This is a genomic window from Cupriavidus oxalaticus (genome assembly GCF_004768545.1).
Classification (GTDB): Bacteria; Pseudomonadota; Gammaproteobacteria; order Burkholderiales; family Burkholderiaceae; genus Cupriavidus; species Cupriavidus oxalaticus_A.
The window spans coordinates 2,716,428-2,831,138 of record NZ_CP038635.1 but is presented as its reverse complement, the minus strand read 5'-3'; the positions used below and the strand labels follow the sequence as shown (position 1 = coordinate 2,831,138).

The 114,711-nt window shown below is 66.1% G+C and carries 95 protein-coding genes, 1 tRNA gene and 1 pseudogene (2 of these 97 running past the window's edge); 54 read left to right on the top strand and 43 right to left on the bottom strand.

Going from position 1 to position 114,711, the window contains the following annotated elements:
• The 3 genes in view from cobD to cobU are tightly spaced (each overlapping or abutting the next) and all read right to left on the bottom strand, a layout consistent with a single transcriptional unit that may run on beyond the window.
• Window positions 1-716 carry the 5' portion of a threonine-phosphate decarboxylase CobD gene (gene cobD, locus E0W60_RS23905; protein ID WP_135705815.1) on the bottom strand. The gene continues 304 nt to the left of window position 1, outside the view, so only the first 716 of its 1,020 coding nucleotides appear in the window; its start codon is at window positions 714-716; its stop codon lies beyond the left edge, outside the window.
• Window positions 713-1,687 carry an adenosylcobinamide-phosphate synthase CbiB gene (gene cbiB / locus E0W60_RS23900; RefSeq protein ID WP_135705813.1) on the bottom strand — a complete coding sequence of 325 codons (975 nt, stop codon included), beginning with the start codon at window positions 1,685-1,687 and terminating at the stop codon, window positions 713-715. The genes cobD and cbiB overlap by 4 nt, the downstream gene beginning before the upstream one ends.
• The gene (cobU, locus tag E0W60_RS23895) at window positions 1,681-2,346 is read right to left on the bottom strand and encodes a bifunctional adenosylcobinamide kinase/adenosylcobinamide-phosphate guanylyltransferase (RefSeq protein WP_135705812.1); all 666 of its coding nucleotides are present in this window, start codon (window positions 2,344-2,346) and stop codon (window positions 1,681-1,683) included. The genes cbiB and cobU overlap by 7 nt, the downstream gene beginning before the upstream one ends.
• Before the next feature lie 72 nt (window positions 2,347-2,418).
• On the opposite strand from cobU, the gene E0W60_RS23890 reads away from it, so the two are divergent.
• Window positions 2,419-3,927 carry a cobyric acid synthase gene (locus E0W60_RS23890; protein WP_135705810.1) on the top strand — a complete coding sequence of 503 codons (1,509 nt, stop codon included), beginning with the start codon at window positions 2,419-2,421 and terminating at the stop codon, window positions 3,925-3,927.
• 155 nt (window positions 3,928-4,082) lie between these two features.
• Window positions 4,083-5,276, top strand: a complete 1,194-nt coding sequence (locus tag E0W60_RS23885; protein ID WP_135705808.1) for a PepSY-associated TM helix domain-containing protein — start codon at window positions 4,083-4,085, stop codon at window positions 5,274-5,276.
• Between the two features lie 57 nt (window positions 5,277-5,333).
• On the opposite strand, the gene panC is transcribed toward E0W60_RS23885, so the two are convergent.
• The 3 genes from panC to E0W60_RS23870 form a co-directional block, all read right to left on the bottom strand.
• Window positions 5,334-6,182, bottom strand: coding sequence for a pantoate--beta-alanine ligase (gene panC, locus E0W60_RS23880; protein ID WP_135705806.1), 849 nt, complete (start codon window positions 6,180-6,182; stop codon window positions 5,334-5,336).
• Between the two features lie 179 nt (window positions 6,183-6,361).
• Entirely contained in the window at window positions 6,362-7,252 is an 891-nt protein-coding gene (locus tag E0W60_RS23875) for a segregation and condensation protein A (protein WP_133092504.1), read from the bottom strand.
• Between the two features lie 28 nt (window positions 7,253-7,280).
• Entirely contained in the window at window positions 7,281-7,472 is a 192-nt protein-coding gene (locus E0W60_RS23870; protein ID WP_029046065.1) for a DUF3460 family protein, read from the bottom strand.
• A gap of 248 nt (window positions 7,473-7,720) precedes the next feature.
• Between E0W60_RS23870 and E0W60_RS23865 the strand changes: the two genes are divergently transcribed.
• From E0W60_RS23865 to bamE, 3 genes are read left to right on the top strand one after another with little or no spacing between them, the layout of a single operon-like run.
• Entirely contained in the window at window positions 7,721-9,538 is a 1,818-nt protein-coding gene (locus tag E0W60_RS23865) for an autotransporter assembly complex protein TamA (protein WP_135705805.1), read from the top strand.
• 28 nt (window positions 9,539-9,566) lie between these two features.
• Entirely contained in the window at window positions 9,567-13,682 is a 4,116-nt protein-coding gene (locus tag E0W60_RS23860; RefSeq protein WP_135705803.1) for a translocation/assembly module TamB domain-containing protein, read from the top strand.
• Between the two features lie 58 nt (window positions 13,683-13,740).
• Window positions 13,741-14,289 (top strand): outer membrane protein assembly factor BamE domain-containing protein, encoded by a 549-nt coding sequence (bamE, locus tag E0W60_RS23855; RefSeq protein ID WP_133092501.1) that lies wholly within the window; start codon window positions 13,741-13,743, stop codon window positions 14,287-14,289.
• Between the two features lie 67 nt (window positions 14,290-14,356).
• Here bamE and metG read toward each other — a convergent pair whose 3' ends face one another.
• Window positions 14,357-16,417, bottom strand: coding sequence for a methionine--tRNA ligase (gene metG / locus E0W60_RS23850; protein WP_135705801.1), 2,061 nt, complete (start codon window positions 16,415-16,417; stop codon window positions 14,357-14,359).
• Window positions 16,418-16,716: 299 nt separating this feature from the next.
• On the bottom strand, window positions 16,717-17,355 hold the full coding sequence (locus tag E0W60_RS23845) for an OmpA family protein (protein WP_133092499.1): 639 nt from the start codon (window positions 17,353-17,355) through the stop codon (window positions 16,717-16,719).
• Between the two features lie 362 nt (window positions 17,356-17,717).
• On the opposite strand from E0W60_RS23845, the gene E0W60_RS23840 reads away from it, so the two are divergent.
• The 15 genes from E0W60_RS23840 (at window position 17,718) to E0W60_RS23770 (ending at window position 34,345) form a co-directional block, all read left to right on the top strand.
• Window positions 17,718-18,890, top strand: a complete 1,173-nt coding sequence (locus tag E0W60_RS23840; protein ID WP_240745896.1) for an RNA-guided endonuclease InsQ/TnpB family protein — start codon at window positions 17,718-17,720, stop codon at window positions 18,888-18,890.
• Window positions 18,874-19,962, top strand: a complete 1,089-nt coding sequence (gene apbC / locus E0W60_RS23835) for an iron-sulfur cluster carrier protein ApbC (protein WP_135705800.1) — start codon at window positions 18,874-18,876, stop codon at window positions 19,960-19,962. Before E0W60_RS23840 ends, apbC begins: the two co-directional genes overlap by 17 nt.
• 26 nt (window positions 19,963-19,988) lie before the next feature.
• Window positions 19,989-20,537: a DUF3305 domain-containing protein gene (locus E0W60_RS23830; RefSeq protein ID WP_135705798.1), complete on the top strand. Its 549-nt coding sequence runs from the start codon at window positions 19,989-19,991 to the stop codon at window positions 20,535-20,537.
• A 22-nt stretch (window positions 20,538-20,559) separates the two neighbouring features.
• The gene (locus tag E0W60_RS23825; RefSeq protein WP_135705796.1) at window positions 20,560-21,195 is read left to right on the top strand and encodes a DUF3306 domain-containing protein; all 636 of its coding nucleotides are present in this window, start codon (window positions 20,560-20,562) and stop codon (window positions 21,193-21,195) included.
• Window positions 21,196-21,294: 99 nt separating this feature from the next.
• On the top strand, window positions 21,295-23,520 hold the full coding sequence (locus E0W60_RS23820; protein ID WP_135705794.1) for a 4Fe-4S binding protein: 2,226 nt from the start codon (window positions 21,295-21,297) through the stop codon (window positions 23,518-23,520).
• Between the two features lie 27 nt (window positions 23,521-23,547).
• Entirely contained in the window at window positions 23,548-24,180 is a 633-nt protein-coding gene (locus E0W60_RS23815; protein ID WP_135705793.1) for a TorD/DmsD family molecular chaperone, read from the top strand.
• Window positions 24,181-24,303: 123 nt separating this feature from the next.
• The gene (locus E0W60_RS23810) at window positions 24,304-24,519 is read left to right on the top strand and encodes a formate dehydrogenase (RefSeq protein ID WP_063240102.1); all 216 of its coding nucleotides are present in this window, start codon (window positions 24,304-24,306) and stop codon (window positions 24,517-24,519) included.
• A 69-nt stretch (window positions 24,520-24,588) separates the two neighbouring features.
• Window positions 24,589-27,627: a molybdopterin-dependent oxidoreductase gene (locus E0W60_RS23805; RefSeq protein ID WP_135705791.1), complete on the top strand. Its 3,039-nt coding sequence runs from the start codon at window positions 24,589-24,591 to the stop codon at window positions 27,625-27,627.
• Between the two features lie 26 nt (window positions 27,628-27,653).
• Window positions 27,654-28,379 (top strand): formate dehydrogenase FDH3 subunit beta, encoded by a 726-nt coding sequence (gene fdh3B, locus E0W60_RS23800; RefSeq protein ID WP_133092492.1) that lies wholly within the window; start codon window positions 27,654-27,656, stop codon window positions 28,377-28,379.
• Window positions 28,376-28,612, top strand: a complete 237-nt coding sequence (locus E0W60_RS23795; protein ID WP_133092491.1) for a hypothetical protein — start codon at window positions 28,376-28,378, stop codon at window positions 28,610-28,612. Before fdh3B ends, E0W60_RS23795 begins: the two co-directional genes overlap by 4 nt.
• A gap of 64 nt (window positions 28,613-28,676) precedes the next feature.
• Window positions 28,677-29,909, top strand: coding sequence for a formate dehydrogenase subunit gamma (locus E0W60_RS23790; protein ID WP_135705789.1), 1,233 nt, complete (start codon window positions 28,677-28,679; stop codon window positions 29,907-29,909).
• 36 nt (window positions 29,910-29,945) lie between these two features.
• Entirely contained in the window at window positions 29,946-30,332 is a 387-nt protein-coding gene (locus E0W60_RS23785) for a hypothetical protein (protein ID WP_135705787.1), read from the top strand.
• 64 nt (window positions 30,333-30,396) lie between these two features.
• A complete protein-coding gene (locus E0W60_RS23780) occupies window positions 30,397-31,227 on the top strand; it encodes a formate dehydrogenase accessory sulfurtransferase FdhD (RefSeq protein WP_135705786.1) in 831 nt (276 codons plus the stop codon).
• A gap of 121 nt (window positions 31,228-31,348) precedes the next feature.
• Window positions 31,349-31,915 (top strand): dCTP deaminase, encoded by a 567-nt coding sequence (gene dcd, locus E0W60_RS23775; protein ID WP_029046089.1) that lies wholly within the window; start codon window positions 31,349-31,351, stop codon window positions 31,913-31,915.
• 159 nt (window positions 31,916-32,074) lie between these two features.
• Window positions 32,075-34,345 carry an arginine/lysine/ornithine decarboxylase gene (locus E0W60_RS23770; RefSeq protein ID WP_135705784.1) on the top strand — a complete coding sequence of 757 codons (2,271 nt, stop codon included), beginning with the start codon at window positions 32,075-32,077 and terminating at the stop codon, window positions 34,343-34,345.
• Between the two features lie 53 nt (window positions 34,346-34,398).
• On the opposite strand, the pseudogene E0W60_RS23765 reads toward E0W60_RS23770, so the two are convergent.
• From E0W60_RS23765 to E0W60_RS23740, 6 genes and pseudogenes are all read right to left on the bottom strand, one after another.
• A pseudogene (locus tag E0W60_RS23765) lies at window positions 34,399-34,783 on the bottom strand (type II toxin-antitoxin system VapC family toxin).
• Between the two features lie 132 nt (window positions 34,784-34,915).
• Window positions 34,916-36,637 (bottom strand): TRAP transporter large permease, encoded by a 1,722-nt coding sequence (locus tag E0W60_RS23760; protein ID WP_135705782.1) that lies wholly within the window; start codon window positions 36,635-36,637, stop codon window positions 34,916-34,918.
• 12 nt (window positions 36,638-36,649) lie between these two features.
• Window positions 36,650-37,249, bottom strand: a complete 600-nt coding sequence (locus tag E0W60_RS23755; protein ID WP_135705780.1) for a TRAP transporter small permease subunit — start codon at window positions 37,247-37,249, stop codon at window positions 36,650-36,652.
• Between the two features lie 283 nt (window positions 37,250-37,532).
• Window positions 37,533-38,951, bottom strand: a complete 1,419-nt coding sequence (argH, locus tag E0W60_RS23750) for an argininosuccinate lyase (RefSeq protein WP_135705779.1) — start codon at window positions 38,949-38,951, stop codon at window positions 37,533-37,535.
• A 120-nt stretch (window positions 38,952-39,071) separates the two neighbouring features.
• A complete protein-coding gene (locus tag E0W60_RS23745; RefSeq protein ID WP_135705777.1) occupies window positions 39,072-39,818 on the bottom strand; it encodes an anti-sigma factor in 747 nt (248 codons plus the stop codon).
• Window positions 39,815-40,414: an RNA polymerase sigma factor gene (locus E0W60_RS23740; RefSeq protein ID WP_135706304.1), complete on the bottom strand. Its 600-nt coding sequence runs from the start codon at window positions 40,412-40,414 to the stop codon at window positions 39,815-39,817. Before E0W60_RS23740 ends, E0W60_RS23745 begins: the two co-directional genes overlap by 4 nt.
• A gap of 144 nt (window positions 40,415-40,558) precedes the next feature.
• Between E0W60_RS23740 and E0W60_RS23735 the strand changes: the two genes are divergently transcribed.
• Window positions 40,559-41,170 (top strand): ferritin-like domain-containing protein, encoded by a 612-nt coding sequence (locus E0W60_RS23735; RefSeq protein ID WP_205751635.1) that lies wholly within the window; start codon window positions 40,559-40,561, stop codon window positions 41,168-41,170.
• 81 nt (window positions 41,171-41,251) lie between these two features.
• On the opposite strand, the gene ppc is transcribed toward E0W60_RS23735, so the two are convergent.
• Entirely contained in the window at window positions 41,252-44,350 is a 3,099-nt protein-coding gene (ppc, locus tag E0W60_RS23730) for a phosphoenolpyruvate carboxylase (protein WP_135705775.1), read from the bottom strand.
• A gap of 68 nt (window positions 44,351-44,418) precedes the next feature.
• Here ppc and hemC point away from each other — a divergent pair, with 68 nt between their 5' ends.
• The 3 genes from hemC to E0W60_RS23715 are packed head-to-tail and all read left to right on the top strand — an operon-like array spanning window position 44,419 to window position 48,833.
• A complete protein-coding gene (gene hemC, locus E0W60_RS23725; protein WP_135705773.1) occupies window positions 44,419-45,447 on the top strand; it encodes a hydroxymethylbilane synthase in 1,029 nt (342 codons plus the stop codon).
• Window positions 45,448-45,456: 9 nt separating this feature from the next.
• Window positions 45,457-47,637, top strand: coding sequence for a fused uroporphyrinogen-III synthase HemD/membrane protein HemX (gene hemDX / locus E0W60_RS23720; RefSeq protein ID WP_135705772.1), 2,181 nt, complete (start codon window positions 45,457-45,459; stop codon window positions 47,635-47,637).
• A 5-nt stretch (window positions 47,638-47,642) separates the two neighbouring features.
• Complete coding sequence (locus E0W60_RS23715; RefSeq protein WP_135705770.1) at window positions 47,643-48,833, top strand: heme biosynthesis protein HemY; 1,191 nt, start codon at window positions 47,643-47,645, stop codon at window positions 48,831-48,833.
• Window positions 48,834-48,849: 16 nt separating this feature from the next.
• Here E0W60_RS23715 and E0W60_RS23710 read toward each other — a convergent pair whose 3' ends face one another.
• Entirely contained in the window at window positions 48,850-50,415 is a 1,566-nt protein-coding gene (locus E0W60_RS23710) for a cryptochrome/photolyase family protein (RefSeq protein WP_135705769.1), read from the bottom strand.
• A gap of 151 nt (window positions 50,416-50,566) precedes the next feature.
• Here E0W60_RS23710 and E0W60_RS23705 point away from each other — a divergent pair, with 151 nt between their 5' ends.
• From E0W60_RS23705 to E0W60_RS23675, 7 genes are all read left to right on the top strand, one after another.
• Window positions 50,567-51,274, top strand: a complete 708-nt coding sequence (locus E0W60_RS23705; RefSeq protein ID WP_135705767.1) for a 16S rRNA pseudouridine(516) synthase — start codon at window positions 50,567-50,569, stop codon at window positions 51,272-51,274.
• Between the two features lie 124 nt (window positions 51,275-51,398).
• Window positions 51,399-51,971, top strand: coding sequence for a YqgE/AlgH family protein (locus E0W60_RS23700; RefSeq protein WP_041681585.1), 573 nt, complete (start codon window positions 51,399-51,401; stop codon window positions 51,969-51,971).
• A complete protein-coding gene (gene ruvX / locus E0W60_RS23695; RefSeq protein ID WP_133092474.1) occupies window positions 51,964-52,389 on the top strand; it encodes a Holliday junction resolvase RuvX in 426 nt (141 codons plus the stop codon). The genes E0W60_RS23700 and ruvX overlap by 8 nt, the downstream gene beginning before the upstream one ends.
• A complete protein-coding gene (gene pyrR / locus E0W60_RS23690; RefSeq protein WP_135705766.1) occupies window positions 52,386-52,922 on the top strand; it encodes a bifunctional pyr operon transcriptional regulator/uracil phosphoribosyltransferase PyrR in 537 nt (178 codons plus the stop codon). The genes ruvX and pyrR overlap by 4 nt, the downstream gene beginning before the upstream one ends.
• A 98-nt stretch (window positions 52,923-53,020) precedes the next feature.
• Window positions 53,021-53,992, top strand: a complete 972-nt coding sequence (locus E0W60_RS23685) for an aspartate carbamoyltransferase catalytic subunit (protein ID WP_135705764.1) — start codon at window positions 53,021-53,023, stop codon at window positions 53,990-53,992.
• A gap of 68 nt (window positions 53,993-54,060) precedes the next feature.
• Entirely contained in the window at window positions 54,061-55,368 is a 1,308-nt protein-coding gene (locus E0W60_RS23680; RefSeq protein ID WP_135705763.1) for a dihydroorotase, read from the top strand.
• Complete coding sequence (locus E0W60_RS23675; RefSeq protein WP_135705761.1) at window positions 55,365-56,198, top strand: lysophospholipid acyltransferase family protein; 834 nt, start codon at window positions 55,365-55,367, stop codon at window positions 56,196-56,198. The genes E0W60_RS23680 and E0W60_RS23675 overlap by 4 nt, the downstream gene beginning before the upstream one ends.
• A 35-nt stretch (window positions 56,199-56,233) precedes the next feature.
• On the opposite strand, the gene E0W60_RS23670 is transcribed toward E0W60_RS23675, so the two are convergent.
• Window positions 56,234-57,082: a symmetrical bis(5'-nucleosyl)-tetraphosphatase gene (locus E0W60_RS23670; RefSeq protein WP_135705759.1), complete on the bottom strand. Its 849-nt coding sequence runs from the start codon at window positions 57,080-57,082 to the stop codon at window positions 56,234-56,236.
• A 195-nt stretch (window positions 57,083-57,277) separates the two neighbouring features.
• Here E0W60_RS23670 and rfbB point away from each other — a divergent pair, with 195 nt between their 5' ends.
• From rfbB to E0W60_RS23605, 13 genes are all read left to right on the top strand, one after another.
• Complete coding sequence (rfbB, locus tag E0W60_RS23665) at window positions 57,278-58,342, top strand: dTDP-glucose 4,6-dehydratase (RefSeq protein WP_135705757.1); 1,065 nt, start codon at window positions 57,278-57,280, stop codon at window positions 58,340-58,342.
• The gene (gene rfbD / locus E0W60_RS23660) at window positions 58,332-59,264 is read left to right on the top strand and encodes a dTDP-4-dehydrorhamnose reductase (protein WP_135705755.1); all 933 of its coding nucleotides are present in this window, start codon (window positions 58,332-58,334) and stop codon (window positions 59,262-59,264) included. Before rfbB ends, rfbD begins: the two co-directional genes overlap by 11 nt.
• Window positions 59,257-60,135, top strand: coding sequence for a glucose-1-phosphate thymidylyltransferase RfbA (gene rfbA, locus E0W60_RS23655; protein WP_135705753.1), 879 nt, complete (start codon window positions 59,257-59,259; stop codon window positions 60,133-60,135). Before rfbD ends, rfbA begins: the two co-directional genes overlap by 8 nt.
• Window positions 60,132-60,695, top strand: coding sequence for a dTDP-4-dehydrorhamnose 3,5-epimerase (gene rfbC, locus E0W60_RS23650; RefSeq protein ID WP_135705752.1), 564 nt, complete (start codon window positions 60,132-60,134; stop codon window positions 60,693-60,695). The genes rfbA and rfbC overlap by 4 nt, the downstream gene beginning before the upstream one ends.
• Window positions 60,696-61,049: 354 nt before the next feature.
• Window positions 61,050-62,489 (top strand): mannose-1-phosphate guanylyltransferase/mannose-6-phosphate isomerase, encoded by a 1,440-nt coding sequence (locus E0W60_RS23645; protein WP_135705750.1) that lies wholly within the window; start codon window positions 61,050-61,052, stop codon window positions 62,487-62,489.
• Window positions 62,486-63,286 carry an ABC transporter permease gene (locus E0W60_RS23640; RefSeq protein ID WP_276609590.1) on the top strand — a complete coding sequence of 267 codons (801 nt, stop codon included), beginning with the start codon at window positions 62,486-62,488 and terminating at the stop codon, window positions 63,284-63,286. The genes E0W60_RS23645 and E0W60_RS23640 overlap by 4 nt, the downstream gene beginning before the upstream one ends.
• Window positions 63,286-64,509 carry an ABC transporter ATP-binding protein gene (locus E0W60_RS23635; RefSeq protein ID WP_135705748.1) on the top strand — a complete coding sequence of 408 codons (1,224 nt, stop codon included), beginning with the start codon at window positions 63,286-63,288 and terminating at the stop codon, window positions 64,507-64,509. The genes E0W60_RS23640 and E0W60_RS23635 overlap by 1 nt, the downstream gene beginning before the upstream one ends.
• Window positions 64,506-65,948: an FkbM family methyltransferase gene (locus tag E0W60_RS23630; protein ID WP_135705746.1), complete on the top strand. Its 1,443-nt coding sequence runs from the start codon at window positions 64,506-64,508 to the stop codon at window positions 65,946-65,948. The genes E0W60_RS23635 and E0W60_RS23630 overlap by 4 nt, the downstream gene beginning before the upstream one ends.
• 88 nt (window positions 65,949-66,036) lie before the next feature.
• Window positions 66,037-70,446, top strand: a complete 4,410-nt coding sequence (locus E0W60_RS23625; RefSeq protein ID WP_167884597.1) for a glycosyltransferase family 4 protein — start codon at window positions 66,037-66,039, stop codon at window positions 70,444-70,446.
• Window positions 70,447-70,474: 28 nt separating this feature from the next.
• A complete protein-coding gene (gene gmd / locus E0W60_RS23620) occupies window positions 70,475-71,512 on the top strand; it encodes a GDP-mannose 4,6-dehydratase (protein ID WP_135705743.1) in 1,038 nt (345 codons plus the stop codon).
• Window positions 71,496-72,392 (top strand): GDP-mannose 4,6-dehydratase, encoded by an 897-nt coding sequence (locus E0W60_RS23615; protein ID WP_135705741.1) that lies wholly within the window; start codon window positions 71,496-71,498, stop codon window positions 72,390-72,392. The genes gmd and E0W60_RS23615 overlap by 17 nt, the downstream gene beginning before the upstream one ends.
• Window positions 72,389-73,513: a glycosyltransferase family 4 protein gene (locus tag E0W60_RS23610; protein ID WP_135705740.1), complete on the top strand. Its 1,125-nt coding sequence runs from the start codon at window positions 72,389-72,391 to the stop codon at window positions 73,511-73,513. Before E0W60_RS23615 ends, E0W60_RS23610 begins: the two co-directional genes overlap by 4 nt.
• 14 nt (window positions 73,514-73,527) lie before the next feature.
• A complete protein-coding gene (locus E0W60_RS23605; protein ID WP_135705738.1) occupies window positions 73,528-74,721 on the top strand; it encodes a glycosyltransferase family 4 protein in 1,194 nt (397 codons plus the stop codon).
• Window positions 74,722-74,766: 45 nt separating this feature from the next.
• Here E0W60_RS23605 and E0W60_RS23600 read toward each other — a convergent pair whose 3' ends face one another.
• The 4 genes from E0W60_RS23600 to E0W60_RS23585 form a co-directional block, all read right to left on the bottom strand.
• Window positions 74,767-75,984 (bottom strand): glycosyltransferase family 4 protein, encoded by a 1,218-nt coding sequence (locus E0W60_RS23600; RefSeq protein ID WP_135705736.1) that lies wholly within the window; start codon window positions 75,982-75,984, stop codon window positions 74,767-74,769.
• Window positions 75,985-76,119: 135 nt separating this feature from the next.
• A complete protein-coding gene (locus tag E0W60_RS23595) occupies window positions 76,120-77,373 on the bottom strand; it encodes a lipopolysaccharide biosynthesis protein (protein ID WP_135705734.1) in 1,254 nt (417 codons plus the stop codon).
• Window positions 77,366-78,511 (bottom strand): glycosyltransferase, encoded by a 1,146-nt coding sequence (locus E0W60_RS23590; protein WP_135705732.1) that lies wholly within the window; start codon window positions 78,509-78,511, stop codon window positions 77,366-77,368. The genes E0W60_RS23595 and E0W60_RS23590 overlap by 8 nt, the downstream gene beginning before the upstream one ends.
• A 37-nt stretch (window positions 78,512-78,548) precedes the next feature.
• Window positions 78,549-79,835, bottom strand: coding sequence for a sugar transferase (locus tag E0W60_RS23585; protein ID WP_135705730.1), 1,287 nt, complete (start codon window positions 79,833-79,835; stop codon window positions 78,549-78,551).
• A 302-nt stretch (window positions 79,836-80,137) separates the two neighbouring features.
• Here E0W60_RS23585 and E0W60_RS23580 point away from each other — a divergent pair, with 302 nt between their 5' ends.
• From E0W60_RS23580 to waaA, 3 genes are read left to right on the top strand one after another with little or no spacing between them, the layout of a single operon-like run.
• Complete coding sequence (locus E0W60_RS23580) at window positions 80,138-81,523, top strand: phosphomannomutase/phosphoglucomutase (protein WP_135705729.1); 1,386 nt, start codon at window positions 80,138-80,140, stop codon at window positions 81,521-81,523.
• On the top strand, window positions 81,504-82,628 hold the full coding sequence (gene waaC, locus E0W60_RS23575; RefSeq protein WP_135705728.1) for a lipopolysaccharide heptosyltransferase I: 1,125 nt from the start codon (window positions 81,504-81,506) through the stop codon (window positions 82,626-82,628). Before E0W60_RS23580 ends, waaC begins: the two co-directional genes overlap by 20 nt.
• On the top strand, window positions 82,628-83,917 hold the full coding sequence (gene waaA, locus E0W60_RS23570) for a lipid IV(A) 3-deoxy-D-manno-octulosonic acid transferase (RefSeq protein WP_135705726.1): 1,290 nt from the start codon (window positions 82,628-82,630) through the stop codon (window positions 83,915-83,917). Before waaC ends, waaA begins: the two co-directional genes overlap by 1 nt.
• An 8-nt stretch (window positions 83,918-83,925) precedes the next feature.
• Here the strand turns inward: waaA and E0W60_RS23565 are convergent, their stop codons facing one another.
• Window positions 83,926-84,969 carry a glycosyltransferase family 4 protein gene (locus E0W60_RS23565; protein ID WP_135706302.1) on the bottom strand — a complete coding sequence of 348 codons (1,044 nt, stop codon included), beginning with the start codon at window positions 84,967-84,969 and terminating at the stop codon, window positions 83,926-83,928.
• A 311-nt stretch (window positions 84,970-85,280) separates the two neighbouring features.
• Between E0W60_RS23565 and E0W60_RS23560 the strand changes: the two genes are divergently transcribed.
• On the top strand, window positions 85,281-86,111 hold the full coding sequence (locus tag E0W60_RS23560; protein ID WP_135705724.1) for an META and DUF4377 domain-containing protein: 831 nt from the start codon (window positions 85,281-85,283) through the stop codon (window positions 86,109-86,111).
• Window positions 86,112-86,227: 116 nt separating this feature from the next.
• On the opposite strand, the gene E0W60_RS23555 is transcribed toward E0W60_RS23560, so the two are convergent.
• The 6 genes from E0W60_RS23555 to E0W60_RS23530 all read right to left on the bottom strand — a co-directional run bounded on the left by E0W60_RS23555 (window position 86,228) and on the right by E0W60_RS23530 (window position 94,204).
• Window positions 86,228-87,733: a TolC family outer membrane protein gene (locus tag E0W60_RS23555; protein ID WP_133092448.1), complete on the bottom strand. Its 1,506-nt coding sequence runs from the start codon at window positions 87,731-87,733 to the stop codon at window positions 86,228-86,230.
• A gap of 114 nt (window positions 87,734-87,847) precedes the next feature.
• Window positions 87,848-88,171, bottom strand: coding sequence for a rhodanese-like domain-containing protein (locus tag E0W60_RS23550; protein WP_063240539.1), 324 nt, complete (start codon window positions 88,169-88,171; stop codon window positions 87,848-87,850).
• 13 nt (window positions 88,172-88,184) lie between these two features.
• Entirely contained in the window at window positions 88,185-88,838 is a 654-nt protein-coding gene (locus E0W60_RS23545; protein ID WP_135705722.1) for a protein-L-isoaspartate O-methyltransferase family protein, read from the bottom strand.
• A 114-nt stretch (window positions 88,839-88,952) separates the two neighbouring features.
• Window positions 88,953-92,198, bottom strand: a complete 3,246-nt coding sequence (locus E0W60_RS23540) for an efflux RND transporter permease subunit (RefSeq protein ID WP_135705720.1) — start codon at window positions 92,196-92,198, stop codon at window positions 88,953-88,955.
• A gap of 36 nt (window positions 92,199-92,234) precedes the next feature.
• Window positions 92,235-93,356: an efflux RND transporter periplasmic adaptor subunit gene (locus E0W60_RS23535; protein ID WP_135705718.1), complete on the bottom strand. Its 1,122-nt coding sequence runs from the start codon at window positions 93,354-93,356 to the stop codon at window positions 92,235-92,237.
• A complete protein-coding gene (locus E0W60_RS23530) occupies window positions 93,353-94,204 on the bottom strand; it encodes a TetR/AcrR family transcriptional regulator (protein WP_240745895.1) in 852 nt (283 codons plus the stop codon). Before E0W60_RS23530 ends, E0W60_RS23535 begins: the two co-directional genes overlap by 4 nt.
• A gap of 284 nt (window positions 94,205-94,488) precedes the next feature.
• Here E0W60_RS23530 and E0W60_RS23525 point away from each other — a divergent pair, with 284 nt between their 5' ends.
• The 3 genes from E0W60_RS23525 (at window position 94,489) to E0W60_RS23515 (ending at window position 96,377) form a co-directional block, all read left to right on the top strand.
• On the top strand, window positions 94,489-94,794 hold the full coding sequence (locus E0W60_RS23525) for a YkgJ family cysteine cluster protein (RefSeq protein WP_135705716.1): 306 nt from the start codon (window positions 94,489-94,491) through the stop codon (window positions 94,792-94,794).
• Between the two features lie 51 nt (window positions 94,795-94,845).
• Window positions 94,846-95,406: a DUF1439 domain-containing protein gene (locus tag E0W60_RS23520; protein ID WP_133092442.1), complete on the top strand. Its 561-nt coding sequence runs from the start codon at window positions 94,846-94,848 to the stop codon at window positions 95,404-95,406.
• 89 nt (window positions 95,407-95,495) lie between these two features.
• Window positions 95,496-96,377 carry an undecaprenyl-diphosphate phosphatase gene (locus E0W60_RS23515; RefSeq protein WP_135706301.1) on the top strand — a complete coding sequence of 294 codons (882 nt, stop codon included), beginning with the start codon at window positions 95,496-95,498 and terminating at the stop codon, window positions 96,375-96,377.
• A gap of 92 nt (window positions 96,378-96,469) precedes the next feature.
• Here E0W60_RS23515 and trmB read toward each other — a convergent pair whose 3' ends face one another.
• Together trmB and E0W60_RS23505 are read right to left on the bottom strand one after the other, a co-directional pair.
• Window positions 96,470-97,258 (bottom strand): tRNA (guanosine(46)-N7)-methyltransferase TrmB, encoded by a 789-nt coding sequence (gene trmB, locus E0W60_RS23510; protein ID WP_135705715.1) that lies wholly within the window; start codon window positions 97,256-97,258, stop codon window positions 96,470-96,472.
• Window positions 97,259-97,333: 75 nt separating this feature from the next.
• Window positions 97,334-97,408: transfer RNA gene (locus tag E0W60_RS23505), tRNA-Gly, on the bottom strand.
• Between the two features lie 196 nt (window positions 97,409-97,604).
• On the opposite strand from E0W60_RS23505, the gene E0W60_RS23500 reads away from it, so the two are divergent.
• Window positions 97,605-97,982, top strand: a complete 378-nt coding sequence (locus E0W60_RS23500) for a DUF5594 family protein (RefSeq protein WP_133092440.1) — start codon at window positions 97,605-97,607, stop codon at window positions 97,980-97,982.
• A 38-nt stretch (window positions 97,983-98,020) separates the two neighbouring features.
• Here the strand turns inward: E0W60_RS23500 and E0W60_RS23495 are convergent, their stop codons facing one another.
• A complete protein-coding gene (locus E0W60_RS23495) occupies window positions 98,021-98,923 on the bottom strand; it encodes an aldose epimerase (protein WP_135705713.1) in 903 nt (300 codons plus the stop codon).
• 80 nt (window positions 98,924-99,003) lie between these two features.
• Window positions 99,004-100,218 carry a polyhydroxyalkanoate depolymerase gene (locus E0W60_RS23490; RefSeq protein ID WP_135705711.1) on the bottom strand — a complete coding sequence of 405 codons (1,215 nt, stop codon included), beginning with the start codon at window positions 100,216-100,218 and terminating at the stop codon, window positions 99,004-99,006.
• Between the two features lie 260 nt (window positions 100,219-100,478).
• Between E0W60_RS23490 and E0W60_RS23485 the strand changes: the two genes are divergently transcribed.
• Complete coding sequence (locus E0W60_RS23485) at window positions 100,479-101,132, top strand: glutathione S-transferase family protein (protein WP_133092437.1); 654 nt, start codon at window positions 100,479-100,481, stop codon at window positions 101,130-101,132.
• 13 nt (window positions 101,133-101,145) lie between these two features.
• Here E0W60_RS23485 and E0W60_RS23480 read toward each other — a convergent pair whose 3' ends face one another.
• The gene (locus E0W60_RS23480) at window positions 101,146-103,170 is read right to left on the bottom strand and encodes an acetoacetate--CoA ligase (protein WP_135705709.1); all 2,025 of its coding nucleotides are present in this window, start codon (window positions 103,168-103,170) and stop codon (window positions 101,146-101,148) included.
• A 121-nt stretch (window positions 103,171-103,291) separates the two neighbouring features.
• Window positions 103,292-104,821, bottom strand: a complete 1,530-nt coding sequence (gene ubiD, locus E0W60_RS23475; RefSeq protein WP_135705708.1) for a 4-hydroxy-3-polyprenylbenzoate decarboxylase — start codon at window positions 104,819-104,821, stop codon at window positions 103,292-103,294.
• A gap of 671 nt (window positions 104,822-105,492) precedes the next feature.
• Here ubiD and E0W60_RS23470 point away from each other — a divergent pair.
• Complete coding sequence (locus E0W60_RS23470) at window positions 105,493-106,563, top strand: lytic transglycosylase domain-containing protein (protein ID WP_135705706.1); 1,071 nt, start codon at window positions 105,493-105,495, stop codon at window positions 106,561-106,563.
• 85 nt (window positions 106,564-106,648) lie between these two features.
• Here E0W60_RS23470 and E0W60_RS23465 read toward each other — a convergent pair whose 3' ends face one another.
• From E0W60_RS23465 to E0W60_RS23425, 9 genes are all read right to left on the bottom strand, one after another.
• Window positions 106,649-107,833 (bottom strand): pyridoxal phosphate-dependent aminotransferase, encoded by a 1,185-nt coding sequence (locus tag E0W60_RS23465; protein ID WP_135705705.1) that lies wholly within the window; start codon window positions 107,831-107,833, stop codon window positions 106,649-106,651.
• 124 nt (window positions 107,834-107,957) lie between these two features.
• Window positions 107,958-108,485, bottom strand: a complete 528-nt coding sequence (nusB, locus tag E0W60_RS23460) for a transcription antitermination factor NusB (RefSeq protein WP_133092509.1) — start codon at window positions 108,483-108,485, stop codon at window positions 107,958-107,960.
• Window positions 108,478-108,975, bottom strand: a complete 498-nt coding sequence (gene ribH / locus E0W60_RS23455) for a 6,7-dimethyl-8-ribityllumazine synthase (protein ID WP_029045447.1) — start codon at window positions 108,973-108,975, stop codon at window positions 108,478-108,480. Before ribH ends, nusB begins: the two co-directional genes overlap by 8 nt.
• A 98-nt stretch (window positions 108,976-109,073) precedes the next feature.
• On the bottom strand, window positions 109,074-110,183 hold the full coding sequence (gene ribBA / locus E0W60_RS23450) for a bifunctional 3,4-dihydroxy-2-butanone-4-phosphate synthase/GTP cyclohydrolase II (RefSeq protein WP_133092432.1): 1,110 nt from the start codon (window positions 110,181-110,183) through the stop codon (window positions 109,074-109,076).
• Window positions 110,184-110,405: 222 nt separating this feature from the next.
• Window positions 110,406-111,026 carry a riboflavin synthase gene (locus E0W60_RS23445; protein WP_135705704.1) on the bottom strand — a complete coding sequence of 207 codons (621 nt, stop codon included), beginning with the start codon at window positions 111,024-111,026 and terminating at the stop codon, window positions 110,406-110,408.
• Between the two features lie 71 nt (window positions 111,027-111,097).
• A complete protein-coding gene (ribD, locus tag E0W60_RS23440; protein ID WP_133092430.1) occupies window positions 111,098-112,213 on the bottom strand; it encodes a bifunctional diaminohydroxyphosphoribosylaminopyrimidine deaminase/5-amino-6-(5-phosphoribosylamino)uracil reductase RibD in 1,116 nt (371 codons plus the stop codon).
• Between the two features lie 63 nt (window positions 112,214-112,276).
• Entirely contained in the window at window positions 112,277-112,813 is a 537-nt protein-coding gene (locus E0W60_RS23435) for a GspH/FimT family pseudopilin (RefSeq protein WP_135705702.1), read from the bottom strand.
• A gap of 1 nt (window position 112,814) precedes the next feature.
• Window positions 112,815-113,249, bottom strand: coding sequence for a type IV pilin protein (locus tag E0W60_RS23430; protein ID WP_135705700.1), 435 nt, complete (start codon window positions 113,247-113,249; stop codon window positions 112,815-112,817).
• On the bottom strand, window positions 113,246-114,711 hold the 3' portion of the coding sequence (locus E0W60_RS23425) for a PilC/PilY family type IV pilus protein (RefSeq protein ID WP_135705698.1). Its footprint extends 340 nt past the window's final position; the window shows 1,466 of its 1,806 coding nt (coding positions 341-1,806); its start codon lies off the right edge, out of view — the gene reads right to left on this strand; it ends in the stop codon at window positions 113,246-113,248. Before E0W60_RS23425 ends, E0W60_RS23430 begins: the two co-directional genes overlap by 4 nt.

Here is a 114,711-nt window from a genome sequence, read left to right as displayed (position 1 = left end):
GCGACGGCGCGCGCCGGCCCCGAGACGGTCCAGTGGCCCAGCCGCTCATGAAGCGCATCGAGCAACGGCCGGTGCGCCAGCACGAAGCCGCAGCGGATACCGGCGAGACCGTAGAACTTGCCGACCGAGCGCAGCACTACCAATCCTTCAGTGCCGCTGTGGGCGGCGACCGATGCCGCGGGCAGGCAATCGATGAAGGCTTCATCGACCAGCAGCGTGCCGCCGCGACGTGCCAGCGCGGCATGCCAATGGAGCAGCATTGCCGCCGGCAGCAGCCGGGCGGTGGGGTTGTTGGGATTGACGACGACCAGATGGTCGAGCGTATCGGCAAGGTCCGCGCGAGTGAAGTCCGCTTCGTCCAGCAGCACCACTGTATGTCCGGCTGCGGCGAACGCGGGCGCGTACTCGCTGTAGCCGAGCGCGGCAATGCCGACGCGCCCCGGCCGCAGCAGGCCTGGCAGCGTGCGGATCGCGGCCTGCGAGCCGGCCACCGGCAACGCCTGCGGCGCGCCGAAGGCGTGTGCCGCCAGCTCGGCAAGCCCATCCCCGTCCTGCGGCAGCCGCTGCCACGCGGAAGCGGGCAGCGCCGGCACGGGGTAGCCGTCGGGATGGATGCCGGTGGACAAGTCGAGCCAGTCGGCTTCGGCACGGCCGTAGCGGCGTACCGCGGCCAGCAGGTTGCCGCCATGGCGGATCGGGGGAAGGGCAGGGCTCACGTCGGTGCGGACACGGCAAGAACGGCCAGCGCGCTGGCGCCCGCAAGCGCCAGCCACAGCCACAAGGTACGTTGCACCAGCCGCAGGCACGCCATCACGTGCTCGGCCTGCGGTGCGCTGCCTGCACCCAGCGGCGGACGTTGTTCCAGCTCGCCGTGATAGCGCGCCGGACCGCCAAGCTGCACGCCGACCGCGCCAGCGCCTGCCGCCATCACCGGTCCGGCATTGGGGCTGGACCATGCCGGCGCCTGCGTGCGCCAGCAGCGCAGCGCCTGTGTGGTGGCGCCCAGCAGCGCGTACGACAGCGCGGTCAGCCGCGCGGGAACCAGGTTGAGCGCATCGTCGAGACGCGCCGCCGCCCAGCCGAAATATTGCAGCCGCGGCGTGCGGTAGCCCCACATCGCATCGAGGGTATTGGCCAGCCGGAACACGATCACCGCGGGCGCGCCGCCAAGCAGGAACCAGAACAGCGCGCCGAAGACCGCGTCGTTGCCGTTCTCCAGCGCCGATTCGCAGGCGGCGCGCGCCAGCGCTTCGGCATCGGCATCGGCGGTATCGCGCGAGACGATGCGTGCGGTGAGCGTCCGTGCGGCTGGCAGGTCGGACGCAGCGAGGGCGCCGGCAATCGGGGCGATATGCTGGTGCAGGCTGCGCGCGCCGAGCGCGGCGTACAGCGCGATGGCATGCAGCACCAGTGCCGCGAGCGAATGCCAGCGTGCCGCCGCATCGACCAGCCACCATGCGAGCGCAGCCGGCGCCAGCACCAGCACGCACCAGCCGGCAAGGCCCGCCAGGCGCTGCCGCCATGGCGCGCCGCGGCGTTGGGGATCGTTGCAGCGTCGTTCGAGGGCTGAAGCGAGGCGGCCAAAGCCGACCAGCGGATGGAAGCGGCGCGGCTCGCCCAGCCACCGGTCAAGCAGAACGCCGGCCAGCGCCGCGGCCACGCAAGCCGGCCAGGCCTGCATCAGCATGCGGGATCGGCGCCCTTGACCGGGACCGGGATGCCCGCAACCAGCAGCCGCACGCGGTCCGCGGCGGCGGCCAGCTTCTGGTTCAGGCGTCCCAGTTCATCGACGTAGAAGCGGGTGATCGCGCCCATCGGCACCACGCCGAAGCCGATCTCGTTGGAGACCAGTATCACGTGGCCGGGCAGCGTGGGCAGCGCGGTCAGCAGCGACTCGATCTCTTCGGTGAAGGCATCGGGCGGCGTGATCACGCCATGATCGGGATAGCTGCGGCCGTCGGGGAAGAGCAGGTTGTTCATCCACAGCGTCATGCAGTCCACCAGGATGCAGCCGTCGTGGCGCGCATTGGCATAGAGCGCATCGGCCAGCCGCACCGGCTCTTCCACCAGGCGCCAGTCGACGGGACGGCGGGCGCGGTGCAGCGCGATGCGGACTTCGAGTTCCTGGTCGGCCCGTGCGGGATCCTGGCGCGCGGTGGCGATATACGTGACCGGCCCGCCGGTGATGCCGGCGTGGTCGCTCGCCAGCTGTTCGGCGTAGTGGCTCTTGCCGGAGCGCGCGCCGCCCAGCACCAGCGTCAGCTGCCGCGCGCCGGATGCGCCGGCCGCAAGCGGCTTCTCCGCACTGGCGGTAGCGGGTTCAGGGGCGATGGCCGGGGTTTCCATCCGCGTATTGTAGCCGCCGCATCCGACCCTCGCATCCCGCCATCGCATGAAGGCCGATGCGATAATTCGCCGATGTATACCGATTCCCCGCTTTCCTTGCCGCCGGGTGCCCTGCGCGGCACGCTGATGGTCCAGGGCACCACCTCCGATGCCGGCAAGAGCACCGTGGTCGCGGGGCTGTGCCGCGTGCTGGCGCGCGCCGGCACGCGCGTGGCGCCGTTCAAGCCGCAGAACATGGCGCTGAACAGCGCGGTGACCGCGGACGGCGGCGAAATCGGCCGCGCGCAGGCGCTGCAGGCGCAGGCCGCGCGGCTGGCGCCCCATACCGACATGAACCCGGTGCTGCTCAAGCCCAGCAGCGACACCGGCGCGCAGGTGATCATCCATGGCCGCGCGCGGCTCGACCTCGATGCCCGCGCCTACCACGCCTACAAGCCCGAGGCGATGAAGGCGGTGCTCGCCTCGCACGCGCGGCTGGAACAGGCCTATGACGTGGTGCTGGTGGAAGGCGCCGGCAGCCCCGCCGAGATCAACCTGCGCGAGCGCGATATCGCCAACATGGGCTTCGCCGAGCGGGTCGATTGCCCGGTGGTGCTGGTCGCCGATATCGATCGCGGCGGCGTGTTCGCGCACCTGGTCGGCACGCTCGATTGCCTGTCTGACAGCGAACGCGCGCGCGTGACCGGCTTCATCATCAACCGCTTCCGCGGCGATATCAGCCTGCTCGAGCCGGGTCTCGACTGGCTCACCGCACGCACCGGCAAGCCAGTGTTCGGCGTGCTGCCGTACCTGCACGGCCTGCACCTGGATGCGGAGGACGCCATCGTCGGCACCCAGGCCACCAGGTCCGGGGCGCAGCGGCTGCGCGTGATCGTGCCGGTGCTGCCGCGCATCGCCAACCATACCGACTTCGACGCGCTGCGCGCGCATCCGCAGGTAGACCTGCAGTTCATCGGGCCCGGCATGCCGGTCCCGCCTGCCGACCTGGTGGTGCTGCCCGGCAGCAAGAGCGTGCGTGCCGACCTGGCGTTCCTGCGCGCCAACGGCTGGGAGGCGGCGCTGCAGCGGCACCTGCGCTACGGCGGCAAGCTGGTCGGCATCTGCGGCGGCATGCAGATGCTGGGCCGGCAAGTGAATGACCCCGACGGCCGCGAAGGCCCGGCCGGCAGCAGTGCGGGCCTGGGCTGGCTCGACTACGAGACCACGCTCGCCGCCGAGAAGCAGCTGCGCCAGGTCAGCGGCCGGTTGGCGGATGCGGACGCGCCAGTGCGGGGCTACGAGATCCATCTGGGCGTTACCACCGGCGCCGGGCTGGAGCGGCCCGCGCTGTGGCTCGACCGCGGCGACGGCACCATGCGCCCCGACGGCGCCTGCTCGGCCGATGGCCAGGTCATGGCGACTTATGTCCACGGCCTGTTCGACGATCCGGCCGGCTGCCAGGCGCTGCTGCGCTGGGCAGGACTGGATGGCGCGCAGGCAGTGGACCTCGATGCGCTGCGCGAAGCGTCGATCGAGCGGTTTGCCGACACCCTGGCGGCGCACCTCGACCTGGGGGCAATGTTCGCGCCGCTGCAACGCTGAGCAGTCGTTGCGGATCCGCCATTGCGCGGATCGTGCCGTCTCCGCGCAACTTCTCCCTGTTAGAATCGCGAATCTTTCGCATTTGCATTCCGTCGCGATATGGCTTTCGGGTCATATCGAGCACGCTGCAGCGTCTCAAATACACAACACAAGCCATGGTCACCGGCCGCCTGCGCGTCGTCCTCGTCAAGCTGCATCTCTATATCGGGCTGAGCCTCGGCCTGCTTTTTGTCCTGTTGGGCCTGACCGGCATGGCCATCGCGTGGCGCGATGAGCTCGATGCCTGGCTCAACCCGGACCTGCTGGTTGCGTCGGCGCCCGCCAGTGGAATCGTTACGCCGGCTACCGTCCAGGCCGTGACCGAGCGCCTGGCCGCGCCGCCGTATGGCCGGCCCAACCTGCTGATGCTGCCGACCCACGACGAAGGCGTCTTCATCGCCTGGTATCCGGTCAAGGGGCCGGAGGGCGTGGTACCGGGCCGCTCGCGGCAGGTGATGGTCGATCCGGTGACGCTGGCGGTGAAGGGCGAGCGCGTGTGGGGCGAGCCCGGCGTCTCGCGCCGGCTACTGCTGCCCACGCTGTTCCACCTGCACCGTTACCTGCTCAGCGGCGAGACCGGCAAGACCATCACCGGCGTGGCGGGCATGATGTTGCTGCTGACCACGCTGGTGGGCGTGGCGGTGTGGTGGCCCAAGACGAAACTGCGCGCATGGGCGCAGGCGTTCCGGATCAGCCATGGCGGCTCGTGGCCGCGCTTCAACTATTCGCTGCACCGGGCCGGCGGCATCCTGGCGGCGCCGGTGCTGGCCATCCTTGCCTTTTCGGGCTGGTACCTGAACCTGCCGAAATGGGTGACGCCGATCGTGGCGGGGGTGATGACGGTGACACCGCCGGCCAAGCATGTCTCGGCCCCGCATGCGCCCGATGCCCGCCCGCTCGACGCAGGCCAGATCATGGCGGCGGCGCAGTCCCAGTATCCCGACGCGCGCATCACCCGCATCAGCTTCCCGCGCAAGCCGGGCGACGCCTTCGAAGTGCGGCTGCGCCAGCCGGACGAGGTGCGCAAGGACAGCGGCGCGACCCGGCTCTGGCTCGACGCCTGGACCGGGACGCGGCTGGGCGCGAAGGACCCGCACGACGCGCCCGCCGGCGACACGCTGCTGAACTGGCTGTTCCCGCTGCATACCGGCGAGGCGTTCGGCCTGCCGGGGCGGATCTTCATCACGCTGTTCGGGCTGGCGCCACTGGCCTTTGCCCTGACCGGCGTGCTGATCTGGTGGAAGCGGCGGCGCGGGCACCGCCGCCATGTCGTGAAGACGGCGCAGCGCTCAGCCATGCGCCGGGCATGAAAGAAGCAGGCCGGCGGCCTGCTTTTTTTTGCGAAACCCGCTAACCCGCGCCCGCGCTCAGATTTCCAGGTTGTCGATCAGGCGGGTCGCGCCCAGCTTGGCCGCGGTGAGCACCACCAGCGGCTCGCCGGCGACAAATTCCTCGTGCGTCGGCGCCTGCAGGTTGCTGCGCTTGCGGATCGACACGTAGTCCGGCTTCCAGCCGCGCTTGGCCAGCGCCGCCACGGCATTGGCCTCCACCGCCAGCAGGTCGGCGCCGGCGCGGTCGCTGCCCAGCACCGTGTCGCGCACCTCATGCAGCGTGCGGTACAGCACCGGCGCCTCGGCGCGCTCGTCCGGGCTCAGGTAGCGGTTGCGCGACGACAGCGCCAGGCCGTCTTCGTCGCGAATGGTCTCGGCCGGGATGATGTCGATCGGCAGCGCGAATTGCTGCACCATGCGGCGCACGATCATCAGCTGCTGGTAATCCTTCTTGCCGAACACCGCCACGCGCGGCTGCGCGCACGAGAACAGCTTCATCACCACCGTGCATACGCCCTTGAAGAAGCCGGGGCGGAACTCGCCTTCCAGTATGTCGCCCAGGTCGTGCGGCGGCTCGACGCGGTATTCCTGCGGCACCGGGTACATATCGCGCTCGGAGGGCGCAAACAGCACATAGACGCCTTCCTTCTGCAGCTTCTCGATATCGTCCTGCAGCGTGCGCGGATACTTGTCGAAATCCTCGTTGGGGCCGAACTGCAGGCGGTTCACGAAAATCGACGCCACCACCGGGTCGCCGTGCTGCCGCGCCAGGCGCATCAGCGACAGGTGGCCTTCGTGCAGGTTGCCCATGGTGGGGACGAAGGCAGCGCGGTTCTGGCCGCGCAGCTGGTCCCGCAGCTCTTGGATGGAGGAAATGACTTTCATCTGGCTAGGTGTGCTGTCGTGAGGGTGTGACCCGTGGCGCCGGTCTCCGGGGGGCGGCGCCGTGACATGCCGGGCCTTCGGGGCGTTTTGCCTTCCTGGCGCTTTTTGGGCCTATTGTGCCGGCTGTCGGCGGATTGTAGATCAAGTGGGACGGGGGCGGACCCTGCCGCAAGGGTGGGTCAGGAAGGGCTGTACGCCAATCGCACATAAATTGGCGCGAACGGCTCGGCCTGGGTGATCTCGACCAGCGACTCGCGCGACAGCTCCAGCATGGCGATAAAGTTGACCACCACCACCGGCACGCCCTTGCCCGAGCGGATCGCGTCCTCGAACAGTTCCGAGAACTCCATGAAGCGCGCATGCTGCAGCCGGCGCAGGATCTGGCTCATGTGCTCGCGCACCGATAGCTCCTCGCGCGAGATCTTGTGGTGCTGGTTCAGCTTGGCGCGCTTGAGCACGTCGGCCCAGGCGGCCTGCAGGTCGATGGTCTCGACTTCGGGGAAGCGCGGCGCCAGGCTCTGCTCGATATAGACCTGCGAGCGCAGGAAGTCGCGGCCGAGCTGCGGCACCGTGTCCAGGCGCTGCGCGGCCAGCTTCATCTGCTCGTACTCCAGCAGGCGGCGCACCAGTTCGGCGCGCGGGTCCTCGGCGTCTTCGTCGCTGTCGGCCTTCTTGACCGGCAGCAGCATGCGCGACTTGATCTCGATCAGCATGGCCGCCATCAGCAGGTATTCCGCCGCCAGCTCCAGGTTGGTCTTGCGGATCTGCTCGATATACGACAGGTACTGTCGCGTGACCTGCGACATCGGGATGTCGAGGACGTTGAAGTTCTGCTTGCGGATCAGGTACAGCAGCAGGTCCAGCGGGCCTTCGAACGCTTCCAGGAAGATTTCGAGCGCATCGGGCGGGATGTATAGGTCCTGCGGCAGCTTGAACAGCGGCTCGCCGTACAGGCGCGCGAACGCCATCCCGTCGACCATGTCGGCGGGACCCGCGGGCCCGGCAAGGTTGTCGGCAGCGCCGGCGACCGCGGCGGGCAGCGGCAGCTTGTCCTGGTCGGCTGTGCTCATCGCCGGTGGCAGGGCGCGCTGGGGGGGATCAGTTGTCCTGGGAGTAGACGTATGGCTTCTGGGCCACGCGCGACGCCTGGGCGCGGGCGCGCTCTTCCAGGTCGATCGGCGCCTTGTCCCACAGCAGGGCGCGGCCGTCGCGCTGCTCGGCTTCGAGCGTCGGGCGCTCTTGCTTGAGCTGCTTCAGGAACTGGGTGATCTCGGATTCGTACATGGCCATGGTGAAACCGTATGCGCCGCTTGGGGCGTGTAATGGATGCAGTGGGGCAGGATTTTACAGTATCGGCCCGGCGCGGGGTCGCATTTGGCCCCCGGCCTGCTTTCCGGGGGTAGGAAGATTCCGGACGCAGCGCGGTGTGTGGTCAAATACCGACTTCGTATGTGTGGACAAACGGCGATGCCGCGAGACACCGCTATCACCGCTAAACCTGCTGACACCGCGTCCGGGGCGCCCGGCGACTTCAACGGATGACGATCGACCGCACCGGGGGGACGGATACGGCACATCCCGCGCCGCTGCCCTGGCGGGCGCGCGCGGCCGCGTTCGCGCTCGCCGCGCTGCTGATGATGCTGCTGCCGGCCGGTGCCGCGCTCGGCGCCTACAAGGTCGAGGTCGAAGCCCCCAAGCCGATCAAGGAGATGCTCGAAGAGCACCTGGACCTGTCGCGCTACAAGGACCGCACCGACCTGTCGCAGGACCAGTTCGACTACATGGTCGAGACCGTGGGCGAGCAGGTGCGCCAGTTCACCTCGACCGAAGGCTATTTCGATCCGACCACCACCACCCGCGTGGAGGGCGAGGGCGACAAGCGCGTGGTCCACGTCACGGTCGACCCTGGCGCGCGCACGCTGATCCGCAATGTCGATGTCCAGGTGACCGGCCCGGCGGCGACGCGCTCGCCCGAGCAGGTGGCCGAGATGCAGGCCAAGTGGGGCCTGCCGGCGGGCGACCCGTTCCGCCAGGCCGACTGGGACAAGGCCAAGGAAGACGCGCTGATGACGCTGCAGAGCCACAACTACTACGGTGCGCGGCTGGCAGCGTCGCAGGCGCGGGTGGAGCCCGACGAGCTGCGCGCCGACCTGTCCGCGCACTACGCCAGCGGGCCGGCCTACCTGCTGGGGCCGCTCAAGGTCCGCGGCAACCGCCGTTACCCGGAAGAGATCGTCTACAACGTCAACCCGCTCAGCGAGGGCGAGCCGTACCGCGTCGAGCGGCTGCTCGAGCTGCAGCGCGCGATCCAGAACCAGCCGTATTTCTCCAACGTCCAGGTCGACCTGGAGCCGCCGCCGGATGCCGACAAGGCGCCCGACGGCGTGGTCACCGCGCCGGTGTCGGTGCGCGTGCGCGAATACCCGGTGCACCGGCTCAACAGCGGCGTCGGCTTTACCACCGATACCGGCGCACAGGTGGAAGGGCGCTATTCCTACTACAACCTGTTCAACCGCGCCTGGACCTTCGACTCGCAAGCGCGGATCGAACAGAAGCGGTCCTACCTGTTCGCCGAGGCGGCGATGCCGCCGTCCCGCGGCGCCTACCGCAACAGCGTGTACAGCAGCTACGAGCGCACCATCGATCTCGAGAACACCGATACCACCAGCCTGCGCGCGGGCCTGAAGCGCTCGCGCTCGCGCGAGAAGTACGACGTCACCACGTCGCTCGACTTCTACTATGACAAGCTGCTGCCCGAGGGCCAGGCGGCCCAGATCAGCAAGGCGCTGGTGCCGGCCTTCGCCTGGACCCGGCGCGATGTCGACAACCCGGTGTTCCCGCGCCGCGGCAACGTGATCAGCACCCAGGTCGGCGTGGCCGCGCGGGGTTTCCTCAGCGATGCCACCTTCCTGCGCCTGTATGGCCGTATCCGCCAGTACATCCCGGTGGGCAAGCGCGACCTGGTGGTGGCGCGGCTGGAACTGGGCGCCGACCTGACCGGCGACAGTTCGAGCCAGATCCCGGCAACGCTGCGCTTCCGCGCCGGCGGCACCGATTCGATCCGCGGCTACACCTACCAGTCGATCGGCACCCCCAGCGGCTCCAGCATCCTGCCGGCCAAGTATCTCGGCACCGGCAGCCTGGAGTACCAGTACTGGTTCAAGCCGGACTGGGGCGTGGCGGTGTTCTGGGACCTGGGCACGGCCGCCGACAACCTGCGCGGCGTGACGATCTACAACGGCGTGGGCGTCGGCGTGCGCTGGCGCACGCCGGTGGGCCCGCTGCAGCTGGACGTCGGCTACGGCATCCAGGAACAGCAGTTCCGGCCGCATATCTCGCTGGGGGTGGCGTTCTGATGGCCGCCCGCGCGCATGGGATGCGAACATGAGCGCCCACGACCTGCCCGACGTGCCCGGCGAGGGCACGCCCACTGAGCCGAACCCGCCCGCGCCGCGCAAGCGCCGGCGCGTATGGCGCGCGCTCGCCTGGCTGGTCGGCGTGCTGGTGTTGCTGGTGGTGGCGCTGGTCGGCGCGGGCGTGGCGGCACTGGGCACCGAGGCCGGCACGCGCCACCTGTGGACGCTGGCGACTCGGCTGTCGGCCGGCATGCTCAGCGGCCGGCTCGAAGGCGGCACGGTGGCGCATGGCCTGCGGCTGCGCGACGTGGTCTTTGCCAGCGGCCAGACCCGCGTGACGGTGGACCGCGTCGATGGCAGCTGGGCCATGACCTGGCAGCCGCGCCGCCTGCACTTGGACTACCTGCGCATCGGCAAGGTCGAGGTCCGGCTGGGCCCGTCAGAGCCGAGCACCGAGCCGGCGCAGATGCCGAAGTCGCTGGAACTGCCGCTGGCGATCGACGTCGACGCGCTGACCCTGGAGCGGCTGGCGCTGCTGCAGGGCACGTCACCCGCCGCCGAGCCGATGGTGTTCGCCAACCTGTCCGGCGCACTGCACAGCGACGGCCAGCACCACCGCGTCAGCGTGGACAAGCTGGAGACGCCGTACGGCAAGCTTGCAACCAACGCCCAGATCGGCGCACGCGCGCCATTCCCGCTCAGCGCCGAGGCGCTGCTGGAGGCGAGCTGGCAGAAGGAGTCCTTTGCCGTCAACGCCACCGCCAGGGGCACGCTCGAAGCCTTGCGCGCCGAGCTGCAGGCCAACGGCGACCGCATCCATGCGCGCGCCGGCGCCGACCTGACGCCGTTCGGCAAGGTGCCGTTTACAAACCTGCTGGTCGATGGCGAGCGCATCAACCCGCGGCTGTTCAGCCCCACCGCGCCGCAGGCCGACCTGACGGTGCATGCCGAGCTGCGGCCGGTGGATGGCGCGGCGGCGACCCCGGCGCCGCCTGCCGCATCCGCACCCTCCGCATCCGCACCCGCCGCGGTGCCGCCGCCCGCGCCGCTTGCCGTCGCAGGCGACATCGAGATCCGCAACCTTGAAGCCGGCCTGCTCGACAAGGAGCGCCTGCCCGTGCATTCGGTGCGCGCCCACGTCGAACTGAGCGAAATGGCGCAGGCCATCAGCAACCTGCGCGTGGCGCTGACCGGCAAGGCCGAAATCACCGGCGGCGGCTCGCTGCGCGATGGGCGCGGCGGCTTCGACCTTGACGTGCACCGGCTCGACCCCGCGGCGCTGCATGGCTCGCTCACCAGCGCCAGCCTGTCCGGCCCGGTGGTGCTGCGCATGGAGCCCGGCCGGCAGAGCGTGGCGCTGGACCTGTCCGGCGCTGCGCTCAAGCTGTTCGCCGACGCCAGCATGGACGCCGACACCGTCACGCTGGGCGCGCTGCGCGCGACCGTCGGCCCCGGCGTGCTGAGCGCGGAAGGCAAGCTCGGCCTGAAGGACAGGCAGCCGTTCAGCTTCAAGGGCAAGCTGGCGTCATTCGATCCGTCGCGGCTGGCCAAGGTGGCCGCGGGCCGTATCAACGCTGACTTCAGCGCCAGCGGCGAGATTGCCCCGGTGCTTGGCGTGGCGCTGGATTTTGCCGTGCACGAGAGCGAATACGCCGGCCTGCCGATGACCGGCGGCGGCAAGGTGCGGCTCGCCGGCGAGCGGCTGCTGCCAAGCGAAGCGGCGCTCAATATGGCCGGCAACCAGGCCAACCTGCGCGGCAGCTTCGGCGCGCGCGGCGACCAGCTCAGGCTGGCGGTCGACGCGCCGCAGCTGGCGCGGCTCAAGTTCGGCGTGGCCGGCAAGCTCAAGCTCGATGCCACCATCACCGGCACGCTGAAGAAGCCCGAGGTGGTGGCCGACTACAACGCGCAGGCACTGGAAGTGGGACCGCACAAGGTGGCCAGCGCCAGCGGCCGCGCCGAGGTGCGTGGCGGGCTGGACGGACCGCTGTCGGTGCAGCTGGCCGCGCGCGACTACCGCGGGCCGCAGGCCAGCCTCAGCACGCTCGACGCGACCCTCAACGGCACCCAGGCCAACCACGCCTTCGACGTCAAGGCCGCCGGCACCCTGAACCGCCGGCCGCTGCAGCTGGCGCTGGCGGGGCAGGGCGCATGGAAAGGCAAGGAGGGCTGGAACGGCACCATCCGCACGCTGGAAGAGCGCAGCACCGTCAACCTGCGGCTGGCCGCGCCGACACAGCTGCTGGTCGCCGACCAGCGCGTGCGCCTGGGCGCCACGCGGCTGCTGATGGACAACGCCACGCTCGCCATCGACAGCTTCGACTGGGACCATGGCCGCATCCGCAGCCAGGGCACGCTGAACGGCCTGCAGGTCGGCCACGTGCTCGAACTGATGGAAACCATCACCGGCGAGAAACCGCCGGTGCGCTCCGACCTGGTCATCGACGGCCGCTGGAACCTGGCGCTGGCCGAGACCGCGAGCGGGTTTGCCGAAGTACGCCGGCGCAGCGGCGACCTGTCGGTCAATGCCGGCCGCGGCTTTACCACCATGGGCCTGGGCGAAACCAGCCTGCGCGCCGAGGCGGGCGGCAACCGCATCGCGCTGCGCGGCGGCATGGTGTCGGGGCGCATCGGCAAGGTGGTGGTCGATGCCTCGGCCGGGCTGGTGCAGGAACAGGGCCTGCAGACGGTGGGGCCGGCATCGACGCTGGCGGGCACCGTCACGGTCGATGTGCCGCGCCTGAAGTCGCTCGAGGCGCTGACCGGGCCGCAGTATGCCTTCGACGGGCGCCTGGCCGCGGCGCTGCGGCTGGGCGGCACGGTCGGCGCGCCGCTGCTGGCCGGCACCATCGATGGCGACAATCTCGCCGTCACGCTGTATGACATCGGCCTGCGCCTGACCGACGGCACCGTGCGCGTGGCGCTCGACCAGAACACAGTGGAACTGAAGCACGTCGAGTTCCACGGCGGCGACGGCAAGATCACCGCCACCGGCAACGTCAAGCTGGGCGAGGCCGATCCCAACCTGACCGGCAAGATCGTCGCCGACAAGCTGCAGCTGTTCGCCAGCCCGGAACGCACGCTGGTGGTGTCGGGCGATGCCAGCATCGCCAACGAAAACAAGCAGGTCGTGATCCGCGGCAAGTTCCGCGTCGACCGCGGCCTGTTCGACCTGCCCAAGGCCGGCGCGCCGGTGCTGGGCGACGACGTGGTGGTGATCCGCCGCAAGGACCAGCGCGCGGTCAAGACCGCCGCGACGCCGGTGGTGCCCGAGACCAAGCCGGCGAGCAAGTTCAGCCCGGTGATCGACCTGACCGTCGACCTGGGCAACGACTTCCGCTTCCGCGGCGCGGGCGCCGACCTGCTGCTGGCCGGCCAGCTCGGGGTCAAGAGCGAACCGCTGGTGCCGCTGAAGGCCATCGGCACGGTGCGCGTGACGGATGGCACCTACGAGGCCTTCGGCCGCAAGCTGGACATCGAGCGCGGTATCATCAACTTCAACGGCCCGATCGACAACCCGAACATGAACATCCGCGCCATGCGCCGCAACCAGGAAGTGGAGGCGGGCGTCGAGGTGACCGGCACGGTGCGGCTGCCGCGCGTGCGGCTGGTGTCGGAGCCCAACGTGCCCGACGAAGACAAGCTGTCGTGGCTGATGTTCGGCTACGGCGCCGAAAGCGCCGGCGCGGGCCAGCAGCGGGCGCTTGGCGGCGCCGCGCTGGGCGGGGCGGCGCTCGGCATGATCGGCGGCAAGGCGGGCAAGGGCATCGTCTCGCATTTCGGCATCGACGAATTCTCGATCGGGCCCAGCACCGCGGGCCTGAACGACCAGCAGGTGGTCAGCATGGGCAAGGCCATCACCGACCAGATCGCGGTGGGCTACGAACAGAGCCTGACCTCGGCCTCCAACGTGGTGAAGCTGACCTGGCAGTTCTCGCGGCGTTGGTCGCTGATTGCCAAGGGCGGCTCCATCAACGGATTGTCGGTCTTGTTCAACCGCCGCTTCGACAGCTGGGCGATCCTGTTCTCGGGCGCCTCGAACCGCCGCGGCACCAGCAGGAGCCAGGATGACGGCCAGATACTCGATCCGGAAAGCGCGGCCGCGGCCGCTTCGGCAGTCATTGCCGAGCCCGTGCGCCGCTGAAGCAAGCGCCACCCACCTACGCCCCGCCAACTACGCGTCGCCGCGACGCCTTGCCGCCATGGGACTGATTGCCTCTGTGCTTGCGCTGTTCGGCTGCGACCAGCGCAAGGTCGATGAAGCGATGAACAAGGCGGGCGAAACCGCGCGCAACACCTGGAACGCGATCAAGCCCGACAGCCAGCTGTTCAAGGGCATCGTGCCCGGCCAGTCCACCGAGGAAGAGCTGCGGCGCCAGGCCGGCAAGCCCGAGATCGTCTGGGAAGAGGCAGACGGCGGCCGCCGGCTGGAATACCCGCGCGGCCCCGAGGGCACCACCACGTGGATGGTCACCATCGGCGCGGACGGCAAGGTCGCGCGCATCGAGCAGGTGCTGACGCCGGAGAATTTCGCGCGCGTGCGCGCCGGCATGAGCAAGGACGATATCCGCCGCCTGCTGGGCAAGCCGACCAAGGTCGAGGCCTTCGCGCTGAAGAAGGAAGAAGTGTGGGGCTACCGCTGGATGGAGACCTCGACCGACAAGGCCTTCTTCAATGTGCATTTCAACAGCGATGGCACCGTGACGACGACTTCGCGCAGCGACGATCCGTCGAAGATGCAGGGCGGCTGACACCACCTCGGTGCAAAAAAAAAGCGGCCGCCCGAAGGCCGCCGCCGCTTCCTGCGCGCGATCCGCTTCAGCGAATCCGCATGCCCGGCACCGCTCCGCTGTGCGGCTCCAGGATGTACAGGCCCGGCGCGGCCTTCTCATCAGCCGCCGATGCCGCCAGCACCATGCCCTCGGACATCCCGAACTTCATCTTGCGCGGTGCCAGGTTGGCCACCACCACGGTCAGCTTGCCGACCAGCTGCTCGGGCGCGTAGGCCGACTGGATGCCCGAGAACACGTTGCGGGTCTTGCCTTCGCCCAGGTCCAGCGTCAGCTGCAGCAGCTTGTTCGAGCCTTCGACCTTCTGGCATTCCACAATCCTGGCCACGCGCAGGTCCACCTTGGCGAAATCGTCGATGGTGATGGTCTCGGCCACCGGCTCGATCGACGCTGCCGCGGCAGCGGGCGCCGCCGTGGCCTGCAGCGATTCGCGGTTGGCCGCCAGCAGTGCGTCGACCTGCTTGGCATCGACGCGCGTCATCAGGTGCTGGTAGGCCTGCACCGGGTTGGCCGCGGACAGCTGCTTGTCGATGGCGCGCCAGTCAAGCGGCTCGACGTTCAGGAAGCGTTCGACGCCGGCGGCCACGTTCGGCACCACCGGCTTCAGGTACACCGTCAGCAGGCGGAAGGCTTCCAGCGACACCGAGCAGGCGGCGTGCAGCGCGGCGCGCTTGCTTTCGTCCTTGGCCAGTTCCCACGGCTTCTCGGTGTCGACGAAGGCGTTGACCGTGTCGGTCAGTTCCATCACCTGGCGCAGCGCCTTGCTGTACTCGCGTGCTTCATACAGCTGCGCGATCTGCGGCGCGGCCTGGCGCAGCTGCTCCAGCAGCGGGTGCGCCAGCGCGGCCTCGTCGACCTTGCCTTCGAAGCGCTTGACCAGGAAGCCAGCCGCGCGGCTGGCGATATTCACGTACTTGCCGATCAGGTCGCTGTTGACCCGGGCGATGAAGTCGTCCAGGTTCAGGTCCAGGTCTTCCATGCTCGCATTGAGCTTGGCGGCGAAGTAGTAGCGCAGCCATTCCGGGTTCATGCCGGTGTCGATGTAGCTCTGCGCGGTGATGAAGGTGCCGCGCGACTTGCTCATCTTGGCGCCGTCCACCGTCAGGAAGCCGTGTGCGAACACATTGGTCGGCGTGCGGTAGCCCGAGAAGCGCAGCATTGCCGGCCAGAACAGCGTGTGAAAGTACAGGATGTCCTTGCCGATGAAGTGGTACTGCTCGGCGGTGGAGTGCGGGCCGACCCAGGCGTCGAAGTCGATGCCGCGCTGCTGCGCCAGGTTCCTGAAGCTGGCGTAGTAACCGATCGGCGCGTCCAGCCACACATAGAAATACTTGCCGGGAGCGCCGGGGATCTCGAAGCCGAAGTAGGGCGCATCGCGCGAGATGTCCCAGTCCGACAGGGTCGAGGCCTCGCCTTCGCCGCCCAGCCATTCCTGCATCTTGTTGGCGGCCTCGGGCTGCGCCAGGTCGGCCACCCATTCGCGCAGGAAGGTCTCGCAGCGCGGATCGGACAGCTTGAAGAAGAAGTGCGTCGACGACTTGCGCACCGGCGTGGCGCCCGAGACCACCGAGTAAGGGTTCTTCAGGTCGGTCGGCACATAGGTAGTGCCGCAAACCTCACACGAGTCGCCGTACTGGTCCTTGGCCCCGCACTTGGGGCATTCGCCCTTGATGAAGCGGTCCGGCAGGAACATGTTCTTGACGGGGTCGAAGAACTGCTCGACATCGCGCTCGGCGATCAGGTCCTCGGCCTTCAGGGCCAGGTAAATCTTCTCGCACAGCTCGCGGTTTTCATCCGCGTCGGTGCTGTAGTAGTTGTCGAATGACACCAGGAAGCTGTCGAAATCGCGCTTGTGCTCGGTCCAGACGCGGTCGATCAGCTGCTTGGGGGTGATGCCTTCCTTCTCGGCGCGCAGCATCACCGGGGTGCCGTGCGTGTCGTCGGCGCCGACGTAGTAGACCTCGTTGCCCATCATGCGCTGGAAACGCACCCAGATATCGGTCTGGATGTATTCCACCAGGTGGCCGATATGGATCTGGCCGTTGGCATAAGGCAGGGCGGATGTGACGAGGATGCGACGTGCGGTCATAGACGAAGAGCCGGTCAGGGGCGGGGAATATCAGTGGCGACGGCGCTGCGCGCGAGGCGGGCGCGTGCCGGGGAGGGGCTATTTTAGCAACGTAGTGCCGCGGATGCGCCGGTTCCGCATGGCGGAATCCGCTGAAATGGCACAGGCCATTCCCTGCAAACGGCCAAAAAAAAGCGCCGGTCAGTGCCGGCGCAGCTTTCCACAACGGAAAAGGAGGAGAAATCAGGTACCGCCCGGGAGGTCAGCCACCCATCGCGAGCCAGCAACGGTGGCAAGCGGTACCTGTTTCTATGACTGGGTCACCCTTGAATTGGTTTCAAAAAAATTTCGACACGGCGATTTTGTTGCCGGCCAGCCTCGGTGGCATTGTCCGCAACGGGCTGGGCCTGGCCCCGGCCCTCGGCCGTCAGGCGGTTCCGTGCGACGCCGCGGTCACCCAGGTAGCTCGCCACGCTCTGGGCCCGGCGCTGCGACAGCTGCATGTTGTAGCTGGGATTGCCGGTGCTGTCGGTATGGCCCACGACATTGGCACTGACATCCTGGTGCTGGCCCAGCGTCTGGGCGACCTGGTCGAGCACGGAGCGGAACGACGGCTTGATGCTGGCGCTGTCGGTATCGAAGGTCACCTGGCTGGGGATGTTCACCTTCAGCGAGCCGTCCGGCTGCTCGGTGATCTGGGTGCCGGTGCCGGCAGTGTCCTTGTTCAGCTTGCCGCGGATGGCATTCCAGTTGTAGCCGGTCGCACCGCCGACGGCTCCGCCCACGGCCGCGCCGACCAGCGTGCCGGTGGTATTGCCGCCGATCAGGTTGCCAAGCCCCGCGCCCACCGCGGCGCCTACGCCGGTACCGACGGCCGTATGGGTCTGCTGTTCGGTGGCGCAACCCGCGGCCAGCAGGGTGGCAGCGGCGAGCGAGACAGTGACGAGCTTGATCTTCATGCTTTCTCCTTCTGATATTCCCGTAATGTTCCTGGTACCGCATGCGGATGGTAACCGCAAGGCGATACCGCAGATAACCCTTTGTGCGCGTTGGCGGCGGCGCGGCCGGCGCGATGGCCAATGCCCGGGTGCCTGTCCGCCCAACCGCACTACAATATGGATATGGCGGCGCGCGCACAAGTGCAAGGTTGTGAGATTTGTAAATGTCTGTAATCCCACACCTGGCACAGGGGAGTTGGCCGCTCTTCTCGGACTCCCATTGACCATTGCCTCAGATTCGCTCCTTTCACTCCCAGCCTTTCATGGCGGGAAGTGAAAGGAGCGGCGTCGCCAGGTGGCATTCCAACGTTAGAATGAGCGGCATGATTCTCGTCTACCGCTACCGGGTCAAGTCGCTCAACGGCCTGCTCAACAGGCAGAGCCGAGCGGTGAACTTCGTCTGGAACTTCTGCAATGACACGCAGAAGCACGCGCTCAAATGGGGTAAGAAGTGGCCGAGCGGGTTCGATCTGAATGTGCTGACCACTGGCAGCAGCAAGGAACTCTGTATCCATTCCGGCACCGTCAATGCGACGTGCGAGCAGTACGCTAAATCGCGCAGCCAGCATCGCCGTACTTATCTGCGATACCGCGGCAGGAAGTGCCTGGGCTGGGTGCCCCTGAAGGGCCGCGATCTGAAACGAGAAGGCGAGGCGTTTCGCTTTGCCGGCAATAGCTTCCGCGTGTTCAACAGCCGCCCGTTGCCTGAAGGCAAGATCAAGGACGGCACAAACTTTGCGCAGGATTCGCGCGGGAACTGGTTTCTCAACATTGTGATCGAGATTCCTGATGTGCCGGCACGCCCGATTCAAGCTGGCGTCGGCATCGACCTTGGCTTGAAGGACTTCGCGACGCTCTCGACCGGCGAGAAGTTTTTCAATGACCGGTTTGGCCGGCATGCCGCCGAACGACTGGCCAAGGCGCAGCGTGCGCGAAAGCACAAGCGGCATATCGCCAAGCTGCATGCCAAGGTGGCGAATTCCCGCGCCGACTTCCAGCACAAGCTTGCGCTCGACCTCGTCCGCCGCTTCGATTACATCGCAGTTGGCAACGTGTCGGCTGTGAAACTCGCCAGGACCAAGATGGCGAAAAGCGTCTATGACGCATCCTGGTCGTCCTTCCGGGCCAAGCTCCGCTACAAAGCGATTGCGCACGGGGCCACCTTTGAGGAAGTGAACGAAAGCGGTTCTACCCAGTCCTGTTCGGCGTGCGGTTCGAAAGACAGCACGACGCGGCCGAAAGGTATCGCAGGACTGCGAATAAGAGAGTGGACCTGTAGTAGCTGCGGTGCCGTGCATGACCGTGATACTAATGCTGCGCTGAACATTCTCCGATGCGGACGTGCATCGCCAGCTGTGGGAATCCCCTTCCTTAGGCAGGGGAAGACGTCAAACTTTGATACATTAGGTGCCAGTCCAGCCGGTGGCGCCGGCCGTACGGGCCATCCCACACAGTCAGAAAAACCAAGCGGAGTTTGTCTTGAGCGTCAGCACTGAGCAGGTCACCGAAGCCCTGCGCACCGTCATCGACCCCAACACGGGCAAGGACCTGGTTTCCACGCGCTCGGCCCGGAACATCCGGGTCGACGGCGGCGAGGTTTCGCTGGAAGTTGAACTCGGCTATCCCGCCAAGAGCCAGCTGGACCCGATCCGCAAGCTGGTGGTTGCTGCGGTGCGGCAAGTGCCGGGCGTCACCAACGTCAGCGTGGCCGTGACCATGAAGATCGTCGCTCACGCGGTGCAGCGTGGCGTCAAGCTGCTGCCGGGCGTGAAGAACGTGATTGCCGTCGCCTCGGGCAAGGGCGGGGTGGGCAAGTCCACCACCGCGGTCAACCTGGCGCTGGCGCTGGCCGCCGAGGGCGCGCGCGTGGGCATGCTCGATGCCGATATCTACGGCCCCAGCCTGCCGATGATGCTCGGCATCGACGGCCGTCCCGAATCCACCGACGGCCAGACCATGGAGCCGCTGGAGGGCCACGGCGTGCAGGCCAACTCGATCGGCTTCCTGATCGAGCAGGACAACCCGATGGTGTGGCGCGGGCCGATGGTCACCTCGGCGCTGGAGCAGTTGCTGCGCCAGACCAACTGGCACGACCTCGACTACCTGATCGTCGACATGCCGCCGGGCACCGGCGATATCCAGCTGACGCTGTCGCAGAAGGTGCCGGTCACCGGCGCGGTGATCGTCACCACGCCGCAGGACATCGCGCTGCTCGACGCCAAGAAGGGCCTGAAGATGTTCGAGAAGGTGGGCATCCCCATCCTCGGCATCGTCGAGAACATGGCGGTGTACTGCTGCCCGAACTGCGGCCACGTCGAGCATATCTTCGGCCAGGGCGGCGGCGAGAAGATGTGCGCCGACTATGGCGTGGAGCTGCTGGGCAGCCTGCCGCTGAACCTGCAGATCCGCGAGCAGGCCGATTCGGGCCGTCCCACCGTGGTGGCCGAACCGGACAGCCCCGTGGCCGAGCTGTACCGCGGCATCGCGCGCAAGGTGGCGATCAAGGTCGCCGACAAGGCGCGCGACATGACCAGCAAGTTCCCGAGCATCGTCGTGCAGAACACCTGAGCGCGCGGCTTGCCGCGCCAGCAGCCATGGAAGCCGAAACCACGCCCTTGCCACAGTCGCCGCCACCCGGCGCCCGTCCCGTCGTCACCATGGCGGTGGTGATGCGCAAGGTGGCGCTGGCCAACCGCTGGCAGCCATGGAAATGGCAGCTCGACGCGGTGCTGCCGGACCTGGGCGAGTTCGGCACGCACGCGGTCTGCCTGGAACACGACGAACACGGCGCGCGCTGGCTGTATCCCGGCTTCGAGGTCGAGCTGTTCCGCGACCAGGGCGAGGGCTATTACCTGAACCTGACCTCGACCACGCCATGCTGGTTCGTGCTGTGGCGCATGCCCGAGGACGAGGACGGCGGCGGCACCGGTGAAGACGCCCACCCCGTGCCGATGACGGTCACGCTGTCGTACAACGAAGCCGGCCGCTGGCTCGACGCCGGCGAGATCGTCGAGAACGTGCCGCTGGCACCGGAGCAGCGCGACTGGCTGCAGGCCTACGTCAACGAGCATTACCGGCCCGAGCCGAAGCAGCGGCGCCGGCCCGAATCCTTCAAGGCGCCGCAGGACCGCGCGCGCTACTGACCTTGCTGTTTCGCATACGCCGATGAGCGATTCGTCCTTCCTGTCACGCTGGTCGCGCCGCAAGGCCGCGGTGCGGGAGGGCGTGGCCGTGCCGGCGGAGCCGCTGCCGCCTGCCGAGGCATCACCGTTGCCCGTGCCACCGCAGGCTGCGACCGCGGTGCCGGAGGCCGGCCCGGAAGTCCCGCTGCCGACCCTGGCCGACGTGGCGGCGCTGCGTCCCGGCGACAATATCGCCCGCTTCGTCGCGCGCGGCGTCGATGAATCGGTCAAGCGCGCCGCGCTCAAGACGCTGTTTGCCGATCCGCATTTCAATGTGATGGACGGCCTCGACACCTACATCGACGACTACGGCAAGCCCGACCCGATCCCGCCGGGGATCCTGCGCCAGCTGCGCCAGGCCGAGTCGCTGGGGCTGTTCGAGCCGACCGACGAGGAGCGCGCTGCGGCCCAGGCGGCCGCAGCCGCCGCACAGCCGGACGCACAAGTCGCCGCACAACCGGACGATGTACCGCCGGCGGCGCCCGCAGTGGCCAGCGACCCGGCTGGCGCTACGGACATACCCGCATCCTCCGAAACGCCGCCGCCGGTGGCCAGTCAAAGCGCAAAACAGGCCCCGCAAGGCCCGCAAGTTCCGCAAGATCCGGATAAGTGCGCGTAGCCCCACCGGGCAGCGCAGCCTACAATAGGCTTCCCCACAATCCGCCGGGCCGCAGACCCTCGCAAGAAGGACGTCCGGTCCGGTCAGCACGCATTCGCCATGCCGACGCTGATCTGCAATTGCAACGACACCATGCCGCTTGACGGGGCGGCGCTGTCGGAAGCCAGCCAGGGCCCGCAGCAAGGCCAGCAACAAGACAAGCAACAAGACAAGCAACAAGGTCCGCTCAAGGTCCACCACCTGCTGTGCCGGCGCGAAATCGGCGCCTTCACCGCCGCACTGGACGGCACCGACGATGTCATCGTGGCCTGCACGCAGGAGCGCGCGCTGTTTACCGAAGTTGCCGCGCAGACCGCCCAGGGCCAGGATGGCCGCCCGGTGGTGACCGCCCCGGTCCGCTTCGTCAATATCCGCGAGACCGGCGGCTGGTCGCAGGGCGCGCGGCGCGATCCCCGGACCGCCAATGCCAAGATCGGCGCGCTGCTGGCGGTGGCCGCGTTGCCCGAGCCGGAGCCGGTGCCCGTGGTCGACTACCGCTCCGACGGCTCGGTGCTGGTGCTGGGCCCGGCGCAGCGCGCGCTGCCCTGGGCGGAACGGCTCGCGGCCATGCAGTTCGAGGTCACGGTGCTGCTGACCGGCAGCGCCCCGGGCGAGGGCGCCGCCGCCCAGCCTTTCAGGCGTACCTACCCGGTCCATAGTGGACGGCTGTCCGCGCTTGCCGGCTGGCTCGGCGCCTTCGAGGCCAGCTGGGAAACCGGCGCGGGACGCAGCAACCCGATCGACCTGGACCTGTGCACCCGCTGCAATGCCTGCATCGATGCCTGCCCGGAAGACGCGATCGATTTCAGCTATCAGATCGACCTGTCGCGCTGCCGCTCGCACCGCGACTGCGTGCGCGCCTGCGGCGCTGCCGCGGCCATCGACTTCGACCGGCCGCAAGGCACCATGGAAGGCCGCTTCGACCTGGTCTTCGACCTGTGCGACCAACCCGCCTTCACCATGCACCAGCCGCCGCAAGGCTACCTGCATGCCGGCGCCGACCCGGCGCGGCAGCAGGCGCTGGCGCTGACGCTGGCGGGCCTGGTAGGCGAGTTCGAGAAGCCGAAATTCTTCCGCTACAAGGACAGCCTGTGCGCGCATGGCCGCAACCAGACCACCGGCTGCACGGCTTGTATCGACATTTGCTCGACCCGGGCGATCCAGTCGCGCTGGCATGACGGCAAGGGCCGCATCGAGGTCACGCCCAACCTGTGCATGGGCTGCGGGGCGTGCACCACGGTGTGCCCCAGCGGTGCCATCAGCTACGGCTATCCCGGCCCGGAGACGACCGGCACTCGCCTGCGTACGCTGCTGGCCGCCTACCGGCAGGCCGGCGCGCGCGACCCGGTCGTGCTGCTGCACGGCGAGGAATATGGCACGCCCGCCTTGCTGGCGCTGGGCCGCGCCGCGCGCGCGGGCCGTGCCGCCGGCGTGCCCGCCAATGTGATGCCGCTGTCGCTGTTCCACCCGGCCGCGGCCGGGCTGGAGCTGTGGCTGGCTGCGCTGTGCTGGGGTGCCAGCCGCGTGGCGGTGCTGCTCACCGGCGATGAGGCGCCGCAGTACCGCACCGCGCTGCGCGAGCAGATGGAAGTCGCCCGCGCATTGCTGGCGGGACTGGGTTATGACGCCGACGTGCTGTCGCTGGTCGAGGCGGCAGATACGCCCACGCTGGATGCCGGCCTGTCCGCGTTGCGTCCGGGCCGCAATGCGCTGCCGCCGGCGCCGTTCGGCGCCGTTGCGGCCAAGCGCGAGATGCTGGACTTCGTGTTCGACCACCTGGTGCGCCACGCGCCGGTGCCCGCCGACATCGTGCCGCTGCCGGCGGCCGCGCCGATTGGCGCGATTGCTGTCGATACCGGCAAGTGCACCTTGTGCATGGCGTGCGTCGGCGCCTGCCCGTCGCAGGCCCTGCGCGACAACCCCGAGCGCCCCGTGCTGAGCCTGATCGAACGCAATTGCGTGCAGTGCGGCCTGTGCGAAAAGACCTGCCCGGAAGATGCGATTACGCTGGTGCCGCGCCTGCTGGCCGGCGAAGCCGCGCGCCGCCCGGTCACGCTCAACGAGTCCCAGCCGTTCCATTGCGTGCGCTGCGCCAAGCCGTTCGGCACGGCGCAGATGGTGGAATCGATGCTGGTCCGGCTGGCCGGCCACCCGGCATTTTCCGGCGCCGCCGCCGAGCGGCTGAAGATGTGCCCGGATTGCCGCGTGATCGACATGATGGAGCACGAGAGCGGGACCATGAGCGGGACCATGAGCGGCACTGTGAGCGGCACCACGCTGCGCTGAGCCTCCATCGACACAATTCATCACGACATGACAGATTTCCAGCCGATCCAGCTCACCGCGGCACCGCACGCCGACGATGCCGAGGACACCGCCCGCGCCGACCTGTACGGCCTGCTGGCCACGCTGTTCTATCGTGCGCCCGATGCCGCGCTGCTGCACCACATCGCGGCCAACCGCGCCGTCGGCGAAGATGCCGATACGGTACTGGGCAAGGCGTGGAATGCGTTGTGCGCTGCAGCAGCCGAGACCACGGCGGCGGAGGTTGAAGAGGAATACCGGCAGCTATTCGTCGGCGTGGGCCGGCAGGATGTGTTCCTGTATGGCTCGTTCTACCTGACCGGCTTTCTCAACGAGCGTCCGCTGGTGGCGCTGCGCGAAGACCTGGCCCGCTATGGCCTGGAGCGCCACGACGGCGTCAGCGAGACCGAGGACCACATCGCCACGTTGTGCGAGGTGATGCGCTTCCTGGTGGCTGGCGAGGACCTGTCGGTGTCCAACCTCGGCGAGCAGCAGCGCTTCTACGCGCAGCACCTGCAGCCCTGGGTCGAGAAATTGTGCGATGCGGTGATCGCGCACCCGCAGGCGCGTTTCTATCGCGGCGCCGCCGGGTTGCTGGCCGCGTTCGCCAGTGTCGAGGCGCTGGCGCTGGAGATGAACTAAGGACCGCAGGTCAGGAAAAACCCTTGCATATCATGGTCTTTCCTGCAAGATGCTTCTAGAATATGCATAACAACGCATAACGGCGAAAACCATCGGGCTTTGACAGCCGAGGAGCCCCCCCACATGAGAGAGAAGCCAACCCGGGTCGCGCGCCGCTCATTTCTCGCGGGCGCTGGAGTTGTGGCTGCCGCAACGGGTGCGGCAGCGCTGACAGCGCGTGGGCCGGCACTACCGGACCAGGCCGCCGCTCTGCCGGAACCCGCCGACACCCCGTCGGACAGCAAGGGCTACCGGGTCTCAGAACACATTCGCAAGTACTACCGGACCACACTGGTGTAAGTGCCAGGGCGGCGTGGTTCGCCGCGCCGCCAGCAAACGGACGGCTCTCGTCCGCATCTGAGGTGAGACATGATCTTGACCCGCAAACGCGCGGCGCAGGGCGCATCCGCCCGCCTCGCTGACGGCCTCGCCAACCGGCACGATCCTGCCGGCGCGCAAGCCGGAACCGGACGCCTCTCACAGCGGCTCGCCGCAAGCCTGGCCGGCGCCATGCCGACCATGGACCGCCGCAGCTTCCTCAAGCGCTCGGGCATCGGCGTCGGTGCCGGCCTGGCGGCGTCGCAACTGACGCTGCTGCGCAAGGCCGATGCCGCCGACGACAAGAAGGGCGCCGCCGATGGCAAGAGCGGCATCGTCGTGCGCCGCACCGTATGCGGCCACTGCTCGGTCGGCTGCGCGGTCGACGCGGTGGTGCAGAACGGCGTGTGGATTCGCCAGGAACCGGTGTTCGATTCGCCCATCAACCTGGGCGCGCACTGCGCCAAGGGCGCTGCGCTGCGCGAGCACGGCCACGGGGAATACCGGCTGAAGTACCCGATGAAGCTGGTCAACGGCAAGTACCAGCGTATCAGTTGGGACCAGGCGCTCGACGAGATCACCGCGAAGATGAAGGAGATCCGCCAGCAGACCGGCCCGGACTCGCTGTTCTTCGTCGGCTCGTCCAAGCACAGCAACGAGCAGGCGTACCTGCTGCGCAAGTGGGTTTCGTTCTTCGGCACCAACAACACCGACCACCAGGCGCGCATCTGCCACTCCACCACGGTGGCGGGCGTCGCCAATACCTGGGGCTACGGTGCGATGACGAACTCGTACAACGATATGCAGAACTCGAAGGCAGCGCTGTATATCGGTTCGAACGCGGCCGAGGCGCATCCCGTGTCGATGCTGCACCTGCTGCACGCCAAGGAAAACGGCTGCAAGGTGATCGTGGTCGACCCGCGCTACACGCGCACCGCGGCCAAGGCGCATCACTATGTGCGCATTCGCTCGGGTACCGACATCGCCTTCCTGTTCGGCATGCTGTACCACATCTTCAAGAACGGCTGGGAAGACCAGAAGTACCTGCACGACCGCGTCTACGGCATGGACAAGGTCAAGGAAGAGGTGCTGGCCAAGTGGACGCCCGACAAGGTCGAGGAAGTGACCGGCGTGCCCGAGGCGCAGGTCTACCTGGTTGCCGAGACCATGGCCAAGAACCGCCCCAGCACGCTGGTGTGGTGCATGGGCCAGACCCAGCACACCATCGGCAACGCGATCGTGCGCGCGTCGTGCCTGGTGCAGCTGGCGCTGGGCAATATCGGCGTGGCGGGCGGCGGCGCCAACATCTTCCGCGGCCATGACAATGTGCAGGGCGCCACCGACGTCGGGCCCAACCCCGACTCGCTGCCTGGCTACTACGGCCTGGCCACCGGGGCATGGAAGCACTACGCGGCGGTGTGGGGCGTGGACTATGAATGGATCAAGAAGCAGTTCGCCTCGCAGACGATGATGGAGAAGTCCGGCACCACGGTGTCGCGCTGGATCGATATCGTCACCGAGAAGAACGAGCTGATCGACCAGGACAACAACGTGCGCGGCGTGTTCTTCTGGGGCCATGCCCCGAACTCGCAGACGCGCGGCCTGGAGATGAAGAAGGCGCTGGACAAGCTCGACCTGCTGGTGGTGATCGACCCGTATCCGTCAGCGACCGCGGCCATGGCAAACATGCCGCCGGCCGAGGGCGACAAGGTCAACCCGAACCGCGCCGTGTACCTGCTGCCGGCGGCCACGCAGTTCGAGACCTCGGGCACGTGCACGGCCTCCAACCGCTCGCTGCAATGGCGCGAGAAGGTGATCGAGCCGCTGTTCGAATCGATGCCCGACCAAACCATCATGCAGGCGTTCGCCGACAAGCTTGGCTTTGGCAAGGAGCTGTCGAAGAACATGAAGCTGATCGAGGTCAAGCGCGCCGGCCGCACCTGGATGGAGCCGGAGCCGGAATCGATCCTGCGCGAAATCAACGCCAGCAACTGGACCATCGGCTACACCGGCCAGTCGCCCGAACGGCTGAAAGCGCATATGCGCAATATGCAGATGTTCGACGTCAAGACGCTGCGCTGCAAGCAAGGGAAGGACCCCGTCACGGGCTACGACCTGACCGGCGACTACTTTGGCCTGCCGTGGCCGTGCTACGGCACGCCGGAGCTGAAGCACCCGGGTTCGCCCAACCTGTATGACACCAGCAAGCACGTGATGGACGGCGGCGGCAACTTCCGCGCCAACTTCGGCGTGGAGCGCGACGGCGTCAACCTGCTGGCCGAGGACGGTTCGTACTCGCTGGGCGCGGAGATCACCACCGGCTATCCCGAGTTCGACCACGTGCTGCTGAAGAAGCTGGGCTGGTGGGACGAGCTGACCGATGCCGAGAAGGCCAAGGCCGAGGGCAAGAACTGGAAGACCGACCTGTCTGGCGGCATCCAGCGTGTGGTGCTGAAGAACCATGGCTGCCACCCATTCGGCAATGCCAAGGCGCGGGCGGTGGTGTGGAACTTCCCGGACCCGATCCCGCAGCACCGCGAGCCGCTGTACTCCACGCGGCCCGACATGGTCGCCAGGTACCCGACCCACGACGACAAGATGGCGTTCTGGCGGCTGCCGACGCTGTACAAGTCGGTGCAGCAGCGCAATATCGAGAACAAGGTCTACGAGAAGTTCCCGATCATCCTGACCTCCGGGCGGCTGGTCGAGTACGAGGGCGGCGGCGAGGAAACCCGCTCCAACCCGTGGCTGGCCGAGCTGCAGCAGGAGAACTTTGTCGAGATCAACCCGCGCGCGGCTTCCGATCGCGGCATCCGCAATGGCGACTTCTGCTGGGTCAGGACGCCGACCGGCGCCGCGCTGAAGGTGCGCGCGCTGGTGACCGAGCGGGTCGGGCCGGATACCGCCTTCATCCCGTTCCACTTCTCGGGCTGGTGGCAGGGCAAGGACCTGAAGGACTACTACCCGGAAGGCGCGATGCCGGTGGTGCGGGGCGAAGCCGTCAACACCGCCACCACGTATGGCTATGACTCGGTGACGATGATGCAGGAGACCAAGACCACCGTTTGCCAGATCGAGCGGTTTGCATAAGCCACAGGACAGAGCAGAGGAACATCATGGCACGCATGAAATTCATCTGTGACGCCGAGCGCTGCATCGAGTGCAACAGCTGCGTCACGGCCTGCAAGAACGAGCACGAGGTGCCCTGGGGTGTGAACCGGCGCCGCGTGGTGACCGTCAACGACGGCGTGGTCGGCGCCGAGAAGTCGATCTCGGTGGCCTGCATGCATTGCTCCGACGCACCGTGCATGGCGGTGTGCCCGGTCGACTGCTTCTACCGCACCGACGACGGCGTGGTGCTGCACGACAAGGACGTCTGCATCGGCTGCGGCTACTGCTCGTATGCCTGCCCGTTCGGTGCGCCGCAGTTCCCGTCGACCGGCACCTTCGGCGTGCGCGGCAAGATGGACAAGTGCACGTTCTGCGCCGGCGGCCCGGAGAAGAATGGCAGCGAGGCCGAATTCGAGAAGTACGGACGCAACCGGCTGGCCGAAGGCAAGCTGCCCTTGTGCGCGGAGATGTGCTCGACCAAGGCGCTGCTGGGCGGCGATGGCGATGTGATTGCCGACATCCTGCGCAACCGCGTGATCAAGCGCGGTACCGGCGGCGACGTGTTCGGCTGGGGCACCGCCTATGGCGTGCCCAAGGCCGCGCCAGGGGCGCCGGCAGCGCCGGCTGGTCCCGCCGCGCCGGATGCGCCCGGGGCCCGCTCCACGCCAGCCGCACCGGCTGCACCGGCTACCCCCGCCGCAACCGGCGTTCAGGGAGGGCAGACATCATGAGCCGCGCCTGCGCCATCGTCCTGCTGACACTGTGCGGCGCGCTGCTGGCCGCGTGCGGCGAAAAGCCGCAGACCATCAACCAGTCGCACCGCAAGGCCGACGCCCAGGCGTACCAGGGCGCGCCCGACGACCCCTTCGTGGCCAAGGGCTGGACCGCGGGCGACAAGACCAGCTGGCATAACCAGATCCGCCAGCGCAACCAGTACCAGAACGAGTACAACCGCGTGCAATGAATGCGCCGCAGTGGGCAGGCGCCGCGATCCGCGCGCATGCTCCCGATGACCTGAAGGAGGGCGTATGACGCCGTCGCACAATGCATGCCGCAGCGGGCAGGGCGCCGGGTGGCGCCGCTGGCTGGCGGCCGGCGCGCTGGCACTGATGGCCGTGGCCGGAAGCGCCGCGGCCCAGGCTCCCGCACCGGGGCCGTCGACCGGCCCGGCCACCGCCTCGGGCAGCGCCGATGCCAACAACCCGGCCACGCATCCGGCCCAGCCACTGGCCGGCATCGCATCGGAAAACATCTTCAACGTGCCGCGCCGCGACATCGCCGCCGAGGCCCAGTCGCAGCAGCAACGCACCGTCACGCAGCCCGGCAACAACGCGCCGGTCTGGCGCGAGGTCAACTCCGACCAGCGTCACTACAGCAGCCTGCCCGACAAGGAAGCCGGCGTGCTGATCCAGCGCACCGGCCAGCAATGGCGCCTGTTCCGCAACGGCGTGATCACCGTCTGGGGCGGCTGGCTGCTGCTGGTGGTGCCGCTGGCCATCCTGGGCTTCTACCTGTGGCGCGGCACCATCCCGCTGCGCGAGCCGCGCACCGGCCGCATGATCGAACGCTTCACGCCGCTGGAGCGCATCGTCCACTGGACCATGGCGATCTCGTTCGTGGTGCTGGCGGTGTCGGGCATCATCATGCTGCTGGGCAAGCATTTCCTGCTGCCGCTGATGGGGCACATGCTGTTCGGCTGGCTCAGCTACATCCTGAAGAACCTGCACAACGTGGTCGGGCCCATCTTCACGCTGTCGGTGATCGTCGCCTTCGTGGTGTTCGTGCGCGATAACCTGCCGGGCCGCGACGACGTGCGCTGGGTCACCAGCCTGGGCGGACTGGCATCCGGCAAGCACGTGCCGAGCGGGCGCTTCAACGCCGGCGAGAAGATGTGGTTCTGGGTCGGCGTGTTTATCTTCGGCATCGTGCTGTCGGCCTCGGGCTGGGTGCTCGACATGATCGTGCCGGGCATGGACTACTACCGCGCGACCATGCAGATCGCCAACGTGATCCACGGCATTTCCGCCGTGCTGATGATCGCGATGGCGTGCGGCCATATCTACATGGGCACGGTCGGCATGGAAGGCGCGTACCGCGCCATGCGCGACGGCTGGGTCGACGAAGCCTGGGCCAAGGAGCATCACGAGCTTTGGTACGACGACATCCAGTCCGGCAAGATTCCCGCGCAGCGTTCGACCGGTCCCGCCAGTCCGGATGCGGCGGCCGGGCGGGCCGCGCGGCATACCCCCGGCGAAGCTTGATCACGCAGGACACCAATACTTCGGGAAGCATCGACCATGACACGCACCCTGACGCTGATCGCCCTGGCCGCCGAGGCCACTTTGAGTGCCGGCGCGCTGGCCAAGCTGCCGCCACCCAGCGAAGCCCAGCAGGCCAAGGCCGCGGAGACCAAGGCCCGCGCCGCGTGGTCGGACAAGGTCGCTGCCTTCCAGCTGTGCCGTGCGCAGGACAAGATCGCGACACGCTACTACGCCGAACGCCAGGCACAGGGCAAGGACGCGCGCGCGGCGGTGCAGACCCCGCCGTGTACCGATCCGGGACCGTTCGTTGCGCCCGTGGCGGCGTCGGCCCCAGCGGCGCCGGCGCCCGCGGTCGCAAGCACCGGTGCCGACGCCAAACCGGTTGCGCCCGGCGCAGTACAATCTCCCGCAAAGGCACCATAACCGCAGCCCCGATGCTCGCCTGGACGGCACGGGGCACCTTCCAGCAGCCCTGAGCCTTCCTGTCATGACCCTGCGTCCCGAGCTTACCCAGGCAGCCGTTCCGCTGATCGAAGAGGTCGAAGTCGTCGACGAGCAGGGCCGCGTGCGCGCGGCCTACCTGCCGGGCGAGCGCCCGCTGACGGTCTACCTGGACAAGCGCGAACTGGTCACGCTGATGACGCTGGGCGGCGCGCCCGAGCACCTCGTGCTGGGCTACCTGCGCAACCAGCGGCTGGTCGAATCGATCGAGGATATCGCCGCGGTACAGGTCGACTGGGAAACCGAATCCGCCGCCGTCACCACCCGCACCGGCGTCGACCGCATCGAGGAGCGCACCGCGCGCCGCGTGGTGACCACCGGCTGCGGGCAGGGGACGGTGTTCGGCTCGCTGCTGGACGAGGTCGACAGCATCCGCCTGCCGGTCGATACGATCCTCGACCAGGACACCCTGTACGGCATCGTCGACACTATCCGGCTGCAGCAGTCGGTGTACAAGCAGGCCGGCTCGGTCCATGGCTGCGCGCTGTTCAAGGGGACCGAGTTGTTGATGTTTGTCGAGGACGTCGGCCGCCACAACGCGGTCGATGCCATTGCCGGCCGCATGTGGCTGGAAGACATGAGCGGCGCCGACAAGATCTTCTACACCACCGGCCGCCTGACCTCGGAAATGGTCATCAAGGGCGCGCAGATGGGCATCCCGTTCCTGCTGTCGCGCTCGGGCGTGACGCAGATGGGATACCAGATGGCCACACGGGTCAACCTGACCCTGTTCGCGCGCTGCACCGGCAAGCATTTTCTGCTCTACACCGGGCGCGAACGGTTCCGTCATCGGATTCCCGAGGACGCCGTAGCTTGATTGTGGCTCAAGGGCCGCTTCATCGCCTGTCGACGGATGCGGCGTTGTCTCAACGGAACGCGGGCGGAATGGTTGTACAATGCGGCGCACTCCGAGCCAGTGTGTCTACCTCCCAACCTCTATGAGCATCAAATCCGACAAATGGATCCGCCGCATGGCGGAGCAGCACGGCATGATCGAGCCGTTCGAGCCAGGCCAGGTCCGGGAGGCCGACGGGCGCAAGATCGTGTCGTACGGTACCTCGAGCTACGGCTACGACATCCGCTGCGCCGATGAATTCAAGATATTCACCAATATCAACAGCACCATCGTCGACCCGAAGAACTTCGACGAGAAGTCCTTCGTGGACTTCAAGGGAGATGTCTGCATCATTCCGCCGAATTCCTTCGCGCTGGCGCGGACGATGGAATATTTCCGCATCCCGCGCAGCGTGCTGACCATCTGCCTGGGCAAGAGCACCTACGCGCGCTGCGGCATTATCGTCAATGTGACCCCGTTCGAGCCGGAATGGGAAGGCTATGTGACGCTGGAGTTCTCCAACACCACGCCGCTGCCCGCCAAGATCTACGCCGGCGAAGGCTGCGCCCAGGTGCTGTTCTTCGAGAGCGACGAAGTCTGCGAAACCTCGTACGCCGACCGGGGCGGCAAGTACCAGGGCCAGCATGGTGTCACACTGCCGAAGACCTGATCGCATTACAATGCCGGCGTTTGCCGGAACGGCCGCTCCGCGATAGCCGCGCGGGGTGCCAAGACCTGACGTGAGAGCCACATGTCGCCGTCGCAGGGGAACCCCTGCCGGCCATGTGGCTCAAGTCCTTTATGTCCTGCTTTCCATCAAGGATGCCCGATGAAATTCCGCTTCCCCGTCATCATCATTGACGAAGACTTCCGCTCCGAGAACATCTCCGGCTCGGGCATCCGCGCGCTGGCCGAGGCGATCGAGAAAGAGGGCATGGAGGTCATGGGGCTGACCAGCTACGGCGACCTGACGTCGTTCGCGCAGCAGTCCAGCCGCGCCTCGACCTTTATCGTGTCGATCGACGACGATGAGTTCGTGAGCAGCGACGATCAGCCGGAAGCTGCCGCGATCGAAAAGCTGCGCGCCTTCGTTGCCGAAGTGCGCCGCCGCAACTCGGACCTGCCGATCTTCCTGTACGGCGAAACCCGCACCTCGCGCCATATCCCCAACGATATCCTGCGCGAGCTGCACGGCTTCATCCACATGTTCGAGGACACCCCCGAGTTCGTGGCGCGCCACATCATCCGCGAAGCCAAGGTGTACCTCGATACGCTGGCGCCGCCGTTCTTCAAGGCGCTGATCGACTACGCGCAGGACAGCTCGTATTCGTGGCACTGCCCCGGCCACTCGGGCGGCGTGGCGTTCCTGAAAAGCCCGGTGGGCCAGGTGTTCCACCAGTTCTTCGGCGAGAACATGCTGCGCGCCGACGTCTGCAATGCGGTGGACGAACTCGGCCAGCTGCTCGACCACACCGGTCCGGTGGCCGCGTCCGAGCGCAATGCCGCGCGTATCTTCAACTCGGACCACATGTTCTTCGTCACCAACGGCACCTCGACGTCGAACAAGATGGTGTGGCACGCCAACGTGGCGCCGGGCGACATCGTGGTGGTGGACCGCAACTGCCACAAGTCGATCCTGCACGCGATCATGATGACGGGCGCGATCCCCGTGTTCCTGATGCCGACGCGCAACCACTACGGCATTATCGGCCCGATCCCGAAAAGCGAGTTCGATCCGGAAACGATCCGGCGCAAGATCGCCGCGCACCCCTTCGCCAGCAAGGCCAAGAACCAGAAGCCGCGCATCCTGACGATCACGCAGGGCACCTACGACGGCGTGCTGTACAACGCCGAGCAGATCAAGGAAATGCTGGCGGCCGAGATCGACACGCTGCATTTCGACGAAGCCTGGCTGCCGCACGCGGCGTTCCACGACTTCTATCACAACATGCACGCGATCGGTCGCGATCGCCCGCGCAGCAAGGACGCCCTGGTGTTCGCCACGCAGTCCACGCACAAGCTGCTGGCGGGCCTGTCGCAGGCTTCGCAGATCCTCGTGCAAGACTCCGAGACGCGCAAGCTGGACCGCTACCGCTTCAACGAGGCGTACCTGATGCACACCTCGACCAGCCCGCAGTACTCGATCATCGCCTCGTGCGACGTGGCGGCGGCGATGATGGAAGCACCGGGCGGCACCGCGCTGGTGGAAGAGAGCATCCAGGAGGCGATGGACTTCCGCCGCGCCATGCGCAAGGTCGAGGGCGACTACGATGCCGGCAACAACGGCGACTGGTGGTTCAAGGTGTGGGGCCCGGAGGCCCTGATCGAAGACGGCATCGGCGACCGCGAAGAGTGGATGCTCAAGGCCAACGAGCGCTGGCACGGCTTCGGCGACCTGGCCGATGGCTTCAACCTGCTCGACCCGATCAAGGCCACCATCATCACCCCGGGCCTGGACGTTGATGGCGAGTTCAGCGAGCGCGGCATCCCGGCGGCCATCGTCACCAAGTACCTGGCCGAGCACGGCATCATCATCGAGAAGACGGGCCTGTACTCGTTCTTCATCATGTTCACCATCGGCATCACCAAGGGCCGCTGGAACTCGCTGGTGACCGAGCTGCAGCAGTTCAAGGACGACTACGACCAGAACCAGCCGCTGTGGCGCGTGCTGCCGGAGTTCGTCGGCAAGTATCCGCAGTACGAGCGCATGGGCCTGCGTGACCTGTGCGATGCGATCCACAGCGTGTACAAGGCCAACGACGTGGCGCGCGTGACCACCGAGATGTACCTGTCGGACATGGAACCGGCGATGAAGCCGTCGGATGCGTGGGCCATGATGGCGCACCGCGAGATCGAGCGCGTGCCGGTCGATGACCTCGAAGGCCGCGTCACCGCGATCCTGCTGACGCCGTACCCGCCGGGCATCCCGCTGCTGATCCCGGGCGAGCGCTTCAACCGCACCATCGTGCAGTACCTGAAGTTCGCACGCGAGTTCAACAAGCTGTTCCCGGGGTTCGAAACCGATATCCACGGTCTGGTGGAGGACGAGGTGGACGGCAAGAAGGCTTACTTCGTCGACTGCGTGAAGCAGGTGGCCTGAAGCAAGCGAGTCCGGCACAGGAATGAGCCCCGCGCATGCGGGGCGTTTTCTTTCTAGCTGAACGGATTCAGCAACTCCACCCCCGTCCCGCTGAAATCCCCCACATTCCGCGTGACGATCGTCAGGTCATGGATCAGCGCCGTCGCGGCAATGAACTTGTCCAGCGCATGCTCCGGGCGCGGCACCGCGTAGCCGCCCCCATATCTGGGCGACATCGGCATCGACCGGCAACACATGCCGGCCGAAATCCTGCAGCACGGCCGTCAGCCATTGCTCCAGCGCCTCGGCCTGCGCCGTGTCGCCGCGATGGCGGATCAGCGCAATGCCGCGCCGCAACTCCCCCACGGTCAGCGCGGACAGGTAGAGCGTCGAACCATCGCGCGCCGCCTGCCGGAAGAACGCAAGGCAATGGTGTCCATGGGCACGGCTCCCTTGCAGGTGGGTGGAGGTGAGAGCAGTCTGCGCCGTGCCGGCATGCTGGTCGATAAGCCGATTCGCAATGCGCGAAAGAAAAAAGCCCCGCAGCGCTTGCGGGGCTTTTGGGCCTTGCGGATCCGAACGATGCCGGCTCTAGTTCTTCTTTTTCTCGAACTCGAACTGGGGCGCCGACGGCTCGCTCTCCGTAGCTGGCTGGGCCGGCAACTCCAGACCCTCGCCGCCGCCCGATTGCCCGGCCGGCGCCGGCACCGACAGGCTCGGCGCCGCGGGTTTGGGGCTGGCGCTATCCAGGTCGATGGAAAGGTCACGCGTCACGCTGCGGTCCTGGGCCTCGTGGCCGCCGGTGGTGACCAGGCCCGGGAAGACGATGATCAACGCCACCATGATCAACTGGATGACCACGAACGGCACCGCGCCCCAGTAGATATCGGCGGTCTTTACCTCGCGCGGCGCCACCGACCGCAGGTAGAAGAGCGAAAAGCCGAACGGCGGGTGCATGAACGAAGTCTGCATGTTCACCGCCAGCAGCACGCCGAACCAGATCAGGTCGATGCCAAGCTTGTCCGCCACAGGGCCAACCAGGGGCACGAGGATAAAAGCCAGTTCGAAGAAGTCGAGGAAGAACGCCAGCAGGAAGAACAGTACGTTCACCGCCACCAGGAAGCCGGCCTGGCCGCCGGGCAAGGCGGTCAGCAGGTGCTCCACCCAGACATGGCCGTCCACGCCGTAGAAGGTCAGCGAGAACACCCGCGCACCGATCAGGATAAAGATCACGAAGGCCGACAGTTTCAGCGTCGCCTCCATTGCCTGTCGTGTCAGCCCGAGGTCCAGGCGGCGCTTGAGCAGGGCGAGGATCAGCGCACCCAGTGCGCCCATGCCGCCGCCTTCGGTCGGCGTAGCGACGCCGATGAAGATCGTGCCGAGCACCAGGAAGATCAGCGCCAGCGGCGGAATCAGCACGAAGGTGACCTTTTCCGCCATCTGTGACAGCAGGTTCAGCTTGAGCGCCTTGTTGATGACCGCGAGCACGAAGGCGAACAGGATCGCAGCGCCCACCGAGATCACCAGGCGCTCGTCCAGCGGTGCCTCGGGCTTGTACAGCATGTCAACGGCCACGCCCACCGCGACGGACAGTGCGGTCAGCACCAGTACCGAAGCCGCGCCGCTCTTGCCGCTGGGCTCGCGGAAGGTGCGGGCCTCGATCGGCAGCGCGGGCACTGCGGCCGGCTTGATCAGCGAGATCAGCAGCACATAGCCCATGTACAGGCCGGTCAGCACCAGTCCCGGTACGAAGGCGCCCTTGTACATGTCGCCGACCGAGCGGCCCAGCTGGTCGGCCAGCACGATCAGCACCAGCGACGGCGGGATGATCTGCGCCAGCGTGCCCGACGCGGCGATCACGCCCGAGGCCAGCCGCTTGTCGTATTTGTACTTGAGCATCAGCGGCAGCGAGATCAGGCCCATCGAGATCACCGAAGCAGCCACCACGCCGGTGGTTGCCGCCAGCAGCGCACCGACGAAGATCACCGCATAGGCGAGACCGCCGCGGATCGGGCCGAACAGCTGGCCGATGGTGTCGAGCAGGTCCTCGGCCATGCCTGAGCGTTCCAGGATCAGGCCCATGAAGGTGAAGAACGGGATCGCCAGCAGCGTATCGTTCTCGATGATGCCGAACAGTCGGCTGGGCAGCGCCTGCAGCAGTTCGGGAGGCAGCATGCCCAGCTCGATGCCGATGAAGGCGAAGAGCAGGCCATTGGCGGCAAGCGCGAACGCGATCGGGAAGCCCGACAGCAGGAATACGACCAGGGAGGCGAACATGATCGGGGCCATGTTCGCAATCAGGAATTGCGTCATCGTGCGCGCCTCTTATTGTTTTTCAGACGGGCCGGTCTGGTTGGCTTGCGCGATTGCGGCGATCTCCAGCGCCGGATCGACCGCGTGCTTGCGGAAGGCGGAGAACGGCAGTTCGCCCTTGAGGTAGGCAAAGCGCTTGATCAGCTCGGACAGACCCTGCAGGATCAGCAGGAAAAAGCCCGCTACGATGAGGAACTTGGCGGGCCAGCGGATCAGCCCGCCGGCGTTGCCGGACATCTCATGCCCGGCATACGACAGCCAGAAGTAAGGGATCGACAGCCACAGGATGATCAGTGAGATCGGCAGCAGGAACAGCAGGAAGCCGAAAATGTCGATCCAGACCTGAGTGCGTTCGGAGAAGCGACCGGCGATGACGTCGATGCGCACATGCTCGTCGCCCATCAGCGTGTAAGGGGCACCCAGCAGGAACACCCCCGCGAACATGTACCACTGCAGTTCAAGCCATGCATTGGAGCTGACGCTGAAGGTGTAGCGAATGATGGCGTTGCCTGCACAGACCAGTACGGCAAGCAGGATCAGCCATTTCGCCCAATGCCCGAAGAATTCGTTCACGGCGTCGATAAGCCGCGAGATCCTCATAAGGAAAGACATGTGATCGTCCTAGGGATTTTTGGGATACAGGGGTGGCGCGATAGTCTACGGCGCTACCCGCCCTGCATCTTTAGGGTGAATCCCCAGTGAATCACATTTTTCGGTGTTTTTGCACCAATCTTGTGCAAAAACGGCCCGAATTCGCCCTTTATGGCATGTCGAACGTAGCCTGTCGTTCCCTGCTTTGCGCAATAAACAACAGAAGTCGGTGCGTTGGCACACACAAACAAAAAAACGGGAGTTGTGCTCCCGTTTCGGCTTGCCGGTGCCCCCTCCGAAGTGGTTAGCCTTTCAGTGCCGTACGTGCGTCGGCAATGGCAGCGCGCACCTGGTCCGGCGCGGTGCCGCCGACATGGTTGCGCGCGGCGACCGAGCCCTCGAGCGTCAGCACGGCATGCACATCGTCGCCGATCAGCGCGGCCTTGTCGCCCAGGCCCGACACGTCGCGCAGCTCGGCCACGGTCAGGTCGGCCAGGTCGCACTGGCGGCTGTCGCAGGCACGCACGGCGTGGGCCACGGCTTCGTGGGCGTCGCGGAAGGGCAGGCCCTTCTTGACCAGGTAGTCGGCCAGGTCGGTGGCGGTGGCGTAGCCCTGCAGCGCGGCGGCGCGCATCGCTTCCGGCTTGACGGTGATGCCCGGCACCATGTCGGCGAAGATGCGCAGCGTGTCCACCACGGTGTCGACCGTGTCGAACAGCGGCTCCTTGTCTTCCTGGTTGTCCTTGTTGTAAGCCAGCGGCTGGCCCTTCATCAGCGTCAGCAGGCCGATCAGGTGGCCATTGACGCGGCCGGTCTTGCCGCGCGCCAGCTCGGGCACGTCGGGGTTCTTCTTCTGCGGCATGATCGAGCTGCCGGTGCAGAAGCGGTCGGCGATGTCGATAAAGCCCACGCGCGGGCTCATCCACAGCACCAGTTCTTCCGAGAAGCGCGACACGTGCGTCATCACCAGCGCGGCGGCGGCGCAGAATTCGATGGCGAAGTCGCGGTCCGACACGGCGTCCAGCGAATTGCGGCAGACGCCGTCAAAGCCCAGCTGCTGCGCCACGAACTCGCGGTCGATCGGGTAGCTGGTGCCGGCCAGCGCGGCGGCGCCCAGCGGCAGGCGGTTGACGCGCTTGCGGCAGTCGGCCATGCGCTCGGCATCGCGGGTGAACATTTCCACGTAGGCCAGCAGGTGGTGGCCGAAGGTGACCGGCTGCGCCACCTGCAGGTGGGTGAAGCCCGGCAGGATGGTGTCGGCGTTCTTGTCTGCCAGGTCCAGCAGCGACACGCGCAGCGCGCCGAGCAGCGCGATGATGTTGTCGATCTCGCTGCGCAGCCACAGGCGGATGTCGGTCGCGACCTGGTCATTGCGCGAGCGGCCGGTGTGCAGGCGCTTGCCGGCATCGCCGACCAGCGCGGTCAGGCGCGCCTCGATATTCAGGTGGACGTCTTCCAGGTCCAGCTTCCATTCGAAGCTGCCGGCCTCGATCTCGCCCTTGATCTGGGCCATGCCGCGCTCGATCTCGGCGCGGTCGGCCTCGGCGATGATGCCCTGCTTGGCCAGCATGGCCGCGTGGGCCAGCGAACCCTGGATGTCGAACAGGGCCAGGCGCTTGTCGAAGAACACCGAGGCGGTGTAGCGCTTCACCAGGTCGGACATCGGTTCGGAGAAGCGGGCGGACCAGGCTTCGCCTTTCTTGGCAAGTTGGGAGGTGGACATGGACGTCGGCTGCATTTGGCTCGCGGCTGGCGGGCGCCGGGGCGCGAGGCAGTTGGAGAATTTGGGAAAAACGGGATTATATCGTCCGCCAGGGGCATGGCGGCGCCGGCCGGCCGCCGGTTACAGCGGGCTGTGGAGCACAGGCCCCTTGAACACCACCGGGCCGCTCGGCCCGTCGGCATTGGGCGAGCCGCCAGTCGGCTCGATGCTGACCGCCAGGGCCGGCACTGCGGCGGGGGGGGCTGCCATCGCCAGGCGGACCTGCGGCGCCCGGCCGATCACGCCGAGCGAGCGCGGCTTGCCGCCGGCGGGCAGGGCCCACAATTGCAGCACCTGTTGCTCGCTCAGCTTTACGTGATCCAGGCGCCTCACGATCAGGCTGCGCGCGCCCGCATCCCAGGACACCAGCATGGCGGGCTGGGCCTGGTCGTCGTTGAGCACGGCGATGACCGCGGCCGGCGGGGCCTCGCGCTGTTGCGCCACCTGCATGCCGATCCCGATCGACAGCACTGTCACCACGGCCATTGCCGCCGCGGCGCCGCGCCAGAACACCGGAGCCGACCACAGCCGCTGCCACCAGCCGGCCGCCGCGACTTCAGCGGGCCTGGCAGGCTTGAGGGCCTCAACGGGCGGCTTCCAGCCCAGCCGGGCTTCGATGCCGCACCAGACCTTGTCGACCGGTTCCGCTGTGGCCTGCAACTCGGACACGCCGGCCAGCCGGTCCTGCCAGCGCAGGATGGCGGCGTGCACCGCCGGCTCTTCACGCGCGAGGTGTTCCATGCGCCGGCGCGCGCCACCGCGCAGCACGCCAAGCGCGTACTGGGCGGCAAGGCGATCGAGCAGCTCGGGATGGGCGGCCAGTTTCATGTCGCCGCCTCCAGGCAGTGGCGCAGCCGCTCCAGGCCGCGGCGCACCCAGGACTTGACTGTGCCCAGCGGCACGCGCAGCCGTGCCGCCAGCTCGGCATGGCTCAGATCGTGCAGGTACGCGAGCACGATCGCCTGCCGCTGCGCCTGCTCCAGCCGTTGCAGGCAGCGGTTCAGCGCGCGCGCCTGCTGGCTGGCATCGGCCAGCTCGGCGGGGCCGGCGGCGTCATCGGCCAGCCACTCGCCCAGGTCTTCTTCCAGCTCGACGGTCTGCGCAACGCGCGCGGCGGCGGCGCGGCGCAGGCTGTCGAGCGCCCGGTTGCGCACGATCGCTGTCATCCAGGTCATCGGCGCGGCCAGATGCGGCCGATAGTCGCCGGCGTGGTGCCAGATGCTGACAAAGCTTTCCTGCACGACATCCTCCGCCCAATCGCGCCTGCCAGTGATACGCAGCGCGAGGCCAAACAGTTTCGTTGCGGTGAGGTCATAGAGGCCGCGCAGTGCCTGGCGGTCGCCCACGGCCACGGCCTGCAGCAGCGCCTCCAGCCGGTCGGGACCGGCGGGCGCGGCATAAGACGGCTGGGGGGAGGGCGGCACCGGGACGGGTCCTTGCAAGGGAGCTTTGCCGGATTATAGGTAGCGCCGCATCCAAACGCGCGGCGCGTGCGTAGAAGTGACAGGCGCAAGCCAGGCACCCCCGCCAACGGGGCGCCACGTTGTCATCCGTCACAGGAGAACACCATGGACCGCATGTCACAGAAACCCGCGCGCGAGGCCGGGACCATCGTCACGCTGCCGGATGCGCGCCGGCGGGGCTTGCTCAAGGCGCCCGGCCTGTTCGCGCTCGGCTCGCTGGCCGTCATCACGCTCGGCGAGTCGATGCCGGCGTGGGCGCAGACGCAGTCGGGCAGCACCAAGGACGACATCAATATCCTGAATACCGCTCTGGGGCTGGAGTACCAGGCGATTGCCGCCTACCAGGTCGGCGCCGAGAGCGGGCTGCTGCAGAAGCCGGTGCTCGCCACCGCGGTCAAGTTCCAGGACCACCACAAGGCCCATGCGCAGGTGCTGGCCGGGACGGTGTCGAAGCTGGGTGGCACGCCGGTGATGGCGAAGAAGGCGTCGGAATACAAGTTCCCGACCGAGAGCCTGAAGAACCAGGCCGATGTGCTGCGCTTTGCCGCGGGGCTGGAGAAGGGCGCGACCGCGGCCTACCTGGGCGTGCTGCCGAACTTCCACAACCGCGAGCTGACCAGGGCCGCTGGCAGCATCCTCGGGGACGAGGCAATGCACTGGGCGGTGCTGCTGCATGCGCTGGGTGAGGATCCGGTGCCGGGGGCGTTTGTCGGCTGAAGCGGGCAACGCTCGCCGATTGTTTGCTCCCCTCTCCCGCGAGCGGGAGAGGGGAGCAAACCGGCGGTCCCGCGATTGCCGTCAGCCAGTATTGCGCAACCCAGCCGCCACCCCATTGATCGTCAGGTGGATCCCCCGCCGTACGCGGATATCATCCCCGTCCTTGCCGGCCCGGTAGCGCTTGAGCAGTTCCACCTGCAAGTGGTTCAGCGGATCCAGGTAGGCAAACCGGTTCTTGATCGACCGCGCCAGCAGCGGGTTGTCCGCCAGCCGGTCCTGGTGCCCGGTGATCAGCGCCAGCATCTCGCTGGTCAGGTGCCATTCCTTGCTGATGCGGTTGAACACATTGCGGCGCAGCGCCGCGTCGTCGCACAGCTGCGCATAGCGCGAAGCCACCGCCAGGTCGGTCTTGGCCAGCACCATGTCCATGTTGGACAGCAGCGTGGAGAAGAACGGCCAGGTCTTGACCATGCGGCGCAGCGTGGTGACGGCGGACTTGCGTGCCTTGTCGTCCGGCGCGCGATCCAGCAGCGACTTCACCGCGCTGCCAAAGCCGTACCAGCCCGGCAGCAGCAGCCGGCACTGGCCCCATGAGAAGCCCCACGGGATCGCGCGCAGGTCTTCGATGCGGCGGTGCTTCTTGTCCATCAGCTTGCGCGAGGCCGGACGCGAGCCCAGGTTCAGGTCGGCGATCTCGGTGATCGGCGTGGTGGCGAAGAAGTAGTCCTTGAAGCCCGGGGTCTCGTAGACCAGGTCGCGGTAGGCCGTGAAGGCGCGGTCGGACAGCTGCTGCATCACCGCCTCGAACATGTCGAGGTCCCTGGGCGCGTTCTGCTGCGGCAGCAGCGATGCTTCCAGCGTGGCCGCGACCACCGTCTCCAGGTTGCGCCGGCCGATCTCGGCGTTGGCGAACTTGCTGTTGATGATCTCGCCCTGCTCGGTCAGGCGGATCTGGCCGTTGACCGTGCCCGGCGGCTGCGACAGGATGGCGTCGTAGGTCGGGCCGCCGCCGCGGCCGACGGTGCCGCCGCGGCCGTGGAACAGGCGCAGCTTGACCTTGCGCTCCTCGAACAGCTGCACCAGCGCCAGCTCGGCCTTGTACAGCTCCCAGTTGGAGGTCAGGAAGCCGCCGTCCTTGTTGGAGTCCGAGTAGCCGAGCATCACTTCCTGCTCGACGCCATGGTGCGCAATCACCGAATCGAAGCCGGGCAGGTCCAGCAGCGACTGCATGATGCCGGCGGCGTTGCGCAAGTCCTCGATGGTCTCGAACAGCGGGATCACCATCAGTTCCATGCGCGCCGGATCGGTCTTGCTGCCCAGCGTGCCTTGCAGCATGCCGGATTCCTTCTGCAGCAGCATGACCTCGACCAGGTCGGACAGCGTCTCGGTGTGCGAGATGATGTAGTTGCGCGCGATGCGCTTGCCGTAGCGCTTGCGCAGCTCGCGCGCGGCGGCAAAGATCGCCAGTTCCTTGCGGGTCTGCTCGGAGTACTCGTGCCAAGGCAGCGTCAGCAGGCGCGGCTGGCGCAGCTCGGCCAGCAGCAGCTCCAGCTTGCGCTGCTCGGGCAGCGCGGCGTAGTCGGGGGCGATGCCGGCGGCGGCGAACAGCTCGGCGATGACGGCTTCGTGCACGTCCGACACCTGGCGCATGTCGACTGACGCCAGGTGGAAGCCGAACACGCCGATGGCACGCGCCAGCGCGTCGATGCGCGCACCTGCGAGCGCCTGGCCGTGGTTCTCGCGCAGCGAGTCGATCACCACCTGCACGTCGGCGGCGAAGGCTTCGGCGCTGTCATAGGGCTCGGCCGGCGCCACCGGGCGGCGCGGCGCGGCGTGGCCGGTCAGCGTCTTGCAGGTGGCGGCCAGGCGCGCGTAGATGCCGATCAGCGCGCGGCGATACGGTTCATCGGCGCGATGCTCGGAAATATCGGGCGAGCGCTCGGCCAGCGCCAGCAGTTCGGGGCTGGCATCGACCATCAGTGTCGACATCGACAGCTCGGCGCCCAGCGCATGGACTTCATCCAGGTACCAGTCCAGGATCATCTGGGCCTGCTGGCTGGAGGCGTGTTCCAGGGTCTCGGCGGTCACGTTGGGATTGCCGTCGCGGTCGCCACCGATCCACGAGCCCATCTGCAGGAACGGCGCCAGCGGCGTGGGCTGCGTGCCCGGGGTGCCCTTGCGCTTGCGCGTGGTCGGGAACACTGCGGCGATGTCTTCTTCCAGCTCCGTCATCAGCTGCGGGATACCGCGCAGGAAGCAGGTGCGGTAGTAAGACAGCGCGTTGTCAATCTCGTCGCCCACCGTCAGGCGCGCGTCGCGCAGCATGCGGGTCTGCCACAGCGTGGTGACCTTGGCGCGCAGCTGGGCGGTGTTGTGCTCGCGCTCGCGCGCGGTCGTCGGCAGGTCGCGCTCGGCCAGCAGGCGGGCGATCTCGCGCTCGGCGTCCAGGATGCTCTTGCGCTGGACTTCGGTCGGGTGCGCGGTCAGCACCGGCACGATCAGCGCCTCGTCCAGGAACTTGCGCAGCTGCTTGCCGGTGACGCCGGCGGCGTCGATCTTTTCCAGCGCGTGCTGCAGGCTGCCGGCCTGCGGCGGCGAGCCGGCCAGCGCATGCACGCGGCGGCGACGGTTGTGGTGCTGGTCCTCGGCGATGTTGGCCAGGTGCGAGAAATAGCTGAACGCGCGCACCACCTGGTTGGTCTGGTCGCGCGACAGGCGCTTGAGCAGGCGGTCCAGCTCGGCGCCGGCGGCACGGTCGTTCTCGCGGCGGAAGCGCACCGCGGTCTGGCGGATGGTTTCGACCACCTCGAAGGCGGCGTCGCCTTCCTGCTCGCGCAGGCATTCGCCCAGCAGGCGGCCCAGGAAGCGGATGTCCTCGCGCAGCGGCAGGTCTTTGTCAGGGGTGCGGCGGCCGACGGCGGCCGCGATGGTGGTTCCGTTGCTCGACACGATGGAAAGCTGGGGTTTGGAGACGCGCTTCGCGGTGCGTGAGGTGGCGCCGCTGCTGCCTTCGGTGCCGCTGCGGCGGCGGGCCGTGCGGGTCGGTTTGGTGGCGGATGCGCCGTTTGCTTCACCCAAGCCAGCGGCCGGATCCTTCGCGGCCGAAGCGCCGGCGGATGTGCCCGAAGCGCCCGAAGCGGCGGTCTTGCGGCCAGTGGGGCGCGCAGCGTGCTGCGTCATGCAATCTCCTCGTCTGCTTATCTATATTGGTGCGGAGCGGCTATTGGGTCGCGTGCTAACATTCACGGATGCAAGCATCCGCCATCCCGTCTTCCTCTACCGCTGTCGTGTCTAGCAACCTTCCGCAAAAGCTCGTCATTGCCTCCCGCGAGAGCCGTCTGGCCATGTGGCAGGCTGAACATGTGCGTGCTGCATTGCAACAATACTATCCCGCGTGTGACGTGTCCATTCTTGGCATGACCACGCGCGGAGACCAGATTCTAGACCGTACGCTGTCGAAAGTCGGCGGCAAGGGTCTGTTTGTCAAAGAACTGGAGTTCGCGATGGACGAAGGCCGCGCGGACCTGGCGGTGCATTCGCTCAAGGATGTGCCGATGGAACTGCCTCCCGGCTTCGCGCTGACCGCGGTGATGGAGCGCGAGGACCCGCGCGACGCACTGGTTTCGAACAGCTTTGCCTCGCTCGACGAGATGCCGCCCGGCACCGTGGTCGGCACCTCCAGCCTGCGCCGCGAGGCCTTGCTGCGCACCCGCTATCCGCACCTGGTGGTCAAGCCGCTGCGCGGCAACCTCGACACGCGGCTCGGCAAGCTTGACCGGGGCGAATATGGCGCCATCATTCTGGCCGCCGCGGGGCTCAAGCGCCTGGGCCTGAATGACCGCATCCGCGCGGTGATCCCCGTTGAGTCGTCGCTGCCCGCGGCCGGGCAGGGTGCGCTTGGCATCGAGATCCCGTCCAATCGCCCCGAGCTCGCCGCCTGGCTGGCTCCGCTCAACCACCAGCCGACGCTGCTGGCCGTGGCCGCTGAGCGCGCCGTGGCGCGCATGCTGAACGGTTCGTGCCAGGTACCGCTGGCGGCCCACGCATACTGGGACGGCGACCAGCTCAGGCTCGACGCCTTTGTCGGCATGCCCGACGGCACGCGCGGCCTGCGCGCCGCCGTTGCCGGCCCGGCCACCGACCTGCGCGCCGCGGAAGCCCTTGGCCAGGCCTGCGCGCGCGACCTGCTGGCGCAGGGCGCCGAAGCGATCCTCGCCGCGCTCGCCGATCCCGCCGCCGCCTCGCCCGGCACGCCCGGCACGCAACCTCCCGCCTGAGGCTGACCGATGCCCCGCCCGACCGTCGTTGTCACACGACCCGCCGGGCAGTCCCGGCAACTGACCGAGGCGCTGCAGGCCGCGGGTCTGGACGTGCTCAGCTTTCCGCTGCTGGCGATCGGCCCGGCCGCCGACGACGCGCCGCTGCGCGCGGCCCTGGCGCGGCTCGATCAGTTTGCGCTGGTGGTCTTTGTCAGTCCCAACGCCATTGCCCATGCGCTGGATGCGCTGGCCGGCGTGCAGGGTGCCGCCACGGCGCAATGGCCGGCGCAGGTGCCGGCCGCCGTGGTTGGTCCGGCCAGCGTGGCCGCATTGGCCGAGCGTGGCATCGCGCCGCCCACCTGCCGGGTGATCGCGCCGGCCGGCGCCGCAGGGAACGGGCAGGGCGCCGATGACGCCAGCGAAAGCAGCCATCACAACCACGACCCGAACCACGACGCCGAAGGCCCGCGCTTCGATTCCGAGGCGCTGTGGGCCCAGCTCGATCCCGCCACGCTCGCCGGCAAGCCCGTCCTGATCGTCCGCGGCAACGGCGGCCGCGACTGGCTCGGCGACCGCCTGCGCGAAGCCGGTGCCCAGGTCGAGGCCGTCGAGGCCTACCGGCGCATGCTGCCGGAGCCCGGCGCGATGCAATGGCAGGCCGTGCGCGACAGCGTGCAGGCCGGCGCGCCGCCCCATGTATGGCTGCTGACCAGCTCAGAGGCCGTGCGTAACCTCGACACGCTCGCGCGTCAACACCTTTCGCCGCAGGAAAATGCCGGCCTGCGGCAGGTGCAGTGCATCGCGCCGCATGCGAGAATCGCCGAACAAGCGCTGGCACTGGGCTTCAGCCATATCCTGCGTGCCGCGCCGGGCGATGCCGGCCTGCTCGCGGCGTGCCTGCAATGGGCCGATGCCCACGCCGGTCCGGTGCCGGTGGCGGCTGCGCCGGAAGCTGCCGGTGTATCGGGTGCATCCGGCCGCGCTGGCGCGATAACAGACACCAGCCCGGTGCGCGCCGGGGCACCGGCGCCAGCGCCGGCTGTCGCAGTCCCCGCAACGTCAACGAAGGTCGAACGCGTGACGCAAGAAACCACGTCCTCCTCCGCTACACCGCCGCCCGCTGCGGCCTCGGCGGCCTCCGCGCCCGCTCCGGGCCCCGGCGCCCCCGCTTCCTCCGCCGGCCAGCACGCTGCCGCGCGCAAGCCCGCGGCGCTGTGGGCCCTGGTGGCCGTGCTGGTGGTTGCCACCGCCGGCGGCTTCTGGTGGCTGCAGCAGCGCGTGGACCACCTGACCGGCGAACTGGCGCGGCGCCAGCAAAGCAACGACGCGCTGGTGCAGGAGTCGCGCGTGCTGACGCGCAATGCGCAAGACACCGTCAAGGAGCTGCAGGCCAAGGTCGGCGCGCTCGAAAACCAGGTCGGCGAGACCCGCGACAAGCAGGTGGCGCTGGAGCAGGTCTACCAGGATCTGATGCGCAACCGCGACGACTGGGAAATCGCCGAGATCCAGCAACTGCTGACCAACGCCGGCCAGCAGTTGCAGCTGACCGGTAACGTGCAGGTTGCGCTGGCCGCGCTGCAAAGCGCCGACGCGCGCCTGGCGCGCACCGACAAGCCGCAGTACAACCTGCTGCGCCGAGCCATTGCCCGCGACATCGCGCGCATGAAGGCCGTGCCCGACACCGACCTGACCGGCGCCGCGATCAAGCTGGACGAAGCCATCAACCAGGTCGACGCGCTGCCGCTGCTGTCCAGCGAACGCATGCTCGAACGCACCGAGGCCGATGCCCGCAAGGAGGGCGCGGCCGGCAAGGGCGGCGCCAGCGCCCCGGCGGCGGCTGCCACCAACGGCTGGTTCTCCCGCCTGTGGACCTACCTGCGCGACGAAATGGCGCAGGTAGTCCGCATCCGCAAGGTCGACGATGCGGAAGCGCTGCTGCTGTCCGGCGACCAGGGCTGGTTCCTGCGCGAGAACGTCAAGCTGCGCCTGCTCAATGCGCGGCTGGCACTGCTGTCGCGCAACGAGCCGGTGTTCCGCAACGACCTCGCCGCCGCGCAGGCGATGATCGGCCGCTACTTCGACACCAAGTCGCGCCGCGTGCAGGGCGTGCTGACCCTGCTCAGGCAGGCACAGGCAGGCGCGGTGACGGTGCAGCTGCCGACCATGTCCGAGAGCCTGGGCGCGTTGAACGCCCTGAAGAAGGAGTAAGCCCAATGCGCCTTCTGTTCTGGGTTGCGGTCCTGTTCGGCGGCGCCGTCGGGCTGGCGCTGTTCACGCAGTTCAACCACAGCAATGTGGTGCTGTTCTATCCGCCGTACCGCGTCGAGCTGTCGCTGAACCTGGCGCTGGCCTTGCTGCTGCTGGTGTTCTTCGTGGTCTGGACGGTGATGTCCACCATCCGACATCTGTCCGAAATGCCGCGCCGCGCCGCCGCCTACCGCGAGCGCAGCCGCATGAACAAGGCGCAGGCGGCGCTGCGCGAGTCGATCGAGAACCTGTTCGCCGGCCGCTTCGCCCGCGCCGAGCGCTGCGCGCGCGAGGCCCAGTCCTGGGAAGACCAGGCCCAGACCGCCGCGCTGATCGGCGCGCGCGCCGCGCACCGCATGCAGGAGACCGAGCGGCGCGATGCCTGGATGTCGCAGGTCACCGATCCCGAGCGCGAGCAGGCACGCCTGGTGTCGATGGCCGAACTGCTGGTCGATGCCCGCGACGCCGACGGCGCGCTGGAAACCATCGCCCAGCTGCAGGCCCAGGGCGCGCGCCAGATCCATGTGCAGCGTATCGCGCTGCGCGCGCACCAGCACCTGAAGAACTGGTCCGAAGTGCTGCGCCTTGCGCGCTCGCTGGAGAAGCGCAACGCGCTGCATCCGGTGCTGGCGCTGCGGCTCAAGCAGATGGCGGTCGAGGCCATGCTCGACGAGCGCCGCCACGATGCCGATGCCCTCGGCGAATTCTGGCGCTCGCTGTCCGCCGACGAGCGCCGCGCCACGCGCATCGCCGAGCCCGCCGCGCGCTACTTTGCCGCGCTGGGCCGCCAGAACGAAGCCCGCCGCATCATCGAAGACGCGCTCAAGTTCAACTGGGACAGCCGCCTGGTGCTGCGCTACGCCGACTGCGCGGTGCCCGGCCATGCGCTGCCGCAGATCCAGCAGGCCGAGAAATGGCTGGCCGGGCATCCCGCCGATGCCGACCTCTACTACACGCTGGGCGTGCTGTGCCTGGGCGAGAAGCTGTGGGGCAAGGCCCAGTCCAGCTTCGAGCGCGCGCTGAAGTATGCCGACACCGACCAGCAGCGCCGGCTGCGCGTGCGCACGCACCTGGCGCTGGCGCGGCTGTTCGAGGAAACCGAGCGTTTCGAGGACGCGCAGCGGCACTACCGCGAAAGCGCGATGCTGGCGGCCTGACCGGCGGCCCCGGCGTTCAGTCGTCCGGGTCGGCCTGTTCCATGCCGGCGGCGCTGCGCTTGCCGGCTTCCTTCACCATCCCATAGCGCGCCAGCGTTTCCTTGCGTGCCACGTCGTGCTGCACCAGCGGACGCGGGTAGTCCTCGCCCAGCCGCACGCCGGCATCCGCCAGCACATGGTCGGGGGCGGTCCATGGCGCATGCAGGTACTTGTCCGGCAACGCCGCCAGTTGTGGCAGGTACTTGCGGATAAAGCGCCCCTGCGGGTCAAACTTCTCCGACTGGGTCACCGGGTTGAAGATGCGGAACCACGGCTGCGCATCGCAGCCGGTTGACGCCGCCCATTGCCAGCCGCCGTTGTTGGCGGAAAAATCGAAATCATTGAGCTGGTCGGCAAAGTACTGCTCGCCGCGGTGCCAGTCCACGCCCAGGTCCTTGACCAGGAAACTCGCCGTGACCATGCGCAGCCGGTTGTGCATATAGCCGCTCTGCCGGATCTGCAGCATGGCGGCATCGACCAGCGGATAGCCGGTGGCCGCATCGCACCAGGCACGGAAATAGCGCTCGCCGGTTTCGCCGTCCTGCCAGCGGATCTTGTCGTAGGCCGGGTGGAAGGCAGCGCCGTCGGTCACGCGCGGATGGTGGTGCAGGATCATGAAATAGAAATCGCGCCAGATCAGCTCGGACAGCCACACCGCCGCGCCCGCGCTGTCCGAGCCGCCGCGCAGCACCGCTTCATGCGCGGTGCGTGCCAGCGTGCGGATCGAGATGGTGCCGAAGCGCAGGTGCACCGACAGGTAGCTGGGGCCGCGCAGGGCAGGGTAGTCGCGGCGGCGGCCGTAGTCGCCGATGCGGTCGGTGAACTCCGCGAACAGCGCTTGCGCACCCGCGGCGCCGGTCGGCATGGCGATCTCGGCAAGGTTGCTGGTGCGAAAGCCGAGTTGCTCGAGCGTCGGCAACGGTCTGCGATACGCCGCCGGCACCGGCGCCAGCGCTCGCAGGTACGGGTCGATCGGATACGGCCGCAGGTCGAACGGCTGCACCGTCCGCAGCCAGGCATTCTTGTACGGCGTGAACACCGAGAAGGGCTTGCGCTGGCCGTTGAGGATCTCGTCGCGTTCGAAGATGGCCTGGTCCTTGAACGTGAACAGCAAGCGCGCCTGTGCCGCCAGCGCCTGGCGCACGGTGTCATCGCGTGCGATGGCGGCAGGCTCGTAGTCGTGGTTGGCAAAGACCGCCTGGACGTCCAGTGCTTGCGCCAGCGCGGGAACGGCGTCGACGGCGCGATCGTCAAGCACGATCAGCCCGCCGCCCGCGGCCAGCGCGTGAGTCAGCTCCCGCAATGACCCGAGGATGAATTCGACGCGCCGGTCGGCCTGCAGGCCACGCGCCAGCAGCGGGTCGAGGATGTCGCGGTCGAATACGAAGACACACCACACCCGGGCACAATGCCTGAGGGCATAATGCAGCGCCGCGTGGTCACTGGCGCGCAGGTCGCGCCGGAACCAGACCAGCCCGCGCTCGAAACCCTGCCCGATACGGTAAGGATTGCGGCCCGATGCCGAAGAATCTGCTGGCTGCATGCTCGCTGGCTGGCTAAGTCGAAGGAATGCGCGCAATGATGCCGGGAAATGCGGCAAATGGGCTGTCGCGGCTGATGCGTCGCGCCAATACCCTAACATAGCGGTTCGGCACCGATCTGCCACCCAAACCACGATTACAGCAACAAAGCACATGACACTCGACCGCATTCTCCAATCCCAGGGCTTCGGCACCCGCCGCTACTGCGGCGACCTGGTCGCCGCCGGACTGGTCGAAGTCAACGGCGAGCTGTGCGAGGATCCGCGCGCCCAGTTCGAGGTGGACGGCCTGCGCCTGGCCGTCGACGGCGAGGAATGGATCGCCTGCACCAAGGCCTATCTGATGCTGAACAAGCCCGCCGGCTATGAGTGCTCGCAGCGCCCGCGCCACCATCCCAGCGTCTACAACCTGCTGCCGGTGCCGCTGCGTCAGCGCGAGGTCCAGGCCGTGGGGCGGCTCGACCACGACACCACCGGCCTGCTGCTGCTGACCGATGACGGCCAGTTCATCCACGCCCAGACCTCGCCCAAGCGCAAGGTGCCCAAGGTCTATGAAGTGACGACTGCTGAGCCGGTCACGCCGGAACAGGCCCAGGCACTGGTCACGGGCGTGCAGCTGCTGGACGAACCCGCGCCGATCGCCGCAGAAGCCTGCGAGATCACCGGCGAACGCAGCCTGCGCCTGACCCTGCTGCAGGGCAAGTACCATCAGGTCAAACGCATGGTGGCCGCCGCGGGCAACCACGTCAGCGCCCTGCATCGCAGCGCGCTCGGCAGCCTGCAACTGGATCCGGAACTGGCGGAAGGGGAATGGCGCTGGCTGACGGCGGACGAACTCGCGGCGCTGACCCGCAAGGCATGACCAAAGGGCCGTATCATCGGTCCGCAATTCCCGGCAAGCGGCCCTGCGCGGGCGCCCATTGCTGCACTGCAACGCCCGCCAATCTTTTCCGGAAGACCCCCGGCGATTTGATAAAATGCAAGGCATGGCGAAGCCCGAAGCACCCATCAATCTGACCAATCAGTTCCTGATTGCCATGCCTGGCATGGCCGATCCGACCTTTTCGGGTTCCGTCGTCTATATCTGCGAACACAACGAGCGTGGCGCGCTCGGGCTGGTGATCAACCGGCCCATCGACATCGACATGGCCACGCTGTTCGACAAGATCGACCTCAAGCTTGAAATCCAGCCAGTGGCGCACCAGCCGGTCTACTTCGGCGGCCCGGTGCAGACCGAGCGCGGCTTCGTGCTGCACGACCCGGTCGGCGTCTATGTCTCGTCGCTGGCGGTGCCGGGCGGGCTGGAAATGACCACCTCCAAGGATGTGCTGGAAGCCGTGGCCAACGGCAGCGGCCCGCACCGCTTCCTGCTGACGCTGGGCTATTCCGGCTGGGGTGCCGGCCAGCTGGAAGAAGAACTCAGCCGCAACGGCTGGCTGACCGTCCAGGCCGATCCCGAGATCATCTTCAGCGTGCCGCCCGAAGGGCGCTTTGCCGCGGCCATCGGCCTGCTGGGCGTCGACGTCAACATGCTGTCGGGCGAGGCCGGGCATGCCTGACGCCGTGGGGCGCGAACTGCCCCGCGACGGCACGGTCCTGGCATTCGACTACGGCGAGAAAAAGATCGGCGTCGCGCTGGGCAACTTCATCACGCGCGAGGCGCGTGCGCTGACCATCCTGCCCAATATCACCGTTGAAGGCCGCTTCGAGGCCGTGGGCGCGCTGATCCAGGAATGGAGCCCGGTGCAGCTGATCGTCGGCATGCCGGTCAACCCGGACGGCGAAGAGCAGCCGATGATGCGGCTGGCGCGGCGCTTCGGCAACCAGCTCAACGGGCGCTTCAACCTGCCGGTGGAATGGGTGGACGAGCGCTATTCCTCGCGCGCCGCCTCGATGGCCGGCGCGCGCCGCGGCGAACTCGACGCCGAAGCCGCGCGCATCATCCTGCAACAGTATTTCGACCAATTCCCGCTATGACGCAGATTTCCGCACCCGACGCCGAGTCGCTGTACCGCAAGCTGCTGGACCAGGCCCGTACCCTGATCCCCGACGCCGAGCGTGAACGCTGGTCGGTGGCAGGCATCCATTCCGGCGGCGCATGGATCGCCGCGCGCCTGGCCAGCGACCTGAACCTGCCCGAGCATGGCGTGATCAACGTCGCCTTCCATCGCGACGACTACGCCAAGAAGGGCCTGCACAGCCAGGCCCAGCCGACCACGCTGCCGTTTGCCGTGGAAGACCGCAACATCCTGCTGATCGACGACGTGCTGGCCACCGGCCGCACCATCCGCGCCGCCGTCAACGAACTGTTCGACTACGGCCGTCCGGCGCGCGTTGCGCTGGGCGTGCTGGCCGACCGCGGCGGGCGCCAGCTGCCCATCGCCGCCGACCTGGTGGCCGCCGAGATCGAACTGCCGCGCGGCAAGACGCTGGTGCTGTCGCGCCAGGGCGAGGGCGCCGACGCGCGCTTCGCCTTCGCCACCGAACCTACCGACACTGCCGCCGGCTGAGCCGGCGTTTGCCTGCCAGGCGCTGCATTGCACTGTAGCGCGCCTGGCGCCTGCCACGAGACCAGACCACCCCGTTTTTTGCCCGCGCCCGACCTGCCATGACCAAGACGTTCCGCAACCCGCAGCTCACCAAGAACGGCGAACTGAAGCATTTGCTGTCGATCGAGGGGTTGTCGCGTGACATGATCACGCACATCCTCGATACCGCCAGCCAGTTCGTATCGCTGTCCGACTCAGACCGCGATGTCAAGAAGGTGCCGCTGCTGCGCGGCAAGAGCGTGTTCAACCTGTTCTTCGAGAACTCCACCCGCACCCGCACCACCTTCGAGATCGCGGCCAAGCGGCTGTCGGCGGACGTGCTCAACCTGAACATCAATGCGTCGTCGACCAGCAAGGGCGAGTCGCTGCTCGACACCATCAACAACCTGTCGGCAATGTCCGCCGACATGTTCGTGGTGCGCCATGCCAGTTCGGGCGCGCCCTACCTGATCGCCGAGCACGTCGCGCCGCACGTGCACGTGATCAACGCCGGCGACGGCCGCCATGCGCACCCGACGCAGGGCCTGCTGGATATGTTCACGATCCGGCACTTCAAGAAGGACTTCACCAACCTGACCGTTGCCATCGTCGGCGACATCCTGCACTCGCGCGTGGCGCGTTCGGATATCCACGCGCTGACTACGCTGGGCGTGCCCGAAGTGCGCGCCATCGGCCCGCGCACGCTGCTGCCGTCCGCGCTGGAGCAGATGGGCGTGCGTGTCTTCCACAACATGGAAGAGGGGCTCAAGGGCGTCGACGTGGTCATCATGCTGCGGCTGCAGAACGAGCGCATGAGCGGCGCGCTTCTGCCGTCCGCGCAGGAATACTTCAAGGCGTACGGCCTGACGCCGGAGCGCCTGGCGCTGGCCAGGCCCGATGCCATCGTGATGCACCCGGGCCCGATGAACCGCGGCGTGGAGATCGACTCCGCCGTGGCCGACGGCCCGCAATCGGTGATCCTGAACCAGGTGACCTTCGGCATCGCCGTGCGCATGGCCGTAATGGGCATCGTGGCAGGAAACAACGACTGATGACGATGCGGTATAGCCAAGACCTACCGAACACGCCAAGCGACACGACCGATACGACAAGCCAAGCTATGAAGATTCACATCCAGGGCGGCCGCCTGATCGACCCGGCCAGCAACACCGATGCCGTGCAGGACCTCTACCTCGCCGCCGGCAAGATCGTCGGCGTCGGCAACGCCCCGGCGGACTTCACCGCCAACAAGGTGATCGACGCCAAGGGCCTGATCGTGTGCCCCGGCCTGGTCGACCTGTCCGCGCGCCTGCGCGAGCCCGGCTACGAATACAAGGCCACCCTCGAATCCGAAGTCGCCGCGGCCGCCGCCGGCGGCGTCACCAGCCTCATCTGCCCGCCCGACACCGACCCCGTGCTGGACGAGCCGGGCCTGGTCGAGATGCTCAAGTTCCGCGCCCGTACGCTGAACCAGACCCACGTCTACCCGCTGGGCGCGCTGACACTGGGGCTGAAGGGCGAAGTCCTGACCGAAATGAACCAGCTGACCGAGGCCGGCTGCGTCGGCTTCAGCCAGGCCGAGCAGCCGGTGCGCAACACCCAGGTGCTGCTGCGCGCGCTGCAATATGCGCAGACCTTCGGCTTCACCGTCTGGCTGCGCCCGGAAGACCCGTTCCTGGGCGGCGGCGTCGCCGCCAGCGGCCCGGTGGCGTCGCGCCTCGGCCTGTCCGGCGTATCCGTGATCGCCGAGACCGTGCGGCTGCACACTATCTTCGAACTGATGCGCTCCACCGGCGCCCGCGTGCACCTGTGCCGCCTGTCCTCCGCCGCCGGGCTGGAGCTGGTACGCCAGGCCAAGCGCGAAGGCCTGCCGGTCAGCTGCGACGTCAATATCCACCACGTCTCGCTGACCGACATGGATATCGGCTACTTCAATTCGCAAATGCGCTTCTCGCCGCCGCTGCGCAGCACCCGCGACCGCGACGCCATCGTCGCCGCGCTGGCCGACGGCACCATCGACGCCCTGTGCTCCGACCACACCCCGGTGGACGACGACGAGAAACTGCTGCCCTTCGCCGAAGCCACTCCCGGCGCCACCGGCCTGGAACTGTTGCTGCCGCTGACCCTGCGCTGGGCCGCCGAACACAAGGTCCCGCTGGCACAGGCGCTGGCCCGCATCACCTCCGAGCCCGCGCGCCTGAGTGGCCTGAAGGCCGGCACGCTGGCCGCCGGCGCCCCCGCCGATGTCTGCGTGTTCGATCCGAAGCAGGTCTGGAAGGTCGAGCGCCGCTCGCTCAAGAGCCAGGGCAAGAACACGCCGTGGCTCGGCTACGAGATGGAAGGCAAGGTGCGGATGACGCTGGTCGGCGGCCAGATCGTCTACGGCAACGGCGGCGGCAACGGTAACGGCAACCACGCCAACGCATGATCTGGCTGCGCAAGACCGCGCTGGTGCTGCACCTGCTGCGCGGGCTGCTAACCTGCGCGGTGCTGTTCCCGTGGCTGGGCGCGCGCTCGCGCGCCTGGCACATCCGGCGCTGGTCGCGGCGGTTGCTGCGCATCTGCGGGGTAGAGGTCGAGGTCGTCGATGTCCGCGGCGCGGCCCCGCATGGCGCCGCGCGCCAGGGCGCGCTGGTGGTGTCCAACCATATCTCGTGGCTGGATATCTATGTGATTCATAGCTGGCAGCCGGTACGGTTCGTTGCCAAGTCCGAGATCCGGAGCTGGCCGCTGATCGGCTGGCTGTGTGACAAGACCGGCACCATCTTTATCGAACGCGCGCGCAAGCGCGACGCCCACCGGGTCCTGCATGACATCACCGACGTCATGCTGCAGGGCGACCTCGTCGGCGTGTTCCCCGAGGGGACCACCACCGACGGCACCGGGGTGCTGCCGTTTCACGCCAACCTGATGCAGGCCCCCATCTCCGGCGGCCTGCCGGTGCAGCCGGTCGGACTGAACTACCTGGACGCGGCCACCGGCCAGCCGACGCTGGCGGCCGCCTACATCGACGACACGACGCTGCTGCAGTCACTTAACGCCGTCCTGCGCGCCCCGCGCATCAAGGCGCGGGTGGTCATCGGCCCGCCGCTGGCGGCGGTGTCCGCCGACCGCCGCGAGCTGGCAAACGCCGCCCGGGAGGTCGTGCAGCATCTCGCGCAGGGCGCCGGTGACGAGGCAGTGGCAACGGCCCAGCGCCTGAATCAGCCGGCCCAGCCTGCCGCCGAGCCCGTCGCAGCCGCCGCTGCCATCAGCTAGCGCGATTGCCCTCCCCGCCAAGGCGGGATTGCGCCTCAGGCCAGCGGATCACAATATTGCGGGCAATCGACCTGGACCACGGTCCGCTCGGCCGGATCCGCCGCCATGCGCGCCGCCGTCAGCTTGCCGCCCCAGACGCAGCCGGTATCCAGCGCCATCAGGTCCGGCCGCATCACCAGGCCCAGCGTCGACCAGTGCCCGCAAACCACGGTCACATCCCCGGTGCGCCGTCCCGGCACATCGAACCACGGCATAAAGCCGTCCGGCGCCTTGCCGAGCCCTTCCTTGGTCTTGAAGTCCATCACGCCATCGACGGTGCAATAGCGCAGTCGGGTAAGTGCATTGACCACCACGCGATGTCGTTCGATGCCGCGCAGGCCGTCGTGCCAGCGGTCGGGGGTATTGCCGAAGATGTCGGCGAGGAAGCCTTGCCAGTTGGGGCCCTGGAGTTGGGCTTCGACTTCCTGGGCGAGGTCGATGACCTGGGTGGCGGTCCATTGGGGGAGGACGCCGGCGTGGACTAGGAGGAAGTTGTTTTCCAGCAGGGCCAAGGGGCGGTGGCGGAGCCAACTCAGGAGCTCCTCGCAGTCAGACGCGGCGAGGATGTCGTCCAGAGTGTCCGATTTGCCTCTCTTGCGGACGCCGGCGGCAACGGCAAGGAAGTGGATGTCATGGTTGCCGAGGACAGCTTCGGCCCGGATGCCCATGGCGCGGACAGTGCGCAGCGTTCGCAGTGCGGCGGGTCCGCGGTTGATCAGGTCACCAACGAAGCGCAGCGGTGTTTCGGGATGGACTTGTGCGAGGAGCGTATCGAGGGAAGGGGCACAGCCCTGGAGGTCGCCGACGGCGTAGGGTGATGCTTGGGATGCTTTGCGAGTTGTCATCAAGGTGAGCCGCATCCGCATCCGTTCCGGTACCTGTTACCTGAGGCTACCCAACGAACTGCGGCGATCGTAGGATGGGTTATCGGCAGATAGAATACCGTCCCTTTCAGAGGGGGTGAACGCAGCCCTAGTTTTCTTCTCGAAATTGAGTGCCCGCATGACGGGTTTTTCGACATACATTGGCAGGAGCAAGCCTTGTCGCACATTTTGGTTACAGGCGGCGCAGGTTTCATCGGCGCCAACTTTGTTCTCGACTGGCTGCGTCAGGACGGCGCCGACGGGATCGTCAATGTCGACAAGGTGACCTACGCGGGCAACCGCAAGAGCCTGGCCGCCATTGAAAGCGATCCCCGGCACATCTTTTCGCAAACCGATATCTGCGACAGCGCAGCGATCACCCGCTTGCTGCAGTCCTACCGCCCCCGCGCGGTCCTGCATTTTGCGGCGGAAAGCCACGTCGATCGCTCTATCGACGCGCCGGCCGACTTTGTGCAGACCAACGTGGTGGGCACGCTCACGCTGCTAGAAGCGGTACTCGCCTACTGGCGAGCACAGGATGGCCCCGCCCGGGCCGCATTTCGCTTCCTGCACGTCTCCACCGACGAAGTCTTCGGCTCGCTCGGCCCTGCCGACCCGCCGTTCTCGGAAACCTCGCCCTATCAGCCGAACAGTCCGTATTCCGCCTCGAAGGCGGCATCGGATCATATGGTGCGCGCCTACCATCATACCTACGGGTTACCGGTGATCACGACCAACTGCTCCAATAACTACGGGCCATTCCAACTTCCCGAGAAGCTGATCCCGCTAATGATCACCAGTGCGCTGGCCGGCAAGCCGCTGCCTGTCTATGGCGATGGCCTCAACGTGCGCGACTGGCTCTATGTCGGCGACCACTGCGCGGCCATCCGCGAGGTGCTGGCATACGGCCGCCCCGGCGAAACCTACAACGTCGGCGGCTGGAACGAGAAGACCAACCTGGAGGTCGTGCATACGCTTTGCGACATGCTGGACGCACTGAAGCCAAAGGCCTCCGGTTCGTACCGAGACCAGATCGCGTTCGTCAAGGACCGCCCCGGCCACGACCGGCGCTACGCCATCGACGCCAGCAAGCTGGCACGGGAACTGGGATGGAAGCCGGCCGAGACCTTCGAATCTGGCCTGCTCAAGACCGTGCAGTGGTACCTGCACAACCAGGACTGGGTGCAGGACGTGCTGTCCGGCGAATACCGCCACTGGGTGGCGAAGCAATATGCCGCATAGCATGGAAACCCCCACGCTTCTCGTCACTGGCAGCAACGGGCAGGTCGGCTTCGAACTGCGACGCAGCCTGGCGCCGCTTGGCCATGTCGTGGCGCTCGATCGATCCACGTGCGACTTTGCCGACCCCGACCAGGTCCGCCGCGCGCTGCGCACATACCGTCCCGACGTGATCGTCAATGCCGCCGCCTATACCGCGGTCGACAAGGCGGAAGCCGAGCCCGCGCTTGCCTTTGCCGTCAATGCCAGGGCAGTGGAGGTGCTCGCCGAAGAAGCTCGCGCCATGGGGTCGCTGCTGGTTCACTATTCCACTGACTATGTGTTCGACGGCCGCAAGGACAGTCCCTATGTGGAAAGCGACCCCGTCAATCCGCGCTCGGTATATGGCAAGAGCAAGCTGGCCGGCGAAGCGGCGATCGCGACGGCAGGCATTCCTGCCCTGATTCTGCGCACGTCCTGGGTGGCGGGGGCGCACGGCAGTAATTTCGCCAAGACCATTCTGCGCCTTGCGCGCGAGTGCGGCAGTTTGAGGGTGGTGGCCGACCAGCATGGCGCGCCGACATCCGCCGCGCTGATCGCCGACGCAACGGCCCAGATCATTGCGCGCCACTGGCTGTATGGCAACCGAGTTGACTTTGCGGCGGGCATCTACCACCTGGCTGCTGCCGGCGAGACCACCTGGCATGCCTATGCGAAGGAAGTCCTGCGCCATGCGGCGGCACGGGGTGTCGCCCTGAGGGCCGGGCCCGACGATATCGAAGGCATTGCCGCGGCCGAGTACGCCGCCGCAGCGCCACGGCCGTCAAACTCCCGGCTAGATACGGCAAAGGCGCGCCAGACTTTTGGCATTCACCTTCCTCCATGGGAGGAAGGGGTGCGCCATCTGCTGGACCAGATCCTTGCTGAGCGAGACTTCCATGCGTAAAGGCATCATCCTCGCCGGGGGTTCCGGCACCCGGCTCTACCCGATTACGCGGTCGGTATCGAAACAGCTGCTGCCGGTGTACGACAAGCCGATGGTCTACTATCCGCTGTCCACCCTGATGCTGGCCGGCATCCGCGACATCCTGGTCATCTCCACGCCGCAGGACACGTCGCGCTTCGCCGAGATGCTGGGCGACGGCAGCGCCTGGGGCATCAACCTTCAATATGCCGTGCAGCCATCGCCCGACGGGCTGGCGCAGGCCTTCATCATCGGCAAGGATTTCATCGGCAATCATCCGTCGACGCTGATCCTCGGCGATAACATCTTCTACGGCCACGATCTCGTGGCCCAGCTCAGGCGCTCCGCCACGCAGACCGATGGCGCCACGATATTCGCCTACCATGTACAGGATCCCGAGCGCTATGGCGTGGTGGAATTCGACAAGGACTTCCGCGCCGTGTCGCTGGAAGAAAAGCCGCGCAAGCCGCGCTCCAACTATGCGGTGACCGGTCTCTATTTCTATGACAATCAGGTCTGCGACATCGCCGCCGGGATCCTGCCATCGGCGAGGGGCGAGCTGGAGATCACCGACGTGAACAATCACTATCTGCAGGCCAGCCAGCTCGATGTCGAGATCATGGGCCGCGGCTATGCCTGGCTCGATACCGGCACGCATGAATCATTGCTGGAAGCGGCAAGCTTCATTGCTACGCTACAGAACCGGCAAGGCCTGATGGTGGCTTGCCCGGAAGAAATCGCTTACCGCAGTCAGTGGATCACCGCCGACAAAGTTGCCGAGCTTGCCGGATCGTTGGGCAACAACAGCTACGGCAAGTACCTGAGGCAAATCATTGCGGATCCGGTCAAATGAAACTCACCGCCACGCCCACCGCGCTGCCCGAAGTGCTGGTCATCGAGCCGCAGGTGTTCAGCGATTCGCGCGGCTTCTTCATGGAAAGCTTCAACGCGCGGGCGTTCGAGCAGGCGACTGGCATCCGGCGCACCTTTGTCCAGGACAACCATTCCAGCTCCGTGCGCAATGTCCTGCGGGGCTTGCACTTTCAGGTTCGGCATCCGCAAGGTAAATTGCTGCGGGTAATCGCGGGAGAAGTGTTCGACGTCGCGGTGGATGTCCGCACCGAGTCACCTTCCTTCGGCCAATGGGTGGGTGTGACGCTCTCGGCCGCAAACAAGAAGCAACTTTGGATACCGGAAGGCTTCGCGCACGGATTTCTGGTCTTGTCCGAGCTGGCCGAAGTCCTCTATAAAGCGACTGACTACTGGTACCCTGAGCACGAGCGCACGCTGTTGTGGAGTGATCCGTCGGTTGGTGTGCGCTGGCCCTTACAAGGTAATCCGGTCCTTACAGCGAAGGATGCGGCGGCCAAGTTGCTGGCCGAAGTAGCTTTCGAAGTTATACGACCTCAGTAGCTCGCTTGTACAGAGGATCGCAGACACACGGGTCAGGAACGGCTATTGCTCTGTCCTTACCGCATGCGGCGATTCTGTAAGTGCGTGTATCGGGCTGCGCCATCTTTTTGTGATCTAATTACCACAATGCGGGCATCGAGAGGCGCATTTAGCATCTCCTGCTGAGGCGGCGCCGCTGCAAGGCCATCGATTTCGCCGCATATCCAGCCGCTAGCAACATAGAGCGCTCTTGGCAAGAGGCGAGAGGCTATTTGCCGTGAACGTTACAGATGGCAAGACAAAATTACATGGGTCTTACAGGGTCGGCGGGGTGCTCCGTTACAATTCGGCCCTGAGTCAAAAAAGTGGTCAATCATGCAAATCATTCCAGTCATTATCTCCGGTGGTGCAGGAACTCGTCTCTGGCCGGTTTCCCGTGAGGCATTCCCAAAGCCGCTTCTGAAGCTTGCTGATGGTGAAAGTTTGCTGCAGAAGACTTTTAAGCGGGCCACTTTGTTTGACGATGTGCCGGAAGTGGTGCTGGTGACGAATCGCGAGACTTACTTCCTCACCCGAGACGAATGCCAGGAAGTCAACGGCGACCAGATCCCCCTGGGTTTTGTGCTGGAGCCTTTTGGTCGCAACACGGCCGGTGCGGTGGCGTCTGCCGCCTGCTGGATTGCGCAGCATCACGGGGAGGGCGCAGTTATGTTGGTTCTCCCGGCTGACCACCTGATCGAAGACCTGGACAAGTTCCGGTCTGCCGTGGACGCGGCAGCCGCTGCCGCAATTGAAGGTCGTATCGTGACCTTCGGGATTCGCCCGACCGCGCCCGAAACTGGCTATGGCTACATCGAGTTCGATAGTGAGCAAGGGCTGGACGGTGTCCACCCGGTGGTGCGATTCGTAGAGAAGCCAAAGCTCGATGTCGCGGAGGCCATGCTCGCGGGCGGGAAGCACCTGTGGAATTCCGGCATGTTCTGCTTCTCTGCTCGAACAATTCTTAAAGAATTCGCTCGCTTCACGCCGGATATGCTGACGGCCTGCGAACGAAGTATTTCGGCCGGCGCGGTATCAACGGCCAATGGCTGCCGGTCTGTCGAACTCGAGCCCTCGCAATTCAAGCATGTGACAGATATTTCCATCGACTACGCCGTCATGGAGAAATCTGACCGGGTGTCGATTGTTCCGAGTGATATGGGTTGGAGTGATATTGGCTCGTGGCATTCCATCAGTGAATTGACGCCGCCCGACTCTCAGGGCAATCGCATTTATGGTGAAGCGCTTTTGCATGGTGTCAGCAATTGCTACATTAAGAGCGACGCGCGGGTAGTTGGCGCAGTGGGCGTTGATAACTTGATCATCGTGGATACCCCTGACGCGCTGCTGGTTGCCAACCGGGACTGCACTCAGGATGTCAAGCACATCGTCGGTCAGCTAAAGCGGAACGGACACGAGAGCTACAAGATCCATAAGACTGCGCATCGCCCCTGGGGTACCTATACCGTCCTGGAGGAAAGCGACCGCTTCAAGATCAAGCGGATTGTGGTCAAGCCTGGTGCACAACTATCGCTGCAGATGCATCACCATCGAAGCGAGCATTGGATTGTGGTGAGTGGTACTGCTGATGTTGTCAATGGCGATCAGGTTATTTCGTTGCAGCCTAATCAATCGACCTATATTCCGGCAGGGCACAAGCATCGCCTGATCAATCCCGGTGTGATGGATCTTGTGTTGATTGAGGTTCAGTGTGGTGAGTATCTGGGCGAAGACGATATTGTTCGATTTGAAGATAAATATGGGCGGGCGAATTGATTAAGGCTGGTCAACTTGGCGCGATCTGGAGCTATCGCGGTTTCATAGCGGGTAGTGCAAAGCGGGAGTTTCAGTCGCGCTATCAGAATTCGATTCTTGGTGCGGCTTGGCTGATTATCAATCCACTTGCCATGATCGTCGTGTATACCGTCATCTTTTCGCAGATGATGCGATCGCGGCTGCCTGGCATCGATAGTCATCTTGCATACAGTATTTATCTGTGCGCAGGTTCGCTGACATGGACATATTTTGCCGAGGTTACGACCAGATCAATCAACGTATTTGTTGATAATGCTAATCTGATCAAAAAGATAAGCTTTCCGAGAATTTGCCTCCCGGTGATCGTGATTGTCAATAGTACGATCAACTTCGGCATTATTTTCGGAATCTTTGTTTGTTTCCTAGTGATCTCCGGAAACTTCCCAGGCTGGGTATTCTTCGATGTATTCCCGGTACTCGGTGTGCAAATCCTGTTCTCCATCGGCCTGGGGATGATTCTGGGGGTGCTGAACGTTTTCTTCCGGGACGTTGGCCAGTTGTTTGGGGTGTTGATCCAGTTCTGGTTCTGGCTCACCCCTATCGTCTATCCGGTCACGGTGCTGCCGGAGAAAATTAAGGAATTGCTCGCGTTCAATCCCATGGCTGCAGTAGTTGGTGCCTACCAGGATATTCTCGTGAAGCATGTGGAGCCCCAATGGTCGTCACTTCTGCCGTGCCTGATTGCCGGTTTGGTAATGTGTGCACTCGGCTTGCGGTTATTCCGCAATCGTTCTGGTGAACTTGTGGACGAACTCTGATGGGCAAGATACAGGTTACAGGGGTTGGCAAGGCGTACCGGCAATATTCGAGCCGCTGGTCGCGCCTGCTGGAGTGGATTATTCCCGGGAACGGGGTGCGACATCACCTGAAATGGGTGTTGCGCGACATCAGTTTTGAAGTCAAGGCAGGCGAGGCAGTCGGTATTGTCGGTATCAATGGTGCTGGCAAGAGTACGCTGCTGAAGATGATTACAGGGACCAGCCAGCCTACGGCAGGGGCTATCACCGTATCTGGTCGAGTGGCGGCCATGCTTGAGTTGGGCATGGGTTTCCATCCTGATTTTACCGGTCGGCAGAACGTTTATATGGCGGGGCAGTTGCTTGGTTTGTCCGTGCCAGAGATCGACGCGCTCATTCCGGAGATTCAGGAGTTCGCCGAGATCGGTGATTACTTTGACGAGCCGGTCCGCACTTATTCAAGTGGCATGCAAATGCGGGTTGCGTTCAGCGTGGCCACCGCGAAACGACCGGATATTCTGATTGTTGATGAGGCGTTATCGGTCGGCGATACTTATTTTCAACACAAGAGTTTCGAGCGGATTAGAAAATTCCGCGCCGAGGGCACCACGTTGCTGATTGTGTCGCACGACAAAATGGCAATCCAGTCCATCTGCGACCGCGCGATCCTGCTTAATGCAGGGCGCCTCGAACGGGAAGGCTCTCCTGAAGAGATCATGGATTTTTATAATGCCATGCTCGCCGAACGGGAGAGTGACCTGGTGCGGACTCGCAAGCTGGAGGACGGTCGTACCGAGGTGTCGTCCGGTACCGGTGAGGCAACCGTTGTTGATATTGGACTGTATAACCACCGCGATGAGCGTGTGGAAGTCATTGATGTTGGCACCGAAGTCACGTTGCGAATCAAGGTTGCAGCCCAGGCCCATATCCCGCGGCTGGTTTGTGGCTACATGATAAAGGATCGGGTCGGGCAGCCGGTGTTCGGCACCAATTCTGACATCAAGCGCTTCCCCTTATCAGATGTGGTAGCGGGCGAAGCCATAACTTTTGAATACCGATTCCCTTTGAATCTCGGCGCGGGTAGTTATTCGATCGCGACGGCGCTTACAAGCACCGATACGCATATGGTCAACAACTACGAGTGGCGTGACCTGGCATTGGTGTTTACTGTCGCAAATCTTTCCCGCGAACACTTCATTGGCTCAGCCTGGCTGGACTCGCGCCTGGAGATTATTCGCACATGACATTTATTTCGTATGCGCAGAACTTCGAGGACGTCATGCTGTGGCGTGCGCTCAAGGACGTCAGCAATGGTTTCTACATTGATATCGGGGCGAACGACCCGGACGTCGATTCCGTCACCCGTGCCTTTTACGACCGCGGTTGGAGCGGAATTAATGTAGAACCGGTAGAACAATACTATAAGGCGCTTGTCGAGAAGCGGCCTCGTGATTTGTCCGTTCTTGCCGCGATTGGGGCCAAACCGGGACACGTTGACTTCTTCGAGTTCGAAAATACGGGGCTGTCTACCACACAGAAGGAGGTAGCCGAGGCTCATCATTCGAGCGGGCGGGAGTTCGCCACATCAAGCGTCGAGGTTATGACACTCGCCGCCATTTGGGACAAATATGTCTCGGGCGACGTCCATTTCCTGAAGATTGATGTTGAAGGGGGCGAAGAGGCGGTTTTGCGAGGTTCTGATTTCAGGCATCATCGCCCCTGGATCATTGTGGTGGAAGCAACCAAACCACTGGACGGTTTATTGGTCGCTGAAGCGTGGCACGATCTTGTAGTCTCTGCGGGCTATCGGAAGGTGTACTTCGACGGTATTAACGAGTACTTCCTTGCAATCGAGCATGAGGCGTTGGCAGCCGCATTCGAAGTGCCGCCAAACTACTTCGATCACTTTCGTCTTAGCCGCGGCCACCACCTGAGCTATCCAGTCGCGGATCTGGAGAAAGAAGTCGGTTTGGCGCGTGACGAGGTCAGGGAGGCTGTGGCCGCACTCAGTGAAATGAGGGCCAAAGCCGAAAGCGCCAATGAGAGGGTTGAGTCACTGAATCGATTCTTGGAGGCGGAGCGCGACCAGCACACGGCACAGATCGCACAGCTTGACGGCCGGCTTTGTGCATTGTGGACGGAATGCGAGGCCCTGAAACGCCATAATGCGGATCTTCAAGCGCGGTTTGATGCAATTAGTAACAGTACCGCCTGGCGTTTGACAGCGCCGCTGCGCAGGGGCGCGGACTTGGTGAGAATTGCGATAGGAAAAGACGCAGCCGCGTGGAAGCGGTATGTGAAGCGTCTTGCCCGTCCCGCAGTTGTGGCGATTGCTCGCAAAATTGTCCCGCTGGCAAAGAAGATGCCGGGCGTTCGCGCGGCTGCTTTTCATGTGCGTAGTCGCTATCCGGGATTCTGGAGCGCTATGGCTGGGCGTCTAATTTCACTTTCATCCCAGACATCCCAGCGTGCGTCGTCCACTAGTTATCGCTACGATTTCTTTAGCGCACGGTCAAGATCTGCGATTCTCAAGCAAATCAACGGCGACACGCCAGAGGGTATTTTTGTGTCCATGCGTGCGACCAAGGTTGACATAGGCGAACTCGTGGCAAAGGTGAATCGAGAAATAACTGCAATCAACAAGAATCCGGCAACGGAACGCAGGGAAACTCATGGTGAGTGAAAACACGGTAACGGGCCGTCGTACGCGCGTAGTAGTCGGAGTACAGAGCCTGAGCGCGGGGGACGCAGTTAGTAATGACGTTATCGGCATGGTACGCGCACTGGCTACACGTGGTTGCGATGTGCGCGTTTTTCCCAACGAGCACGCGCTAGAGCTCGGTCTGCCAATTATCAATGTCGAGGAAGTATCTGGATTTCTGAGCGAAAAGAAAGACCTGTTCATATATCACTTCTGCGCTGCTTGGCCTCCGGGAGAGGCGCTGCTGAAGGAGCTGACTTGCACGCGTATTGTCAAGTATCACAATATTACGCCGGCTCGGTTCTTCGACGGCATCAATGCTGAATATGTGGAGCATTGCCAGGCTGCGCGTGCAACCATCCCTGCCATTGCGTCTGAACTTGATGCCCTCTGGGGGGACTCCTCGTACAACGTTGAGGAATTCCTCGGTCACGGAGTGAATGCTGACTGCTGCGCAGTCATTCCGCCTTTCCATCATGTCGAGGAACTGTTCGCCGAGCCTGACGATCCTGCTTGGGCATCGTTGCTCTCGGACGGTAAGAGGAACATTGTTGTTGTCGGGCGCCTGGCCCCCAACAAGGGCCATCCGTTGCTCCTTAAAGCCTTTGCAGAGTTGCGCAAGAAGCACGACGATGTGCGTCTGGTCATCATCGGCTCCAAGGATTCCAGGCTCAGAGCGTACCATGAGGCGTTGGACAGCCTGGTTACCTCGCTCGGATTGGAAGGTGCGGTGAGAATGGCTGGAAAGGTCAGCGGTAGGGTCCTTGCGACCGTATATCGGCACGCGGATCTGTTCGCCATCACGAGCGAGCACGAAGGTTTTTGTGTGCCATTGATCGAGGCAATGGCCTTTGGTGTTCCTGTGGTGGCGCTTGGAACCAGCGCGGTGCCGGAAACCATGGGCGACGCCGGATGGCTGGTGACCAGCGATGATGCTAAAGACTTCGCTGCGCGCATGGATGAAGCGCTGTCGACGCACGGTCACGACCTCGAACGCATGCATATGCGAGGCCGGCAGCGATTCCATAACCGGTATTCAACCAGTGCGACCGAGCGCCGCTTCCTGGAGGTCGTCGGGCCGTACTTGGCGCCGGTGCGCAGACCGGTGAGGGCGATTCATCAGTTCCATTCTGGTACCGCCTTTGGAGACGCTGTGACCAATTCGATGCTGATGATGCGCGGCATGCTGCGCGATCTCGGCTTCGCGTCTGAAGTCTATGCGCAGCACGTTGCCCCGGAGCTTGCCGGGGCCATCTGCCCCCATACCGATTTGCGGCCTGGGCCGGACGATGTCGTCATCATCCATCACTCGATGGGCCACGACCTGGATGAATGGGTATCTGGCTTAGGTGGACACAAGCTACTGTGCTATCACAACATTACTCCGGCGGAGTTCTTCCCGCCGGACTCTCCATTCCGGCACTACTCGGTAAAGGGCCGGCGCCAGGTCCGGGAATTCATGTCGCGTATGGACGCGGCTATTGCTGTATCGGCATTGAACGCCAGGGAGCTGATTGATTGCGGCTACACGGATGTAGAGATCTTGCCGCTTTTAATTGATACCGACGAGATAAAGTCGCGACTCTGGAATGAGCAGCTTGTTTTGTCGGAATCCGGATGTCTGACCGTGCTATTTGTCGGTCGTGTGTCCCCCCACAAAGGTCACCTGGATGTGCTACAAGCATTCGCTTGCTTGCTTGAGATGGTGAATCAGCCTGTAAGGCTCGTTTTCGTGGGAGGCTTTGATGCCGAAGATCCCTATTACCGGCAACTGTGCGACCGCATCGCAGAGCTGGGAATCCAGAGTGCCGTGACCTTTACCGGGAAGGTTTCCAATGAAGATTTGGTGGCCTGGTACAGGATTGCTGATGTATTTCTGTGCCTCAGCGATCACGAAGGTTTTGGCATTCCAGTGATTGAGGCGATGAGCCTGGATTTGCCTGTGGTTGCTTTCGATAGCAGCAACATTGCGGATACGCTGGGCGGAGCGGGGGTTCTGATCCACAGCAAGAACCCGTTGGCTGTGGCAGGTCTTGTCAAGACTATTATGTTTGACAGAGCCCTGCGCCGGCAGATTGTTGAAGCGCAACGCGTGCGTGCGCTCGATTTCTCCCGAGGCACCTTGCTGGCCGATTTTGCCGCATTCCTTGAGCGCCAAGGGATCCTGGCTGACGTACGGCGGCCGAAGGTTGAGAAAATTCCTGATCAGGCGCCGATTCGATTCCAGGTTGAGGGACCGCTCGAAACGAGCTATAGCCTTGCCTTGGTGAACCGACAGGTTGCCTTTGGTCTTGCCGCCAGGTTTCCGGGCATGGTGTCAGCGCTGCCGACCGAAGGGCCGGGACGCTACCCAGTCGATCAGAAACAACTCGCGGCCATTCCAGGCCTTGCCGATCTTGTTGCCAAATCCTCCGAGGTAGAGAGTATTGGCACCGTGGTGCGCAATCTTTATCCTCCGCGTGTCGCAGATGCCCGCGGAAGCAGGAACATCTTGTGCTTTGCATGGGAGGAGACTGGCCTTGATCCGGACTGGGTGGTGCGCTTCAATACCTGGCTGGATGGTATCGGCGCAGCCTCGAGCTTTGTGAAGAAGATTCTTCGGGATAACGGTGTTCGCACGCCTATTACTGTCTATGGACACGGCGTGGAGCATGTTCCGATGCCTTCGGGTAATGGCGGCGCACTTAACTTGCGGCCAGGCTTCCGTTTCCTCCATGTGTCATCCTGTTTTCCTCGCAAAGGCGTTGATGTCCTGATCAACGCCTATGTGAAGGAATTCGCCGGGGATCCAGACGTGGTGTTGGTAATCAAGACGTTTCCAAATCCACACCAGTCGGTACGACAACTGATCGAATCTCTAAGCTCGCGCGAAGGATGCCCGGCCATCGAACTGATCGAAGCGGATCTTGGCAGTGAGGAGGTTGCACAACTCTACCGCGCCTGCAACGCGTTCGTAGCGCCATCCCGGGGTGAGGGCTTTGGCTTGCCGATGGCAGAGGCGATGCGCTTTGGCTTGCCCGTCATCACTACAAACTACGGTGGCCAAACTGACTTCTGCACTGAGGAAACCGCATGGCTTGTGGACTATAAGTTCGCGCATGCCCAATCCCATATGAATCTGTCGGATTCGATGTGGGCTGAGCCCGATCTCGACAGCCTCCGGCGCCAGATGCGGGCCGTCAGGTCGGCATTCGCGCAAGAAGTTGAGCGCAAGGTGGCGACGGCACGCGCCTTCATCGCAGAGCGCTGCAATTGGCAATCCAGTGCCGATAAGCTGATAGCGTTGGATGATTACTGTGCCTCCGTTGATCCGTTGCATGGCAGTCGGCCGGTCAAGCTGGGCTGGTTCTCTTCCTGGAATACGAAATGCGGGATCGCGATTTATTCGGGATTTTTGATTTCGCAGCTGAATGCTGCAGAATTCGATGTACGCATTTTTGCTTCGCACGCGAGCGAGACGCTCGAGCCTGATGATGGGCGAGTTGTGCGGTGCTGGACCGACCAGTTTGGAAATATCGACGGCCTGCTCACGGCCATCTCGGAGGCGAATCTGGATGTGCTCGTTATTCAGCACAATTTTGCCTTTTTGTCGATGCAGGGGCTTGCGGCGGTGCTGAATCATTGCCACCGACTCGGTATCACTACCGTGGTGACGTTCCATTCCACGGCGGATGTGACGTTTGCCGGGGTCCACTCCTCGCTGGGGCAAATTGCCTCCGAGCTCAGGTTGGCGTCGCGACTGCTTGTGCATAGCGTTGACGATGTGAATCGATTGAAGGGCTTCGGTCTGGTAGATAATGTCGCGATCTTCCCTCACGGGGTCATGTATCGGGCACGGCAGAGCCAAGAGGCCGCCAGACAGGCGACAAATCTGCCGGTCAGTGGAAAAGTTGTTGCAGCTTATGGTTTCATGCTGCCGCACAAAGGGTTCGAGCAGCTGATTGAGGCATTTGCCACGCTCTTGACCAAGCATCCGGATAGCCATCTGTTGATGGTGTGTGCCTTGTATCCCCAACCGGTTTCGGAAGACACACTCCGGCGATGTGTCCATCTGGCCCAGTCCCTTGGATGCGCATCTCGGGTTCGCTTTGTATCTGATTTCCTGCCCGACGAAGCCAGCATGGCGCTGCTGGATTGCGCCGACCTGGTCGTATTCCCGTACCAAAATACAGCGGAGTCATCCAGCGCGGCGGTGCGCTACGGGCTTGCTTCCCGGCGCGCTGTGGCTTGCACACCATTGCAGATTTTTAGTGATGTAGATTCAGCCGTGCATCGATTGCCGGGCACGGCTCCCGCGGATATCGCGAGGGGGCTGGATGAACTGCTTTCTTCTCCTGAGAAACTCGCGGCGACTGCCGGTGCACAAGACCGTTGGCTGCAGGCACATGCTTGGCCGATGTTAGGCTACCGACTGGGTGGGATGCTGCAAGGCCTTCGCCTTGACGACGCCGTCGCCAGGAAGGAAGCTCTCAATTCATAATTTATCTCTTTAAGAGGCATAGTGCATAATGAGCAAAACGGCCATTGTTACGGGGATTACCGGCCAGGATGGCGCCTACCTGAGCCAACTGCTGCTGGAAAAAGGCTATACCGTCTACGGCACCTATCGTCGCACGAGTTCTGTCAACTTCTGGCGCATGGACGAGCTAGGTGTTACGGGCCATGAAAGGCTGCATCTGGTCGAGTTTGATCTGACCGATCTCAGCGGCTGCATTCGCCTGCTACAAAAAAGCGAGGCCACGGAGATTTATAATCTGGCCGCGCAGAGCTTTGTCGGCGTGTCGTTCGAGCAGCCAGTCACGACGGCCGAGATCACCGGCGTTGGTGCTCTGAACCTGCTTGAGGCAATCCGTATCGTCAACCCTCGGATCCGCTTCTATCAGGCCTCCACTTCAGAGATGTTCGGCAAGGTCCAGGCGATTCCGCAAACGGAATCCACGCCTTTCTATCCGCGTAGCCCCTATGGTGTGGCTAAGCTCTACGCTCACTGGATCACGGTCAATTACCGCGAGTCGTACGACATCTTTGGTAGCAGCGGTATTCTTTTCAACCATGAATCTCCGCTGCGGGGGCGCGAGTTCGTGACCCGCAAGATCACGGATTCCGCCGCCAAGATCAAGCTTGGAAAGCTGGACGTGCTCGAACTGGGCAACATGGATGCGAAGCGCGATTGGGGCTTTGCCAAGGAATATGTGGAAGGCATGTGGCGCATGCTCCAGGCCGACGAGCCGGATACCTTCGTGCTGGCTACGAATCGTACCGAGACGGTTCGCGACTTCGTGACCATGGCATTCAAGGCCATTGATGTCAGCCTGGAATGGAAGGGCCAGGGTGAGAATGAAACGGGCGTGGACGCCAGCACTGGCAAGACCGTTGTGCGCGTCAATGCGAAGTTCTATCGCCCGGCGGAGGTGGACCTGCTGATCGGTGACCCGTCGCATGCGAAGGCAAAGCTTGGCTGGCAACCCAATACGACCCTCGAGCAGTTGTGCGAGATGATGGTAGCGGCGGACGTGCGGAGAAACGAGATTGGATTCTCGTTCTAATAGCGCGGGGCGCGTGCTTGTGACCGGTAGCCGAGGCTTTACCGGTCGCTATGTTTGCGAGGAACTGGCCGCAGCCGGGTATGACGTCATCCCTACCGCCATGACGTCTTCGCCGGATAGCATTGTCCTTGACATTGCATCGCCTGAGGCATGCCGTGATGTCATTGAAGCGCACCAGCCTGACTATATCGTTCACCTCGCTGCGATCAGTTTTGTCGCGCATGCGCAAACCGAGGCGTTCTATCGTGTCAACGCTATTGGAACCAGCAATCTGCTGCAGGCGTGCCACGATGTAGGGCATATCCCCAAGAAGATACTGGTGGCGAGTAGCGCCAATGTTTATGGCAATACCGCTGGCGGCGAGTTATTCGAGGACCAGCGAATCCAACCGGTGAATCACTATGGGGCCAGCAAGGCGGCCATGGAATACATGGCGGCGACATGGTTCGACAAGTTGCCACTGATCATTACGCGTCCGTTCAACTACACCGGGCGCGGCCAAGCTTTGCAGTTCCTCGTGCCGAAGATTGTTGACCATTTCCGCCAACGTCAGCCGCGTATCGAACTCGGGAACCTGGACGTCATGCGCGACTTTTCCGACGTCAGGACAGTCGCGCACGCGTATCGTGCGCTGCTGGAGGGCTCCGCGACGGCTGAGGTCGTGCATATTTGCAGCGGCGTGCCGTACGCTTTGCGCGACGTAGTCAGTACGCTGGAAAAGCTTGCAGGCTATGAGATTGAGATTACCGTGAATCCGGCCTTCGTCCGAGCGAACGAAGTGAAGGTACTCGTCGGTTCGCCCGAGAAGTTGAGTCGGCTCGTTCCAGGACTGGTCCGCCCGACCTTCGAAGAAACGCTGCGCTGGATGTACGAAGAATGAACCCGTTGCGAGTCGGAATCAGCACTTCGGTGCTGGAACCAGTTCGCAATGGCGGCCACCTTGACGGCATTGGCGTCTATACGGCCGCCTTGCGACACAATCTGGCGCAGGTAGGGGTTGCCGTTCGCGGGTATTCCTTCCCCATCTTTGCAAACCGCGCGCGTATGTTCGAAGGGGACGCTTTGCCCCGATCGTTCCCTATGCAAATGTTGGTTGCCAGTTTTGGGGTACCAGCGCCCGTCGGGGAGCGGATAGATGTCTTCCATTGCACCGACTACAAGGCAGTACGCATGCCCTGTCCGGTTGTGACAACACTTCACGACGCCATCCCCCTAAAGCATCCTGAATGGACCGGCGGCCGGTTCCGTGCGTTGAAAAGCCTTATCTTGCGGCGCTCGGCAAGCTATGCTGATCATGTGATTGCGTTGTCATATGCGGCAATTCCGGACTTGGTCGAGTACTTCGGGGTGAACGAGCGACGTATTTCGGTGGTTCCGTGTGGCGTGGATGCCGGCTGGTTCCATTCACCGTCACACGCCGACGTAGAAAAGGAACTCTCCTTGCGCGGCTTGCGCCGGGGCTACTTCCTGTATGTCGGGACGCTGCAGCCGCGCAAGAATGTCGTGGGTATCTTGAATGCTTACGAAGCGCTGCCCGAAGCGATCCGACGCGAACGGCAGCTCGTCATCGTCGGCCGTGCCGGCTGGCACTGCGAGGAAGAGGTGAGTCGCCTGAATGCGGCTCGCGACGCGGGCGACGGTATCGTCTGGCTCGATGGCGTGAGGGGAGCGGCATCGTTACGACGCATTTATGCCGGCGCCGGAGTGTTTGTTTTCCCTTCTCTGTATGAGGGATATGGCATTCCGGTTCTGGAAGCATTTGCGAGCGGTTTGCCGGTGGTAACGTCGAATATTTCGTCGCTGCCCGAGGTGGCGGGCGAAGCAGCCCTGAAGGTCGACCCCAAGGATCCGGCGGCCATCGCGGATGCCATGCAGCGCTTCGCTGAAAGCGAAACCCTGTGCACGGATTTCGTCGAGCTCGGGCGTAATCGAGCGAAAGCCTTGTCCTGGGAGAATACGGCCCGCATGACTGCCGAGGTATATCGGCGGGTAGCCAGTTAATCAAAAAGACAACGATGCGGGTACTTCAGGTCTTCAAGACGTATTATCCGGATTCCTTTGGGGGCGTCGAGCAAGTGATCCGCCAGATCGCAACATCGAGCGCGGCATACGGCGTCACATGCAAGGTATTTGCGCCGAGTCCTGCTGCAGCGGATGTGCGCACCGTGCAAGAAGATGGGGTCGATGTCATCCAGGTGCCTTGTACGATCGAAATTGCGTCGACGCCATTCGCCATTCGGGCGCTCGGCCCTTTCCGCGAGGCGGCAGCATGGGCGGATGTGATTCACTACCATTTTCCGTGGCCATTCGGCGACCTGTTACATTTGCTCGGGCAACCACGAAAGCCGGCGGTGGTCACATACCATTCCGATATCGTCCGTCAGAAAGCCTTGCTGCAGTTGTACAAACCACTGCAGCGGAAATTTCTGGACAGCATGCGGGCAATTGTGGCGACGTCCCCAAACTACGCCGAGACCAGCGAGACGCTGCAAAGGCACAAGGACAAGGTATCGGTCATTCCGATCGGCGTGAATGAGTCTGCTTATCCCCGGCCCGACCCGGCCCGGGTGGCTGCCTGGCGTGACCGGGTTGGCGAGGGCTTTTTTCTTTTCATCGGTGTGATCCGGTACTACAAGGGACTGCACATTCTGCTGGATGCACTGGGCCCCGCAGTCGCGTCGACCACCCGGAATGTGCGTGTGGTCATTGTCGGGTCGGGCCCGGTTGAGAACGATTTGCGCCGCCAGGCGTTGGCGCTGAAGCTGGATAACGTGGAGTTTCTCGGCGCCGTCTCCGAAGAAGACAAGATGGCGCTGCTGCAGCTATGCCTTGCAGTCGTGTTTCCATCCCACTTGCGCTCGGAGGCCTACGGGATTACGTTGGTCGAGGGCGCCATGTCCGGCAAACCGCTGATCTCGGCAGAGCTCGGTACGGGTAGCAGTTTCGTCAACATTGACGGGCGCACGGGACTTGTCGTTCCGCCGCGAGATCCACAGGCGTTGCGCCAGGCGATGGACAGGCTCGTCAGCCACCCTGAAGAGGTGGCGCGCATGGGGCGTGAAGCGCGTGTACGCTTCGAGGCAGTCTTCACGGCAGACCGCATGACGTCCGCCTATGCCGATCTCTACCAGCGGGTTTGCGACAAGGCCCAGTGCTCGCACGTTGCCGGTGCCAGTACCATGGTGGAAGCGCATGTGCCGCGGGACTGACGGGCCAGGCCCTGACCGGTTAGGAGGGCGTGCGCGGCCACTCGATTAATTCGAGTCCCGGCAAAGGTTGCGCAGAGTTTTCAAATAGATCTCGATCACGCGCCTCTCCCCGAAACGCTGGATTGCATCATGGCGGGCAGATTGCCCCATTGTCTTAAGTGTTGCCCGCGGCATCCTGGCGATATCCAGCATGGCATCCTGCAGTGCGCCCGCGCTGCGTGGTTTGCATAGACGCCCCGTGATGCCATCGCGGACAATGTCCCGGCAGCCGGGCACATCGGTGGCAACAATGGGTTTTTCCATCGCGGCGGCTTCCAGCAGGGTACGAGGCATCCCTTCACGGTACGAGGGCAGCACGACACAGTCGGCTTGGCCGATGGCCGGCCGTACGTCGGGCGCAGTGCCGAGATATTCGATGACTCCCTCTTTCTCCCATTCAAGAAGCTGGGCGCGGGAGATAGCGCGTGGATTCTGCACGTCAGCGGGTCCAAGAAGCTGAAACACAATGTCCGGTGCCTGGCGTTTGATTTTCCGGGCCGCTTCGACATACTCGCCAATGCCCTTGTCCCAAAGCATGCGCGCAATCAGCAGGAATCGAAACGGCCTGGTTGACCCTGAAACTTGGTTTTGCCTTGGGGCGTAATAACCTGCGTCGATACCTTCACCGGGCAGGATTGCGCTGCGCTCAACGTTCACCAGACGGCGGGAGGCAAATTCACGCGCATCGTCGGTATTTAGAAACCAGACTTGCCGCGGAGCATGCAGGGAAATCCGATAGAGACTCCTGGCGATGCGTGCCACTGGATTGTCGTTGATGAAGGCAAAACCAAGGCCGGTAATCACCGCAATGCACGGTACGCGCCGAAGCCAAGCTGCCAGCCCGCCATAGATATTCGGCTTGATCGTGTAATGGAAGACGCAATCGGGACGCAGTTTTCCATAGAGGCGCAGCAACTGGCTGAAACAATGCCAGTCGTTCAGGGGGTTGGTGCTCTTGGCCTCCAGCCGAAGCGGATAGAAGTCGCATCCAAGGGCAATCAGGCTATCCGTGGCCCGGTCGGCGGGCGCAATGACTGAGACGTGGGCACCCTGGCCGAGCAGCGTCCGAATGACGCCGAGCCGATATTGCCAGATTGACCAGCTCGAATTCGCCACAAATGCAACGTGTTTAGCTTGCAAAGCAGCATCGGTGGGCAAGTACGCCCCATCGGCGCGGGAGGGGGTCTGGACTAGCTCCAGGGATTCGTGGATGTAATCAGGCATATCCGCGTCGGATTTGCGACTGACGGCGGTCCGCCAACGTTTTGCGCAACAATGGCCGCAAGCGTAAATTCCGGAAAGTCTCCAAGACTACCATTGTCAGGCATGCCGCTTGCTGCCCATGATGTGGATGCCTGTTCATGGCGAAATCTCTTCAGGCATGAGCCTGCCAGACATAACCAGCATGGCGGCGCCGACAAGTAGCGCAACCGAGTTGCCGGCGATATAGCCCACCACAGCACCATAGGTGCCATGTCTGGGAATCATGATCCAGTCGACCAGCGCAATCGTGATGACTACAATCAGCCATTTGATGGCCAGCCAACCCGGCTTGCGCAGATGCACGACAAGCAATGAAAGCGCAACATCGGCAAAAACCAGCCCCGACGCCAGCGCCGCCGTGCGCAACAGGCCGACCGCGGTGCCGAACTCGCTACCGTACAGCAAGTGAACGATCCACGGGGCGACGACGGCAATCAGCGTACCGCCAACGGTGCCGATTGCAGCCATGCCAAGCGTGATGCGGACGAGATTCGCGCGCAAGCGTTCGAAGGTCGGTTGCGCGTATATCATCAGCGGCGCCAGCGTATTGGCCACGATCGTTGCCAGCAACACAAAATTGTCCAGGACCTGCATGCAGGCAGCGTAGGCGGCCAGGTCCGGGAGTGGCACCTGGGGCTTGAGCAAGAGCTGGTCAACCCGGCGCGCGCTCATCATTAGCATGAACCCGACCCAGAAAATCGCTCCATCGCGGAATAGTTGCGAGATGAGGGTGAAATCCGGTGCGATACGCAGGGGCGGGCTGGCCTTGAGATAGTAGCTGGCTAGCAGCAACGCGAGAATGACGGATTCCGCGGCGAAAGCCCAAGCATACTCATGGACGGTATTGACCTGCGTAAGAAATAGCAGGCCGACAATGCCGAGCCTGGTCGTGAGAGCGGTAAGGCTGAAAATCACGCCAGCCCGATTATCGGTCCGGGCCTGCATCCAGGCGTTGACAACCCCGAACGGTTCGCGCAGTAGGATCGAAATTCCAAGAATCATCGCCACGTGGCGCGTGATTTCATCCTGTCCGCTGATCCAGATGGCCGCCAGCATCAGCACATAGGCGGTGATCGCGGCGCCTTCCCTGACGGCATATGCGTGCACAAGGAGTTGGTGCCGGGCCGCGGTCGACGTATTGGCTACGAGCCGCGGTACCACTACCTCGGCCCCGCAGATCAGCGCAATGGACGAAGCTAACAGAACCAGCGTTTGCGCATACTGAAAATGGGCAAAGCCTTCGGGGCCAATGCTCCGCGCGATCATGGCAATGGTGCCGATGCTTGCGCTGACCTGGACGCCGCGTTCGGCGAGCAGCCAGACGACGTTGCGAGCGATCTGCCTACGCATGATCGCCCTTGCCGGAGGCGTGGGCCAGGGCGGCTCGCCGGCGCAGCACAAGCTCCCGATACAGGTCGATCCAGCGCTGGGCGACACTGGCCAGGCTGTATGCGGCAACGGCGTGGGCGCGGCCTGCCGCGACATCCTGCCGGCCCAGCAGGGCTGCACGCATGCCGTGCGCAAGTGCATCGGTGTCGCCTGCCGGCACGATGCTGCCCGACGCCGCCAGCAGCGCGCGGACGCCTGATACGTCGGTGGCCAACACCGGCGTCTCGCAGGCGAGCGCCTCGGCTACCACGAGGGGCAGGCCTTCTCGCATGGAGGACAGTACGAACAGGTCGGCGGCGTTCATCAGCGCCGGAACGTTGTCGCAGGGGCCGAGCAGCCGCACGGCGCGGGAGAGCCCGAGCGCAGCTGCATGCTGTATCAGCGCTGCCTTCAGGGGGCCATCGCCGGCAATCAGCAAGCAAATGCCTGCGCCGGTCTCCGGATCGTCCGCCAGTTGGCGGAAAGCTTCGATCAGGCGGCCCTGATCTTTCTCGCGAACCAGCCGGCCGACATTGAGCACGAGCTTGGCATCGGGGCCGATTCCCAGTGCCTGTCGCGTCTGCACGCGCGCGTGCGGGTCGCGGCGGAACTGGTCCGTATCGATGCCATTTGGCATCACGCTGATCCGCCCGGCCTTCGTGGCGCCGACGTCCAGCATGTACTGCATGCCCTCCGCGCTGACATGGGTTGTCGCTTCGCACAAGCCATCGGTCAGCCGATACGCCAGCATGCGCAGCCTGCCCCCTTCGCGTGAGCTGTGCGCGGTGCAGAGGACAGGGATGCGCGCGCCGCCGGCCCGCCGCGGCCGCAGCAGTCGGGCGAAGATATTGGCGTGGAACATGTGCGCATGGACGATGTCCGGTTGCCAGCGCCCCACCCACTTGCGCACGGACTGCAAGGTGAAAAGGAATCGCAGCGGATCCTTGTGCAGGTCCAGGCGATGCAGCGTCACCGCCGAGGGCAACACTACTTCTTGAGCAAGTGTCAGGCTGACCACCGCCACATCATGCCCGAAGGCAACGAACTGGCGTGCGAGGTCCGCGACCTGGCGCTCGGCGCCGCCAAGCCGAAGTCCTGTCGTCAGCAGCAGGATGCGCATCGGGCGGGAGGAAAGATCATGCGGGCCACGCCGTGCCTCAGCGCGCGCCGTAGCCGGTCAGCAGCGTGCGCATGGTCTTGCCGGCGATCAACAGATCCATTGCCATCGAGCAGTGCTTGACGTAGTAGAGGTCATAGCAAAGCTTGGTGATGGTTTCCTCGTGGCTTGCGGCATAGCCTTGCTGGACCTGCGCCCAGCCCGACAGGCCGGGGCGCACGAGATGGCGGTAGGGATAGAACGGGATCGTCTCGGAGAAGGACTCGACCATCGAGGATTGTTCGGGACGCGGTCCGATCAGGCTCATGTCGCCCACCAGTACATTCCACAGCTGAGGAATTTCGTCGAGCCGGTACTTCCGGATGACGCGGCCCACACGCGTGACGCGGGGGTCGGAATGTGCAGCGAACTGGGCCTCGGTGTCCGGCTCATCGGCCATGCTACGGAACTTCAGCATCGTGAACACCTTCCCGTAAAGGCCCACGCGTTCCTGGCGGAAGATGGCCGGACCGCTCGACTCCATGCGGATGGCGACGGCAACGGCCAGTCCGATGGGGATGGCCAGCGGCGCCAGCAGCAGCACCGCGGCGATATCGCCCAGCCGCTTGAATGGCGCATAGAGGAAGTTCTGTGCGTGGTCGTCCAGGAAGTTCTCGTCGATATGTGTCAGGGCCAGGCAGCCGGTGAGCAGCTCCGCGATCCGTTCGACCGAATAGACGTGGACGTGGCTGAGCTTGTAGCGCGCCAGCGTCCGGGTGCGTTGCGGGTCGACAGCAGCGCTGCGCTCCATCATTAGGCCGTCGCAGTCGGCGGCTTCCGCCAGCGTGGTGATGCGGTGGAACTCGGCCTGTGCGCTGCGCGCCGCACCAGGCATCCCAAGTAGTTCGTTTAGGTGTTCGAGCGCCTGGGGATCGGTATAGCCGAACGTCGGTACATAGTGGCGCACGAAGCGCAGGTAGCCACTCCACAGCCAGACCATTGTGATGGTCATGCAGACCAGCATCGCGGCCCGCGAATATTCGATGCGGAAAACCGCGCAGGTGGCAAGGAGCAGAGCGAAGGGCACTAGTGTCGCAAGCGCCACTATGCTGTTGCCCTCAACTGCCGGAACATAGATGGTGCGGTCCAGCAGCATGCAGGCGATGGCATACGGGACCACCGACATGCCGATGGTGTTCAGGAAGATTTGCGTGACCCAGCCGTGGCGGGTAGCTTCATGGCCCCCAAGGGCGGCCAGTCCGTAGAGCAGGAGGCCCAAGGCACCCCATGCAAGCATGCGGCTGCGGCGGCGGGTGGTTTCTGACGATATACGCGTTGGCAGCTTCATCTTGTGACGCTCGGCTGGCGCCAAGGTTTGACCAACTGGCTCTGGGAAGTACGACATACGGACGGGAACAGGCTGGCCAGGAACAAAGGCGCCTTCGGCACCGGAAATCGTTGGCTTGCAAAGGCCGGGTGGGTCTGTCGGGGTAGTATCGGCAATGGGCGTACTGCAACGAGCAAAGCAGCGGAGCGCATTATAAACCCCCCGGGAAGCCGGCCCTCGATTCCAAATCCGGCACAATAGCGGCTGAGTTGACTACTTGCGACTGCGACAGACCGTCGCGCTGTCGCATATACGGAAAAAATATGGCAATCGACCCCTCCATCTTTAAGGCCTATGACATCCGCGGAATCGTAGGCAAGACCCTCACTCGTGAAGTGGCTCGGGATATTGGCCAGTCCTTTGGTACGGCCGCCGCCGCCCAGGGCGAGAAAGCCGTCGTCGTCGGACGCGACGGCCGGCTCTCCGGCCCCGATCTCATCTCCGGCCTCGTAGAAGGCCTGCGCACCGCCGGCCTGGACGTGATCGACCTGGGCATGGTCGCCACCCCCATGGTCTATTTCGGCACCAACATCGAACTCGATGGCGTCCGTGCCACGTCCGGCATCATGGTCACCGGCAGCCACAACCCCCCCGACTACAACGGCTTCAAGATGGTCCTCGCCGGCCAGGCCATCTATGGCGAGCAGATCCAGGGCCTGCGCCAGCGCATCGAGGCGGGCGACTTCACCAGCGGCGCAGGCACCTACCAGAAGGTCGACGTGCGCCAAAAGTACCTCGACCGCATCATCAGCGACGTCAAGCTCGCCCGCCCGATGAAAATCGCCCTCGATGCCGGCAACGGCGTGGCCGGCGCCTTTGTTGGCGACCTGTTCCGCGGGCTGGGCTGCGAAGTGACCGAGCTGTTCTGCGACGTCGACGGCAATTTCCCCAACCACCACCCCGATCCGGCGCATATCGAGAACCTGCAGGACCTGATGAAGACCCTGCGCGAGACCGATTGCGAGCTGGGCCTGGCCTTCGACGGCGACGGCGACCGCCTGGGCGTGGTGACCAAGGATGGCCAGGTCATCTTCCCGGACCGCCAGCTGATGCTGTTTGCCGAGGAAATCCTGTCGCGCAATCCGGGTGCGCAGGTGATCTACGACGTGAAGTGCACCGGCAAGCTGGCCCCGTGGATCCGCGAGCACGGCGGCGAGCCGCTGATGTGGAAGACCGGCCATTCGCTGGTCAAGGCCAAGCTGAAGGAGACCGGCGCCCCGATCGCCGGCGAGATGAGCGGCCACGTGTTCTTCAAGGACCGCTGGTATGGCTTTGACGACGGCCTGTACACCGGCGCCCGCCTGCTGGAAATCCTGTCGCGCCACGCCGACCCGAGCGCGGTGCTGAACGCGCTGCCGAACGCCAACAACACGCCGGAGCTGCAGCTCAAGTGCGCAGAAGGCGAGCCCTTCACGCTGCTCGACAAGATCAAGGCGAACGCCACCTTTGAGGGCGCGCGCGAGGTGAACAAGATCGATGGCGTGCGCGTGGAATACGCCGATGGCTTCGGCCTGGCGCGTCCGTCGAACACCACGCCGGTGGTGGTGATGCGTTTCGAAGCGGACAATGACGCCGCGCTGGCGCGCATCCAGGCCGAGTTCAAGCGTGTGATCCTGGCCGAGAAACCGGATGCTCAACTCCCGTTCTGAGCGCACGGCGGTGCCGCCGGCATCGCCACCTTCGCCCGATGCAGTCGGCGCGGCCGGCGTGGTGCAGCCCATGCCGGCCGCAGTGCCGTTCACGCTGCCAGAGCGGCCGCGCATCCTGCTGGTCAAGGTGTCGTCGCTCGGCGACGTGGTGCACAACATGCCGCTGGTGCACGACCTGCGCGCGCGCTGGCCCGGTGCGGAGATCGACTGGGTGGTGGAAGAGGGCTATGTGGAACTGGTGCGCCTGTTGCCCGAGGTGCGGCGGGTGATTCCGTTCGCGCTGAGGCGCTGGCGCAAGCGCATCCTGCAGGGCGCGACCTGGCAGGAGATCGGTGCCGTGCGCAATGCCTTGCGCCGGGAGCGCTACGACGCCGTGATCGAAAGCCAGGGTCTGCTCAAGACCGCGGTGGTGGCGCGCGTGGCGACGCGTGCGCAGGGTGCGCCGATCATCGGGCTGGGCAATGCGACGCAGGGTTCGGGCTATGAGCCTGCGGCGCGCCTGTTGTACACGGACTCGGTGCGCGTGCCGCGCCAGACCCATTCGGTGCAGCGCTCGCGCCTTCTGGGCGCGGCGCTGACGGGGATCGCGCCAGTGGAGCCGCCACGGTTTTTCGGGCCGGCGGCGCAGTCATTGCATGTCGACGACCCGCTATGGGCGGACTTGCCGGCGCGCTATGCCGTCTGCTTCCACGCGACGGCGGGAGCGCGCAAGAAATGGGCGGTGCAGAACTGGCACGCGCTGGGCAACCGCCTGGCCGCCGAAGGCCTGACCATGCTGCTGCCGTGGGGCAACGACAAGGAGCGCCAGGCCGCCGAAGAGATTGCCGCGGGCGTGTCGCAGGCACGCGTGCTGCCGAAGTTCTCGGTGATGCAGGGCTTTGGCCTGATCAACCGTGCCGAAGTGGTGATCGGAGTCGATACGGGCCTGGTCCATATCGCGGCGGCGCTGTGCCGGCCGACGGTGGAAATCTATACCGCGACATGGCGCTGGAAGACGGAAGGGTATTGGTCCGACCGCATCGCCAACGTCGGCGACGACGGCGTGGTGCCATCGGTCGATGAAGTCTACGAGGCCGCCTGCCGCGTGCGCGGGGTCGCTGCCTGATGCTGCGCCTGATCTATAGCTTGTTGTGGGTGGCGGTGCTGCCGCTGGCGCTGTTGCGGCTGGCATGGCGCGCGCGCAAGGAGCCCGGCTACCTGCACCATGTCGGCGAGCGGCTGGGTATCTATGGCAGCCTGCCGAACCAGGGGCCGTGGCTGTGGGTCCACGCCGTGTCCGTGGGCGAGACCCGTGCCGCGCAGCCGCTGATCGAGTCCTTGCTCGGCGCCTATCCGCGCCATCGGCTGCTGCTGACGCATATGACGCCGACCGGCCGCCAGACCGGCGCGCAGCTGTTCGGCAACGAGCCGCGCATCCTGCAGTGCTACCTGCCATACGACTTGCCATGGCTGGTGCGGCGGTTCTTGCGGTATTTCCGGCCCGAGGCGGGGATGCTGATGGAAACCGAGGTGTGGCCGAATGTGGTGCACGGCGCGCGCAAGGCGGGCGTGCCGTTGTACCTGGTCAATGCGCGCCTGTCGCCCCGCAGCTTCCGGCGCACGGCGCGCTTCGGGCGCGCGGCTTCGGCGATGTACCGCGACTTCGCGGGCGTGCTGGCGCAGACCGCCGGCGATGCTGAGCGCTTTCGCCAGCTGGGCGTGCCGGCCGTGCAAATCACGGGCAACCTCAAGTTCGACATGCAGCCGGCGCCGGCGGGCATGGCGCTGGGCGAGCGGCTGCGCAAAACCTTCAGCGGCCGCCAGGTGCTGGCCGCCGCCAGCACCCGCGAAGGCGAGGAGCCGCTGTTGCTCGATGCTTTCTCGCGCTGGCAGGCGCTGGCCGGCGACGTGCCGCGCCCGTTGCTGCTGCTGATCCCGCGGCATCCGCAGCGCTTCGATGAAGTGGCGGCGCTGGCGGCGCGCACGGGATTCTCGGTGGCGCGCCGCAGTGCGCTGGATCTCGATGCCGAGACGGCGCCCGTGGACGCGGATATCCTGCTGGGCGATTCGATGGGCGAGATGGCGATGTACTTCGCCGCATCGGACCTCGCCTTTATCGGCGGCAGCCTGTTGCCGCTGGGCGGGCAGAACCTGATCGAGGCGTGCGCGGTCGGCACGCCGGTGCTGATCGGCCCGCACACCTTCAACTTTGCGCAGGCGACCGAAGACGCCATTGCCGCGGGCGCGTGCCTGCGCGTGGACAATGCGGATGAGCTGGTGCGCACCGCCGGCAGCGTGCTGGCGGACCGCGCGCGGCTGGCGGATATGCGGGCGCATGCACAGACTTTTGCCGGGCTGCATCGCGGCGCTACCGTACGTACGCTGGCGGCGCTGGCGCCAGCCCTGGAACACTAAGCGGCAGGTCAGGGCTCCGCAGGAGCCTTGACCAGTGCATCCCACTGCAGCGCGATCCGTTCGAGCGCAAAGCCGGCTGCCTTGCGACGCCCGGCGTCTGCGAGCCGGGTGGCGGTCGCCGGTTCGCCGATCACGGTCAGCAGCGCTTGCGCCAGCGCATCCGCATTGCCTGTCGCGACCACCAGCGCGTCTTGCCCGGGCGTCAGCAGTTCGCGTGGGCCGGTCTCGCAATCGGTCGAGACGATGGGCAGGCCAAACGCCATGGCTTCGATCAGCACCAGCCCGAAGCCTTCGTATCGCGAACTCAGGCAGAACACCGACGCGCGCCCGTACGCTTGCTCCGGATCGTGGCAGATGCCCGGCAGGCTGACGCTGTCCTGCAAGCCCAGTTCAACGGTCAGCGCGGTCAGCGCCGGGCGCTCCTCGCCCTCGCCGTGAATCAGCAAATGCCATCCCGGCGCCTGCGCGGCGACTTGCTGCCAGGCATGCAGCAGCACATCGAAGCCCTTGGCCGCAACCAGACGGCCCATGGCGAGCACCGTCTTCTGCGCGCGCGGCGCAGGTTCGGGTGGCATCGGGAACGGCAGGGGGTTTGGCAGGCAGACGATATCGCTGCGTGGCCGCAGCGCTTCGCGCCAGCGCTGGCGGTCGCGCTCCGTCAGGACCACGACCTGCCGGCAGAAGCGTGCATCCAGGCGCCGCGCCAGCTTGCGCGCCGGCTTGCCGAGGTCCTCGTCGAAGTGGCAATGCTCCCAGGCGATATGGTGCAGGCCCAGACCGGCGGTGGCGGGCAGCACGAACAGCGCGAGCATGGTGTCGACCTGCACCAGCACGTCGGTCCGGTGCGCACGGCAATGGCGGTGGATGCCGGCCACGGTGGCCAGGTAAGCCCGCTTGAACGAAGGCCGCTGCGCAAACAGCGCTTCATGCCGGATACGCGGATCCAGCGCGAACTGGCTGGCCGGGTCCCACAGGCTCAGAATGGTCACGTTATGGCCGAGCGCGGCCAGCGCATTGGCGACTGTCGCCGTCATGCGCTCGGCGCCGGCCATGGCGTTCAGCGTGCCGGTCAGGAAGCAGATGTTGCGGCCGGAAGGCGAGGGATGCGTGGTGGTGGGCAAGGCGTTCTGGGCGATCCGAGGTGTTCTAAGGCACCCGGAGACACGAAAGGCCGCGACCGGCATCCGGCCGCGGCGAGACATGGGGCGCACGTTACACTAGACGGCAGCATTGTGCAGCCGGCAATGCTGAAACTTGCATGAATCCGCCACGCTCTAAGCCAGCATGAAGCGCGGACGCTGCCATGCGATCGTCAATCGCTTGCACAGCGGCGTTCCCGCCCAAGTTACAGGAGCTTACTGAGATGCAGACACCCCTTCGCGGCACCTGCCGGAGCATCGGCCTGCGCAGCGCGGCCATTGCGCTTGCCACCGCAGCCGCCACACTCGCCGCCTGCACCACCGCGCCGGCACCAGGGCTGCCCAGCGCCGGCGCCAATCTCAACCAGGCGCAGCCGTCCGGTCCCAGCCGTTGGGAACTGGTGCGCTGGCAGCTGGCCGACGGCACGCTGCGCGACATCCCGCATGGCGACAACGGCGAGCCCATCATCTTCGAGTTCAGCGATGGCATCGATGCCGCGCAGGGCACGGTCAGCGGCACCAGCGGCTGCAACCGCTTTACTGGCAGCTATGGCAAGACCGACACCGGGGTGCGCTTTGACCGCGTGGCTGGCACGCGCATGGCTTGCCCGCCACCGCGCATGGAACTGGAGTCGGCGTTGCTCAAGGCGATGCAGGCATCGTTCACCACCGTCGGCACGCAGCCGTCGGCGGCCAGCACCGGGCGGCAGATTGTCTGGAAAACCGCCAGCGGCGACCTGCTGCAGTTTGCCGAGCGCGAAGGCGTGGGCAGGCGCGGCGCGAGTGCCGCGGCGGGTGGCGTGGAGAAGATCGTTTATATCGATTCGCAGCGCGTGGAATGTTCGGGCGTCGGCAAGATGATGTGCTATCGCTGGCGCGAGTCGCCGGACGCGCCGTGGCAGCTCTGGTACGGGCCGATCGAAGGGCTGGATTTCGAGCAGGGGGTGGCGTACAAGCTGCGCGTGCGCGAATACCAGGTGCCGAACCCGCCGGCCGATGCGTCGTCGATACGGTGGGAGTTGCTGAAGGTGGAGTCGCGGACGCGGGCGCAATAGCTGCTGGTTTGCTCCCCTCTACCGCGTGCGGGAGAGGGGAGCAAACCAGCGCATCTCCGGCATCACCAAGGAAAAAAGGGCCGCAGTTGCGGCCCGTTTGCATCGTGTCAGTGGGATCAGGAGCGCGGCGTCCCGCCATCGCGCCGCACACCGCGGCGATCCGCGGTGGCAGCCTTTGCCGCCGCCTTGCCGCCAGCCTGCCCCGGCACCGGCAGCTTGTACATCGACCCCGGCACCGAAGTCAGCAGCGTATTGATCTGCACCACATCCTCTTCCTGCAGCACGCCGGTCGACGCCTTCAGCCGCAAGCCGTTCATGATGGTGTCATAGCGCGCCTTGGCCAGGTCGCGCCGCGTGGAGAACAGCTGCGCCTCGGCGTTCAGCACATCGATATTGATGCGCACGCCGACCTCATAGCCGAGCTGGTTCGATTCCACCGCGCTCTGCGCCGAACGCTCCGCAGCCTCCAGCGCCTTGACCTGCGCCAGCCCGTTGGAGACGCCGGAGTAGGTCTGCCGCGCCGTCTGCGCCGCCGTGCGGCGCGCGAATTCGAGGTCGCTCGCGGCCTTGTCCGCCAGCGCGATGGTCTCGCGCACGCGCGACTGGATCTGGCCGCCGGAGAAGATCGGCATGGTCAGCTGCACGCCGATCTGCGACGCGTTGTAGTGGGTCGAGATGACCTGCGTGGCGCTGCCGGTCTGGTTGTTGAAGCCGTACGACGCCACCAGGTCGACCGAGGGCAGGTGCCCGGCCTTGGCCTTGTTGGTCTCGCGCTGCGCGGTTTCCAGGTTGTAGCCGGCCAGGTTGACCTGCGGGTTGCTGGTTTCGGCCTGCGCTGCCCAGGCGTTCACGTCCGGCGGTTGCGGTCCGGGAATCAACGCCTCGGAGCGCAGGCCCATCAGTTCGTCGACCGGCTTGCCGGTGATCTGCTGCAAGGTGGCGCGCCGGATTTCCAGGTCGTTTTGCGAGGCGATCTCGGTCGAGGTGGCCAGGTCGAAGCGCGCCTGCGCGTCGTTGGCGTCGACGATGGTGGCGGTGCCGACCTCGAAGTTGCGCTTGGCCTGTTCCAGCTGCTCGCCGATGGCCTTTTTCTGCGCGCGCGCCAGGTACAGGTTGTCCTGCGCGGCGAGCACGTCGAAGTAGGCCTGCGCGCTGCGCGTGATCAGGTCGAGCTCGGCCTGGTGGAAGGTGACTTCACCGGCCAGCGCGGCCAGTTCGCCCTGCTTGTAGGTTTCCCAGCGGTCCCAGCGGAACAGCGGCTGGCTCAGCTGCAACTGCCAGTTGTTGTTGTTGAAGAAACGCGTGCCCGAGGCGCTGGGCGAGCCGCCGATCGGCAGCGAGGCAGTCTGGTCGAGCTTGGTGCGGTTGGCGCCGGCGGTGCCGACGACCTGCGGCAGCAGTCCGGCGCGGCCTTGCGGCAGCCGCTCGCGCGTGGCGAGCAGTTGCGAGCGGGCGCTGGCGAACTGGGCGTCATTGGATTGCGCATCGCGATAGACCTGCAGCAGGTCGGCCGCGCCTGCCGGTGCCGCGGGCAGCATGGCAAGCAGCGGGGCGAGCAGGGTAGCCGCGATCGCCAGGCGTGTCCGGATCGCTCCGGGCAGGGCGTTGGGCGCAAACTTCATGACAGCTCCAGTTTGCCGGGCGCGGGGCCGCGGCCTGTGGTTGTTTCTTCTTCGGAATGCTGCTTGCGGCGCGAACGAAAGCGGCCGGCCCGCGCGGCCAGGCCGTGCCTCGCTTCAGTACTTCGGCATCGCCGGATCCACTTCGCTGGCCCAGGCGTCGACGCCGCCGGTCAGGTTGTAGACCCTGGCGTAGCCCTGGCGCTCCAGGAACGCCGCCACCTGCATGCTGCGCATGCCGTGGTGGCAGATGCAGACGATGTCTGCGTCCTCGTCCAGTTCGGCGGCGCGCGCCGGGATGTCGCGCATGGGGATATGGGTGATGCCGGGCATGGCGCAGGTCTGCACTTCCCAGCCTTCACGCACGTCCAGCAGGACCGGCCTGGCGCGGCTGGCATCGGCCAGCCACTGGGCCAGTTCGGTCGGCTTGATTACCTGCATGATGAAACCGTCCTCAGAACTGGAACTGCGACGGACGGGCCGCGCCCTGCAGGGGCTTGACCGCGGTCTCGAACAGGTTGACGACCTGGTACTCGGTTTCGGACACGCGCGTGATCAGGCGCGCTTCCATCACCGGCAGTTCGCCCACGATGGCGGCGATGCGGCCGCCCACCTTGACCTGCGACAGGATCGACTGCGGCAGAGCCGGCAGCGAGCCGGAGATGCAGATCACATCGTACGGCGCCGCGGCGGCCCAGCCGTCGGCGGCATTGCCTTCGGCGACATCGACGTTGGTGATGCCGGCGTTGGCCAGGTTGGTGCGGGCCAGCTCGACCAGCTCGGGCACGATGTCCACGGTCAGCACATGGCGCGCGCGGTTGGCCAGCAGGGCGGCCATGTAGCCGGAGCCGGCGCCGATTTCCAGCACGTTTTCATGCTTGCGCACGGCCAGGTCCTGCAGGATGCGGGCTTCGACCCGCGGCGGCAGCATATTCTGCCCGGCGGGCAGCGGGATCTCCATGTCGACGAACGCCAGCGAGGCGTACGCGGCCGGGACGAACTGCTCCCGCTTGACCACCGCCAGCAGGTCCAGGATTTCCTGGTCCAGCACGTCCCACGGGCGGATTTGCTGTTCGATCATGTTGAATCGGGCTTTTTCGAGATCCATCTTGCCATTCCTTACCAAGGCCAACCGCTGTCGTTCTGTGCGCCGGCCGCGCGGTGCCCACGGCCGGACAGTCTTGTCTAACCCGCTATTTTAACCTTGCGGGCGCCGTCGGGTTCATTCCGCGCTGGCCTCCGTGGGCCCCGGCAATTCCTGCGTGGCCGGACGGGCGGGCGCGGCCGCGGCGTGGCTTGGTGACGGCGCGGCTGCCTTGCCTTGCCACAGCCGGCGCAACCACGCCCCGAAATCATCAAGATACGTATAGATCACAGGCACCACCACCAGCGTCAGGATCGACGAGGTAATGATCCCGCCGATCACCGTCTGGCCCATCGGCGCGCGCTGCTCGGCGCCTTCGCCCAGGCTGAAGGCCAGCGGCACCATGCCGAAGATCATCGCCAGCGTGGTCATCAGGATCGGGCGCAGGCGCACGCGCGCCGCTTCCACCAGCGCGGCCTCGCGCGACAACGGCTGGCGGCCCTCGCTGCCGTCAGTTCCATCGACGTGACCCTGCCGCGCCTGGTTGGCAAAGTCCACCAGCAAGATCGCATTCTTGGTCACCAGCCCCATCAGCATGATGAAGCCGATGATCGAGAACATATTCAGCGTCGAGCGGAACAGCAGCAGTGCCGCGAACACGCCGACCAGCGTGAGCGGCAGCGAGGTCATGATCGCGATCGGCTGGAAGAAGCTGGCGAACTGCGACGCCAGGATCATGTAGATGAAGATCACCGCCAGCGCCAGCGCCGACACGGCGTAGCCGAAGGACTCGTTCATCGACTTGGTCGAGCCGCCGAAACGGTACTTGTAGCCCGCCGGCCAGTTCATGCCGTCCAGCGTGGCCTTGACGTCGCGCGCCACTTCGCCGGCCGAGCGCCCGGCGACGTTGGCGGTCAGCTCGACCTCGCGGTTCAGGTCGCGCCGGCTGATCTGGTTGGCGCCGGTGGTCGGCACCAGCTCGGCGATCTGGCGCAGCGGCACCATCTTCGGCGAGCCGTCGGCGTTGGCCTGGCTGCTGGCGATCATCAGCGCGCTCAGGTCGGCCATGCCGGTGCGGGCGTCCCGGGGCAGGCGCACGCGCACGTCGTAGTTCTCGTCATCGGGCGCGCGCCACGAGCTGATGGCATCGCCCGCCAGCAGCGGGCGCAGGGCGTTGCCGATCTGCGCCACGCCCACGCCCAGGTCCGAGGCCAGTTCGCGGCGGATGCGGATCTCGATGGTGGGACGGTCGTCCTTCATGCTCGAATCCAGGTCGGCCAGGCCGGGGATCGCCCGCATGCGCTTGCCGGCTTCCTGCGACAGCCGGCGCAGCTCGTTGAGGTCGTCGCCCTGGATCGAAACCTGGATCGCCTTCTGGCCACCGGCGCCGTCGGGCATGCCGACCATGGTCAGCGTGATGCCCGCGATGCCGGCCAGCCGCTCGCGGATCAGCGGGTTGAGCTGCGCGGTCGAGAGCTTGCGTGCGCGCCGCTCGGTCAGGCGCACCGAGACCATCGCGTTGTTGCGGCCCGAGGCGTTGCCCGAGTTGATGGTGGCGTAGGTGTAGGCGACTTCCGGGAAGGATTTCAGCGCGGTTTCCACCTGCCGCACCTTGGCCTCGGTGACTTCGATCGACGTGCCCACCGGCGTGGTGAACCCGACCTGCGTCTCGCCCAGGTCCTCGTTGGGCACGAATTCCGTGCCGATCAGCGGCACCAGCGCAAAGCTGCCGAAGAACGTCACCGCCGCGATGATCGCGGTTGCCATCCGGTGCTTCAGCGCCCAGCCCAGCATCGCGGCATAGCCGTCGCCAAGCCGGTCCATGCGCGCCGAGAACCAGTCCAGCATCCGGCCGATGGTGCGTCCGTACCAGCTCTTCTTGTTGCCGGTGCCGTGCAGGTCGGGATCGTGCCAGACCGACGACAGCATCGGGTCCAGCGTGAACGAGACGAACATCGAGATCAGCACGGCAGCCACCACCGTAATGCCGAACTGGTGGAAGAAGCGCCCGATGATCCCGCCCATGAAGCCCACCGGCAGGAACACCGCCACGATCGAGAAGGTGGTGGCCAGCACCGCCAGCCCGATCTCGTTGGTGCCGTCCAGCGCCGCGCTGCGGTGGTCCTTGCCCATCAGGTTGTGGCGCACGATGTTCTCGCGCACCACGATGGCATCGTCGATCAGCAGGCCCACGCACAGCGACAGCGCCATCAGCGTGATCACGTTGAGCGTGAAGCCGCACATGTACATCACGCCGAAAGTGCCGATCAGCGCGATCGGCAGCGTCAGGCCGGTGATGACCGTGCTGCGCCAAGAGCCGAGGAACAGGAACACGATGGCCACCGTCAGGAACGCGCCTTCCAGCAGCGTGGAGCGCACCTCCTTCACGCTGCTGCGGATGCCGCGCGCGGTGTCGTTGACCACGTTGAGCTGCACGCCCGCAGGCACCAGCTTGCGCACCTCATCGGTCATGCGCACCAGGCCGTCGACGGTATCGACGGTGTTCTGGCCCTGCGCCTTCACCACCGACAGGAAGAGGGCGCGCTTGCCATCGAGCAGCGCCAGGCTTTCCTGTTCTTCCTGCCCGTCGCGCACGTCGGCGATCTCGCCCAGCGTGACCGGCTGGCCGGCGCGGCGCGCCACGATGATCTTGCGGAAGGCGTCGGGCGTGGGCACGCGGCCCTTGATCTGCACCACGGTCTCGGTGGACGAGGACCGCAACTCGCCCGCGGGCAGCTCCTGGTTCTCGTTGCGGATCGCATTCATTACCTGGTCGACGCCGATACCCAGCGCTTCCAGCTGCGCGGGACGGATGCGGATCTCGACCTCGCGCTTGGTGCCGCCGACGAGATTGATCGCACCCACGCCGCGCACCGTTTCCAGCCGCTTGCGCACGATCTGGTCTGCGATGGTGGTCAGCTCGCGCTGGCTGCGGTTGGCGCCCGGGGCATTGGACACCGACAGGTAGAAGATCGGCGCGTCGGACGGGTCGTAGCGCAGCACGCGCGGATCCTTGACCTCGTCGCGGAACTGCGGCCGGATCAGCGCGATCTTGTCGCGCACATCCTGCGCGGCCTGGCCGACATCGACGCTGAGGTCGAACTTGATGACGACGACCGAGGTGCCCTGGTACGAGTGCGAGAAGATCTCGTCGATGCCGGAGATGGTGTTGACGATCTCCTCGACCTTGCGCGTGACGTCGGATTCCACCGATTCCGGCGCGGCGCCCGGGTATTCGGTCTGTACCACCACCACCGGGAAGGTGATATCGGGGAACTGGTCGACCGGCAGGCGCTGGTAGGAGAACAGCCCGACCACGATGAAGGCCATCATCATCATGGTGGCCAGCACCGGGTTGCGGATGGACAGGCGAGTGAACCACATGGGGCGCGTTCCGGTTCGTGGCTAAGCGTCAGGCCTTCACGCTTTCACGTCATTCACGCGCCGCACCTGGCTGCCGCTGCGCAGCGTGCCGAGGTTGGTGCGCACGATCTCGGTGCCGGCGTCGAGACCGGAGACGATCTCCACCATCCCGCTGCCTTCGTCGCGCACGCCCAGCTGCACCGGGCGCTCGGCCAGCACGTCCTTGTCGATGGCATAGACGAAGGCACGCTCGCCTTCCATGCGCAGGGCCGAGGCCGGCACCGCCACCACGCCGGACCGCTGCCCCAGCACCAGCGCGCCGCGCGCGAACATGCCGGCGCGCAGCTTCGCGTTGGCATTCTCCACGCGCACGTAGACCATGATGCTGCGGGTGCCCTGCATGACGGCCGGGTTGATCCGCACTAGCTTGCCGGTAAAGCGCCCGGCGCCTTCCACGTCGAGTTCGACCGCCTGGCCGGCGCTGGCGCGCGCCACGTCGGCCATCGGCACCGGCGCCTCCAGTTCCAGCACGCGCAGGTCGACCACATCGACCAGGCGCGTATCCGGCGACACCTTCTCGCCCGGCTGCACCGCGCGCGCGGCGACCATGCCGTCGAGCGGGGCCTTGACCACGGTGTCGGCCAGCGCCTTCTGCGCCACCGCCAGGCCGCCCTGGGCGGCATCGAGATTAGCGCGGGCCACGTCGAGGTCGGACTGGAACTTGTCGAACGCGGTCTTCGAGATAAAGCCCTTGCCGACCAGTTCGCGGTTGCGCTCCCAGGTCTGGCGCGAGTTCTGGAACTGCCCTTGCATGGCCAGCATCTGCCCGCGCGCCTGCGCCACCCTGGCCTCGTACTCGGTCGGGTCGATGCGCGCGATCACCTGTCCGGCGCGCACCGGCTCGCCTTCGCGCACCAGCACCTGCTGCACCTCGCCCGAGACCTTGGCCTTGACCGATGCCTGGTTCAGCGCGCGCAGGCTGCCCGACAGCGGCAGCGACACCTGCAGGTTCTGGCGGCCCACGTTGAAGAGGTCGGCCTGCAGGAACTCCACCACGTTCGCGGCGGCTTGTACTGGCGCTTGCGGCTGGCGCGCGCTGCCGGCCTTGCGCACGGCGGCCACGGCGCTCAGCACCACGATGACGCAGGCTACAGCGATGAGCAGGGTCTTTCGTGTCATGTCGGCTTTCGCGGGCGCGTGCCCGGGTCGTTGGCGGCATCGCCGTCCGCACTGCCGTCAGCACCGTCAGCACCGCCGTCCGTATCCCCGCCGCTTTGCGCCAGCATCTCGTCGCGGATGCGCTCCCACACGTAGGGGCCTTGCTGCGGCGGCAGCGGGCGCTCGCGCGCCTCGCCGGTGGTCAAGCCGAACAGCAGCGTGTCGAGCAGATGGTCGAGGAAGACCTCGGGGTCGATGTCCTTTTCAGAGGTGGCGCGCAGCGCGCGCTGCCACAGCATCAGGAACACCAGCGGGGCGCAGATCAGCGTGGTGGTGGGGTTGGCCGGCACCGGGCGGAACTCGCCGCGCGCCACGCCGCGCGCCAGCACCCTGGCGAACAGCTCGTCGCCCGGCATCATCACCTCTTTGTTATAGAAGCGGGCGATGTCGGGGAAGTTGGCCGACTCGGCCATGATCAGCTTCGTGATCCCGGCCACCCGCGTGGCGCCGATCAGGCCCCACCAGCCGCGCAGCAGCTCGCGCAGCAGTTCCGGGGTGCTGCCCTCGTAGCGGTCGACCAGCTCGGTGCCGCGCGACAGGGCCGGGACCAGGTTCTCACGCACCACGGACTTGAACAGTTCTTCCTTGTTGGCGAAGTACAGGTAGACCGTGCCCTTGGACACCCCGGCGGCCGCCGCCACGTCTTCCAGGCGCGTGGCCGCGTAGCCGCGCTCCACGAACAGGTCGAGCGCCGCCGCGACCAGCTCCTGCGGGCGCGCGGCCTTGCGCCGGCTCCAGCGCGGCGCATCGGCATCCTTGTGCGGTTCGACGGGTGTTTTCACGGGTGTCTTGCGAGGACTGCGGGGCACGGTGGGGCGGGGTGGGATGTTAATAACTTGTGGGTCAGTAATGTAGAGTAGCGCCATGTGAGGGTCAAGCGCGGCCGGGGCGGGCTAGGGTACGCACCGAGGCGAATCCGAGACATGTGATGCCGGGGGCGCGCATGGCGGCCCTTACGGGGCCAGCCGGTTCGATCGCGCACATGGCGTTTTCCTTTTCTTACAGGAGGATGGCGGCGCTTCGGGCACAATGGCGCCTTGATGTCAGCCGCCTGGCTTGCCATGCCCTGCCGCGGCCTCCCTGAACCATTGCGATGAGTTGCCGGTCACACCTTTCCTGCCGCGCTGGCTGCGGCGCCTGTTGCATTGCCCCGTCGATTGCCTCGGCCCTGCCGGGCATGCCCGAGGGCAAGCCAGCGGGCGTGCCGTGCGCGCAGTTGCTGCCCGACATGCGCTGCGCGGTGTTCGGCCGCCCTGACCGGCCGGCGTTCTGCGCCGGCCTGAAGCCCGCGGCGGAAATGTGCGGCGACTCGCGCGAAGCCGCGCTGCGCTGGCTGACCCGACTCGAAATCCTGACCGCGCCACAGGCCACGCCTGCACGGCCCGGCTCGCGCGGGTGACGCCTGCCATAGTGCCGGCACGCCCGCCCAACTCCTGAACTCGGAGGCAACATGATCCGGACTTCCCGACGGCGCTGGCTGGCCGTCGCTGGCGCCACCGCGCTGGCCGCCGGCCTCGCCGCCTGCGGCGCGTTCCGCAACGAGTACACGTTCTCGCAAAGCCAGCTGCAGGCCGCGCTGGAGCGCAAGTTCCCGTTTAACAAGCGCTATATGGAGCTGTTCGACATCCAGCTCACCAATCCGCAACTGACGCTGGACCCGGTGCGCAACCGCGTCAACGTGCAATTCGACGCCGTCATCGACAACAAGCTGTTCTTCCGCCAGGCGCTGACGGGGCGCTTCGCGCTGGACAGCGGGCTGCGCTATGACGCGCCGACGCGCTCGGTGGTACTGCAGGACCCTGAAGTGCGGCGTTTCGACGTGCAGGGCATGCCGGCGCAGTTCTCGCGCCAGCTCAATGCGCTGGGTGGCATCCTGGCCGAGCAGCTGCTGCAGGACTATCCGCTCTATACGTTCCGGGAAGACCAGCTGCGCGTTGCCGGCACGCAGGTCGAGCCCGGTACAATCACCGTTTTGCCTGACGGCATCAACGTCAAGGTCAACCGCCCCTGATCGCCCTCGGGTAGCCGGGCGCTCGAACAACAAACCAGGCGGTCCGGCGCATGCCGGGCAACGCCGATGACAACGTTTCTCCGTTCCGCATGGAAATCGCACTTGCCCTGAAAGCCGTGATCCTCGGCATTGTCGAAGGACTGACCGAGTTCCTTCCCATCTCGAGTACCGGCCACCTGATCCTGGCGGGCCAATTGCTCGACTTCAACGACGAAAAGGGCAAGATCTTCGAGATCGTGATCCAGTTCGGCGCCATCCTGGCAGTCTGCTGGGAATTCCGTGCCCGCATCGGCAGCGTGGTGCGCGGGCTGGGCTCGGAGCCGAAGGCGCAGCGCTTTGCCATCAACGTGGTGATCGCGACCGCGCCGGCGATCATCCTGGCCTTTATCTTCGGCAAATGGATCAAGGCCCACCTGTTCAACCCGATCTCGGTGGCGCTGGCCTTTATCGTCGGCGGCGTGGTGATCCTGCTGGCCGAATGGCGCGACGCGCGCCGCGGCACGGTCTCGCATCCGCAGGGCAATGCGCTGCTGGAGGCGGCCAAGGCGGGCGCGCCGCGCATCGAATCGGTCGACGACCTGAACTGGGGCGATGCCCTCAAGGTGGGCCTGGCGCAGTGCTTCGCGCTGGTGCCGGGCACCTCGCGCTCGGGTGCCACCATCATCGGTGGCATGCTGTTCGGGCTGTCGCGGCAGGTGGCGACGGAGTTTTCGTTCTTCCTCGCGATCCCGGTGATCTTTGGCGCGACGGTCTATGAGCTGTACAAGGCGCGTGCGCTGCTGGACGCGGACGACCTCGGCGTCTTCGCGGTCGGCTTTGTCTTCGCCTTCCTGTCTGCGTTCCTGTGCGTGCGCTGGCTGCTGCGTTTTGTCGCCACGCACGATTTCAAGCCGTTTGCGTGGTATCGCATTGCGTTCGGCATCGTGGTGCTGTTCACCGCCTACTCCGGCCTGGTGTCCTGGCACGCGTAAGCGGGGCGAACATCCGGACAACAAAAAAGCGTGGCACTTGCCACGCTTTTTGTTTGTGCCTTGCGGCTGCGCTCAGGCCCGCTCAGGCCCGCTTAGGCCCGCTTGCGGAACACCACGTCCCACACCCCGTGCCCGAGCCGCACGCCGCGGCGCTCGAACTTGGTCACCGGACGGTAGTCCGGCCGCTCGGAAAAGCCATCCGCCGCGCTGGAGGTGTTCTCCAGCAGCGGTTCACCCGCCAGCACCTCGACCATCTGGTGCGCGTACTCTTCCCAGTCGGTCGCGCAGTGGATATAGCCACCGGGCTTCAGCCGCGCCGCCAGCAGCTTCACCAGCGGCGGCTGCACCAGCCGGCGCTTGTTATGGCGCTTCTTGTGCCACGGGTCCGGGAAATAGATATGCACGCCGTCCAGGCTGTCGTCGGTCAGCATATGGGCGATGACCTCGACCGCGTCGTGCTGCAGGATGCGGATGTTCTCCAGCTCGCGCTCGTCGATCAGCTTGAGCAGGGCGCCCACGCCGGGCTCATGCACCTCGCAGCCCAGGAAATTGTCCTGCGGGCGCAACCCGGCGATATGCGCGGTGGTCTCGCCCATGCCGAAGCCGATCTCCAGGATCGACGGCGCCTTGCGGCCGAACGTGGCTTCCCAGTCCAGCGGCTGCGGCGCGTACGGCACCAGCATGCGCGGGCCGACCTCGTCGATGGCGCGCTGCTGACCGGTCGACGTCCGCCCGGCACGGCGCACGAACGAGCGGATGCGGCGCGGATGCGCAACGCCTTCGGGGTCGGCAGGGGAAGGGGCGGACGGCTGCTGGGCGTTGTCCACCGGCGTGGCGTCATCGGCCGGCGTCGGTCCGGTGCTGGGATCTTGGGGAAGCATGGCAACAAAAAAGCCGCCGGGCAGATCACCGTAACAGTGTTAACGGTGGCAAAGGCGGCTTGTCTCGACTTGAGGTGGAGCGGGCGATGGGAATCGAACCCACGTCTTTAGCTTGGGAAGCTAAGGTAATGGCCATTATACGACGCCCGCGGAGCCGTGATTCTATGCGGGATCGGCAAGGGAGCGCAAGTCGGCGGCATGCCGGGGCTGGAATCAAGGTGTCTTTTGTGCCACTCCCGCTTTGGGCGGTGCGTGGCGCCCGCGGCGGCGTATAGTGGCTGGCACGCTGGCCTGCCGCCATACGGCCTTCGATGACTACCACTCGCAACGTCAGGACGCCCCCACCTTGACCACGGACTTTTACGGCCGCTTTGAAGCGGAATGCCTGCCCCGCATCGTCGATGCCATCGGCAAGCAGCACCGGCGCGTGCAGCTGCATGCCTTGCCCGCCGAGGCCCCGAACCGCCCGCCGCGTCTGCGCATGACGGGCGACGGGCCGGCTGAATTGCGGCGCCATGCGCATCCGCTCGACGTCACGCTGGCGTGGGATGGGCTGGAGGTGCAGCGGCTGTTTGGCGCCGGAGGCGAGGCGCGCTTTGCCGGCTACCTGGCGGCGCTGCCGGGCAAGCTGCGCGCGTGGCAGGAGCCGCGCGGCATCGATTTTGGCTCGCTGTCGCAGACGGATCCGGCCATCCTGATCGGCGGGCTTGATTTCGAGCGCTGAGCTGCCGCCCGGGCGTTACGGCGTTACGGCGTTACGGCTCAGCCAGTCACGCGCAGGCGGCACACGGCGCTTTCAGACTGGCCCGGTGCCAGCCAGCGCAGCCCCTGGCCGTGGTGGATCGCATCGGGCAATCCCACCCACGGTTCCACGCAATAAAAGTCAGACTGTTCGCTTTCGGACCACGTCGTAACGGCGTGCCAGCGCACGCTGCCAGCAACCTCGAGTTCGAAGGCGATGGTGCGCGCCGGCATCGACAGCATGGCGCCGGCAGCGCCGCGGAAGACGTGGTAGGTGTCCTGCAGGCGCGGGTCGTCGAGCCGGTAGGCCGGCTCGCCCGCGTCGGCCGGGCCCGGCGCGCCGTCGGGCAACTGGCGCACGCGATCGGCGGGCGGCAAGGCCACCTTCGACGCGGCACGCTGCGCATGCGGCAGCGCAAAGTAGAAGTGGTGGCCGGGATAGCAGGGCAGCGGCTGGTCCCCGGTGTTGGTGGTGCGCAGCGTCACCTCCAGCCCGTCGGGCAGCAGCGCGTACACCGCGTCGAACACGAAGGCATAGGGGTAGCCTTGCCGCGTCTGCGCGCTGTCGCGCAGCGTCATGGTGATCGACCCGGCTGCATCGGTGGCGCCGGCTTCGAATGGCAGGTCGCGCGCAAAGCCATGCTGCGCCAGCGCGTGCACGGTGCCTTGCCGGTCGCGCCACTGCCCGGCGACGCCGTCCACGAAGTGCCGGCCGATAAACGGGAACAGCAGCGGATTGCCCCCGCGCACCTTGGCCGGGCGGCTCCAGTCGGCGTTGTCGGGCCAGTAGAGAATGTCCTCGCCGCGGTGCACCCAGCGCACCAGGCGCCCGCCGTATTGCGGGGCGAGCAGCAGGAAGTTGTCGGCATCGCCGACCCGGACCAGCGTCTGGCCCTGGAAGTCTTGTGTCTGGAGCAATGGCATGGTGTTCCTGGGCGCCGTGGCGGCGCGAGCAGCCGCCATGATAAGCCAGCGCGATGCCAGGCCGTGAGCAGGGGCAAGGCTCAGCCACTCGTGTAGATGGTATTGCGCACCAGCGGGTACACCTGCGTTTCCCAGCGCTTGCCGTTGAACACGCCATAGTGGCCGACCCCGGTTTGCACGTGATGCATCCGCATGTAAGGCCGCAGGCTCGGGCATAGGTCCTGCGCCGCCATGGTCTGGCCGATGGCGCAGATGTCGTCGCGCTCGCCCTCGACCGTGAGCAGCGCGGTGCGGCGGATGGCGCGCGTGCACACGCGGCGTCCGGCGACGTCGAGCAGCCCCTGCGCCAGCAGGAAGCGCTGGAATACCAGGCTGACGGTCTCCAGGTAGAACTCCGCCGTCAGGTCCATGGTGGCGAAGTATTCGACATAGAAGTCGCGGATGGCGTCGGCCTTGTCGTGCTCGCCGCGCTCGCGATATGCGTAGAGGTCGCGCAACGCCTGCTCATGACGCTCCAGGTTCATGCTCATGAACGCCAGCAGCTGCACATGGCCAGGGTAGACGCGCCGCATGCCGCCGGCGAAGCGTAGCGGCACCATGCCGATCAGCGTGCGCTCGAACCAGTCGAGCGGCTGGCTGATGGCCAGTTCGTTGACCTTGGTCGGGTTGACGCGCGCGTCGATCGGGCCGGCCATCAGCGTCAGGCTGGGCGGCTGGGCGGGATCGCCGTCCTCGGCCATGATGGCCGCCGCCGCCAGTGCGGCCACGGTAGGCTGGCACACCGCCACGACGTGCGTGCCGCCGCCGAGCGCCTGCAGGAAGTGGATCAGGTGCTGCACGAATTCATCGAAGCCGAAGCGCCCGGCCACCAGCGGGATATCGCGCGGATTGTGCCAGTCGGTGATATAGACGTCGTGGTCGGCCAGCATGGTCTGCGCGGTGCCGCGCAACAAGGTGGCAAAGTGGCCGGACATCGGCGCCACCAGCAGCACGCGCGGCTGGCCGCCGATGCCCTGGCGGCGGAAGTGCAGCAGGGAGCAGAACGGCGTGCGCAGCACCACTTCCTCGGTGACCGGCACCGGCCGGCCGGCGACCATCGCGCTGTCGATGCCGAAGGCCGGGCGATGGTGGGTCAGGCGCCCGAGCGCGATGATCTCGCAGGCGGCGCGCAGCGTGCGTACGGTATCGAAGCCGCTCGTCCTGGGTTGGGCGGCCAGCGTTGCCGCGGCCAGTTCCGCCAGCGTGCATGCCGGCAGTATGATGTCCGCGTAGGTCTGGTACGCGTAATACAGCATGACTGGGCCCCCGTGGTTCTGGTGTCCCCAACCCGCAATATATATGCCATTTGCGCGCGCTTGGCATGCGCTTTGCGCGGTGCCACGCGCAAGGCAGCGATGCCTGCGCAAAGTTGTGCAAGCTGCGCCCGCCGCAGCGGCCAAGCATCGTTTCATGATGGTTGCCGGGGGCGCAGGCATCAGACTGGTGCCCAATGGTACGAACGGTACGAACGGTGCCGCACCAGTGCACCGTCCAAGTGCGCCGCTAAGGAGGCGTGATGAGCAAGACCACACTCACTATCAGCAGCAAGACCTATTCGTCGTGGTCGCTGCGCGGCTGGCTGCTGGCCCGCTTTGCCGGCCTGGAGTTCGAAGAAGTGCTGGTCCCGCCGGACGATGCCGCCGCCCGCGCCGAAATCCTGCTGCTGTCGCCGTCGATCCTGGTGCCCTGCCTGCGCCACCAGGGCGTGACGGTCTGGGACACGCTCGCCATCGCCGAATACCTGAACGAGATCCGTCCCAAGGCCGGCCTGCTGCCCGAGGACCGCGCCGCGCGCGCGCATTGCCGCGCCATCTGCGGCGAGATGCACTCCGGGTTTGCGGCGATGCGCTCGGCGCTGCCGATGAACCTGAAGGGGAATTTCCCGGGGATGAAGGTGTGGTCACGCGCGCAGGCGGACATCGACCGCATCACGGCCATCTGGACCGAGTGCCTGACGCGCTATGGCGGGCCTTACCTGTTTGGCTCGCGCACCATGGCCGATGCCATGTACGCGCCGGTGGTGACGCGCTTTGTGACCTACGGCGTGATGCTCGACCCGGAGCCGGTTTCCTACTGCAAGCAGATCCTGGCGATGCCGGAGCTGCAGGAGTGGATTGCGGCGGCGCGCGCGGAACCCGACGAGATCAGCGAGCTGGACGTCGAGTTCTAGCCGCCGCCGCTGCCTACGCCGTGGCGGACTCGGCTTGCCGCGCCTGCAGGAAACGCGCGGCGTAGTCGAAGTACCAGTCGAGCGTATCCGGGTTGGCCATGGCATCGCGGTTGGCGATGCTGGCCGGCGCGTGGCCGAGCAGCAGCTTCTTGATCGGCACTTCCATCTTCTTGCCCGACAGCGTGCGCGGCACGCCCGGCACCTGCACGATCTCGTTGGGCACGTGGCGCGACGACAGCGCCTCGCGGATGCGCGCGCGCAGGGTGTCGCGCAGTGCGTCGTCGAGCACCAGCCCTTCGCGCAGTACCACGAACAGCGGCATGTAGGACTCGCGGCCCAGGTATTCCAGGTCGACCACCATGCTGTCGAGCACTTCCGGCCGGTCTTCCACCACGCGGTACAGCTCGCTGGTGCCCATGCGGATGCCGTGGCGGTTGATGGTGGCGTCCGAACGCCCGTAGATCACCGCGCCGCCGCGCGGCGTGATCCTGATCCAGTCGCCATGCCGCCAGGCGCCGGGATAGGTGTCGAAATAGCTGTCGCGGTAGCGCTTGCCGTCGGCATCGCTCCACAGGAACAGCGGCATCGACGGCATCGGCTCGGTGCAGACCAGCTCGCCGACCTGGTCAGTCAGCGCCTGCCCGTTGTCGTCGAACGCCTGCACCTTGGCGCCCAGGCAGCGGCACTGCATCTCGCCCGAATAGACCGGCAGCAGCGGGCAGCCCGCCACGAACGAGCCGGCAAAGTCGGTGCCGCCCGACATCGGCACCAGCCAGATGTCTTCGCGCACGTGGCGGTAGATCCAGTCGTAGGCCTCGACCGGTAGCGGCGAGCCGGTCGAGCCCAGGCCGCGCAGCCGCGACAGGTCGGCGATGCGCGCCGGCTCGATGCCCGCCTTCATGCAACTGGTGAAGAACGCCGCGCCGGCCCCGAACATGGTCACGCCGGCATCGTCGACAAAGCGCCACAGCACGCCGGCGTCGGGCCAGGCCGGGTTGCCGTCATAGAGTGCGATGGTGGTGCCGAGCAGCAGGCCGGCGACCTGCGCGTTCCACATGATCCAGCCGCTGCTGCTGTACCAGTGGAAGACGTCGTCCGGGCCGAGGTTGTTGTGGAACGCCATCAGCTTGAGCTGCTCGATGACGATGCCGCCGTGGCCATGCACGATCGGCTTGGGCATGCCGGTGGTGCCGGAGGAGTAGACGATCCACAGCGGATGGTCGAAGGGCACCGGCTCGATAGTCAGCGGCACGTCGTGCGCGAGCACGTCCGGCCACGCATGGGTGCGTATGCCGGACGGCGCGGGTACGCTCGCGCCGACTTGCGGCACCAGCACCAGGTCGGTCAGCGAGGGCAGGGCGGCTACCAGGTCCGCCAGCACCGGCCCGCGCTCGTAGAGCTTGCCGCCATAGCGGTAGCCGTCGACGGCGATCAGCACCTTCGGCCCTATCTGGCGGAAGCGGTCGATCACCGCCACCTGGCCCATGTCGGGCGCGCAGCCGGACCAGACCGCGCCCAGGCTGGCGGTGGCCAGGAAGGCGACGATGGTGGCGGGGATATTGGGCAGGTAGCCGGCAATGCGGTCGCCGCGCTGCACGCCCATCTGGCGCAGCGAATGCGCCAGCGAGGCGACCTGGGCTTCGAGGGTAGCCCAGCTGATATCCGTCAGTGGCTGCGCTTCGCCGGCATAGCGGATGGCGGTGCGCTCGCGGGCAGCGCCTGTGCCTGCGTGGCGGAACACCTGCTGCACATAGTTCAGCGTGGCGCCCTCGAACCAGCGCGCGCCCGGCATGGTGCGCCGGTCCAGCACCTGCGCCGCGGGCGTGTCGAAATGGACGTCGAAGTAGGCGCGCACCGCGTCCCAGAAGGCTTCCAGCTCGGTGACGGACCACTGCCACAGGCTGTCGTAGTCGTCAAAGGCGAGACCGCGCTCGGCGCGCAGCCAGCGCATGAAGGCGGCGATCTGGCTGCTGTCGCGGAACGCCCCGGACGGCGTCCACATCAGGTTCCCTTCGGTCAAAGGGGCAGTGCTGCTCATGTCTCCTCCTTGGGCCCGTCTGTCGCGGGTATCGGATGGTGGGTGATGGGGATCCCGGGCGCCTGTGGCGGCACCCGGGCATCAGCGTGACATGATAGCCGGGGATGGAGACGGTTGCCGGTCAGGTGCCCGCCGGCCGGTCGAACAGGCTTTCCCACATGGTGTCGACCCTGGCCTTGACCGCCGCCTCCATGGAGATCGGCGTACCCCATTCGCGCGTGGTCTCGCCGGGCCACTTGTCGGTGGCGTCGATGCCCATCTTGGAACCCAGGCCCGACACCGGGGAGGCGAAGTCCAGGTAGTCGATCGGCGTGTTGTCGACCAGCACCGTGTCGCGGCTGGGGTCGACGCGCGTGGTGATGGCCCAGATCACTTCCTTCCAGTCGCGCACGTCGACATCGTCGTCGACCACGACGATGAATTTCGTATACATGAACTGGCGCAGGAAGCTCCATACCCCGAACATCACGCGCTTGGCATGGCCGGCGTACTGCTTCTTCATGCGCACCAGCGCCATGCGGTAGCTGCAGCCTTCCGGCGGCAGGTAGAAGTCGGTGATTTCCGGGAACTGCTTTTGCAGCAGCGGCACGAACACCTCGTTCAGCGCCACGCCCAGCACGGCGGGCTCGTCGGGCGGCTTGCCGGTGTAGGTGGAGTGGTAGATCGGGTCGCGCCGCATGGTGATGCGGTCGATGGTGAACACCGGGAACCAGTCCTGCTCGTTGTAGTAGCCGGTGTGGTCGCCGAACGGGCCTTCCAGCGCATGCTGGTAGCCGGACGGGTGGTTCGGGTCCGGCTGGATATGGCCTTCCAGCACGATCTCGGCCGACGCCGGCACGCTTAGTTCGGACAGGGTCGGCGTCACGCAGCCGGCCAGCGCGGTGCGGCTGCCGCGCAGCAGGCCGGCGAACTGGTACTCGGACAGCGTATCGGGCACCGGCGTCACCGCGCCCAGGATGGTGGCGGGGTCGGCGCCCAGCGCCACCGCGATCGGGAACGGCTTGCCGGGGTTGGCCAACGCATGCTCGCGGAAGTCGAGCGCGCCGCCGCGGTGCGCCAGCCAGCGCATGATGACCTGGTTGCGGCCGATCACCTGCTGGCGGTAGATGCCCAGGTTCTGGCGCTTCTTGTGCGGTCCCTTGGTGACGACCAGGCCCCAGGTGATCAGCGGCGCGGCGTCGCCGGGCCAGCAGGTCTGGATCGGCAGGCGCGCCAGGTCGACGTCATTGCCTTCCCAGACCACCTCCTGGCAGGCCGGGCTGCTGACGCGCTTTGGTGCCATATCCCACACAGATTTGGCGAGCGTAAACAGCTTGCCCGCTTCGCGCAGTCCGCGCGGCGGCTCGGGTTCCTTCAGGGCTGACAGCACGCGGCCGATGTCGCGCAGGTCTTCCATCGATTCGGCACCCATGCCGAGTGCGACCCTGTGTGTCGTACCGAACAGATTGGCCAGTACCGGGACGCTATAGATACCGTCACCGGCCGCCGCGCCGGCGGGCCGTTCGAACAGCACGGCGGGGCCGCCGGCACGCAGCAGCCGGTCGCAGACCTCGGTCATTTCCAGGTTGGGCGAGACCGGGCGGGAGATGCGGCGAAGTTCGCCCATCTGCTCGAGTTGGCCGATAAAGTCGCGCAAGTCTTTGTATTGCATAGTGAATTCGGTTTGGCGCGGGCCGTGTGCGGCCGGCGCAAGGCGGCATCCAAGTCGGTGACGATACACATACACCGGCGCCCCGGCAAAAAAATCAGCAAATCGGGGTGGGGGAAATTGTAAGTTTTTTGTCGTCGCAGCCGTGGCGTCAAGGTCTGCGAGGCTAGGCCAGGACTATGTTTGCGGGTCCAAGAGTGATGCGGGCGCGACAAGATAAGGCTTGTTACAAATAACCAAAAGTAGTGTGAATCGTTATTCTTATGCTTGACGAGGTATAACACCGTTCCTACAATCCGGTCTTGCTGATGGAGTGTTGCGTTGCAACATAAATTTCACCCTTGTGTCAAGGGGTGCACATAGAAAAAGTGCGGGGGGATCGCACGATTCGCTCCAGTCAGATCGAACAGACCGAGGTTACCGGCCCGATGCAATAGCGGGCCGAGGCGGTTGCCTCCGGCAGGGAGCCGGAGCGTTTTACGGTTGTCGAGATAAGTCGTGGCAGGGTGGGCTCCCCCAGAGTCGACCCTGTTTCCAGTTGGGCGCATGGGGAGCGCCTGCCAACAGATGCTTGGCTGTCACTGCTAGACGGCGCGGCATCCTTACTTGAGTACGTTGAGATCGGGCGTATGCCGCAGTCTGGCATGCGAAGCGGGCAACGGATGGAGGTAAGCATGAGCGGTTGGAAAACCCTTCATCTTCCCGGCATCGGACGCGCCTTGCAGGTTCGCCTCCGACAGCCGGTACCCGGAGTGAGTCGGGCATTGCAGGTCCGTCTCGCGCATCCGGTCGCGGGCCGCGCCTTGCGCGGTGGCCGCACAACGCTGAAGTACGCGCTGAACAGCCTTGGCGTGGTCGCGGTCGTCTCGGCCGTGTCGCTGTGGCTGAGCCAGGAATGGCGCACCACGCTGGCGGCGCTGCTGGCTGGCGATGAGGCACCGGCGGTGCTGGTCGCCGCCGCCATGCCGACGGCGGAAGCGGCGCCGGCCGTGGGCAGCGCAGCCGTGCCGGCCCTGTCGGCCGACGCCGCTGCCGCCCGTCTGGCACGCGGCAAGGGCGGCCTGCCGACGGTTTCGGGCGTGGACGAATGGGGCCTGGCGGCGAACGCCAAGGTGCCGTCGGTCGCGCACCTGGCCGAGCGGATCCCGGTCACGCGCGTGGCGGCGGACGCCCGCAATACCGCCACGCTCGGCACCGCGCGCGAGCAGGCGGCCGTGGCCGACTACATCGCCCGCAAGTACCGCGTGGCGGCGCAGGCCACCGCGCAACTGGTCAAGGCAGCCTACCTGACCGGCCGCGAGGTCGGCATCGACCCGCTGCTGATCCTGGGCGTGATCGCGATCGAGTCCAGCTTCAACCCGTACGCCGAGAGCGGCGTGGGCGCGCAGGGCCTGATGCAGGTCATGACCAAGGTCCACCAGGACAAGTACGAGGCCGTGGGCGGCGTCGCCGCGGCGCTGAACCCGTACGCCAATATCAAGATCGGTGCGCTGGTGCTGAAGGACTGCATCGCCCGAGCCGGCTCGATCGAAGGCGGCCTGAAGTACTACGTCGGCGCCACCACGGCGACCGATGGCGGCTACGGCGCCAAGGTGCTGGCCGAGCGTGCCCGCCTGCGCCAGCTGATTGGCGTGCGCGCGGCGCCGGCTGACAACGGCAAGGCGGGTGGTAGCGGCAAGGCACCAGCCGAGCATGCCGCGCCGACCGAGAAGCTGGAAGCCAGCAACGGCTCGAACAACGCCTGAGGCTTTTGCGCCGGCTCTCCTAACAGAAAAAGCACCCCGCGGGGTGCTTTTTCTGTTTCCGGGGCCGCTGCGCTGTGCTGTCGGCTCAGCCGCGGAACAGCTTCGCCAGCCGTGCCATTGCCTCTTCGATGTTCTCGCGCGAGGTCGCATACGAGATGCGGATGTAGTCGCTTGCGGTATGCGGCCCGAAATCCTGCCCCGGCACCATCACCACGCCCGCATCGTGCAGCATCGCCTGCGTCAGCCGGTCGGCATCGCCGGCGGCCGGGTGGTTGACGCCGCGGCAGTCGGCATAGACGTAGAAGGCGCCGTCCGGGCGCACCGGCACGCGCAGGCCCAGCGCCTCCAGCGCCGGCACGACCAGGTCGCGGCGGCGGCGGAACTCGGCCTTGCGTTCGTCGTAGATTGCCAGCGCCTCGGGGGTGAAGCAGGCGAGCGCCGCATATTGCGCCACTGCGGAGGCGCAGATAAAGAGGTTCTGGGCGACCTTTTCGAAGGCCTCGACCAGCGCATCCGGCACCACCAGCCAGCCCAGCCGCCAGCCGGTCATGTTGAAGTACTTGGAGAAGCTGTTCACCGTGACCACGTTGTCGTCCAGGCTCAGCGCCGAGACCGGCGCGGCGTCGTACGACAGGCCCTGGTAGATCTCGTCGACGATGGCGAAGCCGTTGCGGGCACGCACCGCCTGCAGGATGCGGCCGAGCTCGTCGGGCAGGATCGAGGTGCCGGTCGGGTTGGATGGCGTGGCCAGCAGCACGCCGCAGGTCTGCTCGCGCCAGTTGGCCTCGACCTGTGCTGCGGTGAGCTGGAAGCGCTCCGCCGGGCCGCTCGGGATCATGCGCGCCGCGCCGTCGAAGGCGGCGACGAAGTGGCGGTTGCACGGGTAGCTGGGATCGGGCATCAGCACTTCGGCGCCAATCTCGACCAGCACCGCGCACGCCAGCAGCAGCGCGCCGGAAGCGCCCGCCGTGACGATCACGCGGCGTGCCGGGATGTCCAGGCCGTAGGCCGTCTTGTAGTAGCCGGCGATGGCCTCGCGCAGCGGATGGATGCCAAGCGCACCGGTGTATTGCGTGACGCCGCGGCGCATCGCCGCCTCGGCCGCGCGCACCACCGGCCCGGCGGCGGTGAAGTCCGGCTCGCCGATGCCCATGTGCACGATATGGCGGCCGGCGCGCTCGAGTTCGGCGGCCTGCTTGGCCAGTTCCATGACGTGGAAGGCATTGATGTTGGCGACGCGGGCGGCGGTGGCAAGACGTTGCATGTCCATGGCGATGGGGAGAGAGGCGGGCGGAGCCCGTTCAGCAAAAAGAATACGTATAAACGAAAACACCCGCCGCGGCGGGTGTTTCGTCAGGTCCTGGTGCCGGCGCAAGCGCCAGCCGGATGACCGCTCAACGGCGCGCCGCGACCTCGGCCGCGCGCACCTGGGCGGCGAGCTTGTCCAGCACGCCGTTGACGTACTTGTAGCCTTCGACGCCGCCAAAGGTCTTGGTCAGCTCGACCGCTTCGTTGATCACGACCTTGTATGGGATGTCGAGGCAGTGCACCAGCTCGTAGCTGCCGACCAGCAGCGCGGCGCGCTCCACCGGCGACAGCTCGTCCACGGTGCGGTCCAGGAACGGCTCGAACGCGGCGGTCAGGCGGGCCTCTTCACGCACGGTGCCGTTGAGCAGCGCGTCGAAGTGCTCGCGGTCGGCCTTGTTGAAGCCCTGGGCGTCATGCAGGTGGGCCTGGATCGCGCCGATGTCGTTGCGGTTCAGCAGCCATTGGTACAGGCCCTGCAGCGCCAGCTCGCGCGAGCGGCGGCGCGCGCTCTTGGGCGGTGCCTTGGCTTCGGTGCGGGCCGCGGGCTTGTTGCCGGCGGGCTTGCCGGCGTCATTGCCGCCCGCGTTCTCGGGGGCGTTGGACGTATTACTCATCATCGTCCTCATCGTCTTCCTGGCCGCGCAGCGAGTCCAGCGCATCGACCAGGTTGGCCATCTCCACCGCGGCGCGGGCGCAGTCGCGGCCCTTTTCGCGGGTGCGGGCATGGGCCTGCTCGTCAGTGTCGACGGTCAGGATGCCGTTGGCGACCGGCACGTTGAAATCCAGGCCGACGCGGGTGATGCCGGCGCCGGATTCGTTCGAGACCAGCTCGAAGTGGTAGGTCTCGCCGCGCACCACGGCGCCGAGCGCGACCAGCGCGTCGAACTGGCCGCTCTCGGCCATCTTCTGCAGTGCCAGCGGCACTTCCAGCGCGCCGGGGACGGTCACCACCAGGGTGTCCTCGCCTTCGACGCCGAGCTTTTCCAGCTCGGCCACGCAGGCTTCGAGCAGCTCGGCGCAGACCGGCTCGTTGAAGCGCGCCTGCACGATGCCGATACGCAGGCCTTCACCGTCGAGGTTGCTGGGGTAGAAGCCGTGATCCATTGTTCAAGTTCTCCAGTTTTTCGGGGCGGCCGCGGCGGCTTGGCGCCGCGGCCGGGGTGTATTGGGGGAGGCTCAGGGGAAGCTTAGTCCGGGAAGGCTCAGTCGGCCTGGCCGTTCATGGGCTGGTAGCCGGTCACTTCCAGGTCGAAGCCGGTCATGCTGGGCATGCGCTGCCGGGCAGCCAGCACGCGCATCTTGCCGACGCCGACATCCTTCAGGATCTGCGCGCCCATGCCGTAGGTGCGCAGGTCCGGCTTGCGGCGGGGGCGGGTCTGCGGTGCGTCGAGTGCGGTGAACTGCGTGAACAGCTGCTCGACGGTGTCGCCGCAGTTCAGCAGCACGATCACGCCGCTGTCGGCCTGGTCGATGGCCTGCATCGCCGCCGGGATGCTCCACGAATGCGTGGTCGACTTCACTTCCAGCAAGTCCAGCACGGAGAAGGGCTCGTGCACGCGCACCAGCGTTTCCTTGTCCGGCGTCGGCGCGCCGCGCACCAGTGCCAGGTGGGCCTGGCCGGTCGGCTTGTCGCGGTAGGCGATGCTGCGGAAGGTGCCGTACGGCGTCTGCATGTCGCGTTCGCCGACGCGCTCGATGATGCTCTCGGTGCGGCTGCGGTAGTGGATCAGGTCGGCAATGGTGCCGATCTTCAGGTCGTGTTCCCGGGCGAATTCGATCAGGTCGGGCAGGCGCGCCATGGTGCCGTCGTCCTTCATGATCTCGCAGATTACTGCGGCGGGCGTCAGGCCGGCCAGGGCGCCCAGGTCGCAACCGGCCTCGGTATGGCCGGCGCGGATCAGCACGCCGCCGGGCTGGGCCGTCAGCGGGAAGATATGGCCGGGCTGGACCAGGTCGGCCGGCCTGGCGTCGCGGGCCACCGCGGCCTGCACGGTGCGGGCACGGTCGGCGGCCGAGATGCCGGTGGTCACGCCTTCGGCGGCCTCGATCGACACCGTGAAGTTGGTGCCGTGCTGGGTGCCGTTGCGGGTGACCATCGGGTGCAGGTCCAGCTGGCGGCAGCGCTCGGCGGTCAGCGTCAGGCAGATCAGGCCGCGGCCGTGCTTGGCCATGAAGTTGATCGCCTCGGGAGTGACGAAGTCGGCAGCCAGCACCAGGTCGCCTTCATTCTCGCGGTCTTCCTCGTCAACAAGGATGACCATGCGGCCGGCACGGATGTCGGCAATGATGTCTTCGGTACGGGCGATTGTCATGGCGTGCAGGACGGCAAATTGAGGCGAAACGAGCGAAATGCCGCGAATAAGGCGGACGGGAACGGTGGCCGCGTCGGGAGGCGGCCGGACTGAGGCGGGGCGTCGGGCCTGGCGCGCCAGGGCATATACGCCCGGCAGGATGCCCAGTCAAGCCGGGTATTGTACGCCAAGGCAGGCGGCGCGGGCGGCCGCGCCGCGGGAAAGTGCGGCGGCGGCACGGGCCTACTTGCCGGTGTCAGTGGCCGACAGCATCCGCTCCACGTAGCGCGCGATCAGGTCGATTTCCAGGTTCACGCGGGCGCCGGGCTTGAGCTCCTGCAGCGTGGTCACCTCGACCGTGTGCGGGATCAGGTTGATCGAGAACACGCAGCCGTCGGCTTCGTCGCTGACGCGGTTGACCGTCAGCGAGACGCCATTGACCACCACCGAGCCCTTGTAGGCCAGGTAGCGGGCCAGCTCGCGCGGCGCGCGGATGCGCAGTTCATGCGATTCGCCGACGGGCGCGAAATGCACCACTTCGCCCAGTCCGTCGACGTGCCCGGAGACCAGGTGGCCGCCGAGGCGATCGGCCAGCCGCAGCGCCTTCTCCAGGTTGACGCGGCCGGCGCTCTCCAGGCCGACGGTCTTGTCGAGCGACTCGCGCGAGACCTCGACGTCGAAGCTGTCCTCGCCCATGGCGATCACCGTCATGCAGGCGCCCTGGATCGCGATGCTGTCGCCGACGATCACATCGGACAGGTCCAGGCCGCCGGCGGCGACATGCAGGCGCACGCCGGCATCGGCGGCACCCAGCGGGGTTACGGTTTCGATGCGGCCGACGGCCGCGACAATGCCTGTGAACATGGTGGTGTCTTCTGTCTTGGTCAATCTGGGATTGGGCGATTAGGCGATTAGGCGATTAGGCGATCATGCGATCAGGCGTCGTTGCGGCGCGCGATCAGCCGCAGGTCGTCGCCGATCTGCCGGATTTCATGCCAGCGGAACTGCGCGGCATCCTGCAGCCGCGCCAGCGGCGGCAGGTTGAACATGCCCTGCGCGTCGCCAAGCAGCTTGGGCGCCAGGTAGATCAGCAGCTCGTCGGCGCAGTGTTCGCGCACCAGCGAGCCATTGAGCTTGAAGCCCGCTTCGACGTGCAATTCGTTGATGCCGCGCCGGCCCAGCTCCTGCAGCATCCGGGGCAGCTCGACCTTTCCGTGCGGGTTGGGCAGGACCACCACTTCGGCGCCGCGCGCTTCCAGCGCCCGCTGGCGTTCGCGGTCTTCCACCGCGCAGAACACCAGCACCGGCTTGGCGAACTCGCCGGCGTCCGGCGCCAGGATCTTTGCGTCGAGCGGCACTTCCAGCCGCGAGTCGACCAAAACCCGCTGCGGCTGGCGTGGGGTGGCGAGCGCGCGCACGGTCAGCGCCGGGTCGTCGTCGCGGACCGTGCCGATGCCGGTCAGGATCGCGCAGGCGCGCGCGCGCCAGGCATGGCCGTCGTCGCGCGCCGCCTGGCCGGTGATCCACTGGCTGGTGCCGTCATGCAGCGCGGTGCCGCCGTCCATCGACGCCGCCACCTTGACCCGCACCCACGGCAGCCCGCGCGTCATGCGCGACACGAAACCGATGTTGAGATCGCGCGCTTCCTTTTCCAGCAGGCCGCAGCGGACGTCGATGCCGGCATCGCGCAGGCGCTGCAGGCCGCGTCCGGAGACCGAGGGGTTGGGGTCTTCCATTGCCGCTACCACCCGCGCCACGCCGGCGCGCACCAGCGCATCGGCGCATGGCGGCGTGCGGCCGAAGTGGCTGCACGGCTCGAGCGTGACGTAGGCGGTGGCGCCGTCCGGATCCAGCCCGCGCGACAGCGCGTCTTTTATCGCCTGGATTTCGGCATGGTCCTGTCCGGCCGGCTGGGTGTAACCCTGGCCGATGACCTGGCCGTCCTTGACCAGCACGCAGCCGACGCGCGGATTGGGCGTGGTGGTGAACATGCCCCGCGCGGCGAGCGCGAGGGCCTGTTGCATGGCGGCGTGGTCGGTATCGGAAAACATGGCGCCTGTAGCTCGTGGCCGGTTTGCTGTGGATGGGAGGAGAGTCTGTCCGGGGTTCCAGGGTTACAGCGGCTCGGGCCCGTCCGCTGCATCGCAATCGCTGTCGCGGCCCGGCGTGCAGAGCCGGATGCGGCCCTGGGCGCCAAGGCGCACCTGGCGCTGCGCGCCGCGGCAGCTGAGCGCGAAGGTGGCGGCCTGGAAGCCGCCTTGTTCAGACCGAGAGTATCCCACAGCTGTGAATCGCACCGTATGGCTGTCGCGGCCGGTCTGCCGCAGCGCCACGCGCAGGCAGGACGCGGCGGGCTCGACCACCGCCAGCGGCGTCGTAGCCGGGCCGGGTCCGGCCAGCAGTTGCCAGCCGCGGTCGAGGCCGGGCTGTCCGTCCAGAGGCTGTAGCGTCACTTCGATGCGGCGCGCCATCGCAGTGGAGCGCGCCAGCGCCAGCGACGCGGCAAGCCGGTCGGCGGCCTGGTCCACCGCCTGGCGCGCCAGCAGTGCGCTGAAGGATGGCCAGGCCGTGGCGGCCAGCACCGCCAGGATGGCGAGGCAGGCCAGCAGCTCGGCCAGGCTCACGCCGGCGCAGCGAGGAACGCGTGGCATCTCAGCACTCTGCCGGCAACGGGCCCGGCCGGTCCGCGTTCTCCGGCCAGGACAGCCACTGGCCGGTGCTGCGCAGGATCAGGACGCCGCACTGCTGGTCGGGCTGGCGCGGCGTGGCGCGCAGTTCGACGCAGGTGTCCAGGCTCGCCGCCGGGCAGGGCGCTGCCGAAATGACATGCCGTGCCAGGCCGGTTGCCGGCACCGGGCGCGGCCAGTCGCCGGCCACGGTGTCGCCTCCGGGCTGCGTGGCGAAGCTCATGGCTCCCGCGGCGTGCCGTTCCAGCTCCAGCAAGGCAGAGGCCAGTTCGGCGCGTGCCTGGGCGCGCCAGCCGCGCCGGAGTTGCTCGTGCCAGGCGGGCACGGCAAGCGAAGCCAGCAGCGCGGCGATCACCACCACGGCCATGAGCTCGATCAGGGAAAAGCCGCGCGGACTCATGGTGCCGTCTCCTTGGCCGGACCCGCCAGTTCGCGCCATGCCAGCCGGCCGGTGCGACGGCTTGCCACCACGTGTGCAAGGCGCGTTGCCACGCCGTTCTCCACTGCCCATAGCGCCAGCGCGTGGACCTCGCGGCCGGCACTGCCGGCCTGGGGTGTCATCCCCGGCAGGGTTTCACGGGTGAAGATCGGCGGGCCTTCGCTGACTTGCCCGGTGACAAAGGGAAGCACCGGCGCGCCGTCCGTCTTGCGGCCGACTGACTCGCCAGTGGCACCCAGCACGAGGTAGCTCCGCTGCCTGCCGTCCGGCAGCCGTGTCACGACGACGAGGTAGCCCGGCGAGGCCAAGCTGACGCGCTCGATCTGTTCGTCGGCATCGGGCAGGACGAGGTGCCAGCCAACCGTTTGCGCCGACGGCCTCTGGCCCGGTGCGGCCTGGAGGACAAAGCCGGCGCCTTGTGCGCGCACTTCGATGCTGGCGGGCTGGCTGGCGGCATGGGTGCCATCGGCTACGGCGGCCAGTTCGTTGCCGGCCGCATAGACCACCAGCGGTTGCGCCGGCGTGCCCAGCACCACCGGCGGGGCCGGCTCGGCAAGGCCGACCCCGCCGCGCAGGCGATACAGGCAGGTGGCCGGCGGCGCAGGCTGCTGCCGCAGGACATCGCCCAGCGCAAAACGCCACAGCTGGCCGTCAGCATCGGTGGCGTACGCAGCCAGCGCAGTGCCGTCGAACGCCTTTGCCACGGTCACGGCGCGCAGCGCGGCCGCCGATGGCTTGCCGTCGCAGCCTTGCCCGGCCACGCGCAGCATGCGCCATGGCGCCGCTGGCGTGTCGAGCGGCAGCAGCGCAAGCCCGGGCTCCGCCGGTGGTGCCAGCAGTGCGATGGCATGCCAGCGCGGCGCCTGGCTGTCGCTTAGCGCGGCCACGCGAACCGGCCCGATGCCGGCAAGCGGCAAGGCCGGCGTGGCCGCCTGTTCCCACAGCAACCGCAATGGCAGCGCGGCGTCTGGTTCGGTGATGTCTAGTGCAAACACCCCGGCAATGTCCTCCGGCCCGCCGCGGAACGCGCACAGCAGCAGCGTGCGCCAGGCACCGCCGACGACGGCGTCGGTGCTTTCGGGGCGGGGGCAGGGATTGGGCGCGACCGGGGCCCTGGACTCGGCCATGGCGGCGGCCAGCGGCAGCAACGTGCGGGGCAGGTAGACGGCACGCTCCTCGCCGTTGACGGCATCGAAGCCGTGCAGCTGGCCATCGACGGTGCCGAGCCATGCCATGTGTGGCCGCTGTGCATGGCGCACGCGGAAGGGAGCATGGCCAGGCTGTCCCGGCTGCCACGCCGGCGGCGCGACCACCAGCACGCGCGCGCCGCGCGCGCTGGCCAGCCGCGTCTCGCGCGGGCGCAGCGCGGGATTGGCATTGTCGCCGCGCAGCCAGGCCAGTTGCTGGACGTCGAGTCGCTCGC

What these genes read in the sequence shown, in the direction of transcription:
- ribBA (WP_133092432.1), bottom strand. Translation starts at nt 110,183, where the DNA reads ATGACAATCGCCCGTACCGAAGACATCATTGCCGACATCCGTGCCGGC.
- E0W60_RS23590 (WP_135705732.1), bottom strand. Translation starts at nt 78,511, where the DNA reads ATGCGCATCCTGCTGCTGACGACAGGACTTCGGCTTGGCGGCGCCGAG.
- E0W60_RS23790 (WP_135705789.1), top strand. Translation starts at nt 28,677, where the DNA reads ATGACGCCGTCGCACAATGCATGCCGCAGCGGGCAGGGCGCCGGGTGG.
- ppc (WP_135705775.1), bottom strand. Translation starts at nt 44,350, where the DNA reads ATGACGCAGCACGCTGCGCGCCCCACTGGCCGCAAGACCGCCGCTTCG.
- E0W60_RS23595 (WP_135705734.1), bottom strand. Translation starts at nt 77,373, where the DNA reads ATGCGTAGGCAGATCGCTCGCAACGTCGTCTGGCTGCTCGCCGAACGC.
- E0W60_RS23610 (WP_135705740.1), top strand. Translation starts at nt 72,389, where the DNA reads ATGAACCCGTTGCGAGTCGGAATCAGCACTTCGGTGCTGGAACCAGTT.
- E0W60_RS23685 (WP_135705764.1), top strand. Translation starts at nt 53,021, where the DNA reads ATGACCAAGACGTTCCGCAACCCGCAGCTCACCAAGAACGGCGAACTG.
- bamE (WP_133092501.1), top strand. Translation starts at nt 13,741, where the DNA reads ATGGGACTGATTGCCTCTGTGCTTGCGCTGTTCGGCTGCGACCAGCGC.
- E0W60_RS23700 (WP_041681585.1), top strand. Translation starts at nt 51,399, where the DNA reads ATGGCGAAGCCCGAAGCACCCATCAATCTGACCAATCAGTTCCTGATT.
- E0W60_RS23745 (WP_135705777.1), bottom strand. Translation starts at nt 39,818, where the DNA reads ATGAAACTGGCCGCCCATCCCGAGCTGCTCGATCGCCTTGCCGCCCAG.
- argH (WP_135705779.1), bottom strand. Translation starts at nt 38,951, where the DNA reads ATGTCCACCTCCCAACTTGCCAAGAAAGGCGAAGCCTGGTCCGCCCGC.
- E0W60_RS23580 (WP_135705729.1), top strand. Translation starts at nt 80,138, where the DNA reads ATGGCAATCGACCCCTCCATCTTTAAGGCCTATGACATCCGCGGAATC.
- E0W60_RS23710 (WP_135705769.1), bottom strand. Translation starts at nt 50,415, where the DNA reads ATGCAGCCAGCAGATTCTTCGGCATCGGGCCGCAATCCTTACCGTATC.
- E0W60_RS23625 (WP_167884597.1), top strand. Translation starts at nt 66,037, where the DNA reads ATGGTACGCGCACTGGCTACACGTGGTTGCGATGTGCGCGTTTTTCCC.
- E0W60_RS23715 (WP_135705770.1), top strand. Translation starts at nt 47,643, where the DNA reads ATGCGCCTTCTGTTCTGGGTTGCGGTCCTGTTCGGCGGCGCCGTCGGG.
- cbiB (WP_135705813.1), bottom strand. Translation starts at nt 1,687, where the DNA reads ATGCTGATGCAGGCCTGGCCGGCTTGCGTGGCCGCGGCGCTGGCCGGC.
- E0W60_RS23495 (WP_135705713.1), bottom strand. Translation starts at nt 98,923, where the DNA reads ATGCCATTGCTCCAGACACAAGACTTCCAGGGCCAGACGCTGGTCCGG.
- rfbC (WP_135705752.1), top strand. Translation starts at nt 60,132, where the DNA reads ATGAAACTCACCGCCACGCCCACCGCGCTGCCCGAAGTGCTGGTCATC.
- E0W60_RS23445 (WP_135705704.1), bottom strand. Translation starts at nt 111,026, where the DNA reads ATGTTCACAGGCATTGTCGCGGCCGTCGGCCGCATCGAAACCGTAACC.
- E0W60_RS23795 (WP_133092491.1), top strand. Translation starts at nt 28,376, where the DNA reads ATGAGCCGCGCCTGCGCCATCGTCCTGCTGACACTGTGCGGCGCGCTG.
- E0W60_RS23780 (WP_135705786.1), top strand. Translation starts at nt 30,397, where the DNA reads ATGACCCTGCGTCCCGAGCTTACCCAGGCAGCCGTTCCGCTGATCGAA.
- waaA (WP_135705726.1), top strand. Translation starts at nt 82,628, where the DNA reads ATGCTGCGCCTGATCTATAGCTTGTTGTGGGTGGCGGTGCTGCCGCTG.
- E0W60_RS23635 (WP_135705748.1), top strand. Translation starts at nt 63,286, where the DNA reads ATGGGCAAGATACAGGTTACAGGGGTTGGCAAGGCGTACCGGCAATAT.
- E0W60_RS23545 (WP_135705722.1), bottom strand. Translation starts at nt 88,838, where the DNA reads ATGGATCTCGAAAAAGCCCGATTCAACATGATCGAACAGCAAATCCGC.
- E0W60_RS23465 (WP_135705705.1), bottom strand. Translation starts at nt 107,833, where the DNA reads ATGGACATGCAACGTCTTGCCACCGCCGCCCGCGTCGCCAACATCAAT.
- E0W60_RS23735 (WP_205751635.1), top strand. Translation starts at nt 40,559, where the DNA reads ATGGACCGCATGTCACAGAAACCCGCGCGCGAGGCCGGGACCATCGTC.
- dcd (WP_029046089.1), top strand. Translation starts at nt 31,349, where the DNA reads ATGAGCATCAAATCCGACAAATGGATCCGCCGCATGGCGGAGCAGCAC.
- E0W60_RS23555 (WP_133092448.1), bottom strand. Translation starts at nt 87,733, where the DNA reads ATGAAGTTTGCGCCCAACGCCCTGCCCGGAGCGATCCGGACACGCCTG.
- E0W60_RS23815 (WP_135705793.1), top strand. Translation starts at nt 23,548, where the DNA reads ATGACAGATTTCCAGCCGATCCAGCTCACCGCGGCACCGCACGCCGAC.
- E0W60_RS23810 (WP_063240102.1), top strand. Translation starts at nt 24,304, where the DNA reads ATGAGAGAGAAGCCAACCCGGGTCGCGCGCCGCTCATTTCTCGCGGGC.
- E0W60_RS23600 (WP_135705736.1), bottom strand. Translation starts at nt 75,984, where the DNA reads ATGCCTGATTACATCCACGAATCCCTGGAGCTAGTCCAGACCCCCTCC.
- E0W60_RS23515 (WP_135706301.1), top strand. Translation starts at nt 95,496, where the DNA reads ATGGAAATCGCACTTGCCCTGAAAGCCGTGATCCTCGGCATTGTCGAA.
- E0W60_RS23825 (WP_135705796.1), top strand. Translation starts at nt 20,560, where the DNA reads ATGAGCGATTCGTCCTTCCTGTCACGCTGGTCGCGCCGCAAGGCCGCG.
- gmd (WP_135705743.1), top strand. Translation starts at nt 70,475, where the DNA reads ATGAGCAAAACGGCCATTGTTACGGGGATTACCGGCCAGGATGGCGCC.
- hemC (WP_135705773.1), top strand. Translation starts at nt 44,419, where the DNA reads ATGCAAGCATCCGCCATCCCGTCTTCCTCTACCGCTGTCGTGTCTAGC.
- E0W60_RS23890 (WP_135705810.1), top strand. Translation starts at nt 2,419, where the DNA reads ATGTATACCGATTCCCCGCTTTCCTTGCCGCCGGGTGCCCTGCGCGGC.
- ubiD (WP_135705708.1), bottom strand. Translation starts at nt 104,821, where the DNA reads ATGCAATACAAAGACTTGCGCGACTTTATCGGCCAACTCGAGCAGATG.
- E0W60_RS23770 (WP_135705784.1), top strand. Translation starts at nt 32,075, where the DNA reads ATGAAATTCCGCTTCCCCGTCATCATCATTGACGAAGACTTCCGCTCC.
- panC (WP_135705806.1), bottom strand. Translation starts at nt 6,182, where the DNA reads ATGAAAGTCATTTCCTCCATCCAAGAGCTGCGGGACCAGCTGCGCGGC.
- E0W60_RS23480 (WP_135705709.1), bottom strand. Translation starts at nt 103,170, where the DNA reads ATGAGCAGCACTGCCCCTTTGACCGAAGGGAACCTGATGTGGACGCCG.
- E0W60_RS23840 (WP_240745896.1), top strand. Translation starts at nt 17,718, where the DNA reads ATGATTCTCGTCTACCGCTACCGGGTCAAGTCGCTCAACGGCCTGCTC.
- E0W60_RS23675 (WP_135705761.1), top strand. Translation starts at nt 55,365, where the DNA reads ATGATCTGGCTGCGCAAGACCGCGCTGGTGCTGCACCTGCTGCGCGGG.
- E0W60_RS23470 (WP_135705706.1), top strand. Translation starts at nt 105,493, where the DNA reads ATGAGCGGTTGGAAAACCCTTCATCTTCCCGGCATCGGACGCGCCTTG.
- E0W60_RS23435 (WP_135705702.1), bottom strand. Translation starts at nt 112,813, where the DNA reads ATGCCACGCGTTCCTCGCTGCGCCGGCGTGAGCCTGGCCGAGCTGCTG.
- E0W60_RS23830 (WP_135705798.1), top strand. Translation starts at nt 19,989, where the DNA reads ATGGAAGCCGAAACCACGCCCTTGCCACAGTCGCCGCCACCCGGCGCC.
- cobU (WP_135705812.1), bottom strand. Translation starts at nt 2,346, where the DNA reads ATGGAAACCCCGGCCATCGCCCCTGAACCCGCTACCGCCAGTGCGGAG.
- waaC (WP_135705728.1), top strand. Translation starts at nt 81,504, where the DNA reads ATGCTCAACTCCCGTTCTGAGCGCACGGCGGTGCCGCCGGCATCGCCA.
- metG (WP_135705801.1), bottom strand. Translation starts at nt 16,417, where the DNA reads ATGACCGCACGTCGCATCCTCGTCACATCCGCCCTGCCTTATGCCAAC.
- E0W60_RS23585 (WP_135705730.1), bottom strand. Translation starts at nt 79,835, where the DNA reads ATGAAGCTGCCAACGCGTATATCGTCAGAAACCACCCGCCGCCGCAGC.
- hemDX (WP_135705772.1), top strand. Translation starts at nt 45,457, where the DNA reads ATGCCCCGCCCGACCGTCGTTGTCACACGACCCGCCGGGCAGTCCCGG.
- E0W60_RS23805 (WP_135705791.1), top strand. Translation starts at nt 24,589, where the DNA reads ATGATCTTGACCCGCAAACGCGCGGCGCAGGGCGCATCCGCCCGCCTC.
- ruvX (WP_133092474.1), top strand. Translation starts at nt 51,964, where the DNA reads ATGCCTGACGCCGTGGGGCGCGAACTGCCCCGCGACGGCACGGTCCTG.
- E0W60_RS23565 (WP_135706302.1), bottom strand. Translation starts at nt 84,969, where the DNA reads ATGGCCGGCGCCGAGCGCATGACGGCGACAGTCGCCAATGCGCTGGCC.
- trmB (WP_135705715.1), bottom strand. Translation starts at nt 97,258, where the DNA reads ATGCTTCCCCAAGATCCCAGCACCGGACCGACGCCGGCCGATGACGCC.
- E0W60_RS23605 (WP_135705738.1), top strand. Translation starts at nt 73,528, where the DNA reads ATGCGGGTACTTCAGGTCTTCAAGACGTATTATCCGGATTCCTTTGGG.
- nusB (WP_133092509.1), bottom strand. Translation starts at nt 108,485, where the DNA reads ATGAGTAATACGTCCAACGCCCCCGAGAACGCGGGCGGCAATGACGCC.
- E0W60_RS23560 (WP_135705724.1), top strand. Translation starts at nt 85,281, where the DNA reads ATGCAGACACCCCTTCGCGGCACCTGCCGGAGCATCGGCCTGCGCAGC.
- E0W60_RS23865 (WP_135705805.1), top strand. Translation starts at nt 7,721, where the DNA reads ATGACGATCGACCGCACCGGGGGGACGGATACGGCACATCCCGCGCCG.
- E0W60_RS23430 (WP_135705700.1), bottom strand. Translation starts at nt 113,249, where the DNA reads ATGAGTCCGCGCGGCTTTTCCCTGATCGAGCTCATGGCCGTGGTGGTG.
- E0W60_RS23705 (WP_135705767.1), top strand. Translation starts at nt 50,567, where the DNA reads ATGACACTCGACCGCATTCTCCAATCCCAGGGCTTCGGCACCCGCCGC.
- pyrR (WP_135705766.1), top strand. Translation starts at nt 52,386, where the DNA reads ATGACGCAGATTTCCGCACCCGACGCCGAGTCGCTGTACCGCAAGCTG.
- E0W60_RS23630 (WP_135705746.1), top strand. Translation starts at nt 64,506, where the DNA reads ATGACATTTATTTCGTATGCGCAGAACTTCGAGGACGTCATGCTGTGG.
- rfbA (WP_135705753.1), top strand. Translation starts at nt 59,257, where the DNA reads ATGCGTAAAGGCATCATCCTCGCCGGGGGTTCCGGCACCCGGCTCTAC.
- E0W60_RS23540 (WP_135705720.1), bottom strand. Translation starts at nt 92,198, where the DNA reads ATGTGGTTCACTCGCCTGTCCATCCGCAACCCGGTGCTGGCCACCATG.
- E0W60_RS23755 (WP_135705780.1), bottom strand. Translation starts at nt 37,249, where the DNA reads ATGTCTTTCCTTATGAGGATCTCGCGGCTTATCGACGCCGTGAACGAA.
- E0W60_RS23525 (WP_135705716.1), top strand. Translation starts at nt 94,489, where the DNA reads ATGAGTTGCCGGTCACACCTTTCCTGCCGCGCTGGCTGCGGCGCCTGT.
- rfbD (WP_135705755.1), top strand. Translation starts at nt 58,332, where the DNA reads ATGCCGCATAGCATGGAAACCCCCACGCTTCTCGTCACTGGCAGCAAC.
- ribH (WP_029045447.1), bottom strand. Translation starts at nt 108,975, where the DNA reads ATGGATCACGGCTTCTACCCCAGCAACCTCGACGGTGAAGGCCTGCGT.
- E0W60_RS23550 (WP_063240539.1), bottom strand. Translation starts at nt 88,171, where the DNA reads ATGCAGGTAATCAAGCCGACCGAACTGGCCCAGTGGCTGGCCGATGCC.
- E0W60_RS23875 (WP_133092504.1), bottom strand. Translation starts at nt 7,252, where the DNA reads ATGAGCACAGCCGACCAGGACAAGCTGCCGCTGCCCGCCGCGGTCGCC.
- E0W60_RS23870 (WP_029046065.1), bottom strand. Translation starts at nt 7,472, where the DNA reads ATGGCCATGTACGAATCCGAGATCACCCAGTTCCTGAAGCAGCTCAAG.
- fdh3B (WP_133092492.1), top strand. Translation starts at nt 27,654, where the DNA reads ATGGCACGCATGAAATTCATCTGTGACGCCGAGCGCTGCATCGAGTGC.
- E0W60_RS23485 (WP_133092437.1), top strand. Translation starts at nt 100,479, where the DNA reads ATGAGCAAGACCACACTCACTATCAGCAGCAAGACCTATTCGTCGTGG.
- E0W60_RS23760 (WP_135705782.1), bottom strand. Translation starts at nt 36,637, where the DNA reads ATGACGCAATTCCTGATTGCGAACATGGCCCCGATCATGTTCGCCTCC.
- E0W60_RS23785 (WP_135705787.1), top strand. Translation starts at nt 29,946, where the DNA reads ATGACACGCACCCTGACGCTGATCGCCCTGGCCGCCGAGGCCACTTTG.
- ribD (WP_133092430.1), bottom strand. Translation starts at nt 112,213, where the DNA reads ATGTTTTCCGATACCGACCACGCCGCCATGCAACAGGCCCTCGCGCTC.
- E0W60_RS23535 (WP_135705718.1), bottom strand. Translation starts at nt 93,356, where the DNA reads ATGACACGAAAGACCCTGCTCATCGCTGTAGCCTGCGTCATCGTGGTG.
- E0W60_RS23490 (WP_135705711.1), bottom strand. Translation starts at nt 100,218, where the DNA reads ATGCTGTATTACGCGTACCAGACCTACGCGGACATCATACTGCCGGCA.
- E0W60_RS23820 (WP_135705794.1), top strand. Translation starts at nt 21,295, where the DNA reads ATGCCGACGCTGATCTGCAATTGCAACGACACCATGCCGCTTGACGGG.
- E0W60_RS23845 (WP_133092499.1), bottom strand. Translation starts at nt 17,355, where the DNA reads ATGAAGATCAAGCTCGTCACTGTCTCGCTCGCCGCTGCCACCCTGCTG.
- E0W60_RS23885 (WP_135705808.1), top strand. Translation starts at nt 4,083, where the DNA reads ATGGTCACCGGCCGCCTGCGCGTCGTCCTCGTCAAGCTGCATCTCTAT.
- E0W60_RS23645 (WP_135705750.1), top strand. Translation starts at nt 61,050, where the DNA reads ATGCAAATCATTCCAGTCATTATCTCCGGTGGTGCAGGAACTCGTCTC.
- E0W60_RS23860 (WP_135705803.1), top strand. Translation starts at nt 9,567, where the DNA reads ATGAGCGCCCACGACCTGCCCGACGTGCCCGGCGAGGGCACGCCCACT.
- E0W60_RS23520 (WP_133092442.1), top strand. Translation starts at nt 94,846, where the DNA reads ATGATCCGGACTTCCCGACGGCGCTGGCTGGCCGTCGCTGGCGCCACC.
- E0W60_RS23670 (WP_135705759.1), bottom strand. Translation starts at nt 57,082, where the DNA reads ATGACAACTCGCAAAGCATCCCAAGCATCACCCTACGCCGTCGGCGAC.
- E0W60_RS23680 (WP_135705763.1), top strand. Translation starts at nt 54,061, where the DNA reads ATGAAGATTCACATCCAGGGCGGCCGCCTGATCGACCCGGCCAGCAAC.